The sequence below is a fragment of the Flavobacterium gyeonganense genome (genome assembly GCF_029625295.1).
GTDB lineage: Bacteria > Bacteroidota > Bacteroidia > Flavobacteriales > Flavobacteriaceae > Flavobacterium > Flavobacterium gyeonganense.
In genome coordinates this window covers 1,557,127-1,672,469 of record NZ_CP121112.1, presented here as the reverse complement: position 1 = coordinate 1,672,469, position 115,343 = coordinate 1,557,127, and the positions used below count along the sequence as shown (strand labels likewise).

Below are 115,343 nucleotides of genomic sequence, written 5' to 3'. Positions count from 1 at the left end.
CTGTATTGCTCACGGATGGGAGTTTTCTGAATCTGAAAAACGTTAAATTTGATACGCTTTTAAATGAACTTCCAGAGGCCGATTTCTGTCGTGTGAATAAAAAAGAAGTTGTTGCGGTAAAAGCAATCAAATTCTTTAATCATAACGAAATTGTGCTGCATCATTTAGAAGAAAACAATAAAAATACTACACTTTTGCTGAGTGAAACCTATCGTTCCGATTTTTTAAAAAAGGTCAAAATCTAACTTATTACAAAGTTTTTCAGGCTTGTTACATAGATTAAAAATTAACTGTAAATTTACTTTTTCACTCCGTTTTCAGTACTGATATTTGCCCCATAATTTAAAATACGGGTTATGAATAATATTAAAAATTCTTTATTCTATGTTACAGTTATTGGTGGTTTTACCGCTCTGATATACTGGATGATTTCAAAAGGAGCCTCACTTGAAGCAGGACGCGGAATTATTCAGAAAAAAATTGAAAGCAATCACTGGAATGACTTTTTACATTCGATGATTGAAAACCTGCAGCATCCTTTAGCCATTTTACTGGCTCAAATTGTTACTATTATTTTAGCAGCACGTTTGTTTGGCTGGATTTTCAGGAAGATTGGGCAACCATCAGTTATAGGAGAAATGATTGCGGGAATTGTTTTGGGGCCCTCTTTGGTCGGGATGTATTTTCCTGAATTCTCAGCTACTTTGTTTCCGGCAGCATCTTTAGGGAATCTGCAATTTCTAAGTCAGATTGGTTTGATACTTTTTATGTTCGTGATCGGAATGGAACTGGATTTAAAAGTATTAAAAAATAAAGCACACGAATCTGTGGTAATTAGTCACGCCAGTATTGTGATTCCGTTTGCTTTAGGATTAACGCTGGCTTATTTTATTTATGGAACTTTTGCACCGCAGGGGGTAGCATTTTCTTCTTTCGGATTATTCATGGGAATCGCAATGAGTATTACTGCTTTTCCGGTTTTGGCCAGAATCGTTCAGGAACGCGGGATGCAAAAGACAAAACTTGGAACTATTGCCATAACCTGTGCAGCAGCAGATGATATAACGGCCTGGTGTATACTAGCAGTTGTAATTGCGATTGTAAAAGCAGGATCGTTTACAAGTGCATTATATGTTATTGGATTGGCAATTTTATATGTAATTATCATGTTGAAAATAGTTCGTCCGTTCCTGAAACGTGTGGGTGATTTAAATTCGACCCGTGAAAGTCTGAATAAACCTGTGGTTGCTATTTTTTTTATTACACTCCTGATTTCTTCTTATGCATCAGAATTAATTGGAATCCATGCCTTATTTGGAGCATTTTTAGCAGGAGCCATTATGCCAGAGAATAATAAATTCAGGAATATTTTTATCGAAAAAGTTGAAGATGTATCTATTATCGTTTTGTTGCCTTTGTTCTTTGTGTTTACAGGTTTACGTACGCAGATTGGTTTGCTTAACGATCCGTATTTATGGAAAGTTACAGCAGTAATTATTGCCGTTGCCGTTGCAGGTAAATTTTTTGGAAGTGCGCTGGCGGCCAAATTTGTAGGGCAAAACTGGAAAGACAGCTTAGCTATTGGAGCTTTGATGAACACACGCGGATTAATGGAGCTGGTCGTTTTAAATATTGGGTATGACCTGGGAGTTTTGTCTACTGAGATTTTTACGATGATGGTCATTATGGCTTTGGTGACTACTTTTATGACAGGCCCTGCACTGGATTTTATTGGTTATATTTTTAAGGATAAGCCCACAATAATTCCTCAGGAAATTGGGAATAAAAGCAAATACAAAATCCTGCTCTCGTTTGCGACTCCTGAACGAGGAAAAAAACTTTTACAGATTGCCAATAGTTTAGTGAAAAAACAGACTGATAATTCAATTGTTACGGCAATGCACTTGTCGCTGAGCACCGAAATTCACTCTTTTGATGTCAAGGATCATGAACGTAAAATGCTGGTTCCTGTAATTGAAGAATCAGAGCGTTTGAACCAGAATATGGTAAGTGTTTTTAAAGTAACAAATGATATTGATACCGATATTATAGATACTGCAAATCAGGGAGAATATGATTTGTTGCTGATAGGTCTGGGACAATCTATTTTTGAAGGGACCTTGCTTGGAAAAATCCTTGGATTTACATCAAGGATTGTAAACCCTGATCGGTTGATTGACAAGTTTACCGGGAAAGAAGGTTTGTTTGAAAACTCTCCTTTTGATGAACGAACGCGTCATATTATTTCCAAAACCAAAATGCCGGTAGGGATTTTTATTGATAAGGATTTAGAAGAAGTAGGCCGGATTTTTATGCCGATTTTCAGTGAAGAAGATTCTTTTTTGATTGATTATGCCAAGAAACTAATCAATAATAATGGTTCACAAATTACGGTTCTCGATGCCAGTGGTGAAGTAAAGAGTCGACGGGACATGCAGGAAAGTATCCGCTCGATCGAACAAATTGCGCCAAACCATATTATGATTATGCACGACAGAACGATTAAAAAAGAATTTCTTGAAACTCAAAATTTAATGATTATAAGTTTAGATAGCTGGAAAAAACTAATCGAATCTCAAAGTATCTGGCTGAATAATACACCATCGGTTTTGATTTTAAAACCATAAAGATTTAACAAATTCCAAATATTTTAAATTCCAAATTCCATTCATATAAAAATTGGAATTTGGAATTTTTTAATTGAGATTTAAATTTTTTTATAATCCTAAATCTAATACATAAGAAATCTTAACCGCTATATTGTCTTCGATTTTTGGTAATTGATTTGGACCATAACGGTAAAATCCGCTTAAACCAAAGCCTTTAAAGATTTTATTTAATTCAAGCCCGGATTCAAAGAAACCTTTATCCAAAGTTTTATAAGCCGGACCAATATGCTGTTCCGGTTTTTCCATATTTCCCCAGGCCATTCTCGTAACCAAAACTAAGGATGGACGAACTTTTTTGAAAATTTTTACTCTGTTAAAGCCATGTTTTATCTGGAAAAATAGATATTCGCTAGAGAAAAATTCATTAAAATACATCGTTTCAAAACTATTTCTTCCTGAAAAAGTAATACGCTGAATGACGGTTTCTTTGTTGAGGTTGTTAGGCATGGTATTGTACAAATGTGTAATGGGCACATCACCAAGAGCGTAACCTCCCTGGAATAGAAGGCTGGTTTTTTGTCCGTCTAAATATTTTTTTTCGTATTCTGTTTTAAAATCTATTTTAGCAAAACTGAAGTCATTATCCAGAACATTTGGAAGGGACTGAGTAAACTGAAAAGTAAATCTTGGAAAACGTTTTTCGGTTTCGGATCTTCCTGTTGGTGTCTGCATAAAATTACTAAATGGTGCCCAGACAATAGAAGCCATTGCAGTTGTCATGACATAGTGAGAATACAATTGCCCGTTATGATTAAAAAGATAATCAAATTTAGGTTCAACATATGTTCTTGCTAATTCAAAGACAGCTTCTGTTTTCGGAATAATTTTTGTCTGCAGATTTGTTTTCCAGCTGATGTAATGGTAAAAAGTACTAATGTTGATCGGACGGGGATCATAAATTTTAAAAACGCGTTTATCAACAGCAAAAACAGTACTCGCAATCTCCCTGACATCATCTGTATAGGATCCGTTTAGCCAGGTATTGGTGTTTTTATCCATTAAAATACCTGAACCCAGGTTATATTTGAAGTTGCCGTCTTTTGTTCCATAAGCACCATAACCTTCAATCCTGAAGCGTTTAGAGAAACGGTCATTGGTAATTCCGCCCAGTCCTAATCGAAAACCTTCATAATTATTATAACTAATTACTTTTTTCAAATCCAGGTCAACCGGTCCAATCGGAATATAACCGTTTATGATTTTCCGGCCAAGCCACAAACGCTTCTCAATTCTTTTATTGATTGAAATACTATCTAATAACTGATATGTTCTTTGACTTTTAAGATCAAGGTTTTCTTTTCGGTATTCATTCCAGAATTCTTCGGGTTTTGTACTTGCATCATCTTTAATTTCGATATAATAAGAAGGATCTTTTATCGGAGTAATAGTGTTATAATGAATGTCGGAATTGTTGCTTTCTGAGAGTACATAAGTAAAATCGGAAGCACTTTTTTTACGCGTCGTAAAAGCATCTTCTGAATCTCCGTCAAACTGAATAGTTCCGCCTAAGATATTAATGTCATCATCATTCTTTCCTTTTACAATTTTGAAAGTAGTGTTTGAAGGAAACCATATTTTTTCCTGAGGAACATATTCAAATTCGTGTATTCCGCTAATATCGAGTACTCCTTTTATACGCATAACAGCTTTTGCAATGGCAAAATTTTCCTGATCAATGTATAAAACACCTTCTAAGCCGGCGGCCTTTCTTTTTTGTTTATTCTTAAAATAAATCATAAAAGTATTACGACCTTTAATGGCTGCTGTGTCCAGTAATTTGTAATTGTAATCTTTTAGCGCATCGTCAGAAACAGGGTTATTGTATTTGGTTTCAAAAAGTTCGTATTTCGAATCATAAATGGAAATAGACTGTAAATTGAAAGCAATAATTTCGTATACTGGCTGTTTAAAACCTGCCATTTTGGTACCCAGAATAGTTTCTTTGAGTTTTTTGTTTGCAAATTGATATTGCGAAATTTTTTCGGTTTGAAACAAATGCTGTTTGGAGATAACTTCTTTAAACTTATAATCAGAAGAGTCAATATTTATTCTATTTTTTTTAAATCTTTATAAGAAGCAGATGAATCAATCCTCCCATTTATAGAATCGGGATTAGCCGTAACAATGAGCTTATTGTATGTTTTGTATTCAAAACTGTTGAGTTTTTTCTGTGGATTATTGATGCTTTTATTTGCAATTACCTTTCTTATAATAGCAAATGCCGGATTTTCATTAGAAACAATAACTTCTTTCAGGTCGTCTGTTTTTTGTTTCAGAGAAACCGGATAAAATTTTTTATTGTCCTGGACAGGAATGACTTTTGTTTGAAACCCAATATAAGAAACTGTAAAAGAAGTAATTTTTACATTTGTCGAAAGTATAAATTTCCCATCAACGTCTGTAATTGTATTATTGTTCTCTGAAGTGGTAATAGTAGCAAACGGAAGCGGTTTGTTGCCGGAGTCTTTTACAATTCCGTTTATTTGAAATTGTGCCTGTAGGGTAAGTGTAAAAAACAAAGTAAACAAACAGAATAGCTTCATACAGAGTATTGTGGTTTTGAAACCAAAGGAAATTTATTTTGGTATGCAAAAGTAATAAATAAAAAATCCGTCTGGTATAATTTTAACCAAACGGATTCTTAAATTTATGTCAAATACATTACACTTTCATGATTTCAGCTTCTTTAACAGCTAATAATTCATCTATCTTTTTGATGTATGTATTTGTTAAGTTTTGAACTTCTTCTTCAGCAGACTTACAGATGTCTTCAGAAGTTCCCTCTTTTTCTAATTTTTTAATATCAGTATTAGCATCTTTACGGGAATTACGGATACCAATTTTCGCATCTTCAGCCTCAGATTTTGCCTGTTTTGCCAAATCTCTACGGCGTTCTTCCGTAAGAGGCGGAACACTGATGATAATAACATCGCCATTGTTCATTGGGTTAAAACCAATATTGGCAACTAAAATTGCTTTTTCAATTGCTGATAACATGTTTTTTTCGAAAGGTTGCAAGGTAATGGTTCTTGCATCAGGAACACTAATTTTAGATACCTGGGAAAGCGGTGTTGCAGCACCATAATAATCAACAAAAACGCCTCCAAGCATTGCCGGAGAAGCTTTACCTGCACGAATATTTAGAAATTCTTTTTCTAAATGTGCAATCGTGCCATTCATTGATTCCTCAGTACTTTCTAATATGAAATCTATTTCTTCAGTCATTTTTTTTAGATTTTTAGATTTTCAGACTTTTTGGATTTTTAGATTTTTCTAAAAAAGCAATGATCTAATTATGCTAACTAATATAATTTTTATTTTTAATATGTAAAGATTGTCGAAATGTATATTAAAACTAATAATCTAAATTCTAACAATCTAAAATAGCTTAAATATTAACTACAGTTCCTATGTTTTCGCCTTCGCAGATTTTCAAAAGATTTCCAATTTTGTTCATGTCAAAAACAACAATCGGTAATTTGTTTTCCTGACTTAATGTAAATGCTGTGGTATCCATTACATTTAATCCTTTTTTGATCACATCTTCAAAAGAAATAAAGTCAAATTTTACAGCTGAAGCATTTTTTTCAGGATCACAATCGTAAACACCATCTACACGTGTTCCTTTTAGGATAACATCAGCATTGATTTCGATTCCTCTCAAAACTGCTGCTGTATCGGTAGTAAAATATGGGTTTCCGGTTCCGGCACCAAAAATTACGATTCTCCCTTTTTCGAGATGACGGTCTGCTCTTCTTTTGATATAAGGTTCTGCAATAGACTCCATTTTCAAAGCAGTCTGCAGTCGTGTTTTCATTCCTTTGTCTTCAAGAGCACCCTGCAAAGCCATTCCGTTAATAACAGTAGCAAGCATTCCCATGTAATCGCCTTGTACTCTGTCCATACCTGAACTTGCTCCGGCAACTCCTCTAAAAATATTTCCTCCTCCAATAACAATAGCAATTTCTACTCCTTTGTCGTGAATCTGCTTAATTTCATCGGCATATTCACCTAATCTTTTAGGGTCAATTCCGTATTGTAAGTCTCCCATTAAGGCTTCGCCACTTAGTTTTAGAAGAATTCTTTTATATTTCATGTGTGTTGCTTTTGTTTGTGCAAATATAGACATATTCTGTTTTTTTGAAATAGAGTTTTAAAAAATTAATTGTTCTTTTCGAATTAAATTTCTACTGCATTTCTGAATTTTTTTAAATGTGATAAAAGTCATTCAGCACTATTTTTAAAAAGTGTATTTTTATGGAATCAAAACGAAAGAAATATGAAAAGTATTGTAGCCAAAGCATTATTCAATAGTCATTCTTATACTGAATATCGAAAACTAGTTACTGATTTGTTATCAGAAGGGAAATCTACCGGCGAAGAACAATCTGAAAGCTTAACGTATTACACAAGCCTGAACGAAGCCAGAATGAATCGTTTGGAGAAAACCATAAAAATTTCTGAAGATATAATTTCGAAGCTTCAAAATTTAGACAATCATTACATATGGCTGGTTATTTCTGAAGGCTGGTGTGGTGATGCAGCTCAAATACTTCCAATATTGAACAAGATGGCTACTGCATCGGATAAGAAAATTGATCTAAGAATTGTTTTAAGAGATCAAAATGACGAATTGATGAGCCAGTATTTAACAAATGGCGGAAGGGCAATACCAAAAGTTATCGTGATTTGTAAAGAAGCCGGAATCGTGCGTGCAGACTGGGGGCCAAGACCAAAAGGAGCGGCAGAATTGATGGCAAATTATAAAAGGGATTTTGGGGTTATAGATGAAAAAATCAAAACTGATTTGCAATTGTGGTATTTAGCTGACAAGGGAATTTCGGTTCAGGAAGAATTAGTCGAAATTATGGAAAATATAAAATATAACAGATTGTAATTTTTTGTTGAAAAATCGTTTAAAGTTGTTGTTTTAGTGGTAATTTGCTGAAAACAAGATTTTTAGTAATAAAAAATACGTTAAAAATGTTTTTTATAAGCTTAAATGTTGTAACTTAGTAATATAATCCCATTTCTACTATTTATTTTCTGATTTACTTTTTTAATTGGTGTTTTATTTAATATTTAATAATTTAAAAATACACTATCATGAAAACGTTATTCGAAAAATTCTACGATTTTTTTTCAAGACTTCTATTTGGAGGAAAAAATATCCCTCATTATTAAATCCAAAAGTATGGAATAATTTTATTTTAATGGGAAGCTGGAACAAGCACATTACTGTCGTCACATTTGTAATGTGCTTTTTTATTTAATCAAAGAAAAAATTTGGGTTGAATATAAAGAATTGCAGAGTATAAATGGTTTGTTTAAAAGCTGATTAATGAAATGCCAAGACTAATATTGCTAATGCTTTTTTGGTGATGTAATGCAAAGCCATAATCTGAAACATCAACAAAAATTGTCTGATCATCACCGGTAATTCCTAATCTTATTTTTTTGTATTCGCCACTCAGGTTTCCACGTCCCAACGCAAATCCCTTTCCATATCCCAACTGGAGGGTAATTCTTCCGCTTTCAGAAATTTTCGGACTTAATCCAAAATTCAAATAAACAGGAACTGCAACTAATTTATCGTCCCATTTCCAATCGAGTCCACTGTGAATTCCTAAAGTGAGCCATTGTTTGTAATGCAGACCATAACCTAATTTAGAACCTATCCCATTGGGTACAAAAAAAGCTTTTGATTCTCCCTCATAGTTATCCGGTTCATCCCGGTATGGATTCCCGGTTATTGAAACGTTGGCGTCAAATTGTATATAAGTGAATTTCCTTTCCTGAGCCTGAATTCCTGAATTTGCCAAAAGAAACCAAAAGATAATAACCAAATAATATTTCATAATTCCTGATTTCTTTAATAGATAAATCTTAATTATTGAAGGCTTTCTTCAAACAAAGTAATATCTATAGCGTCTTTTACATTGTAGTCGCCAATCCTGGTACGGCGTAAAACAGTTAAATGTGATCCGGAATTCATCGCTTTTCCAAAATCATAAGCTAAAGAACGTATATAAGTCCCTTTGCTGCAAACTACCCTAAAATCGACTTCAGGTAAAGCAATGCGGGTAATTTCGAATTCATGAATAGTTGTCTTTCTACTCGCTATTTCTATAGTTTCTCCTGCACGTGCATGTTCATACAAGCGTACGCCATCTTTTTTAATGGCGGAAAAAATGGGTGGTTTTTGATCGATTTCGCCTAAAAATTGTTTTACGGTTTCATGAATTAGAGTTTCATTAATATGTTCTGTTTGGAAAGTCTGATCGATTTCAGTTTCCAGATCATAGGATGGAGTGGTAGCTCCTATATAAAATGTTCCCGTATATTCTTTTGCCTGACCCTGAAGTTCAGAAATTCGTTTGGTAAATTTTCCGGTACAGATTAGTAATAACCCTGTCGCTAAAGGATCTAATGTTCCGGCATGGCCAATTTTGAACTTTTTTGGTAGTCCGACTTTATTGATTAGAAGGTATTTTAATTTATTGACTGCCTGAAACGAACTCCATTTTAAAGGTTTGTCTATCAGTAAAATTTGTCCGTCTAAATATTCTTCAGGTGTCATTATATTATGGTAAGCGGATGAATAAAAAAGTGAATCAGTAATAAAATGATCCCGGCAATGATTCGGTAATAACCAAACACTTTAAAACCGTTTTTAGTTAAGAAACCAATGAACGTTTTGATGGCCAAAAGCGCAACAATAAAAGCCACAACATTTCCGATAATAAGGATATTGATTTGGTCGTGCGATAATTCAAAACCATCTTTATAGTAATCGTAACATTTTTTTGCGGTTGCTCCCAACATGGTAGGAACAGCAAGGAAAAAGGAAAACTCGGCAGCAGTTGTTCGGGATAATTTTTGTGACATACCGCCCACAATACTGGCGCCGCTTCGGGATACTCCAGGAATCATGGCCAAACACTGAAATAAACCAATTTTAAGAGCTTGTAAATAGGTGATTTCCTGAGATTTTTCAGCTGTATTTGGATTATTAAACCATTCATCAACTTTCAATAATATCAAACCACCGATTAAAAGTGAAATGGCAACCGTAACCGGATTTTCTAATAAACCATCAATAAAATCGCTTAATAATAATCCTAAAACGACAGCTGGTATAAAAGCAACTAAAAGTTTAAAGTAAAAATCAAGTGTCTGAAAGAAACGCTTGAAATATAATACCACAACAGAAAGTATGGCGCCAAGTTGAATAACAATCGTAAAAAGCTTTGTGAAATCTTCGTGTGCAATTCCAAAAAAAGAAGAGGCAATAATCATGTGTCCAGTTGAAGAAACAGGTAAAAATTCTGTGATTCCTTCAATAATGGCAAGAACAATAGCTTGTAATGTATTCATTTATGAGATTTGTTAGATTATTAGAATATTAGACTTCTTAGATAAGTTTAATCTAATAATCTAAGATGTCTGAAGTCTAAGATGCCTATTTAGATTTTTTGAAGATAGAATAAATCGTGATTCCAAAACCAATCAATACGGTTGTCGGAGCCAGTCTGATACGTCTAAAGCTAAAAACTTCTTCGTTAAAAACATTTGGGTCCTTACTTCCTCCTCCAGACATTAAGATAAAACCTAATACGATAACACCGATTCCAATCAATAAGATTTTGTAATTGATGTTGTCAAAAAGGAATTCCTGTTTTGCTGGCTCTGATTGCGGTTCTTCTTTATAATTGTTTTTCATCTTGTCATTGCGGGGAATGAAGTAATCTCATTCCAAATATTTAAAGTTTTTAATCAAAAATGCTAAGCTCGAATCTAAAATTAATAAAGATCGTCGGTTCTTAAGTTAAGGAAACGCTGTGTAGCAAAGTGTGTACTTACCCAGGTAATTAAAACTCCTAAACCAAATACAGCCAGCAATACTAAACCTATCAAAGCTTTGTCTTCTATAATTCCTAATCCGGGGAAGTTGTTTTCAACATAAAGTAAGAGGGCAATTAAAGCAACAATTGCCAATACAGCTCCTAACATTCCTAGTTTTACACTACGCATTACAAAAGGTTTGCGGATGAATGCTTTTGTAGCCCCAACCATTTGCATGGTTTTAATGATAAATCGGTTAGAATGAATCGATAAACGCAAAGAACTGTTGATTAATAAAACCGCAATCACCGCAAGGAAGCCGCTGATGATCAAAATCCACATACTTACTTTTTTGATATTATCATTTACCAGATTTACCAATTGTTTATCGTAAACAATGTCTTCAATCATAGTATTCTTACGCAGGTTGCTTTCAATTTTAACAATGCTGTCTCTTTCAACATAATCTGCTTTTAAATGAATATCGTAAGAATTCAACAATGGATTTTCTCCCAAAAAGGTCAGGAAATCTTCTCCAATAATATCAGTATGTTCTTTTGCCGCTTTTTCTTTGGTAACGTAAACATATGATCTTGCAAAAGGAGCTCTTTTAATTCGGTATCAAAAGCTTTGGTAACACTGTCTGTTGCTTCATTTTTAAAGAAAACCGTCATGGCGATTTTTTCTTTAAAATCATTAGCCAGTTTTTTTGAATTAATAATGAATAGTCCCAGTACTCCCAAAAGGAATAATACCAGAAATACACTCAATACAACCGAAAAATAAGAGGAAATTAACCTGCGCTTTTGAAATTTATCAAAGTTAGAACTCATAGTATGCTTAAATTATGTGGTAAAAATAATAAACAATTTCTTTATTTAAAGTTATTAACGAACTTTTATACTATAAATGTACAATTAGATATTGAAAATACGAAGCCTAAAAACTGATTTAACCGCAAAGCACGCAAATTTTATACATGGTTTAGTAAAAAAATATAAAGTTCGCAAAGCTTTGTGTTGATAAAGCTTTGTGAACTTTGGTAATACTTTGTGTTTAAATTTAAAGTTATTTGACCTTATAAATCTCTATGCTTTTCAGCCAATACACATGTCTCGGGCCAGTTTTAATATCATTTTTACAAATCGCAATCATTTCGCCATTTTTAACCGGTTTTCCATTTTCTTCAAATAGAATGAACGTGTTTTCTCCGGTTGGGTTATTAAAGATTTCTGCCCATGAAAAGGTTGCTTTATAATCGTCAGAAGCTCTTGCTACAATATAAAAGTTTCGGTCTTTATGCCCGTTTTGCCTGATTTTAGCTTTTTCTAAAATATCTTTCAAAAGAACTCCTTTACAAACCTTGTCGTCTTTTTTGATCTCACCACTTTGACATACGACTTTGAAATCATCGATTGTAACTACCTTCATCTTTTTTAAGGAATCAACTGTCAATTGCAGCGGAAATTCAACATCGCCTTTTACTTCAATCTCATGATTGACCATTTTTAAACTGTCTGCAGAGGAAAGAACAGGATGTTTGTCATTGTCTTGTTTTGAAACTTCTGTTGAAACAGTATCCTTTTTTTTAGAAGAATTACACATTGTGCATAAAAATGCAATGAGGAAAACTAGAATATAATTTTTGGTTTTCATATAAATTGATTTTAGTTTTAATTAAAAAAACGAAGCGTCACAAAAAAGTTTCTTCCTTCTTCAGGATAACCTTCAGCCAAACTGTAATTTCTGTCGAAAATATTATTCATTCCTGCGTCCATGCTTAGATATTTTAAAACTTTGCATGAAGCAAAAGTATTCAAAAGTGTATAATCAGGAACACCAGCACCATAACTTGTACTGTAACGGGAAGAATTAAATTCAGTATTGGCGATTAATTTCAATATTTTAACCGGGCTGTATTCGATAGTTCCAATCACTTTTGTATTAGGAACATCAGTAAAATGAATATCCGGATTTGTTATATTTTTTCTTTCGATGTACGTGTAATTTGCACTAATGTTTAATTTTTCTGTTGGTATATACGTTAACTGAGCTTCAATTCCTTTGTATTCGGCTTCGCCAAAATTCTGCATTTGGGATTTTCCTGGTTCTACATTGCTTACGCTTAAAATCGCATCTGTTAGGGAACTATAAAAAAGAGCGGTATGAAAATTCAATTTGCTGAAAAATTCCACATTGTAATTCAATTCATAATTCAAAGCCGTTTCAGGTTTTAAATCCGGATTTGGGATTGCTGTCCCCATTCGATACGAATAACGGTCTTTGATGGTGGCAAATCTCGTTTTTTGTGAAACCGTTGCGCCTAATTTTTGTGTTTCATTCAACTGATAAAACAGCCCAATCTGTGCATTGACGGCGTCACTTTTTCCGGCATCCGGATAATCTGAAATGACTTTTGTAGTACTGTTGTAATCCTCTGCTTTTTTGTTTTCTCTGGAATTATAGCTTACTCCCGGAATTACGGTAAACTTTTCGGTTACTTTATAAATATCTTCAATTCCTATCGTAATAGTCTGATCATCAAATCGACGAAGCGGCTCGCCTAAATTATTTTCACGATGCACATCTTCTTTAAATTGTACAGCAATCTTAAGGTTGTTTTTAGGAATAAAATGAGTTTCATATTCCAAATTTCCTCCATAAGTATAATCATCATAATAACTTTTAAAGGCATAAGGTTTGGTTATTGGAGCATAAGTGGCATCATCATAACTGATCAGTAAATTTTTAAATTTGTCGTAATACAATCTGGTTTTAAAACTGTTTTTATCATTCAAATTAGTATTCGAAATAAAATAAATACTTTCCTTATCCCAATTTGGCCACTGCCAGAAACGCGGTTTTGCCAACAATGAGTTTTTAGCATCACTTCCCGCATAAACCGGATTTCCTTTTTCTCCTTTTTGGTTGATGTATCCTAAAGCAGATTCACTTTTTTTGTTAGGTGTCCAGCCAATCTTAAAACTGACTTTTTGATCTGTTCGGTAGGAATTGTCTCTTTCTTTTCCGTCTTCATTTTTTATCGGTACAAAATCCTTGGACATTTGATACGATTTCCTGTCTAAATACGAAAGGCCTGCCTGAACATAAAATTTACTAAAATCAGAACCAATATTCAGATTGCTTTTTTGACCATCAGTATCGATTAATCCTAACGAACCATCAAATTCAAATTTCTTTACAGGTTTTCTCGAAACCAGATTAATCGCTCCACCTAATGAATTCGGACCGTAAATTATAGATGAAAATCCTTTTGAAACATCAATTTTGGCTAAATCAAAAGTGGTAAAACGAGCCAAATCTACATAACCGTCATACGGAACGTACACCGGAATTCCGTCCATATAAACCGGAACCTGCCTCAAATCAAAACCACGCACCGAAACCATCGATTCGTTTCTTGGTCCTGATGCCGTCAAAGTAACTCCCGGCAATAAATTCAGTGCTCTGGAAACGTCCATTTTGTTTTGAGATTCCATTGTTTTTGAAGTGATGGTATTGAGTGTGACCTTGCTTCTACTGTTGGTCACAATAACTTCTCCAAGCATAAAAGTTTTAGACGTTTTTACAGAATCAATCTGTTTTGAATTGTTTTGCTGACTGAAGCCCAGTAACGGAAGTAATAAAAGGGAAATAATTTTTAATTTCATAATTTGATCATAATTTCAGTATGTTTTTAAATGAATACTGAAGGTTGAAAATTGGTTTTTGGTTTTTAAGTTTTAATTTCAGTATGTTTTAAAATGAATGCTGATAGTTGTTGAAATTGGTTTTGGTTATTGCTTTTTTTAATTCAATGTGTTTAAAAAGGAATACTGCTGTTTAAATTTTTAAAATTTCAGGTTTTGAGTTTCTTTCAAAGCAAAATCCTTAATTCGTTTTTCGATTTCATAAAATACAGTTATTGCCTTTTCGCCGGCTTCAGTCAATCGTGCGCCGCCGCCGCCTTTTCCGCCCAGTAATTTTTCGACCAGGGGAGAATCTGCTCGCTGGTTCATTTCTTCAACCAATTGCCATGCCTGACGATACGCCATTTTCATTTCTTTGGCAGCATTGGTAATGGAACCTGTTTTCCTGATATTTTCAAGCAGCCAGATTTTTCCAATTCCTAAAAATGGCCCTTCTGTTTCTTCAATCCAAAGACGAACTTCGATATTGTACTTTTTGTTTTCTCCCATCGATGTTATTTTTAAAAGAAACTTTGCGTTTAATCGATTTGTGTAATAAGTATTTCAGATTGCAATAATAAGTATTTTTACGTAATTAAAATACGTATTTCGTTATTTTATTTGTTTGTCAGCTAAATAGCTTTGGTACAATCTTTAATAAATGTAAATTTGCGGACTTATAATTAAGCGACAAAGTGAGGAGAACCTCAGAACCTTTGTAACTTAGAACCTTAGTACCTTTTAGAAATGACTTGAGTGAGCGAAAGCATGACTCCATTAAAAAGCAAATAAAAAATAGGAATGAAATACAATCCAAACGAAATTGACGCCAAGTGGCAAAAATATTGGGCAGAAAATCAAACTTTTGCAGCAAAAAACAACTCTGAAAAGCCGAAACACTATGTTCTCGATATGTTTCCTTATCCATCAGGAGCAGGATTACACGTTGGGCATCCGTTGGGATATATTGCTTCAGACGTTTATTCTCGTTTCAAAAGACATCAAGGATTCAATGTTTTGCACCCAATGGGTTACGACAGTTTTGGATTACCGGCTGAGCAATATGCGATTCAGACAGGACAGCGTCCGGAAGATACTACCCGTGTAAATATTGACGGAGGTGTTGATAAAGAAGGAAAGCAAATTGCAGGATACAGAAAACAATTGGATAAAATCGGATTTTCATTTGACTGGGCACGTGAAGTGCGCACCTCAAATCCGGATTATTACAAATATACACAATGGATTTTCATTCAGTTGTTTAATTCCTGGTACAATAAAAATTCAGATAAAGCCGAAGATATTTCGACCTTGGTTGCTGTTTTCGAAAAAGAAGGCAATGCAAATGTAAAGGCAGTTTGTGATGATGCAGTAGAAGCATTTACGGCTATTGAATGGAACGCTTTCGCGAAAGAACAACAGGAGAAGATTTTGCTGCAATATAGATTGACCTATCTGGCAGAAACCGAAGTAAACTGGTGTCCGGGCTTAGGAACAGTTTTGGCAAATGACGAAATTGTAAACGGAGTTTCGGAGCGTGGAGGCTATCCTGTTATAAGAAAAAAAATGACACAATGGAGTATGCGAATTTCTGCTTATGCCGAACGCCTGCTTCAGGGTCTAAATGATATCGATTGGAGTGAGTCAATCAAAGAATCTCAAAGAAACTGGATTGGAAAATCGGTAGGAGCTTTAGTTAAGTTTCAAGTTTCAAGTTTCAAGTCTCAGGTTGATGCGCAAAGTGATGAAACTTTAAACGTGAAACCTGAAACAAATTTTATCGAAGTTTTCACAACAAGACCTGATACAATTTTCGGAGTAACTTTTATGACTTTGGCTCCTGAACATGATTTGGTGGCTAAAATTACAACTCCGGAACAAAAAGATGCAGTTGAAGCGTATATCGAAAAAACAGCAAAACGTTCTGAGCGTGAGCGTATGGCCGATGTAAAAACCATTTCGGGAGTGTTTACAGGAGCTTATGCTGAACATCCTTTTACAAAAGAAGCTATTCCGGTCTGGATTGGCGATTATGTTTTGGCTGGTTACGGAACTGGTGCTGTAATGGCTGTTCCTTGTGGAGACGAAAGAGATTATGCGTTTGCTAATTTCTTTAAAGGTCAGAATGGAATGGAGGAAATCAAAAATATCTTCGCCAATGTTGATATTTCTGAGGCTGCTTACGGATCAAAAGATAACGTTGAAATTGCAAATTCAGACTTCTTAAACGGATTGAATTATAAAGAGGCTACTAAAAAAGCCATCGAAAAATTAGAAGAAATCGGGCAGGGAACAGGAAAAACAAATTACCGTTTGCGTGACGCTGTTTTTTCTCGTCAGCGTTATTGGGGTGAACCATTCCCAGTTTATTACGTGAATGGATTGCCTAAAATGATCGATACGCAGCATTTACCGATTATTTTGCCTGAAGTAGAGAAATACTTGCCAACAGAAGACGGATTGCCTCCATTAGGAAACGCAGCTGTTTGGGCTTGGGATACAAAACAAAATAAAGTTGTCAATACTGATTTGGTTGACAATGTTTCAATTTTTCCTTTAGAATTAAACACAATGCCGGGCTGGGCGGGAAGTTCATGGTACTGGATGCGCTATATGGATGCACACAATGAAAATGAATTTGCAAGCAAAGAAGCATTAGCTTATTGGGAAAGTGTAGATTTATATATTGGAGGAAGCGAACACGCAACAGGTCACTTATTGTATTCTCGTTTCTGGAACAAATTCTTAAAAGATAAAGGTTTTGCTCCAACCGAAGAACCATTCAAAAAACTGATTAATCAGGGAATGATTTTGGGAGAAAGTGCTTTTGTAAATAGAATTGGATTAAACATAAGTTTTTTTGGTAAAGAATATAGTGACGTACTGAAAGTTGAAGTGCATTCAGCTTATGGAGCTTTGTCTTTTTTATCTGAAGATGAAAAACAAAGTTTGAAGAAATTGCAAGAAAAGTATTCTCTTATCAAAGATTATTTTTTGTCTGAAGAAGTTTTGAATTACTTTAAATCAGCAAAAGATGATGAATATAGCTTAGAAATTCGTCAAAAACTAATTAACGTGTTTACAAAAGATTTGTCTAGTGAATTGAAGGAACTTGGTTTAGATGAAAAAGTTAATGTTGATTATAATATATTAGGAAAAGAGTTTACGTTTTATAAAACAAGAGTTCCAATTGAATTTGTCAATTTAAAAAATGAATTGGATGTTGAAAAATTTAAAAATTGGAGAGACGATTATAAAAATGCTGTAACATTCTCGGAAGTTGATGATAAGTTTTTTGTTACACGAGAGGTCGAAAAAATGTCGAAATCATATTACAATGTTGTAACTCCAGATGATATCTGCGCAGATTACGGTGCTGATACATTACGTTTATACGAAATGTTCTTAGGTCCGTTAGAGCAGGCAAAACCTTGGAACACTGCTGGTATTTCGGGAGTTTTTGGTTTCTTGAAAAAATTATGGAGATTGTATTTTGATGATAATGGTTTAATCGTAAACAACGACGAACCAACAAAAGACAACTTGAAATCGTTACACAAAACCATCAAAAAAGTAGCAGAAGATATAGAGAATTTCTCTTTCAATACTTCGGTTTCTCAGTTTATGATTTGTGTAAATGAATTGTCTTCTCAAAATTGTCATTCAAGAGCGATTTTAGAACCGTTAGCTATTTTGGTTTCGCCTTATGCGCCGCATATCGCAGAAGAATTATGGTCACAGTTAGGATATACAACTTCAATTTCAGAAGTGGCTTTCCCAATTTTTGAAGAAAAACATTTGGTTGAAACCAACAAAGAATATCCGGTTTCTTTCAACGGAAAAATGCGTTTCACTATCGAATTACCTTTGGATTTAACCAAAGAACAAATTGAAGAAATCGTTATGAAAGACGAAAGAACGCAAAGACAATTGGACGGAAGAACTCCGAATAAAGTGATTATCGTTCCTGGGAAGATCATTAATTTGGTTGGATAACCAAAATTTAAATTCCAATATAATAAATTCCAAATTCCAATTTTTGTTGGGGTTTGGGATTTTTTTGTTCATTTTTTTCCACCACAAATTCACGAATTTTTATTCTCAAAGATTGTCAAAAATAATTCGTGAATTTGTGGTGGAAAACCTTGTGTTCTTTGCGTAAACCTTCGCGTACTTCGCGGTTAAAAACCCGCAGTGACATTGGGATTTGGAATTTTTTCATTAAAATTTTAATTCCCATTGTAACATTTTAATAGTTGTCGTATCCAAAGCACGGATCCGCTTATTTAACAACTTAAAACTATTAAAATGAAAAAATATACTATCGTAATTATCGCATTCTTATTCTCAGTATTATGTCTAAATGTTTTTGCTCAAACAAAATCATATCCGTTTGAAGTCTTAAAAACCGGAAAAGGAAAACAAGCTATTATCTTCATTCCCGGATTTGCTTCTTCCGGAGAAGTCTGGAATGAAACCAAAGCTGCATTCGAGAAAGATTTCATCTGTTATACCCTTACAATGGCCGGTTTCGCCGGAGTAAAACCACAGCCGGATTCTTCATTTGAAAACTGGAAAACTGGAATTGCCGATTATATTAAAGACAATAAAATCGAAAAACCAATTGTAATCGGTCATAGTATGGGCGGTGGACTTGCGCTTGCTCTTGCTTCTGATTATCCGGATTTAATTGGGAAGATTGTAGTAGTTGATGCGCTTCCGTGTTTGGCAGCTTTGAGCGACACTTCTTTTAAATCAAAAGAAAATAACGATTGTTCTGCAACCGTAAATCAAATGACATCTATGAATGAAACTCAGTTTTATGATATGCAGAAACAAATGATGCCAAGACTTTTGCAAGATTCATCAAAACTTGAAACAGTAGTAAGCTGGAGTGTAAAATCGGACCGAACCACTTTTGGACAAATGTATTGCGATTTTTCTAATACCGATTTGAGAAACAGGATTGCACAGATAAAATGCCCATCGTTAATTTTGTTAGAATCTTATTTTATAAATTTAAAACCTGCAATCGACGAACAGTATAAAAACCTGAAAACCGCTGATTTTAAATATGCCACCAAAGGGCTTCACTTTATTATGTATGATGATACAGCCTGGTATTTGGAACAATTAAAACAATTTTTAAAATCTAAATGATGGAGTTTGAAACTATCTACAAAATGTATTGGGACAGAATTTTCAGGCTTTGTATGGGTTTTGTCAACGATTATGATATCGCACAGGATTTGGCTCAGGAAACCTTTATAATCGTCTGGCAAAAACTGGAAACTTTTAGAAACGAATCTTCTATTGGAACATGGATCTTCAGAATTGCTTCGAATAACTGCCTAAGGCAGATTGAAAAAGACAAACGTTTTCCAAAATCAAATCTGCCAGTTCATCTGAGCGAAGAAAAACAAATTTCTATTGAACCCCATATCCAATTTTTATATAAATGTATAGCCGAATTGCCGGAAACCGAGCGTATCATTATTTCACTGGAATTAGAAGATGTAAAACAGTCGGAAATTGCCAAAATCGTCGGACTTTCTGAAGCCAATGTACGCGTGAAAATTCACAGAATAAAAGAAAAAATGACTCAAAAATTTAAAGAAAATGGACCACGATAACAATATAGATTTTAAAGATTTATGGAAAAAACAAACCGTAAATCAGCCTGATATGCAGGATTTGCTTTCCAGGGTGAGCGTGTTTAAAAAAGCGTCTATGCGTAGTTTATGGATGACCAATATTATGCTTTTGGCAACAAGTATTTTTATAATTTTTATCTGGATATATTTTCAACCACAGTTTATATCAACTAAGATCGGAATTGTTTTGGTAATTCTCGCTATGATGGTTTATCTGTTAGTTTACAATAAATTATTTGGAAAATATAAAGATATTGACACGACTACGACTAATCATGATTATCTCCAAAAGTTAGTTTTGATTAAAAAGAAACAGCAATTTTTACAAACTAATATGATGAGCCTTTATTTTCTGATGCTAAGTGCTGGAATTGGCCTGTACATGTACGAGTACGCAAGCCGAATGACTCTTTTGGGAGCCGGGTTGACTTATGGGATAACATTTTTATGGATTTTATTCAACTGGTTTTTTATTCGTCCAAAACAAATTAAAAAGCAGCAGGACAAAATCAATAGTCTCATTCAGAGATTTAAAGAAGTAACGCATCAGTTAGAATCATAAAAAAGAAAGCTTTGTAAATTTCACAAAGCTTTCTTTAATTAATTTATGACCAAATTTTATCTCGGAAATACATACGAACTTGGAACCAATACAATAATTCCGTCTTCAGTAGCAGTTGCAGTTAATTCTTTTACTACTTTTCCCCCAACATAAACTTTACCAGTAAGTGTTTGCCCTTTAACACCTCCATAACCACTCGTTTGAAATGAGGCACCCGGCGAATCAGCATTAGCTGTAAATTCTTTAGTCCATGGCAATGCATCAATATCTTCATTAAGGGCAGCTCCGCTTTTTTCAAGATAAGTTACATCAAGATCTCCTGTGTAATTTCCGGTTATTTCATATTTAACATCTCTTGATCTGTTTACAGAGTCGTTGTCGTTATCATCGCTGCTGCAGGAAGCAAATGTAAATACAAGAGTCAGCATTAGCATAATTTGTTTCAAATGTGTTTTCATGTTTAATTTTCTTTACTATTTATGTTTAAAATTCATTCTATATCAAAGTTAGAAGCTTACAAAGCAGACAACAATACCTGATAAAATGTATTTTTTACTACCTGATGTCAGGTAAAAGAGTGGGATTTCTTTTTGAAAGTCATTAAGCTTTAATAACTTTGAGAAAATGCCACCTTTATGAACAAACTATACATCTTTTTATTTTTTCTGTTTTTTTCTGCAATCTCCAATTCACAAGTAATTCTGTCCTTAGATGATGACACAGTATATATTGACAGTGTTGCAAACGTTACCAAGAACATTAAGTCTGACAGTATTAAGTGTTTGAATAGTTTTAGATTGTCCAAATTGTTTTTAATGGTTCAGGATGTCAAAAAATCTAAAGAATATCTCGCGCAGGCGAACCGGCTAAAGATCAAATTTCCTTTTTTAAGAGATGCTTCTATTTACTACAATGCCTATAGTTTTATTGAAAAAGGAGATTTAGACGGCTATGAAAAAGCTTTAATGAATGCGAATAACAAATTAAAAAAATACAGAAACAAAGAAGCGTATAAACTGCGTGCCATTGTGCTGCAGAATTATGGTATTATACAACAGCATAAGAACAATGAAAATGCCTATATGAAACTGCTTGTAAATGAAGCGATTCCAATTGCTAAGAAAAGTGGCGATTTTGAGCTGATTAGTGGTTTGAGTAAAGCAGTTGCCATTATTTTTATGAACAATGAAGAGCGCCAAAAGGCTTCAGAATATCTTGCAGAGGCACAAAGGTATATAGAAAATACAACTAAAAAATCGGCAACACTCGCAGAGTCGAGAATGGAGACTTATATTATTAATGCCGAAAACTTAATTGAGCTCAAACATTTTTATGATGCAAAAGTAGTTTTGGAAAGAGCTTTTTCGATCTTAAACAAATATCCGGAATCCAACCTCAATGATTCTTATTATTATTCAGAAGGAATATATTATTCCAAGCAAAATAAATTTAACGAAGCACTTGTAAGTTTTGGAAAAGGAATAAAATCAGCTAAAAATCATAACAATCTTGTCGCACTTAACAGGTTGAAATTTGCAGAATATGAAGTGCTTTTTAAACTTAAAAATTTTGATAAAGCCATAAATAATCTGGAATATCTAATTAAAAATACCTCTTTTACAGTAGATAAAAAGAACTATTATAAGGAATTGTCAAAGGTTTATAATGCCACTAAAGACTATTCAAAGGCTTATTTTTATTCGAATAAATATAATGTGATTAATGATAGTCTTAACAATGCGAAACTGAAAAATGAAATCATTGAGCTTGAAGCAAAATATAAAAAAGCAGAAAGCGAAAAGAAAATTAGTTTGCTGCAGTCGGAAAATGAAAAAGCTGTTTTGCAGGTAAATAATAACAGGCTTAATATGATTCTTTTTGCGGTTCTTTCATTTCTTTTGTTTTTGACGGTTTTGTTTTTGTGGAGCTGGAATAATTATCAGAAAAAGTTAAGCCTTCAAAAAGAAATGAACCATATCCAGGAACTCGCCGCACTGGAAAATCAGCAAAAATTATCGATCTCAAATGCCCTGATTGAAGGAGAAGAAATGGAAAGAAAAAGGATTGCAAGAGATTTACATGACGGACTCGGGAGCATGCTTTCAGGTTTGAAAATGCATTTGAGTATATCCGGTCGTGAAAACAACGAAACGAATCCCAATATCCATGCAATGCTTAATAATTCGATTAAGGAACTTCGTAATATTTCTCAGAATTTAATGCCGGAAAGTTTAATGAAATTGGGACTTGAACACGCTTTAAAAGATTTATGTGCTTCACATTCCAATCCCGAAACAACAATTGAATTTCAATATTTGGTTAAAAAATCAAATTTGCCGCAGCATTTCGAAATCATGATTTTCAGGATTATACAGGAACTTTTAAATAATGCTCTAAAATATGCAAAAGCTTCACATATATTGGTTTCCTGTTCGCAAAACAAAGACGTTTTCTTTATTACAGTGGAAGATAATGGTACAGGATTTAATGTGGAATCTGCTGAAAAACAAGAAGGTATGGGGCTTAAAAACATTAAGAACCGTGTAGCTTTCTTAAACGGGAAATTAGAAATAGATTCAGTTGCTGGTAAAGGAACATCGACTTATATCGAATTAAAAATATAATCCAAAAACAAATTATGAGTTACAGAACGGTAATAATAGATGATCATCCAATAGTAATTTCAGGAATTGAAGGTTTATTGTCGGATTTGGAAAATATTGAAATAGTTAAAAAATTTCAATCGGGAACTGAGCTGCTGGACTACATCGAAAACCATAACGTTGATTTAATTTTGATGGATATTTTTTTGCCAATACTAAATGGAGTTGATTTATGTAAAATAATTAAACAGAAATATCCAAAAATTGTAATTATCGGAATGAGCAGTCAGTCTGAAAGAAGCCTGGTGATGCAGTTTATTCAGAATGGAGGAAATGGTTATATTCTGAAAAGTGCTTCGTTTGACGAATTCAAAGACTGTATTTATAAAGCAATCGAAGGAGAAATTGTGTTTAGTGAAGAAGTTAAAACCATAATTAGCCAGCCATTATCTGAAGATTTAGAGCGTATTCCGGCTTTAAGCAGAAGAGAGCGTGATATTGCATTGCTGCTTTCACAGGGAAAATCTACTCAGGAAATAGCGGATGATTTGTTTTTAAGTTTTTTAACCGTTCAGACTCACCGTCGCAATATCCTTCAAAAATACAAAATGAAGAATGTGGCAGAACTAATTGCTTTTCTACTCAAAAACAATATGCTAAACTGAGACATAATGGGTGTAAAAATGCCAAAATGACATTTTGTTAAAATGGTTCATAATTTGCAGATCGTTTTGTAAATTTAGATTCAATCAAATAAAACAAAATCATGGGAAGTGGATATTTAATTATTGCCGGGGCTATTATGTTATTCAGCTGGCTGGTAAGTTCAAGATTAAAAAGTAAATTCGAATTATACTCTAAACTGCAATTGCAGAACGGCATGAGCGGAAGGGAAATTGCCGAAAAGATGCTCGCAGACAATGGTATTTACGATGTTCGTGTGATTTCGACTCCTGGTCAATTGACAGATCATTACAATCCTGCAGATAAAACGGTTAATTTAAGCGAGGCAGTTTACAATCACAGAAATGCGGCAGCCGCAGCAGTTGCGGCTCACGAGTGCGGACATGCGGTGCAGCATGCAATTGGTTATGAGTGGCTCACAATGCGTTCAGCATTAGTACCTATTGTAAGTGTTGCATCCAATTATGTGCAATGGATTTTATTGGCCGGAATCCTGATGATCAGGACTTTTCCGCAATTATTGTTAGTAGGTATCGTGATTTTTGCCGCAACAACATTATTTACAATTATAACTTTACCAGTCGAATATGATGCAAGTAATCGTGCGCTCGCGTGGTTAGAAAATAAACGAATGCTGACACAACAAGAGCAGGCGGGTGCAAAAGATGCATTAAAATGGGCAGCGAGAACGTATGTGGTAGCAGCTATTGGTTCAATTGCAACGTTGTTGTATTATATTTCGATTTATTCAGGAAGCAGGAGGAATTAGTTTTAATGTGGCAATTGAGATAATTAGCCCATTAGATAATTTATTTATAAAACCCGACAGATTTTCAAATCTGTCGGGTTATTATTTATATGTGTTTTGAATATTATCAAATTATCAAATTATCAAATTATCAAATTGACACATTATCTAATTTTACAGCTGAATCTGCCTGTCAATCTGCTGATCAAGAGAAATAAAAGTCTCAGTTCTCGAAACCCCCTCAATTGCCTGGATTTTGGTATTTAAAAGCTGCATTAAATGTTCGTTGTCACGACATATAATTTTAATCAAAACCGACCAGTTTCCGGTAGTGTAGTGGCATTCTAAAACCTCTGGGATTTTTCGCAGCTCTTTTACGGCTTCTGAATTTCCCGAAGCTTTGTCGAGATAAACACCAATAAATGCCATGGTATTGTAGCCTAAAACTTTTGGATTTACAGTGAATTTTGATCCTGAAATTACACCGGATTGTTCCAGTTTCTTCAAACGCTGATGAATCGCAGCTCCTGAAATACCTATTTTATTTGCAATTTGAAGAATAGGTTTGCGGGCATCGTCCATAAGATATCGAAGGATTTCTTTGTCGATACCGTCAATTTCAATTAATAGGGAATTGATTTTCATAACTTAAAATTTGAAACTATTCTTGTAATTTGAGTTTAGAATAGAAATCAAATGTAGTTAAATTGGTCTGAAAAAGGAAATTCCAATATTTTTTTAAATTGCTTCGCCTGTTCGCTATCGCACGAGTCCAAATTCAAATGAGGCTAAGATTCTTATAAAAAAAAATCCAAATTCCATGTGTTAAATTGGAATTTGGATTTTTTAAGATTGTATATTTTAGAATTTATTTCGCTTTGTTTACTTCGGCAATGTATTTTTCAAGAGCCATTGTCATAGAAGGAGTTTCAGGAGTCGGGGCAAGAATGTCAATTCTTAAACCGTGATCTAAAGCTTCTTTTTGAGTTGTGCTTCCAAATACAGCGATTCTGGTATTGTTTTGTTTAAAATCAGGAAAGTTTTTAAACAACGATTTTATTCCGGTTGGGCTGAAAAAAGCCAAAACATCATAATAAACGTCTGCTAAATCTGATAAGTCGCTCATTACGGTTCTGTAGAAAATAGCTTGTGCCCAGTCTACTTTCAAACCGTTTAAAGTTATTGGTGCATCAGCATTTAACTGATCAGAAGCCGGCAATAAGAATTTTTCGTCCTTATATTTTTTGATAAGCGGAGATAAATCTGCAAAATCTTTAGCTCCAACGTAAATTTTACGTTTTCTGTACACTACATATTTTTGCAGGTAAAAAGCAACGGCCTCAGACTGACAAAAATATTTCAATCCTTCAGGAACTTTGTAGCGCATCTCTTCAGCAACTCTGAAAAAATGATCAACAGCATTTCGGCTTGTTAAAATAATTGCAGTGTAATGATTAAGATCGATCTTTTGTAATCGGATTTCTTTTGCACTAACTCCCTCCACATGAATAAAAGGTCTGAAATCAATTTTTATTTTGTGTTTCTGTTGGAGCTCAAAGTAAGGGGAGTTTTCCACTTTAGGTTCAGGCTGTGACACCAAAATTGTTTTCACTTTCATATTATAGACATTTACTGAGCCACCTTAGTAATCCAATAATACAGGAAATAATAAGGGGCTATTTCAAGAGCGCAAAGATACAAAATAAAATAAAACAATTTATTGATTATTGTATTTTGATAAGTTTTAATTGAAATAAAGTATGAAAACATACTGATGCATGCTGAAACACCTATGATTGCTAATGGTATGATTTTAGGAATATCATCATGATAGAACAAAATTGCATTAACGGGAAGTATTAATAAACCAATATAGGTTCTGTAAGTTGCTTTTTGTAAGTTGAAAAGATCGACAAATTCATTAATGTTGAAAGAAGTTCCTACGATTTTTTCAATTAAATACTTTGCTAATATAAAGTAGGTCAAAAAAGTGACAATTTGAGTAAAAAGCATCCAGTCAGTTTTTGCGGCGTAGCCAAATAGATGCATGGTCAGCTGTATGAAAAATGCATACGAAATAATTTGTACAAAAAATAAGGCTACTGTAAAACTGCTTTTCAGATGGGAAACATCACGGTAAATTTTAACGTATTTATCTGAGAAAATAAGCTTTGTAAACTCACTAAATCTGTTTTCGTAAGCTGATTTAGTAATAGCAACAACAGCGAAAGCCAACACAAATAAAAGTGTTGCCCAATCTTTGTTTTCTATAATTCTGGGATGGAACTGTTCAATCATAACAATACAAAATTAGTAATTTTTTGTCTCAATACTTTTATTATAGATTTATTATGAATCAAATGCTATAAAAAGTTTACTTTTGCGGTGAAATTACGCAGAAAAAATGAATGATTGTATTGTCATAATTCCTACTTACAACGAGATCGAAAACATTGAAAGCATAGTACGTGCGGTGCTTTCGCAACATAAATCCTTTCACCTTTTAATTATTGACGATAATTCCCCAGATCATACTGCTGATAAGGTTATTGTGCTTCAGAAAGAGTTTCCTGAAAGATTATTTCTTGAAAAAAGAGCCAAAAAATCCGGTCTTGGAACGGCTTACGTTCATGGTTTTAGATGGGCTTTGGAACGCAAATATGATTTTATTTTTGAAATGGATGCTGATTTCTCACATAACCCGAATGATCTTGAAAAATTATATGATGCCTGTCATTTTGGAGGCGCAGCTTTAGCGGTAGGATCCAGGTATGTTACAGGTGTAAATGTGGTAAACTGGCCTTTAAGTCGTGTATTAATGTCTTATTTCGCTTCGGTTTACGTTAAATTTATTACAGGAATGAAAATTCACGATGCGACAGCAGGCTTTGTTTGTTATAAAAGAGAGGTTTTAGAAAAGATAAATCTTGATAAAATAAAATTTGTTGGATATGCTTTTCAGATCGAAATGAAATATAGAACTTATTGTGCTAAATTTGAAATAACAGAAGTTCCGATTATTTTTACCGATCGTACCAAAGGAGTCTCAAAAATGAGCAATGCCATTATTAAGGAGGCGATACTTGGTGTTATTTCTCTTCGATTAAAAAAATTATTCAATACATTATAAAAGAACGGCGATGAACAGGATTTTAATTAAGAATGCCAAAATTGTAAACGAGGGTACAATTTTTGAAGGTGATGTTTTAATAGAAAACGACTTAATTGTAGAAGTTGCAGACAGTATCAGTCTAAAATCATCCGATTGTAAAGTAATAGATGCCGAAGGAAATTTTCTGATCCCGGGAGCAATTGACGATCAGGTACATTTTAGAGAACCGGGACTTACACATAAAGGGGATATTGAATCTGAATCCAGAGCTGCAGTAGCAGGAGGTATTACTTCTTTCATTGAACAGCCCAATACGGTTCCGAATGCCGTTACACAGGAAATTTTAGAAGATAAATACCAAATAGCTTCCCAAAAATCATTTGCGAATTATTCGTTCATGATGGGGGCAACCAATGATAATCTGGAGGAAGTTTTAAAAACAAATCCAAAAAATGTTGCCGGAATCAAAATTTTCCTGGGTTCTTCAACCGGAAATATGCTGGTAGATAATGAAGCGACTTTAGAAAGAATATTTTCAAGTACGCCAATGTTAATCGCAGTTCATTGTGAAGATGAAACTACGATTCAGAATAATTTAGCTGAATTCAAAGAAAAATATGGAGATGATATTCCGGTTACGGCACATAACCTAATCCGTAGTGCTGAGGCTTGTTATATTTCTTCTTCAAAAGCAGTGGCTTTGGCAAGGAAAACTGGTGCAAGGCTTCATATTTTCCATCTTTCCACTGCGAAGGAAATGGAATTGTTCACCAATAAAATTCCGTTAGAAGAGAAAAAAATCACGGCTGAGGTTTGTGTACATCACCTTTGGTTTACCGATGAAGATTACAAAACAAAAGGTAATTTTATCAAATGGAATCCGGCAGTAAAAACAGCTGATGACAGAAAAGAACTTTGGAAAGCCCTGAATGATGGTCGTATTGATGTTATTGCAACCGATCATGCGCCACATACAAAAGAAGAAAAATTACAGTCTTATTTAAAAGCGCCTTCAGGTGGACCTTTAGTACAGCATGCCGTTGTTGCGATGTTTGAAGCATACCATCAGGGGAAAATCACGGTGGAGAAAATCGTAGAAAAAATGTGTCATAATCCTGCGAAGATTTTTAAAATCGAAAAAAGAGGGTTTATTAAAGCAGGTTATTATGCAGATTTGGTTATTGTAAATCCAGGTTTGCCATGGAGTGTAAAGCCTGAGAATATATTGTATAAATGTGGTTGGTCTCCGTTTGAAAATTTTACTTTTAAATCGAGAATTACACATACTTTTGTAAACGGAGAAATGGTTTACAACAACTTTAAAGTAAAAGACATCCGTGCCGGAAAACGATTATTATTTAACAGATAAACTGCAAATGAAGAATTTCGTATTTATAATATTGGTTTTGATTCTTTCTGTAAGTTGTAAAAAAGACCTGGTCAAGGAACCTGCGAAACTTATAGAGAAAGAAAAGATGATCGATATAATATATGATTTATCTCTTTTGGAAGCCATAAAATACCAGCAGCCTTTGTCGCTGGATTCAGTTGCATCAAACCCAACAAAGTTTATTTTTAAAAAATACAAGGTTGACAGTTTACAATTTGCACAAAGTAACATTTATTACGCTGCCGATTATGATAGTTACAAAGAAATGTTCGATGAAATAAATGCGAGGCTGGATAAAGAAAAAAAGAGTACCGAAAAAAAGCTGAAAGCTGAAGAAAAAGTAGCTAAAGCAAAAAAAGCAGCTGAAGCTAAAAAGAAAAAATTAAAAGAAACTCCTAAAGATTCTGTCAAAAAGAAACTAATTAAAAAAGTCAATATCGATTCTATAAAAAGAATGAGAAGATTACAGCATAAAGGATTATAATTTCGATGCTTCTTTTATGTATTGATGCACATCTAGAAAAACCGTTCCCAGAGCGGTTTTTGTTTTTTCATTAGAATACAGATTTCCAGAATACGAAGCTTTTGCTGTTGCTTTCGTGAGGCTTCTTTTTTGAAAAAATAATGTTGAAAATATGCCATCAGCAATCCATAGAATATTCATGAGTAATGGCGTGGCGTGAATTGTTGGCTTTTTTACTTTTAAAACTTCAGCAATCGTATTGAGAACATCCCTGAACACAATATTGTCAGCAATTAGAGTAAAACGTTCATTTTTTATATTGCTTTTCATTAGCTCAAAAGCAACTCTTACAACATCATTTATAGTGATAAATCCACTTTTTCCAAGGGTGTAGAATGAAAGTCCTTTACTTACTTTTATATACAGTTCGTTGCTTCCGTGTTCAAAAATTGACTTTGTTGCAACGGGAGCTAAAATAACGCCGGGATTTATAATGATTACATCTAAACCTTCCTGAACACCTCTCCAGACTTCCATTTCGGAACCGTATTTTGAGATAGCATAGTCGCTGTGTGGTTTTTCCGGATTCCAGTCGGTTTCTTCGGTAATATAAGTCTCGTGTGGTTGCAAATCTCCCAAAGCAGCAATCGAACTTACGAAACAAAATTTCTTTATTTCTTTGGCTATGGAAAAATTAATCATATTGGCTGTTCCTTCAATGTTGGTTTTGCGAAGGGTATCTTCGTCTTTTGGATCGAATGAAATTAAAGCAGCACAATGATAAACATATTCTATCCCGATAAAAGCAGTCTCAAGGGAAGGAATGTCTAATATATCGGCTTCAAGCCAATTGATTTTTTCAAATAAATCGCCTTTTTTATATAGTTCAAAAACCGACTTTGTTTTTTGGATATTTTTTAGATTTCGGTAAATCGCCTTTACATTTTCTCCATTTTCAATTAAATGAATCAATAAATGTGCGCCAACTAAACCGGTTCCTCCTGTTACTAATACCATTTTGTAAAGATACTGTTTTGAGGCAAAGTTACAAAGTTACAAAGGCTCAAAGTTTTTTTACCACAAATTACACGAATTTCCCTGTTGATGTAGTTCTAATCAGTGTAATTCCTGACGGTGTTATTTTTACAAAACAGAAACCAAATGTAAACAGCCCTTGAAAAAATTGGAATTTGGAATTTTTTAAAGTTTGGAATTTAAATTTATTGATTTTTGACATTGCCATTGTTTTTTGCCATTGAAATTGATATTGATTACATTTGCGCAAAAATATTTTAAAATGAAGAATCTAGTTGAAGAATTAAAGTGGCGCGGTTTGTACCATGATAGCATGCCAGGAACGGAAGAACAATTGCTAAAAGAGGTAACATCGGCTTATATTGGTTTTGATCCAACGGCAGATTCGCTGCATATTGGCAGTATGGTTCAGATTATTTTGCTGGTTCATTTAAAGAATTTTGGCCATCAGCCCGTTGCTTTAGTGGGTGGTGCAACCGGAATGATTGGTGATCCATCCGGAAAATCTGATGAAAGAAATTTGCTGAATGAAGAAACTTTAGCTAAAAATGTTGCGGGAATCAAAAGTGTATTGTCACGTTTTTTAGATTTTAATTCAAATGAACCAAACGGACCAATCATGGTGAATAACTATGACTGGATGAAAGAATTCTCGTTTATTGATTTTGCCCGTGAAGTTGGAAAACGTATTACGGTAAATTACATGATGGCGAAGGATTCTGTTAAAAAAAGAATCAACGGAGAAGGCGAAGGAATGTCTTTCACAGAATTCACATACCAATTAATTCAGGGATACGATTTTTACCATTTATATAAAAACAATAACTGTCTTTTGCAAATGGGAGGTTCTGACCAATGGGGAAATATTACCACGGGTACGGAATTAGTACGTAGAATGGGCGGTGAAAATGCGAAAGCTTTTGCGTTAACAACTCCTTTAATTACAAAAGCAGACGGTTCTAAATTCGGAAAGTCTGAAGGAGGAAACGTTTGGTTAGATGCTGATAAAACTTCGGTTTACAAATTCTACCAGTTTTGGGTTAACGCTACAGATGCTGATGCTGAAAAGTACATTAAAATATTTACTTTTTTAGATAAAGAAACAATTGAAGGCTTAATTGCACAACATCATGAAGCACCGCATTTAAGAGTTTTGCAAAAGAAATTAGCTGAAGAAATCACGATTTTTGTTCACAGTAAAGAAGAATTAGAAAAAGCGATTCAGGCTTCGAATATTTTGTTTGGAAATTCAACTGCGGAGGATTTAAAGAAACTGGATGAAAAAACGTTTTTAGAAGTTTTTGACGGAGTTCCTCAGGCAGAAATTACAAAAGCAGATCTGGAAAACGGTTTGGAGATCATTACCGTTTTAAATGAAAAAACAGGTTTCTTTAAATCAAATGGAGAAGCCAGACGTGCTTTAACTGCAAATTCTATTTCAGTAAACAGAGAAAAAATTAACGAAGATTTTGTATTGACTGCAAATGATTTAATTAACAATCAGTTTGTGTTGTTACAAAGTGGAAAGAAAAATTATTTTGTGATTCGAGCGGTTTAATATTCTATAAAACCATCAAATTACAACCACGAATATCAGAATTATCAAAACGTCCCAATACCTCGAAAGAGTTGTTGGGATATTTTTTGCCTAAATCCTGTGTTGCGATAAAAGAACAGGAGTTAATATTGGCTAAATCAATAACATTGATGCCGCCGGTTTTTCCATCTTTTACGTAAGTGAGTGCGTCTTCCGGATCACGCATCAAAACATGCATCCACGACGGGCATTCGAAAATACCTTCGCCTAACGAATAAGCCTGTGCCAAAAGTTCTGTCATGCCGTATTCTGAATGAATTGAAGAAACGCCAAAACCTTTACAAAGCTGCTCGTGCAATTCTTCGCGGATCATTTCTTTGCGTTTGCCTTTCATTCCGCCAGTTTCCATGATAATGGTGTTTTGAAGGTTGAACTGATGTTTTTCGATCAAATCCAATAAAGCATATGTAACGCCAATCAAAATTACATTTTGACCTGATTCGTCAAGCGTAGTTAGCTTTTTAATCAGGTCGTCGTGGTTGTGCAAATAAAACCCACTTTCATGCTGATTGGATAGTTTTATTAAATCTTCGACCATGTAAATTAGTGAAGATCCGTCGCGTTCTAAATAAGACGGCAGGAGGGCTAAAACAACGTAATCTTCTATATTGCCGTAAAACTGTGCAAATCCTTTTTGATAACTTTCTTCGTAAAGCGAAACATCTGTAACCAAATGTCTGCTGGTCACCACTCCGGTAGTGCCGCTGCTGGTAAAAATAACCTGAGGGAAATCGGAATTAGAAACTACTTCATGGCTTTTAAAAAACTGAATGGGTAAAAAAGGGATCTGTTTCAGAGATTTTACCTGTTGCGGATTTACATTTAAAAAATCACAGAAATTACGATATACCTTGTTGTTTTCATGTTGAAAACGGAACACCTTAAGTGCTGTTTTTTCAAATTGTTTCTGACTTGAAATAGTAAATATATCGTTGGCTGTAATCAAAACTTTTTTTTACAAAGGTATAAATTATTGTAGGTGTAAGGGCAATAAAAAAGCTCCAAATTATGGAGCTTAAAAGTGTGTTTTCTATGGTTATCGAACAATTAATTTTCGTGTTGCCGAATTGCCTTGTTCACTTATTTTTATGATGTAAACTCCTGGTGTGAGATCAGGAATGCTAAGTTCTTTTGAGGTCAAATGTATCTGAAGTACTTTTTTTCCTAAAACATCAAAAATGATAATTTCTTTTTCAAGATCGTTTTTTGAAGTAATATATACTTTTCCATTTAATACAGGGTTAGGATACAAGCTTAACCCCTCTATAGGAGTTCCCTGGGTTTTAGGCGTTGATTTATTATCCTGAGCTGAGATGCTTACAGTAAAGAAAAAGCCAGTAAGAAAGTAATATAAAAGTAATTTTTTGCCATCGCGTGATTTTAGATAAGTAAATATACAAAAAAAGTTTTCAAAAACTACACCAAAAAAACATCCTAAATATTTAGGATGTTTTTAACAATTATATTTTGAAGTAAACTATTTGATCAAGCTAACACCGTCAACTGTAGCCCAAGCTCCAGGAGTTAATGAAGCTCCAGTTGCAGTAGTGCTAGTTGTCCAGTTTGTTAAAGGAAGAAAACTTGCTGCAGATAATGTAAAAGTAGCTTGTCCTGAAATGAATGTAATAGGAGAGTTGGTGATTTTTACGTCTTTTAATTTAATTTTACCACCAGCAACTTGATGATCATAAGTAACTTTATCCAGTATTTGTAGTACACCACCATTAAATGCAGTAGGAGTAGTTTGACTAACATAACCATCAATTACGATGTTGCTGAAATCTCCATTTCCTTCTTTTTTAAATTGAAAAGCGTCCAATTGAATTTCTTTTTGTTCTTCAGTAACCGTACCTGCAGCTCTTTTTAGAGTGATGTTAGTTACTTTTGGAAAATAAGCATTATCATTTGAAGACGCTTCAATTTCCATACCATAGTTTCCTTTGTCAATTTGGTAAGCATACCAGTTGCTATTTGCCTGACCTTGCCATCCATCTTGCCAGTCAAATGAATCATCATAGTTACCGTAAGAGATAGCATTTGTCATACTTACAGTTCCTCCAAAGAATTCGAATCCGTCATCAGCTCCTTTATAAGATACTAAGTGATCTAAAGTTGTTCCTGAACCTACTGAGTAAAAAGTAAAACCATTGTTTTCTTTTGCTCCGTCAGCTAATTTTGAACCAGCGTATTCAACTCTTGTGTAAACTAATGAACCACCATTATGAGCTGGATTTGGATTTGCTGATCCATAAGAAATGTTGTTTCCGTCTTCTGAAGTAGAAGTTGCTTTACCACCAGCTACATTTGCAGGAGCGTCACCATACATAATGATTCCTCCCCAAGATCCTGGAACCTTAGATTTTTCTGTAAATACTACTGGTTTGTCAGCAGTTCCTTTTGTGATTAATTTTCCGCCAAGTAAAACAACTAATGCATTGTCTCCTGTTGCTTTGTCGATTGTAACTGTAGATCCAGCCTCAAATGTTACTGTAACACCAGAGTTGATTTTTACAATTCCTTTCAAAGTGTAGTTCCCATAAGCATAAGTAACGTCCTTAGTTATTGGTCCCGTAATTTCACCAGTAGCAGGAGGAGTAACTGGAGTTGAATCGTCGCTGCTTGAGCATGAATTTAAGAATAACCCTGTTACAAGTGCTAAAGCTAAAAATTTTGTTTTCATAAGTGTGTTGTTATATTTTATTTTGACAAATGTATAGGCTAAATTCAAGTTATGGGTTATCTCAATATTACTTTACAGTTATCAAAACAAAAGTTTAATGTGAAGAGAATGTTATGTGTTTTTTGTTGTGTTAATTTTAAATTCAATTTGATTGTGTATAAAAAAAGCTCCAAAAATGGAGCTTTTAATAATTGTTTTTTTTGCATTCTAGAAAGTATATCCAAGTTTTAATGAAAACCCGATTCCCTTTTTATAACTATTAGCCAATAATGATTCTTCGTCTACTTTTAAGGTCCCATTGTTCCCAAATTCACGTTTTCTCCATGAATTTAAAATGTTATCGGCAGTGAATTTTACATCGAAGTGCTCAGAAACTTTGCTTCCCCATACAAAATCCAATTGCTGTACAGGTAATTCATAGACATGGTCCTGTCCATTGGTTCCTACAGCATATATTCTTTTTCCAAAAACACCATAAACTAATGAAACAGTGTTCGACCACTCATTGCTGAAATTAAATTCATATTTTAAATCTGAATTTACTAACCAGTTTGATGCTCCCTGCAATGATCTTGATTGATGCGTTTCAATAGAAGGTTTTACGGTGATAATTCCATCCTCGTCTATAGATTCAAAATTAGGGCTTACAGTAACTTTAGATGACATCAAAGTAGCATTTAATCCCCATGAAAAACTACCTAAGCTTTCGCTGACTCTTTCTAGTCCAACAAGAAGTTCAGCTTCTATTCCATATAAGTTGGCACTCTCAGAATTTAGAAAAGTGGTAACCGTTCCTGTGGTTGCGTTTGAGATGAAAGTTTTTTCAATTGGATTGATAATATGTTTTCCAAATAATCCAACAGCAATCATTTCTTTGGCAGTTGGGAATAATTCATATTTTAAATCAAAATTGTAATTATCGCTATTTTTCAAAATTGGATTCCCTTGAGTTGAAGTTCCGTCAGCATTGATGAAAGATATCGGGAAAGCCTCCATGATAACTGGTTTAGTGTACGTTTTACTTGCTGCAAAACGAATGTTAGCTGTGTCACTCAACAAATACTTCAAATTTAATGAAGGTAAGAAATAGGCATTATCATATTTTAATATTTTGAAAGGGGCATCAAATGTACCTAATCCTCTGTAATGAGTTTCTTTAAGAGCACTTTCAAATCGAATCCCTGCGTTTACTTCAACTTTCTCTCCAAATTTTAAAAACAAATTAGCATAACCTGCATTAGCCATTTCATCAAGTTTAACTTTGTAAGTAGCATTAGAGTTTTCGCTAAAAGACATGTTATTAGCTGAAATGTCACTTGTTATTTGAGTATCTATATTGTTTATGCTTGAAGAAAAACCATTATTACCAGTACTTGCAATAAAGCGGTATGAAGATTCCATCTTAGATCCGCTGCCATTGTATCCAACAGTTAATTTGTTTTGTTTGTCATTTTTTCCGAATTTCAAATTATATTCTACTAATGCTGAATAAAATGAATTACCATCGACAGTTAAATATTGACGCAGGAAATTATTTCCTCCATAAGAAGTACTTATCAAATCATCACCAGTTTTAAGACCTGTGAAAAACTTTCTATCTGGCTGTTCAAATTTTGTGATTGCATATGAAGCTCCGGCTTTGATAGTTTGATTTTTGTCTTTGGTTAATGCATATTCACCTAATAATTGGCCATTTAAATAATCACTTTTGTCTAATTGATTCGTGCGTATAAATCCATTTTCAGCAGCTGTTCCTGATGAAGGTCCTTGCTGGTCTTTTATAGAGTTTAAGTTAGTTCTGATGTATAATGTGTTGAACGATAGTTTAAGTCTGTCAGCGTTATAGTTTAAGCCAACTAATGCTGAATTCGTGGTTTTGAAACGATATTCAGTGGTGATAAAGTTGTTTATATACTTAGATCCGGAAGACTGTAAATCGATAGTTCTGTCAACCCCTTCTCTTATCGCAAAATTATTATCGTAATTAATAGACAATAAGTAAGATAAAGTACGATCGTTGCTTAAATTAAATTTTTCAGCATGTAATAAGTTTAAACTTGAATTTAAAGGTGATTTTGTTTGACTTACATTAAAACCTTTATTGCCACTTACTGAATTTAATGCCTGATCTGTTGTAAAAGTTTGTCTCGTTGCCTGATTTCCAAGAAAACCTGGTAACTCTCTGTCTTTACCATTAAATCCTAAAAATCCTGTTGATGTATCTGCGTCAGATGATAATAGGAAATCTTTAAGACTGTTTCCTGTTGTATAACCTGCTCCAATATTTATTTTCGTAATACTTTTTGTTGCCTTTGAAGTTTGAATATTAAAAGTACCTCCAGCAAAATCACCATATATATTTGGATTAAATGTTTTGTAGACATCAATTACTCCAACAACATTCGTTGGAAACAAATCCAAAGCAATAATTTTAGTGAATGGGCTGTTTGATGGTGCAGCCAAATCATTAATCAATAAATTATTATAACGGTCTTCCAGTCCACGTACAAATATTCCACGGGAATCTACTTTAGTGATTCCGGTAATTTTTGTCAAACCTTCCTCAACATCATTAACGCCTTTTCTGGACATTTCCTGTGCTCCGATACTTTGTTTAATAACGACAGCATTTTTTTGTTCTAAAAGTAAAGCTGTTTCTTTTTCTCTGTTTCCTCCTGCTGATTTCACAACAACATCCTTTAGTGTGTAACCTCCGGCAGATAATACCTGGTTAACAGTAATTGTTTCGTTTGCTTTAACAGTAATAGCTTTTTCTACAGATTCATATCCAACGAAACTAAAAATAAGAGTATAATTTCCCGGATTTACGGATAAGGAATATTTTCCGTCAATGTCAGTGTTGGCACTAATGTTGGTTCCTTTAATTAAAATATTTGCAAAAGGAAGTACTTCATTATTAGTTTCTTTGTCTGTTAATACACCAGAAATCGTACCTTTGTTTTGTGCGATCGAAATCGTACAGATAAATAATGTAATAAATAGAAATTTTAAATTGAATTTCATTTCAGTGTTGTGTTTAATTTATTTTGGTGCAAAGAAATACACACACTGTAAAGTTCATGTTAGGCACTTGTTATGTTTTTGTGTCTTGTAGATTATCAAATTGTTACCAGATTAAATTACCGTTAACACGACTTTTTAACCGTTGTTTTTATATTATATTTACCATCGCAATTCAAAAACATCAAATATATAACACATAAAATTTGATGTAAAAATTTCAATTTTTGCTATTTATGAAAAAAACACAAACCAAGATTTTGTTAGTTGATGATGAGCCGGATATTCTTGAAATTGTAGGGTACAACCTGGCTCAGGAAGGCTATCAGATTGTTACTGCTTCAAATGGAAAAGAGGCAATCGCAAAAGCTCAGAAAGAATTACCGGAACTTATTATTATGGATGTAATGATGGCCGAAATGGACGGGATGGAAGCTTGTGAACACATTAGAAAAATTCCGGAACTAAATAACGTTATCATAACATTTTTAACCGCAAGAAGCGAAGACTATTCTCAAGTAGCTGGTTTTGATGCTGGTGCTGATGATTACATTACAAAGCCAATAAAACCGAAAGTATTGGTAAGCAAAGTAAAGGCTTTGTTAAGAAGGTTAAAAGAACAGGTAATAATTACAGATACTTTAAACGTAGGTGGAATAGAAATCAATCGTGAAGAATACAAAATCATTAAAGACAATGTTGAAATTTCCCTTCCGAGAAAAGAATTCGAATTATTCTATTTACTAGCTTCAAAACCAGGGAAAGTTTTTAAAAGAGATGAAATATTAGATAAAGTTTGGGGAAATGAAGTAGTAGTAGGCGGAAGAACTATTGATGTACACATCCGAAAATTACGCGAAAAAATTGGCGAAGACCTTTTTAAAACCATAAAAGGAGTTGGCTATAAATTTGAAGCTTAAAAATTCAATATAAATTTGAACCCTATAAGTAATATAAGTTTATTAAATTTATAGTGCTCATAACTTAACTAAAGTCAATCTTTGTCAAAGTTTATTTGTCAAAGATTGACTTTTTTAAATGAACTTACATGGCTTATGGTGAAAAAAATATTCCCTTAATTGTTTATTTTAAAATTTAAATGAAAATCAATTTCAAAAAAACTTATAGATTCGCTATCAAGTCGGCACTATATATAAGCTTGTTTACAACAGGATTTGTATTGTTGCTGATGAATATGTTCTATAAAAATCAATTAAAGTATCAGGCAGGATTTGGGATAATCTTTTTGATTTCAGTCTACATCTTTTCATTTCTTGTACTTCAGTATCGTGTAGAACGCTTTATATACAGAAGGGTAAAAAAAATCTATGATGAGGTTTCTTTACTTGAATCAACACCTCTTATCAACCAGCCGATTACAACGGATATGGAAACGCTTTCCCGCGAGGTGAAAAAATTCGCTACCGATAAAAAACTCGAAATTGAGATGCTTGAAATCAGGGAACAATATCGACGAGAATTTCTGGGAAACGTTTCGCACGAACTTAAAACCCCGTTATTTACAGTTCAGGGATATGTTTCAACTTTGCTGGATGGCGCAATGGATGATAAAACTATTCGGAAAAAATACTTAAAACGTGCAGAAAAAGGTGTAGAGCGCCTGATCTATATTGTTGAAGATCTTGATATGATCACCAAATTAGAATCGGGAGATTTAGATTTGAATTTTACGGAATTTAATATAGTTGAACTGATTCAGAATGTTTTCGATTTATTGGAAATGAAAGCCGATAAAAAGAAAATAAAATTAGCATTCGAAAGCAAGAATGTACAGTCCTTAATAGTGAAAGGGGATAAAGACAGAATTCAGCAGGTTTTGGAAAATCTGATTGTGAACTCTATTAAATACGGAAAAGAAGGAGGTTTAACTGAGGTTGGTGTTGTGAATCTCACCAAGAAAAAAGTCTTGATTCGTATTAGTGATAATGGGGAAGGGGTTGAAAAACAAAACATTTCACGTTTATTTGAACGTTTTTACAGAGTTGACAAAAGCGGAACCCGTTCAGAAGGAGGTTCCGGTTTAGGACTGGCAATTGTAAAGCATATTATCGAAGCTCACAAAGAGAAAGTATATGTAGAAAGTGAATTTGGAATTGGTTCTGAATTTTCTTTTACGCTCGAAAAAGCGAATAAAGCGACAAAAGCTGAGGTTAAATAATTGTAAGTACTGTTTTTTTAAAAGTCGTAAAACAAGGGTTTTAACAATAAATCAACACACGGATTTAGTCCATAACATTAAATTTTTATTATAATAACATCTGGTTAATGATTTCTTAACATAGGTGGTTACATCTTTGCATCCTGAAATTAAGGGCAATAGAAAAAATGATAAAAAAAATAATAGTGGCAGTTTTAATGCTGCTTACCTGCGGAGTACATGCACAGGAATTGAATAAACAGGATGTAAAAAACGAAGTAATGCGTATTTTAGATTCAATCAATAAAGCAAAACTACCTGATACCAAATCCGGAGGAGGTGTCGAAGAGCACTGGTATGACAAAATCTCTTTAAGAGGTTATGCGCAAATCAGATACAATGGTTTGTTTTCTACAAATGATAAAGTTTCCTGCGACCAGTGTGATAAATCATGGGGAACAACTTCTACAGATCCGGATGCAAAAGCAAACAACGGGCTTTTTGTCCGTCGTGCACGTTTAGTGTTTTCAGGACAGGTTCATCCAAATGTTTTCTTCTATTTTCAGCCGGATTTTGCGAGTTCACCAGGCACTGGGCTTAATAACTTCGTACAGATTCGTGATCTTTATTTTGATCTTTCTTTTGATAAGAAAAGGGAATATCGGGTACGTATTGGCCAGAGTAAAATTCCGTATGGGTTCGAAAATATGCAATCCAGCTCGCAGCGTCTGACTTTAGACCGTGCAGATGGTATAAACAGTGCAATAGCAAATGAACGAGATTTAGGAATGTTTTTTTATTGGGCACCAGCCGAAATCAGGGAACGTTTTGCGATGCTTGTAAAAGATGGTTACAAAGGTTCAGGTGATTTTGGGGTGTTGGCTTTGGGAGCTTACAATGGGCAAATAGCCAATAAAATAGACGGAAACAGAGATTTAAATGTAGTAGCAAGAGCTACTTATCCTTTTGTTATTGGAAACCAGATTATAGAACCTGGAATTCAGGCCTACACTGGAAAATGGGCTTTTACCGGGGAAATTTCATCAGGAGTTGTAGTAAATGGAGATCCAAAATATATAAAAGACGAGAGAATCGGGGCTACTTTTGTTTTGTATCCAAAGCCTTTTGGAATCCAGACTGAGTATAATATTGGGAAAGGACCGCGTTATAACCCAACAACCAACTCGGTTGATGTTACAGATTTAAATGGTGGGTACGTTTTACTGAATTATAAATGGGACATTAAAAAACAGCATATTTATCCTTTTGCCAAATTTCAGTATTATGACGGAGGTAAAAAATATGAAAAAGATGCCAGAAGTTATGTAGTAAGAGATTACCAAATTGGCGTAGAATGGCAGCCAATTAAAGCATTTGAATTGGTAGCAGAATATGTTATTGCTGACAGAACATTTGAAGATAGTGCCATTCCGGTTAACAGACAACAGGGAAATTTATTACGATTACAGGCGCAGTTTAATTTCTAAATCTACTTCTCAAAAACAGTAAATAACAAATCCCAGTCGATTTTATTTTCAAATTCGGATAAACCTTTAAACGATTTTACTTTTGAAAGATCTTCAATAGTAAAGTCGTTTTGCGTTGCGTAAGGTACCAATTGTTCTTCCTGAAGTTTTATGGCCAGATATTCCTGCTCATATTGACCAGGCGTAGGGATAAAAAAGGCTTTTTTACCCAGTTTTGCTAAATCCATAACGGTAGTATAACCTGAGCGGCATAAAACCAAATCACTTTCATTAAATGTCTGTTCCAGCTGTTTGGTATTCATAAAATTGTAATAGGTCACATTTTTGATCTGCTGTTTGGTTTGTGTTTTTTCGACAATGCCTTTTACAAAAACAATTTCACCTTTGTATTGTGCAATTTCTTCCTGCAGTTTTTCTTCCAGTAACGTACGCTGAGGTTCCGGACCTGACAAAATAATCATTAGGTCATATTGTTTTGGAGTGTCTTTTTTACGCATTCTGCTCAAAGGTCCAATATATTTCAGGTTTAGTTTACTTTCTTTAAGATGTCCAAGGTTGCCTGTTAAATTTGGATCTCCATCTGTATCAGGGATCCAGCATTCATTATATTTTTTTATAAAATACTGATGGCATTTACTGGTAAACTTTGTCGTATTTCCTGTCATCACATTAAGCTGATGTGTAATAAATACCGAAGGCACTTTTTTACTGAAAACCCCTAGCCTGTTATCTGAAATGATACCGTCTATATCATATTTTTTGATCCATGAATTCACTATTTTCTTTTCGTCCACAATAGCGGTGATCATTTTAGGTAAACTTTTAATCAGCTTCCATTTAAAGTTTTTGCCATTTTTAGCGTATTCAATATGATAAGAAGGTAGTTCTAAAGTCTGAATATATGGAAATTCTTTTTGCAATAATGCCAAAGCAATGCCATCTGAAGCAATTATGGGAATATAATTATTTTCCTGTAATGCTTTAATTATAGGAATGCATCGGGTTGCATGACCCAATCCCCAGTTTAAAGGAGTAATTAAAATAGTTTTATTGGCAGTATATTCGATGCTCATGTGTAGCGATTTTTGAAACGAAGATAAAAAAATCCTCTTTTTTTGTTATTTCGGATACATTACTAAATTATTAACTCTGGAATTCAGGTTCAAAAATCAATTTCAATATCAATGTCAAATCCATAACTCAATGAAAAATTAATTCAATCCAATGGTTCAAATAAAGAGGGTCAGAATGAGCGGAGTTGTAGCCTTCAGCTTTAAATAAATAAAAAAGCCCGGACTTCTCGATGGAAATCCGGACTTATTTGGTCAGACAGAAAGTTTTTAATCCTGAATGTACGTTTTGTTTCCGTTTTTGTTGATGTAATATTTTCCTCCTTTCGGGCCGGTATAGACTTTTTTACCATTGTATTCACCAGTAACTTTATCGGCTACTTTTGGTGCCTTTTCGTTGGTTTCTTTTAAAGTTTTACTTTTTGCAGCAGATTTTTTAGCCTTGTCAGCCGCGGTTTTAGCTTTTGCAACTTCTTTGCTTGCTGTGCTTTTTGCATTTGTGGCTTCCTTAGCAGCATTTTTTGAACTCGCAGCTTCTTTTTTAGCTTTTACAGCTTCTTTATCTGTAGTGTTTTTTACATTTGCAGCTTCCTTTTTTGCTTTGTCTGCTGCTTTTTTAGATTTTTCAGCTTCAGCTTTGGCATCTGCCTTAGCTTTATCAGCGTCTGATTTGGCTTTTTTTGCAGAAGCCTCAGTTTTGCTCTTAGTTGTTTTTACAGCTGTTTCCTGAGCATAAAAATGAGATGAGAATACAACTATAAAACAAAGTAATACTAATTTTTTCATAAGATTAGGAGTTTAAAGTTGAATTAAAATTAATCAATTTTATAATAGCTTTTTCAGTAAAGTGCTAAAAATAAGCACGAAGCTGTATGTTCCCTGTATGTACGGTAACGCCTGTTTCACTTTTACGTCCCTGATAATTTAAATTGACGTCTAAAAACTGGGTTATATTTTTCTGGAGAAGTAATTTCCAGACTAAATTTTCACCAGCCTGAAGTCCTTCGAGCATTTGAAATCCAACTGAAGAAAATTCATTTCCGACGAATTTATTTTCATAAAAAGAGAATTCTCCGTTCACTGTCACTTTTTTGTCTCCGGCATACGAAAATGAAGTTCCTAACCGGTTTTGTGTTAAGGTTTCAAAATTTCCAATCTGGTTTTCTTTTTTCTGCAATTCATAAAAGAAGTCAAGACTGGTGTTTTTCGAAAATAAATAACTGATTTTCGGTGTTACCTGAAAACCGGTTAAATCATAATTTTTCTCAGTGAAATCCTCTGATGTCAGGGAAGTTTTAATTGTTTTTGCAAACAGATTAAATAGCCAGCTTTTTTGGTGCAAATGCGTGTATTGTAGTTGATGTGAATAGTTTTTTACAGACTGAGAACCAATAGAAAGCAGGTTTTTTCCATTATTAATCAGATAAGAATAAGTGACAGAATGCTTTTGTTTTCCCCGGTTATAAAACAAACTGTTCCTGAAACTCGAATTCAGCCCTAAGATATTTTCTTCAGAAGAATAAAACGGATTTAGTTCAAAATTATCACCATCACTTTTTACCTTCCTGTCCAGAATAAAGGAGGTCTGGTTGTAAAAATAAGACAATACATTTTTGTAACCTTTTTCATTTTGCCATTGCAAAGGATTTACAGTAAGTGACTGTGAAAATTTATTCTGATTGGTTTTGATATAAACCCGATTAGGCAAGAATACGCGGATAAATTTTGCCTGATCCGGAAATGGTGCTACTTCAAACTCTTCAAGCTCCTGAACATTATTGCCGTTGTAATCATTCCATGCATACACGCCCTGACCGGCAGGAACTTCCAGATAGGTATATTCCTGCTGCGCAATCGTTCCGGAACTGGTTTCGTAAACGGTTCCGATTTGAAGAAGCTGATTAAAAAAACGATCGTTGTACAATATTCTTGAATTTAACGAAGGTTCATTTTTCCGGTCAGCAGCTGTAAAATCCAAATTTCTATAACTAGCGTAAACTGCCAAATCTGTTTTTTTGTTCTGAATCAGTTTAGACTTCAAAAAATAGGTTTGCGAATTGCTTACATGCTTTAATAAACCGTTTTGTAAACTATCATTTTTTCTGCGTAAATAACCTAGCTCAACAAAAACTTTGGTACTGTCTCCACGTCCAACAAAAACGCCATATTCTGCAAATCGCTGGCTAATTGCTGAAAACTGGTTTGTAAGCTTGTCTTTTTCCTGATTGTCTTCGACCTGAATATTCCCGCCAATCCAGTTTTTGCCAAAATGATATTTGGTTTTGGCAAGGTTTCTAATAAATTTTGAAGTTGAGGCTGTTGCATCACTGCTCAGAAAACTGCCCTGGTTTTCGATTGTCCAGTTTTTTAGTTTAAAAAAAGCGGTAGAAGTATGTCGGTTTCCCGAATAACTTTCAGTAAAATCCAACTTTTCAAACTGATAAGTAAACAATCCAATATTGGTTGTTTTTTTCTTTGAAAACAAATCAAAATTTAAGCCTGCGACTAATAAACTCTGATCACCTAAAAGTGTTGTATTTAAATTCCAGTCCCTGTTGAATTCGATATTATACAAACGTTCGACCGATTTAAAATCTTTTTCTACAAACTGATAGTTGGCATAACCATCCAAAGTCCAGTCTTTCGTAAAAAGGCGTTTTTTGGTGTTTAATTTTAAAGCGATTCCGTTGTTGTCGCCATCATCAAGGTCTGAAAACAGATTCTGGTCATTGTTACTAATTCCAATTTCAAAATCAACCAGCGTTTTTTCGTTTGGATTGTACTTTCCTAAAAAGGTCGCTACCTGAAGTTTCATCGGTGCAACCAATTGTACAAGAGGCTCGTAATTTCCCTGAGGAATTCCGTTTACGGGAGCTGTATATTCATAAATTCGCTCAACTGAATTGGTATTCTTAATTACATAATTTCCAGAGTTTGCACCTATAAGACTGAATTTTACATTATACAAAACATCGTCAGGATTAGTAGAATGCTCGTAAACTTCAATGCCATTCACAATTGTTTTTTTATATAAAATTTTCTTGTCAGAAAAGGTGTCTTCATACGCTGAAGGTGCTTTCATTAAAGTGGTGTCATCTCCGGCTTCACCTATAATCTGAACTTGTTCCGGAGAAAGATTTTGCTGTAAAGGCTGATTTTTTAAATCATTTTCAGAATATAAATAACCGGCAAAACTCCAGCTTTTATTTTCATGGGAAGCCCCGGCATAGGTTAACATACGATTATAGTTGCGGTCTGAATACTGGTATTCGATATTGATTCGCATCTCTGAAGTAATCGTAAAAAGCGATGTAAAAACAATTTCACCGGCATTGTAATCAATCACATAATCATTATTTTCTCCTCTTTTGAGCAAAATGCCATTTACATAAACTCGTTCAGATCCTGAAATGACCAAAACATACAATTCGCCATTTTGTCCTTTTAATTTATACGGACCCTGATTGCCTTCCTGTCCAGTAAAAGTACTTTTTGCATATTGGCCTTTTGCAAAAGCTGCAGATGCAAAGACATTAGTTTTATTGTCTTCATCGCCAAAATCAAAAATGGCCGAAAGCCCCTGAACTTTTTTATTGAAACTTAAAAATTGCGTTTTCCTGTTTTCTAAAAATACATCTCCTGCACGAATATTCCAGTCGTCACTGAACAATTCCATAAAGATATTATCAAACTGATCGAGTTTTTGAGAGTAACCGCCTTCCTGCAATGGAATATTATTGTCCTGTAGCGAAGCACGAAGACTTACTTTGTCAGATATTTTACCTGTAATCTGAAGGTCTAAATTGGAGTTCAAAACCGTGTTCTGATTATTTCCAATGGTAACCCCGCGTGTAATGCTTCCTGAAGTATTCAGGCCATCGAAGGGAGTTGTTTTTTTAGAATTCGAATGGTCTATTTTGTATAATTTTTCAGAGCCAGCATCATTACTCACTACCTGACTGGAATTATAAAGACTGTATTCTTTAGTTAAAAAATCAGGGTATTTTAAATAATTAACCGTTAAAGTATCTGTATCCGAACTAATATTTTCTTTTAAAAGAAGATGTCCTTTTTGAAAATCAATTTTATAAAAAGTTGAATCTATAGGTTCTTTTCTAGAATTTAAAAGCTGAAAAAAACCGGAATTGATACTCACATTTTCCAAATGAATCGTATCTCTGGTAATCTTTACCTTTTTGGTTTTATAGAGCAAATCTGTTTCCTGGGCCTGAAGTCCTGAACAACAAATTAAAATCAATAAAATCAGTAATTTTTTCAGCATAAATACTTTAACTCTAAAAAGCCAAAAGTAGTATTTATAATTGGGAAATGTTGTGTGCGCTGTTTTAGTTTCGACAGCTAATAAAGTATAATTATGAAAATTAATGAGCAGACAGTGTGAAGATTAATATGACTGAAATCAATATTAACATTACAATTGCTGAATTAGGATTTGCAAAGTTCATTGTCCATCCAAATTCTTTGATTTTTTTGGGTAGATATAATCTCGGGTCTTCTGGATTATAATAAAATATTCCCCAAACCCAATTGTCCGGATCATTATGCCATCTGTTTTTGGTTTCTTCACTTGGTTCATAATTATTATTCATGATTTATGTATTTATTTGGTTATCATAAAGTTATTTTAATTTTTAAAATAAAAAAAGACAGTTGTAATTTTATTTGAATTATGATATTTTGTAAAAGCCGAGATCTTGTATTAAAACAAAAAAGGCTTCACTTTTACATGAAACCCTTATTATCCTGAATTATATATAACCTTTTCTTGAATTAATTGAGTTCTTTGGTTACAATCTGCATGGTTTCGCGGCTTACTTGTCTAAGTAAAACTTCTTTGTTTTCTACAACAGTTTCTGCAGCTTGTTCATTAAAATGACGAATCGTGTATAAGGTTACATTGTCAGTAAAATCAACTTTGAATTTTTTCGAAAGGATCGCATTCAGTTCGTTGAAGTTTCCAAATTTATCTTCTACGCAAACAGAGAAACTAATCGCTGAGTTCTGAATCAGGTTTACTTTCAGTTTAAACTGATGGAATAACCCGAAAATTTCACTGATGTTTTCTTCCATAATAAAAGAAAAATCAATAGAAGAAAGCGAAATTAAAAGCTGCTCTCTTTTTACAATAAAACAAGGCAGGTAAGGCTCTAAATCTACTCCTTTAGAAACGCAGGTTCCTTTTAATAACGGATTCACAAATGATTTTACATATAAAGGAATTTCTTTCTTTTGTAATGGCTGCAATGTTTTCGGGTGGATAACCGTTGCGCCGTAAAAAGCAAGTTCAATAGCTTCACGGTATGAAATCTGGTTTAACAAACTCGCATTCTCAAAATAACGCGGATCAGCATTCATAACTCCCGGAACATCTTTCCAGATCGTAACGCTTTCTGCATTTAGGCAATAAGCAAAAATTCCGGCAGTATAGTCAGAACCTTCACGGCCTAAAGTGGTAGTGAAATTGTTTTCGTCTGCTCCTAAAAATCCTTGTGTAATGTTTAATATTTTGCGTGGTACATTTTTGCTGATATTTTGTTCAGTTGTTTCCCAGTCAACTTCTGCATCTCTGTAATTTGCATTGGTTTTAATGAAGTTACGTACATCAAGCCATTGTGTCTGGATGCCCATGAAGTTCATAAAATGACTTAGGATATTTGTCGAAATCAACTCACCAAAACTCACAATCTGATCGTAAACGAAATTGTAGTTAGGGGATTTATTATGCGCCAGAAAATATTCTAATTCTGAAAATTGCTCATTAACTGCTGCAAAAACGGCATGCTTTTCATCTTCAAATAGATCAAGCAATATTTGATTATGATATTTTTTTATCTCTTGTACAGATGAATTAAGCTCTTCGGGTTTATCAAAATAATTCTTGATAACAAGCTCCAGAGCATTTGTGGTTTTCCCCATAGCCGAAACGACTAAAATCACATCTTCATACCCAACTTTTTGTAAAACGTCATAAACGTTTTTAATTCCTTCAGCATCTTTTACTGATGCACCACCAAATTTAAATACTCTCATCTTTAATTTGTATTGTTGAGACGGACTTGCGTCTCTATCATTTTTTTAAAATTTTAATATTTTGACAGGATTACACTCCTTATAATTAGCCTGTCACTTTTGTTTGATCAATTTATTTTTTCCAAGTACGAATTAATTCCTGTTTCATCCATTTGTACCACTCGCCATTCCTCGATAACTTTTGCGCCAGAGTTCTCGTAGAAATTTACGGCAGGGGTATTCCAGTTGAGAACATTCCATTCGATTCTTCGAACATTATCTTTTTTTCCTTGCTTCATTATTTCAGAATAAAGAGCAGACCCTAAACCGGTACCGCGCATTTTTTCTTTTACAATTAAATCTTCAAGGTGTATTGTTTTTCCTTTCCAGGTAGAATATCGATAATAATACAAAGCTATGCCAACAATCTCTTTATCAACCTCAGCAACAAAAACATGAAATAATGGATTTTCTCCAAAACCATCTCGTACTAAATCTTCTTCGGTTATTAAAACGGCATCTGGCTCTTTTTCGAATATTGCAAGCTCCTGAATCAGTGCTAAAACCGATTTCATATCTTCAGGTTTTCCTTTTCTAATATCCATAATTCATATTTTTAACCTGTTATTCTCTAATTAAATATTTTTTTAAATGAAAGTCTGTACCTTTCATTAGCAAATATACAATAGTAGCAAACTAACGAAATAATTTTTGAATCATTCTCACAAAAAAAGCGATATTTGTGACTTATAATTAAAAACTACAACGATATAGCAAATGGAAGAACGCAATAAAACACTGGGAGAGTTTATTATTGAGAACCAAAAAGCATTTCAGTATTCATCTGGGGAATTATCCCGGATTATCAACTCTATACGTCTGGCGGCAAAAGTTGTCAACTATAAAGTAAACAAAGCTGGATTAGTGGATATAATAGGCGCCGTTGGCGAACAGAATGTTCAGGGAGAAGACCAGCAAAAATTAGATGTCTATGCCAACGAAGTATTCATTCAGACGTTAATAAACCGTGAGATTGTCTGTGGAATAGCTTCAGAAGAAAACGACGAATATATTACTGTCAAGGGGAGCGACAACAGTAATAATAATAAGTACGTGATCTTAATGGATCCGCTTGACGGATCTTCAAACATTGATGTAAATGTTTCTTTGGGAACTATTTTTTCTGTTTTCAGAAGAATAACACCAATTGGAACTCCGGTTACAAGCGAGGATTTTTTACAGCCGGGAGTGAATCAGGTTGCAGCTGGGTATGTAATTTACGGAACATCAACTATGTTGGTCTATACAACCGGACATGGTGTAAACGGATTTACTTTGAATCCGGCGATTGGAACTTTTTATCTTTCACATCCAAACATGAAATTTCCGAAAGACGGGAATATTTATTCGGTAAACGAAGGGAATTATGTTCACTTTCCGCAAGGTGTTAAAAATTATATTAAATATTGTCAGCGTGAAGAAGAAGACAGACCTTATACTTCCAGATATATTGGAAGTTTAGTTTCTGATTTTCATCGAAATATGATTAAAGGCGGGATTTATCTTTATCCAACCAGTTCAAAAGCACCAAAAGGGAAACTGCGATTAATGTATGAATGCAATCCGATGGCATTCATTGCAGAACAAGCAGGTGGAAAAGCAACAGACGGTTTTGGAAGAATTATGGAAATCCAGCCGACAGAATTGCATCAGAGGGTTCCGTTTTTCTGCGGAAGCATTAATATGGTTGAAAAAGCAGAAGAGTTTATGAAGGAAGGAGAGTAGGTGTAGATAGTTTTTTATGAACGCAACCTTTTTATATTTTCAACATCTTTTAAATAAAAATAAAATTTATGAAAAAAATATTGATTTTACTTATCATGGTTGTAGTTTTATTTGGTTGTTCTAATGAGGATTCAAACCCATCTGGATTGAAAATTCGATTATCGAATGCGAGTAAATTTAATTTTGAAAACATTACAGTAAACACTTCAACTGGAAATGTGAACTTTGAGAATATAAGTTCAGGACAAAATACGGCATACAAAATATTTGAGAAAGCTTATGGCTATGCTTTTGTTGAATTACAAATTGAAGGGAAAACATATAGAATACAGCCTTTTGATTATGTTGGAGAAACTCCACTGAAAAAAGGGAATTATACTTATCAGATTACTGCAAATGACTCTCACGAAGAATACGGAAAATTAAGTTTGACATTAGTTAAAAATTAAAATGCCAAATTCACTTCTTATCAAATAAATTGTTGAAAATAATAATTTGATATTTTATAATTGATAATCTGGAGATATTATAAGCAAAAGAAACCCGACAAGTTTAAATTTGTCGGGTTTTATGATTTAATCTGGCTTTAATCTAACTGAAATTAGAATATTATTTATTCATGTGCTGCATTTCATACACAAATGTATCTAAATCCACTTTTTTATCTACTAACGACAATGCTTTTGCAATAATGTAATCCACGTTACTAGGGGTAAATCCTAAAGCTACGCTTATCTTTTTTAATAAAACTTCTTGTTTATCTTCAAGATGGTGGTCAACATGCACCATTCTTGTTAAATCATATAAACGCTCCAAGCGCTGAACATATGAATAAGGCGGGTTGATAGGGTATTTCAAAGGATCGCTAAGGATTTCTTCGTATTCAGACTCAGTTATTTCCAAACGGGATGCAAGTTTATCTAAGAAGTTTTTTTCTTCCGGATATACAACTCCGTCTGCTAGCGCTACGCGAACAATAGCTGAAAAGTGACCTTTATTTCTTTGTTTGAATTCGCTATCAAATAATTCTGCAAATGACATATTAAAAGTGTTTTTATTGAGCAAAGATAAATTTTATTTTAAATTATCAATTTTAAAGTTCTCATAAAATTTAACTTATTTTTCTGCGTTGATTTACTAAAGGGCTTTGTTTATTTTTCAAAATAAATTGTATGTTTACAGCCCCAAATCAATTAATATAAGTACACTCATGTCAGAATTTTGGATTTATTTTCAGATCGGTTTAAAGCATGTTTTAGACATTCATGCTTATGATCACGTATTGTTTTTAATTGCCTTAACAACACCATATGCATTTAAGGACTGGAAAAGGATTTTATTGCTTGTTACGATGTTTACGGTTGGTCACACATTAGCGCTTTTGCTTTCTGTTTTTGGAATTATAGCTGTAAAAGCAAGTCTGGTAGAGTTTTTAATTCCGGTTACAATTTTAATAACCGCCTTTTTCAATCTTTTTACAGCCGGAAAAGCATCTAAAAATGAAAGTCTTAATCTGGTGTTTTTTCTAACGTTATTTTTTGGAATTATTCACGGGCTTGGATTCTCAAATTATTTTAAGACTATTTTAGGAGGTACAGCATCTTCAAAATTAGTACCTTTATTGGAATTTGCACTCGGAATCGAAGCGGCGCAATTAATAGTAGTCTTTGTAGTTTTGGTTATATCGTATATCGTACAGACTGTATTCCGTTTTTCAAAACGTGACTGGGCGCTTGTAATGTCGGCTTTTGTTATTGGAGTTGTAATTCCGATGATTGTAGAAAGTCCTATTTGGAACAGATAAATTAATGGAGATAAAAAAATTAAACAAATACGATAAAGCTTATTTGCGGATAGCCAGGGAATGGGGTTCGTTGTCGTATTGTAAACGTAAGCAGGTAGGTGCTATAATTGTAAAAGACAGAATGATTATCTCTGATGGATACAATGGGACACCAACCGGATTTGAAAATTGCTGCGAAGATGAAGACGGATTAACACGTTGGGATGTTTTGCATGCCGAAGCAAATGCAATTTTAAAAGTAGCCAGATCAACCCAATCCTGTGAAGGAGCAACTTTATATATTACACTTTCACCGTGTAAAGAATGCAGCAAGCTCATACATCAGTCAGGCATAAAAAGGGTTGTGTACCAAAATGGATATCGTGATGATTCCGGAATCCAGTTTTTATTGAAAGCAGGTGTTGAGGTAGAGCATATTCCTGTTTTAGAAGAATAATGAAATTCAATTCAAAATATTTGCCAATCGTTATCGGAGCAGCCTTTGCTCTTGGAACTGTTCTCGGAAGCCTGATGAATGCTCCGGTAGAGGATACACTTTTGGCTAAAAATTATTCGAAAACCAAACTCAATAAACTTATTGATTTTATCAATAATGAGTATGTGGATAGTGTTGATACAGATTCGATTGTAAATCTGACTGTAGATAATATATTGTCCAAATTAGACCCGCATTCTGTTTATATTCCGCCCAGTGAACAGGCAGAAGTTGCCGAAAGTATGAAAGGTGATTTTGTAGGCGTGGGAATTAATTTTTACATGTATAAAGACTCTGTTGCGATCATAAAACCTGTTGAAAATGGCCCTTCGGCGAAAGCCGGAATAAAATCTGGTGACCGGATTTTATATGCAGGAAAAACAAAATTATATGGAAGAAAACTGCCTTCGGATAGTTTGTTCTCTAAATTAAAAGGTATAAAAGGATCAGAAATTGAATTGACTGTTTTTAGAAAATCAGAAAAAAGAAACTGAAGTTCAAAATCAAAAGAGATGTTATTCCGTTAAAGAGTGTAGATGCATCATTATTGCTTGATAATAAAACGGGTTATATCAAAATCAATCGTTTTGCAGAAACAACTTATGATGAATTCAAAGTTGGTCTGAAAAGATTAAAACAAAAAGGAATTCAGTCGCTGGTAATCGATCTTCGTGATAACGGCGGTGGATATATGGAAGAAGCTGTCGCTATTGCTGATGAATTTTTAAAAGATAAGCAATTAATCGTTTTTACCAAAAACAAAAATGGCAGTACCGAAAAAACGTATGCCACAAAAAGCGGAAGTTTTGAAACAGGAAAAGTAACGGTTTTGATTAATGAAAACAGTGCCTCGGCAAGTGAGATTCTGGCAGGTGCAATACAGGATAATGATCGAGGAACAATTGTTGGGCGACGTTCTTTTGGAAAAGGTTTGGTACAGCGCGAAATGGACTTCAATGACGGTTCTGCAGTTCGATTAACTGTGGCGAGATATTATACCCCAACCGGAAGATCCATTCAAAAACCATATGCCAAAGGAAACGAAGAATATTTTAAGGAATCTGAAGCAAGAATAAAATCAGGCGAATTGTATGCAAAAGACAGCATAAAAGTGGCTGATTCTTTAAAATTTAAAACCCCAAAAGGAAGAATTGTTTATGGTGGAGGCGGAATTGTTCCTGATGTTTTTGTACCAATGGAAGCAGAGCACGGAAATGAAAATGTAGCTTACTTATTGCAAACAGGGGTTGTAGGTCATTTTGTCTTTGAAGAATTGGATAAAAACAGAACTGCTTTTGCAGGACTTCGTTTTAATGCGTTTTTATCTAAAATGAAAAAGTCTGATGTTTATTTTAAGAAATTCAAAAACTACATTTTTATGACTGGTCTGGATCTTAAATTAGATAAAACCAAAGATTTAGTCAATCGCTATATTACCGCTGAATTTGGCCGACAATTATACGGTGAATTGTATTACTACGATGTGATTTTAAAAGAGGACGCCATGATTAAAAAGGTGCTGAATGTAAAGAAATAATCTTTTAACTTTTTTATAATGAAAACAGAAACAGTTGTAAATGTTGAAATTGAACTTCTGGCGGCTATCAAAAAAGCAGATGTTTCGGTTTTAGAAAAGATATTACATGACGATTTGCTATTCAATTTGCCGGATGGAAACACCATTACCAAAGAATTTGATTTGGATTCCTATCGTTCCGGTAAAATGAAAATCGATTCACTGGAAGCTTCTGATCAAATCATAAATATAATTGACGATACTGCTGTAGTTGCAGTAACGGTTTCTTTAAAGGGCACATTTGATAATAATCCTGTAAAAGGAGTTTTCAGATATATTCGGGTCTGGAAACAATTTGAAGATAATCTCAAAGTTATTGCAGGTAGCTGTGTTGCTCTGCAATAAATAATGATATTTTTTTAAATATTGTATAAGAAAAGTGTTCTTAATCGTAAGGAACTTTGTGAAAATAAAAAATATAAAATGAAAAATCTAAAAAAAATAAGTTTGCTGTTCGTTTTGATGACTTTTGTAATTTCATGTGCTTGTATGAAAGATAAAAATACAGTTTCAGGAATAGTTGTATCTATTGAGAATGGTAAGGACGGTTATACTGCTAAAATCAATACAGCTAAAAATGAAGTTTATTTTGCAACAGTTAGTATTGTGAATGTTGGCGGGCCGGAAAAATTTAAAAGATTTAAAGAAGGCGATGAAGTTTCGGTAAAAGGTGAAATCTGGAAAACCGACACAGAGAAACATATTAAAGTGAAAGAGATCGTTTCGGTTAAGTAAGTAGCAAATCCTAAAAAAAACAATAAGTGATATAAGTTTATCTAATCTATACGAAAAGTGTATTGAACTTATATCACTTATATGTTTTAATAATTTATAAGATTTTATCGGATGCTATCATGTGCATGAGTCTGCACGCCGTTATTCCACAAAGTAAGGATATCTGTAGCAACAGCGGCTCCGCTTCCGGCAGCAATAGCCAATTGACTTCTCCATCCGGCTAAAGTTCCAATTACATAAATGCCTTCAGCGACTTTGTGATCCTCGTTTTTAAGCTGGATGCGCTGTTTTTCAGGTAAAGCTTTTTTGTGAGGCTCTACATATTGCATCAAACCTTGGATGTCAAAAGTATTTGCGGAACCAATTCCGATAACGATGCTTTTTGTCTCGTAAGAGTTTTTGTTTGTAATTACCGTAAATTCTGGATAGACTCCCTCAATTTTAATTACCTTTTCATTTGGAATCTGAGCAATGTGCGGGTAGGTTTGAGCTAAATCCTGAATGCTTTCGGATAATAATTCTGAACCCAATTTGCCTGGTGTTATACCATAAGCATTGTAAAAAATAGCTTCCTGTAAAGAAGAGCTTTTCTGATGTGCAAAAATTCCGATTTTTTTGTCGGTTACAAAAGCTTTGTTTTTGGCAGATCCTAAAATCAGGGCACAGGACATGCCTGAAACGCCTCCGCCAACAATTAAAACGTCAAACATATTATCTTCCGTTTGTTTTTTCTTCAATTTTTTTAGAAATTCTAAAAATCAAAAGAATTAAAACGGCACACAATGAAGCAGCTATCCCAATAAGAGCTACAGCGCTCTCTCCTTCGAATGGATTTTGAAAGTCAAGCTGCGTAATATTAAAAACGATTAAAGCTAATGCCAAAACCACTAAGATGGAAGTAAAGATTTTCATAGGATGTTTGTTTGTCTAAAATAATAAAGCAGAGCTTTTTGAGCTGTATTTTAGAATTTTATGGAACAAATTTATAAAAATATCCTTTAGACGAACAAACCTTTAACATTAGCAGCGAATAATTTAACAGCTATTGCTAAGAGAATTACTCCAAATGTCTTGCGAACTACGCCTAGCCCGTTTTCGCCTAATAAAGTTTCAATTTTTTTGGATGATTTTAAAACAATATAAACCAATATAATATTCAATAAAATCGCAATAATGATATTGATAGTATGAAATTGAGATCGTAACGAAAGTAAAGTAGTCATGGTTCCTGCTCCTGCAATTAAAGGAAACGCTAATGGAACAATAGAGGCCGAACCGGGTTCTTCATCACGGTAAATTCGAATTCCTAAGATCATTTCCAAAGCAAGGAAGAACAATACAAAAGAACCGGCAACAGCAAATGAGTGTACATCAATGCCTATAAGATTAAGCAGGCCTTCACCAACAAAAAGGAAAACAATCATAATTGCACCGGCAACAAGCGAAGCTTTTTCTGATTCGATGTGTCCAACCTTTGCTCTTAAATTCACAATAATAGGTATAGAGCCCACGATATCAATAACTGCAAATAACACCATGCTTACTGTAATGATTTCTTTTAAACTGATTTCTAACATATTACTTTGATTTTAAAGAATTAAAAAACTTTTGCAAAAGTAAATAATAAAGTTAGGTTTTTTTCTTCAGAAAGCTTTTTTGTTATAAAAATACAGCAACATCGCTATTTGTGTTGTTTTTGTAACAAATATTGCTTTTGCTGCAAAGTTTCGCAAAGATTTTTCGCAAAGATTGGAGATGCTTAATTGTAAAAGATCGAGAATTAAATAATTCTTTCCTAATCTATCTGAAACGCTCTGTGAATCTCTATGGTAAATTTTTTATATCTATTCTTTGACTATCTTTGCACTTTATGAATTTCAGTATTTTATTATCATGTTTCAATTAGGAAAAACCATTATTTCAGAAGATATTCTTGAAAAAGAATTTGTGTGCAACTTGTCAGCTTGTAAAGGAGCGTGCTGCGTTGACGGGGATGCCGGTGCTCCTTTGAGCGAAGCAGAAACCAAAATTCTGGAAGAGGTATATCCTAAAGTAAAACCTTTTTTGCGTAAAGAAGGTATTGCAGCTATCGAAGCGCAGGGAACCTGGGTAAAAGGTACCGACGGTGATCTTGAAACCCCGCTAATCGATAATAAAGATTGTGCTTATGTGATTTTTGATGGTAAAACTGCTCTTTGCGGAATCGAACAAGCCTACAATCAGGGAATCGTTGACTGGAAAAAACCGGTTTCCTGTCATTTATATCCAATTCGCGTAAAAGATTTTACGGAGTTCGCAGCTGTTAATTACGATAAATGGGATATCTGCGATGATGCTTGTTCTTTGGGAAAAGAATTAGAAGTTCCGGTTTATAAATTTGTCAAAGAAGCACTTATTCGTCGTTTTGGTGAAGACTGGTATCTTGAACTTGAAAAGGTAGCCGAAGAGTATAAAAAAGTGTAAAATCAACACCCTTATTTAAGGCTTAATTTTGATCTTTTTTAGCTCAAAAAAAAGTTTTTTTAACTCAAAAAAAACTTTTTAAAACATTCTCAATTTTCTTGTTTCTTATTCTAAAAAGCCTATATTTTACAGGGGTTTAGCGTTTATGTGTTGTTGTTAAGTATTTAGTTTTCAGTTGATTAAATATTGTGTGAAAAAAGTTTCATTTTTTTGCTTTGTTAAAAACTACATCGAATTGTGAATAAGTTTGACTTTCATTTTTGACGATAAATGACAATCTTTGTAATCGTTCTGAATAAGGGGAAATTCATTATAAAAATTAAACAAAAATACAATGTCACAAGTTGAACCAATTTTACAAGAAAATAAGAATCGCTTTGTTATTTTTCCAATTAAACATCATGATATTTGGGAATGGTATAAGAAAATGGAAGCTAGCTTCTGGACTGCCGAAGAAATCGATTTGCATCAGGACTTGACAGATTGGAATAATAAACTTAATGACGACGAAAGATATTTTATCAAACACATTTTAGCATTCTTTGCTGCTTCTGACGGAATCGTAAATGAAAATCTTGCTGAAAACTTTGTAAACGAAGTACAATATGCTGAAGCTAAGTTTTTCTACGGTTTTCAGATTATGATGGAGAATATTCATAGCGAAACCTACTCCTTATTGATCGATACTTACGTGAAAGATGAAGCCGAAAAAGCAGAATTGTTTAATGCTTTGGAAGTTTTTCCTGCAATTGCTAAAAAAGGGGAATGGGCTCTAAAATGGATCGAATCTGATTCGTTTGCTGAAAGGCTGATTGCTTTTGCTGCAGTTGAAGGTATTTTCTTCTCAGGTGCTTTCTGTTCTATTTATTGGTTAAAGAAACGTGGTTTGATGCCAGGCCTTACTTTTTCTAATGAATTGATTTCGCGTGACGAAGGCGTACATTGTGACTTTGCGGTACACTTGCACAATCATCACTTGATCAATAAAGTGCCAAAAGAAAGAATTAAGGAAATCATTGTTAATGCTTTGGATATCGAAAGAGAGTTTGTAACTGAATCTCTTCCGGTAAGTTTGATTGGAATGAATGCTGCTTTAATGACACAATACTTAGAATTTGTTGCTGACAGATTATTAGTAGAATTAGGTTGCGAACGTGTTTATGGATCAGCGAATCCGTTTGATTTCATGGACATGATTTCTCTTCAGGGAAAAACTAATTTCTTTGAAAAACGTGTTGCAGAGTATCAAAAGTCAGGTGTGATGAACACAGACAGTGATGCTCAGAAAATATCGTTTGACGCAGATTTTTAGAACAAAAAAGTACTGCATTTTAGTGTCCGCCACGAACACTAAAACACAATAAAATCAAGAAACGAAAGTTTCTATACTAAACAAAATTTTAGATTGGATCTCACTCCCAAATCGAAGATCCGGTTGCATTTTTACGGGTTTTTTCGTCTATATTTTAGATTGAAGAACCAATAACTATGGGGATTTTACAATTCTCAAAAAATAAATTTAAAAACACGCAATGTTTAGTGTCGGAATTCATTTTCCGGTGCCTTTCATTTTTTCAATAACTATAAAAAAAGTAAGCTTATGTATGTAGTAAAAAGAGATGGCCACAAAGAGCCTGTAATGTTTGATAAGATTACAGAAAGAATCAAAAAATTGTGTTACGGGCTTAATGAGCTTGTAGATCCTGTTAAGGTAGCTATGAGAGTTATCGAAGGATTGTATGACGGAGTTTCTACATCTGAATTAGATAATCTTGCGGCAGAAACAGCGGCGTCTATGACTATTGCACACCCGGATTATGCACAATTGGCAGCTCGTGTGGCAATTTCAAACCTGCATTCAAATACCAAAAAATCGTTTTCAGAAACGATGAAAGATATGTATCACTACGTAAATCCAAGAAATGGTCAGGATGCTCCGTTAATTGCTGATGATGTTTACAAAGTGATTCAGGAAAACGCAGCTTTCTTAGATTCTCACATTATTTACACAAGAGATTTTAATTACGATTACTTTGGATTTAAAACTTTAGAGCGTTCTTATCTTCTAAAAATAAACGGAAAAATTGTAGAGCGTCCGCAGCATATGTTAATGCGTGTTTCTGTGGGGATTCACTTAGACGATTTGAAATCGGTTATTGAGACTTACGATTTAATGTCTAAAAAATATTTCACACATGCAACGCCAACGTTGTTCAACGCGGGGACTCCAAAACCTCAAATGTCTTCTTGTTTCCTTTTGGCAATGCAGGATGACAGTATTGACGGAATTTACGATACCTTAAAACAAACGGCTAAAATCTCGCAGTCAGCGGGAGGAATTGGTCTTTCTATTCATAACGTTCGTGCAACAGGATCTTACATTCGCGGTACAAACGGAACTTCAAATGGAATTGTTCCAATGTTGAGAGTATTCAACGATACAGCACGTTATGTAGATCAGGGTGGTGGAAAACGTAAAGGAAGTTTTGCGATTTATATCGAAACATGGCATGCTGATATTTTTGAATTTTTGGATTTAAAGAAAAATACCGGAAAAGAAGAAATGCGTGCAAGAGACTTATTCTTTGCGATGTGGACATCCGATTTATTCATGAAACGTGTTCAGGAAGATGGTCCCTGGACGTTAATGTGTCCAAACGAATGTCCAGGATTATATGATGTTTACGGAGAGGAATTTGAAAAGTTATACCTTGATTACGAATTCAGAGGAAAAGGAAGAAAGACTATCCGTGCACGTGAATTATGGGAGAAAATCCTGGAATCTCAAATCGAGACCGGAACACCTTACATGTTATACAAGGATGCGGCAAACCGTAAGTCAAACCACAAGAATTTAGGAACTATCCGTTCTTCAAACTTGTGTACAGAGATTATGGAGTTTACATCTAAAGACGAAATTGCAGTTTGTAATTTAGCATCAATCTCATTGCCAATGTTCATTGAAAATGGGAAATTCGATCACGAAGCACTTTACAATGTTACAAAACGTGTAGCACGCAACCTGAACAAAGTAATCGACAGAAACTATTACCCGGTAAAAGAAGCAGAAAACTCAAATATGCGTCACCGTCCGGTAGGATTGGGAGTGCAAGGTCTGGCTGATGCTTTTATTATGTTGCGTATGCCGTTTACAAGCGATGAAGCTAAAGCATTAAATCAGGAAATTTTTGAAACCTTATACTTTGCAGCCGTAACCGCTTCCATGGAAATGGCTAAAGAAGAAGGACCATATTCTACATTTGAAGGATCTCCAATGTCTAAAGGAGAATTCCAGTACAACATGTGGGGAATGAAAGATGAAGAATTATCTGGTCGTTGGGACTGGGCATCTTTAAGAAAAGAAGTGGTAGAGCACGGAGTTCGTAACTCATTATTGGTGGCGCCAATGCCAACTGCTTCAACTTCTCAGATTCTGGGTAACAACGAAGCTTTTGAACCGTATACATCAAACATTTACACACGTCGTGTATTGTCAGGAGAATTCATTGTAGTAAACAAGCATTTATTGCATGATTTGGTTGAAAGAGGTTTATGGAACGAGTCATTGAAACAAGAAATCATGCGTCATAACGGATCTGTTCAAAACATTGATTTGATTCCGCAAGACTTAAAAGAACTATACAAAACCGTTTGGGAAATGTCGATGAAAGACATTATCGATATGTCACGTCAAAGAGGTTATTTTATTGACCAATCACAATCATTGAACTTGTTCATGCAGGATGCCAACTATTCTAAACTTACATCAATGCACTTCTATGCTTGGCAATCCGGTTTAAAAACTGGTATGTATTACTTGAGAACAAAATCAGCCGTTGATGCGATTAAGTTCACATTAAACAATGATAAAAAAGAAGAAACACCAGCTTTAGTTGCAGAAACTGAAGAAATCAATATTGAGGAATACAAAGCGATGTTGTTAAAAGCACAAGCTGCAGGTCCTGAGGATTGTGAGATGTGTGGGTCTTAATTTTTTTCTTGGAAGAAAGATTATAGAGTAAAGAAAAAAGATTTATTCTGAGTAATAGAAAGCAGTTATTGTAATGATAGCTGCTTTTTTTTATTTCAATTTTTTATCCATAATCTTTGTCATTCCGAGGAACGAGGAATCTTCGCAAGAAACTCGACAAAGATTGATGATTTGTATTGCAGAGTTTCTTGTGAAGATCCTTCCTCCGTCAGGATGACAAAACGGTGAGAAAAATCATCAAGGATTAATAACTACAAGTTCCACAAGTATTTTATGATTGATAAACTTTGAAAATAGTAAATTTCAATCAAACAAATTGTTCAAAAAATCTAAATCTGGATTAAGAGTTTTAATTAACTCAATTTTTTTATTTCTACTCCAGCCTTTTATTTCTTTTTCACGACTAATAGCTTCTTGAATCCAAGTAAATTTTTCATAATACAATAAAAACTCAACTTTATATTTTGAAGCAAAACTTTTATTTCCATCAGTAATATTTTCTTTATGCTGAATTAAACGAATTTTTAAATTGTTGGTTACTCCAGTATAGAAAACAGTTTTTGATTTGTTTGTTATAATGTAGATGTAATAAGTATGGTAGCCTTCGTATATTAGCATGGCAAATTTTTTTAAATCACAAATAAAGAAAGATTTTTCTTGTTTTAAATGTGTTTTACTAAAAAATATGTGAACCTATTGGTGCGGAGTTTCTTGCGAAGATTCCTCGTTCCTCGGAATGACAATTTTCATGAGAAAATTTTGCTTTACAATAGTCAACAGCTTTTAAATCTTAGTAATGCTTTAGGTCATTTGAATTAAACCTTTTCAAAAATCCAAAGTCTTATTTTAAATAATCTTCGAATTATGAAAAAAAGCAATCTTTGGTCGTTACGATTGGGCTTCTCAGGAAAGCAAGCTGCTAAAATTGAAAAAATAGGATTAGAAAAATTTCTAAAGAAATCTTATGATTCGAAATTTGATAACCAACTTCCTGCTTTTTTACAAGACAGTCCCAAAACAATTGCTGAATACAAAGAATTACGTCAATCTGTAAAAAATCTCGATCCCGAGGAGAAAAATAAAATTCAGAAAAAAGAAAACGAAACTACTGCCGAATTAAAAAAATGGTGGGTTGCAAAAATGCAATCTGACGAATTTCCGTTACGCGAAAAAATGGTTTGTTTCTGGCATAATCATTTTGTTTCCACTTCACAAAAAGTAAAAATCAATTACTGGATTTATCAGCATAACATGATTTTACGGGAAAATGCTTTTGGAAATTTCAAGGAGTTGACCAAACAGATGGTGAAGTCGAACGCCATGATCAAATACCTGGACAATGTCGATAATAAAAAAGGCAAAATAAATGAAAATCTAAGCCGCGAACTACTGGAGCTATTTACCATAGGAATTGGGAATTATACCGAAGAAGATATTAAAAATGGGGCAAAAGCTTTGGCAGGATTAAATTATGGTGATGATGGTGGGATTTACAAAAAAAACTCAGAAGATAACAGCAACAAAACCTATTTCGGCAGAACAGGAAACTGGAAAGCAGATGATCTGGTTGATATCATTTTCGAACAAAAAAGCATTCCGTATTTAATTACACGAAAAATTCTGAAATGGTTTCTTTACGATAATCCATCAGAAGAATCGGTGAAACATTATGGTGACTATTTCAGGAAAGTAAATTTTGAAATGAAACCGTTGCTTACTAAAATCTTTACTGAAGAATATGCCAAAGATGTTTCGGGCAATAAAATCAAAGACCCTCTGGTTTATATTTTTCAGATTATTGATGAATTGCAGCTAAAAGATTACCATGAAGCGATGATTGTAGCCTTTCTAAAACAGCAGGGAATGGATTTGTACAATCAGGTCAATGTAAAAGGCTGGGATGGAGGGAATTCATGGCTGACTTCGCAGGTTTATCTGCAGCGAAACAATACTTCGGACTTGCTTTGCAGCGGACGAAAACTTTCAAAAAAAGTGCTCAATTCGATGACTAATGAAAATCCAAAACCCAAAATGGAATTAGAGAAAAGAGAGGTAAAAGTAGAATTTGATGCCAACGGAAATAATAAAACTATCATAGCCGAATTATCCAACAGATTGTTATTTAATGTAAACGAATCCATGCAAAAAGACATGGAAAATTTACTGAAATATGATTTTGATCCTAAAAATCCTAATGCCAATTATGCTGTTGTTCGTTTGTTTAATTTTATCACTAAGCTGCCGGAATATCAGTTAATTTAAAATGCTATTATCATGAACAGAAGAAATTTTCTAACCTTAACTGGAACATTTACGGGCGGAATGCTTGTGCTTCCAAGTTTTTTGCATGCATTTGGTGAACAAAGTAATTTGGTAATCGGCGAGCAGTGCCTGGTTTTTGTTCAGCTTAACGGAGGAAATGACGGACTGAATACTTTTATTCCTTACGATGATCCGTTGTATTACGAATACAGAACTAAAATTGCCCTGAATAAAGATATAGTGGTGGGCAAAAATAAAGGGATGGCATTTCATCCTGCCTTAAAAGATTTTGCCCAGATGCAGCAAAACGGAGATTTAACCGTAATTCAGAATGTCGGTTATCCGGAACCGGTTCGTTCGCATTTCCGCAGTCAGGAAATTTGGCAGACTGCAGCAGATTCCAATAAATATATAAACGAAGGCTGGTTAGGACGTTACTTGGATCTGCAATGTCACGATCATCAGCCAACTGCCGGAATCAATCTGGATTCGATAGACAACCTGGCTTTAAAAGGTTTGGAACCCAATTCGATTACGGTGAAAGACCCAGATCGCTTTAAAGTAAAATCAAACAAGGAAAATGAAAAACTATCCGATAATCCGCAATTGGATTTCGTTCGTAAAATTGCCAATTCGGTTGTAGAAGGTTCAGGTGATATTCAAAATGCACTAAAGCAATCGAAAACTGAGATTAGTTACCCAAAAACAGGATTGTCCAAAAATCTGGAATGGATTGCAAGACTCGTAAAAGGAAACCTGAATTCAAAAGTGTATTATACATCCCTTGGCGGATTCGACACGCACGACAATCAGCTTTCTCTTCATGAAAGAAAATTGACAGAATTAAATGATGCATTATTTAGTTTTTATAATGATCTGAAAGAGGCACAATTACTTCAAAATGTTACCGTTGTTGTGTTTTCTGAATTTGGGAGACGTGTAAAAGACAACGGAAGCGGAACCGATCACGGAACTGCAGCGCCAATGTTTGTAATTGGAGGAAATAATAAAGGAACAATTTTAGGCAATAATCCAAACTTAGCCGACTTAGACAATGGTGATTTAAAACACCAAATTGATTTCAGATCGGTTTATGCTTCATTATTGCAGCAAAAAATGGGCTTCGATTATTCAAAAATCGGAATTAAGAATAATCCGGTTTCAGGATTGTTTTAGTTTTTTTAGGAGCTGTTTCCCGCTGTACGTTACACACAAGCGACAGCGAACTGACGAAGTAATCTTTTGTGCCGAACCCCGGCACAAAAGGATTTTCACTTCCATCGGGGCTAAAAAGATTCTCGTTTCAAAATAAAATTTGTCTAAATTTGTAATATTCAATTAAATAAAAAAGGATATGAAAATTAAAAATTTATCTAAATATAGTGATGCCGAGAAAATTGTTTTGGCAGAACAATTGTTGGATAGTGTTTCCAAAAAAGATTTAGAAATCTCTGATGATGTGAAAAATGAATTGGATATTCGGATCAAAAACTTAGAAGAAGGAAAAACAGAGTTGTACACCTGGGATGAGGTTAAAAGCCATTTGAGCCTTTCTAAATAATTTCTTTTGATTTTTTTGTCATTTCGACGGAGGAGAAATCACACAAGCAGCTCAGTCCATAAAGTTGCCAACCTTTGTCGAATTACACATGTGATTTCTCCTCCGTCGAAATGACAATATTGAGGAATTAATACAAAGGGCTCACATAATCTCCCTCAAAACCAATTGTATAAATCTCATTTTAAGCCTGATTTATTAAAATATCATACAAAACGGCTTTAATTTGTTAAGAAATCCTTTTTTGTTTCATAAAATGCAATATTTTTTTTGGTGCGTTTAAAATAATTTATACATTCGCACAGAATTTAAAAAATAACACAAACAAAATGGCAACTAACCGTTTTTATTTTAGCAACAACTTTTATTTCTTCTTTAGTAGAAGTTAGGATTGTGCTATGGTTATTTGAGAAAAATTAAAAGACAAATAAAACTAATATACAATCCTGATGAAAATCAGGATTTTTTTGACTATATGACAGCTAAAATTGCAATACAAGGTATCAAAGGATCTTTTCATCATCAGGTAGTAAAAGAGTATTTTGCTGAAAATGTTGAAATTGACGAATGTTTGTCTTTTGAAGAATTAGTCGACAGTCTTATTGCCGGAAAATCAGATCAGGCGGTTATGGCAATTGAAAATTCGATAGCAGGACCAATTATTCCGAATTATGCTTTGATTGACAAGAATAATTTACACATTATTGGAGAACATTATTTAAGTATTCACCAAAATTTAATGGCTTTGAAAGGTCAGAAGATTGAAGATATTAAAGAAGTTCATTCGCACCCGATGGCGTTATTGCAATGTATGGATTTCTTAAAACAGTATCCAAACATCAAATTGGTCGAAGATAAGGATACAGCTGAAACAGCCAGAAGGATTGAGCAAAATCAATTAACGGGAATTGCAGCGATTGGAAGCAGAACGGCATCAGAAATGTATGATCTGGAAATTCTGGCACCGGAAATTCAAACGATCAAAAACAACATGACGCGTTTTGTAATTATAAAAAAGCAGAATTCATTTTTACCGGAAAGCGAAATCAACAGAGCTTCTATCAAATTTGAACTGGATCATAAAAGAGGAAGTCTGGCAGCAGTTTTAAACGTAATGAGCGACTGCAAACTGAATTTGACCAAAATCCAGTCGCTTCCAAAAATTGAAACACCCTGGAAATATTCGTTTTTCGTAGATGTAACATTTGAGAAATACGAAGATTACGCAAAAGCAAAAGCATTATTGAATATAATGGCAGAGTATTTTAAAGTGTTGGGGGAATATAGAAATACAAAACCTTTGTAAAGGAAATTTCAAATTTTAAAAAAACAAATTCCAATCCTTCGGGATTAAAAATAGAAAACTCTAAAAGAGAATTTATAAAAATCATGATTACAACAGCAAAACGATTAGACACAGTTGAAGAGTACTATTTCTCCTCAAAATTGAGAGAAGTGAGACAACTGATGTCTGAAGGAAAACCGATTATCAGTATGGGAATTGGAAGCCCTGATTTGAGTCCGTCAAAACCAGTAATTGAAGCAGTCGCTGCGGCAATTCAGGACGAAAACGGGCATGGTTATCAAAGTTATCAGGGATTACCGGAAATGAGACAGGCGATGGCGGATTTCTATAAAGATCAGTTTGGTGTTGCACTGAATCCGAACAATGAGATTTTACCATTGATGGGCTCGAAAGAAGGAATTATGCATATTTCGCTTGCATTTTTAAATCCGGGTGACCATGTTTTGATTCCGAATCCGGGTTATCCGACTTATACTTCGGTAACTAATTTGGTTCAGGCAGTTCCGGTGTATTATGATTTGAAAGAAGCAAACGCCTGGGAACCGGATTTTGAAGCTTTAGAAAAACTGGATCTTTCGAAAGTGAAAATTATGTGGCTGGGCTATCCGCACATGCCAACAGGTGCGAGAGGAAGTTTGGCGTTATTTGAAAAACTGGTTGCTTTTGCTAAAAAACACAACATATTATTGATCAACGATAATCCGTATAGTTTTGTTTTGAATGATAATCCGATGAGTTTATTGCAGGTTGAAGGCGCAAAAGAGGTGGCTTTAGAATTGAATTCACTTAGTAAAACGTTCAACATGGCGGGCTGGAGAGTCGGAATGGTTTTAGGGAATCCTGAAATTATTGATGCAGTGCTAAAAGTAAAAAGCAACATGGACAGCGGAATGTTCTACGGTATTCAGAAAGGGGCCATCGCAGCGTTGAAATGTGATAAATCCTGGTTTGAAGATAATAATAAAATTTACAGACGCCGAAGAGAATTAACTGAAAAACTGGCTGAGAAACTAGGTTGTAAAGTTTACAAAGAAGGAGTTGGATTATTCGTCTGGGCAAAACTTCCGGAAGGAATCGAATCAGCAGAGAAGTTCATTGACGAAATATTATATGAGAAGCATATTTTTATCACGCCGGGAACTATTTTTGGAAGTAACGGTGAAGGATATATCCGATTCTCATTGTGCGTGAAAGAAGAGAAAATACAGGAGGCGATTGATCGGTTTTAAGTATTAAGACTTTAGAATTAAGTATTAAGATTTTAGATTTTTTCGCTACAGTTTGTCATCCCGAGGAACGAGGGATCTCCACGAGAAACTCGACAAAGATTAGACTCTCGTTGCGGAGCTATTTGCGAAGATTTGCTTCGCCTATTCGCTATCGCTCGGGTCTCCTTCGTCGAAATGACAAAAAAGACGAAAAAAGTAAAAGGTCTTGAAAAAAACGAGAAGCCCTAGCCCTGATAGAAGCGGCATCCTTTTGTGGCGGGGTTCGACACAAAAGATACAGCGGATAGCAGGAATTAGCTTCAAATAAAAATAAAGATGAAAGTATACGTAATAGGAATAGGGTTAATAGGTGGCTCAATGGTGCTGGACATCAAAGAAGAACATCCTGATGCGACTATTTTTGGGATCGATAAGAACGAAAATCATTTGCAGCAAGCAATTGATTTGGGAGTCATCGATCAGGAAGGGAACTTTGAAGATTTGGCAGATGCCGATTTTGTAATTGTTTCGGTTCCGGTTGATGTGGCACTGACGGTTTTGCCAAAAGTACTGGATGCGGTTGGAGACAAAACAATTGTTTTTGAAGTAGGATCGACTAAAAAACCAATCTGTGACGCAGTAGCCAATCACCCGAAAAGGAGAAATTTTATTGCTACACATCCAATTGCAGGAACAGAGTTTTCCGGTCCATCGGCAGCAATAAGAGGATTGTTTCAGGGAAAAACAAATATTATTTGCGAAGTGGAAAAAACCACTTTTAAATTGCAGGAGAAAGCATTAAAACTTTTTGCAGAAATTGGAATGAGAATTCGATATATGGATCCGGTTTCGCACGATAAGCACATAGCTTACGTTTCGCATTTGTCGCACATTAGTTCGTTTATGCTCGGGAAAACGGTGATGAATAAAGAAAAAGACGAGCAGGATATTTTTGACATGGCGGGAAGCGGATTTGAAAGCACGGTTCGTTTAGCAAAAAGTTCGCCGGCTATGTGGACACCGATTTTTAAGCAGAATAAGGAACACGTTCTGGAAACATTAGAAGCTTATATTTCAAATCTCAGTCGGTTTAGGGATTTGTTGAAAGAAGAAAATTACAATGCCATTTTTGAAGAAATGGAAAGTACAAATAAAATAAAAGAGATATTAAACGGATTAACAATTAAAAAGTAAACTATAATAAAGATGGAAAATAAGAAAGAAATGAGAAAGTGGTTAGAAGATTTCAATTTAGATCACCCACTTGTGATAGCTGGACCTTGTAGTGCAGAAACGGAAGATCAGGTTTTGAAAATTGCTCACGAATTGAAGGATTCTAAAGTAAGCGTGTTCAGAGCAGGAATCTGGAAACCAAGAACGCGTCCGGGAGGATTTGAAGGTATTGGTGAAATTGGATTAAAATGGTTACAAAAAGCAAAAGCTGAAACTGGTTTATTAATGGGAACTGAAGTTGCGACTGCTGCTCACTGTAAACTGGCTTTAGAATACGATATCGACGTTTTATGGGTTGGTGCACGTACAACAGCAAACCCTTTTGCAGTTCAGGAAATTGCTGATACTTTGAAAGGAACTGATAAAATTGTTTTGGTGAAAAACCCTGTAAACCCGGATTTAGCGTTATGGTTAGGTGGTGTTGAGCGTTTACACATGGCAGGTATCGAAAAGTTAGGAGTTATCCACAGAGGTTTCTCTACTTACGAAAAAACAAAATACAGAAACATTCCGGAATGGCAGATTGCTATCGAATTACAAAATAAATTCCCTGATTTACCATTAATCATCGATCCATCTCACATTACTGGAGATCGTAAAATGATTTTCGAAGTAACGCAAGAGGCTTTAGACCTGAACTACGACGGTATGATTATTGAAACTCATATCGATCCTGACAACGCTTGGTCTGATGCTGCTCAACAGGTTACTCCGGATACTTTGAAACAAATCATTAAAGATTTGACGATCAGAAAAACGGATGATACTACAGATGAGTACAGTCAAAAAATGACAAAACTAAGAGCTAATATCGATGTACTTGATGCTAACTTATTAGAGCTTTTAGGAAAACGTATGAAAGTAGCTGACGAAATTGGTCAGGTAAAAAAAGATGCTAACGTTGCAATTCTTCAAAACAGCCGTTGGAACGAAATCTTAGGAAAAATGATTTTGGAAGGCGAGAAAAAAGGTCTTACTGAAGAGTTTGTTTTGAGAATGTTCAAAGCGATTCATCAGGAAAGTATTGGTCACCAGGAGAAAATTTTCAACGCATAATTGAATTTTAAACCATATAAGTGATATAAGTTAATTTAAGTTTTTGCAAGTTATGATTTAAAGTTTTTTTATATCATTTTATAATAAATTGTTTTTGAGAATCTCCATCGCTCCTGCGGTGGGGATTTTTTTGCTTAATGAACTTATATTGCTTATACAGTTTCAATATTATTTTTTTGGAAATAAAGTTTTTTCTTCCCAACCTTTTTAGTTTTTTTGATCTCTATAATGAAATACAATCTTAACTTTCGAGTCATGAAATCAAAAATGTTTAAGCCAGAAAATTTTCAAGCCAGTTTGAAATTATTATTCTATCTTTTGTTGTTTTTCGGAACCAAAACTTTTGCACAAAGTCCAGAGATGACGGTCAAAGGAGCAGAAGCTGAAAAAGTCAGGATGAGTCAGCTTCTTGTTAATGTCAAGGTGGTTGGAAATATTGCTTGCACTACAGCCGAAATGCATTTTTTTAATTCGGGAACCCGTCAAATGGAGGCGGAACTTATTTTTCCATTGCCCGAAAATGTTTCGGTTTCGAGGTATGCAATTGATATTAACGGCAAAATGCGCGAAGCTGTTCCGGTAAATAAAAATAAAGGGAAACAGGTTTTTGAAGCGATTGAGCATCGAAGAGTTGATCCGGGATTATTGGAAAAAGTAGACGGGAATAATTTTAGAACAAGAATTTATCCGTTAATGCCAAACGGAGAAAGAATCGTAATTATTGGGTACGAAGAAGAACTTTCAGCTTCAGATAAAAATAATCTGGCGTATCAATTGGTAAGCCGTTATCCTAAGAAATTAGATAAATTTTCAGTGAAGATTTCTGTTATTGGAGCTGCAACTTCACCAAAGATTATCGAAAAGTCGTCCAGAATTTCTTTTTCAAAATGGAATCAGTCTTTTGAAGCTTCTTTTGAGAAAGAAAATTATCAGCCTGAAGAAAAGATCGTTTTTGAAGTTCCAATACAAAATAATGAACCAGGCGTTTTGACTCAGGATGTAGGTGGTCAGTATTATTTTTATGGAAATGCCTTTACTGAAGGAATTACGAAAGCAAGAAAAATTCCGTCTTCAATTGGTTTAATCTGGGATAATTCACTAAGTTGTCAGACACGTGATTTGAAAAAGGAACTGGATTTTCTGGACTCTTATTTTCAAAAGATACAAAATACAAAAGTGACTTTATACTTTTTGAATTACACTTTTGAAAAGCAAAGAGAGTTTATTATTTCTAATGGAAATTGGAGTGAATTAAAAACGGTTTTAGAAAACACAAAATATGACGGCGGAACACGTTACTCGCAGTTAAGTTTTGCAAATCATGATCAGTATCTGTTTTCTACAGACGGATTATCTTCTTTGAGTGAAAATTCATTTCCTAAAACTAAAAAACCGGTATTTACGATTTCATCTTCTGTATCGGCTGACTTTGCTTTTTTAAATTATACAGCTTCAGAAACGGGTGGAAATTTTATTAATCTGAATCAGTTAAGTACAGAAAATGCTTTGGATAAATTGGTTAAGACGAATCTGAAATTCTTAGGTATAAAGGAAAATCTTTTGATTACTGATTTTTTTCCTATGGAAGGAACTGCAGTTTCAGGTAGTTTTAGTTTTTCTGGTATTTCATTAAATCCAAAAAATGAAATTACATTGTTATTTGGTAATGGAGATGATGCTGTTTTAGAAAGAAAGATAACTGTAGACAATGCTGTTCAAAATACCAATCAGGTCAATATCGAAAAACTCTGGGCTCAGAAAAAAATTGCGAATCTGGAATTGCAATATGACAAAAATGCTCAGGAAATAGAAACTTTAGGGAAGAAATACGGAATCATTACCAAGAATACATCGCTGATTGTTTTAGAAAATATTCGTGATTATATTATGTATGATATTATTCCGCCGGCCGAATTACGTGCCGAATTTGATAAAATCAAAAAGCAGGAACAGGATACCAGTCTGGCCAAACAAAAAAATAACTGGGAAAATATTGATAGTTATTTTACAGGATTAAATTCATGGTGGAAAAAAGATTTGAAATATGTGGCTCCAAAAGTTTTACCAAGATCTAAAAATAAGAAACGTGAAGCTTATGAAACCATTAAGGGTGATCCGGATGCTGTTATGACCGTTGACGAACCTGTTGGCTCAGGACCAGTAATGGAGATAGTGCAAGAAGATAATAATGTTTATAATACAGCTTCTCCACCATCTGCACCAAAAGTGGATCAGGTTCGATTTGTTGCGCCTAATGTAGCTAATTCTGAGTCAGATAAAAAATTGAAAGAAGAAATAGTAATGGGATATAGTACTCAAAAGCGTATTGTTTCCGGGATAACAAACAACTTAGCACAAGCATTAGCAGGTAAAGTTGAAGGCGTTGCGGTATATCGTGATGGAGATATAAAATCTGGAGAAGTTATTTCAGACACGATAAGTCTGGGACGCGCATACTTTAAAACTTCAGCAGTTCAAGATCAGCCAAATGCTTGGAACCCAGATCGCTTATATTTAAAAGCTTTGGCATCGGCACCAAAAGAAAAACAATATGATTTGTATTTCGAATTAAGAAAAGCACAGGAAAGAAATCCGAGTTTTTATTTTGATGTAGCACACTTTTTCTATAATCAGGGAGATGTAAAAAAAGCATTGCAGGTTATTAGCAATATTGCTGATTTAGGATTAGAAAATCATCAGCTTTATAAAACACTGACTTATACTTTACGCCAGTGGAAAGATTATGAGGATGCTGTATTTACTGCAAAACAAGTCGTAAAATGGAGAACTCATGAACCGCAGAGTTTACGTGATTATGCTTTAACTCTTGAAGATGCTGGAAAATATCAGGAAGCTTTTGATGAATTGATTAAAGCTTTAGAAGTAAATTATTATGGTGAAATGAGCGGACATTATCAAGGAGTTGAAGATATTATTCTGATGGATTTGAATCGAATGCTAATTGAACATTCAGGTTTGAAAGTTGAAAAATTAGATAAAAAATATTTGGATAAAATGTCTGTTGATATTAGAATTATAATGAACTGGAATCAGATGGATGTAGATTTAGACCTTCACGTAATTGAGCCAAATGGAGAAGAATGTTATTACAGTCATACAACAACAGAAGCCGGAGCGAGATTTTCAAAAAGATTTTACGCAAGGTTATGGACCAGAGCAGTATTTGATTCGAAATGCAATTAAAGGGAAATACCAGATTAAAACCAATTATTTTGGCGAAACACAATTAACAGAAAATGGTCCGGCAACAATTATGGTAGAAATTTATACAACTAAAGCCGGAAAAACTACTAAAGTTTTGAAAACAATTCAGCTTGGGAAAGTAAAGGAGGACGATGTACTAGCTGAAATTATTTGGTAAGAATACCAAATTCAAAGGATAGATTTTAATTTTAAAAGGCGAAGTTGCGTTGTTCAATTCTAAAAACGTAATTTTGCCTTTTGTTTTTAGATTAAGAAATAAATCTAAAATCAGAAATCTAAAATCAACAATTTGAATTGAATGACAGGACTCGTTTATAAATCTACAGGAAGCTGGTATACCGTAAAATCTGAAAATGGAGATTTTGTGGAATGCCGTATGAAAGGGAAATTCAGAATAAAAGGTATAAAAAGTACCAATCCTATTGCTGTAGGCGATATTGTAGATTATGAACTGGACAAAACTTCAGATGCAGTTACGGGAACCATTCATAATATCCACGAAAGAAAGAACTATATCGTTCGTAAATCGGTCAACTTGTCTAAACAGATTCACATCATTGCATCTAACATTGATCAGGTTTTTTTACTGGTTACTATTGATAATCCGCCAACAACTACAAGTTTTATTGATCGTTTTTTGGTTACGGCTGAAGCTTACGGAATCGAAGCAATCCTAATCTTTAATAAAATAGATACTCTAAATGAGCAAACTTTAGACGATCAGCTTTATTTGCAGCACATTTATTCTGAAATTGGATATAAATGTCTGAGAATTTCTTCTACAGAAAATAAAGGTGTTGACCAACTTAAAGAAATGATGGTTGGAAAAGTAAGTATGTTTTCCGGACATTCGGGAGTTGGAAAATCAACTTTGGTAAATGCTATGGAACCAAGTCTTCATCTTAAAACTACTGTAATTTCAGAACAAAGCAAACAAGGTCAGCATACTACTACTTTTGCAGAAATGTATGATTTGTCTTTTGATGCCAGGATAATAGATACGCCGGGAATAAAAGGTTTTGGAATCGTGGATATGGAAAAAGAAGAAATCAGTGGGTATTTTCCGGAATTCTTCAAATTGAAAGATCAATGCAAGTTTAACAACTGTTTGCACAAGGAAGAACCACATTGCGCCATAAAAGCAGCTTTAGAAAAAGACGAAATTGCCTGGTCCCGCTATAATAGTTATCTTAAAATTCTCGAAGGAGATGAGGAGCATTATCGTACCGATACTTATGGTGAAGATCGTGCAGCTAGTGATGAAACTAGGAAATAATAAATTTCAATATTCCTTTTTCTATATAAAATCCCAAATCCCAAATTGGAGATGTAGATATGCTCAGCAGTGCATCTAACCTATTCACAATAATTCACAATTTTAATGAAAATAGTAATCCAAAGAGTTTCAGAAGCATCAGTAACCGTTGATCAGGAAATAGTTGCTAAAATTCAAAAAGGATTATTGGTTTTAGTTGGCATTGAAGATGCAGATACGCAGGAAGATATTGACTGGCTCGCCGGTAAAATAATTAAAATGAGAATTTTTGGAGATGAGAATGATGTAATGAACTGTTCGGTTCAGGATATTGACGGAGAAATTATTGTCGTAAGTCAGTTTACGCTTCACGCATCAACAAAAAAAGGAAACCGCCCTTCGTATATAAAAGCTTCAAAGCCAGACTTTTCGATTCCGATGTATGAAAACTTCATAAAGTCTTTGGAGAAAGAATTCAATAAAAAAGTACAAACCGGAATTTTTGGTGCAGATATGAAAGTCAGGCTGTTAAATGATGGTCCTGTAACGATTGTAATGGATAGCAAAAACAAGGAGTAAAATTATTAAATATTTGTTAAAGTGTTTCGGAAAATAATATATATTTGGCGAAAATACTTACTAATGAAAACCCCTTTTTACGTCTTGTTTTTTCTGTTGTTTACTGCAATTTCTTCAGCTCAGAAAAATACTTATCCAATTTTTATAATTAAAGACAGTCTCAAAGAAAATGCCAATGCCGTTGTGCGTTTGGATCAAATGGATATTACGATTGCTTCCCAAAGAAGTATGAATATCAAAATCCAAAAAGTGGTGTCGGTTTTGAATGAAAAAGGGTTAAATGATATTGATGCTTATCAGCACTATGATAAAACAACCTCAATTAAAAGTATCGAAGCCATTGTTTATGATGCTTTTGGGAAAGAAATCAAAAAGATCAAAAGAAAAAGATTTTATAGACCAAAGTGCTGTAAGCGGAAGCACCCTTTTTTCAGATAACCGAGTAGTTTATTTAAATTATACGCCAGTTTCATATCCCTTTACTATTGTTTATAGCTGCGAAACGGAAACTTCCAATACCGCTTTTATACCACAATGGTATTTTTTAGGAGGGTATTATCTTAGTGTCGAGAAAAGTGTATTAAATGTTACTTTTCCGAATAATCTTGGGTTTAAAAAGAAGGAGTTTTATTTTTCAGGATTTAATATTAAAAAAACGGCTGATACAGATACCAGGCTAAGTTACGAGGCCATTAATATTTTAGCTCAGAAGGCTGAAGATCTTAGCCCGTCTTCACGTGATCTTTATCCGAGAATTATGATGGGACTTGAAAAATTTCACTTAGAAGGAGTAGACGGGACAGCAACAACGTGGGAAGCTTTTGGTAAATGGTATGGAGATAAAATTCTAACAGGTACTACTGAGCTGCCGGAAGAAACTAAGACTAAAATCAAAGCACTTGTCGGAAACGAAAAAGACCCTGTCGAAAAAGCAAAAATTGTGTATGATTATGTACAGAAAAAATCACGATATGTGAATATTGCTATAGGGATTGGGGGATGGAAACCTATGCTGGCTACAGATGTAGATCGCTTGGGATATGGTGATTGTAAAGCATTATCCAATTATACTAAGGCTCTTTTACAAGCGGTTGATGTTCCCTCTTATAATACTATTTTATATGGTGATCGCTACAAGTCCAATATTCAGTCTGATTTTGTCTCAATGCAGGGAAACCATATGATACTGGCAGTTCCAAATGGAGATAATTATACTTTTTTGGAATGTACAAGCCAGGATGATCCATTTGGTTATCAGGGTACTTTTACAGATGACAGGGATGTTTTGGTCGTGAAGCCTGAAGGTGGCGTAATTGTGAGGACTAAAATATATGATGATAAAGGAAATACCCAAACAGATAAAGGAAGTTATAGTATTGATGAAAATGGTAATCTTTCTGGTCATATTTTTATAACTTCAGAAGGTTCTCAATACAGTTCAAAGTCCAGGACTGAAATTTTACAGCCTACAGAAAAAGAAGCACATTATAAAGAATATTGGAGTAACATTAATAATTTAAAATTAGGGAAAATAACTTTTACAAATGATAAACAAAAGATTCGTTTTACTGAAGATATAGAGGTAAGTGCAACGAATTATGGTGTCATTTCGGCTAATAAAATGATTTTTCCGGTAGATGTTTTTAATCAAAGCAAAAGTAATGTCAAGCGCATCCGAAATCGTAAAAATCCTTTTCAGATTCAGCGTGGTTATTTAGATACAGATGAAATTGAAGTTAATCTTCCAGCCGGATTTTCAATTGAATTTCTTCCTTCGAACTTTGAATTAAAAGGGAAATTTGGCGAATATAAAACAGAAATTATCAAAAAGGAAGATAATAAACTTACTTACAAACGCTCTATGTTTTTAAATAAAGGAAAATATTCCAACAAAGAATATGATGAATACCGTCTTTTTATGGAGCAGGTATCAAAAAATGATAATGCCAAAATTATACTAACCAGAAACTAATCATAATCATCAAAACAAACCCAATGAAGTTTATTAAATTTTTCAGTTTTTTAGTTGTGTTTTTTATTCTTTCTAAAACAACAGCACAGGAATTTAAATTAGGAAAAGTATCTATTGCTGAACTAGAGCAGAAAATGCATCCAAAAGATTCATCTGCGGCTGCAGCGATATTGTACAAAAAGGGGACAGCCACAATTGAATATAACCAACAAGACGGATTTGTTTTAATCACGCATGTTGAAGCGCGCATTAAAATATATAAAAAAGAAGGCTATGACTGGGCAAACCAAAGTGTGGTATACTACAATGCAAGTAATGATTCCAGGGAAAAAGTTGATTTTTCGGATGTGTGTACTTTTAATTTAGTCAACGGAAAAATAGAAAAAACCAAACTCAAAAGTGATGGTATTTTTAATGAAGAAGTAAATAAGTACAGGTCAAGAAAGAAAATTGCAATGCCTAATGTAAAAGAAGGATCAGTGCTAGAATACAGTTATACAATCAGAACATCTAACATCACAATGATGCGTGACTGGGCTTTTCAAACCAGTATTCCGGTAAATTATTCTAAGTATGTAACTTACATTCCGGAATATTATATTTTTAATGTTAGACAAAAGGGATATGTGTTTCCTAAAGTTAATGCAGAAAAAAACAATAAATCAATCCTGATAAATTCTAAAGAAAGGTATTCAGCAGGAGGATTCGCAGGTCCAATAAAAACCGAGTTTTCTCAGAATAAAATAGATTATGTGGAAGCTGAAACAACTTATATCGCTGAAGATTTGCCAGCGATGAAAGAGGAATCTTTTGTCAATAACATAGATAATTATACCTCCAGCCTGGAGCAGGAACTATCAATTGTTAAGTTTCCTAATAGTCCAATAAAAACTTTTTCTACTAATTGGAATTCAGTAGCCAAGACAATTTATGAGTATGATGATTTTGGTCCTGAATTAAACAAGACAGGATATTTTGAAGATGATTTAAAAGCATTACTAGCAGGAGTAACAAACCCTGAGGAGAAAATATTAATTATTTTAAATCATGTTAAATCAAATGTAAAATGGAATGAATATTATGGCTACAGCTGTGATAAAGGAGTACGTAAAGCCTATCAGGAAAAATCAGGAAATATTGCCGAGATAAATTTAATGCTAACAGCAATGTTACGTCATTCGGGTTTAACTGCAAATCCGGTTTTGGTTAGTACAAGATCGAACGGGGTAGCATTATTCCCTAACAGAACAGCCTACAACTATGTAATTGCAGCAGTAGAAACTGAAAATGGCTATATATTATTAGATGCATCTGATAAATTTTCTATTCCTAATGTTTTACCGCTTAGAACTTTAAACTGGCAGGGAAGATTAATAAGAAAGGACGGGACTTCTCAGGAAATCGACCTAATGCCTAAGAAGGCGTCTAATGATATTGTTTTTTTGACTTATAATATTGATCCTGAAGGTAAAGTGACAGGACAGGCAAGAAGACAATGTACAGATTATAACGCCATGATTACAAGAAAAAATATTTTTAGTACAAAAGAAGATGAATATCTGGAAAAACTTGAAAACAAAAATAATAAAATAGAAATCAGCGACTACTCAAAAACAAACGAAAAAGAGATTTTGAAACCTATTATAGAAACCTATTCGTTTACGGGAAATAATTTATGTGAAGTAATAGGGGGTAAAATATATGTTAGTCCAATGTTATTCTTTTCTACTGAAAAGAACCCATTTAATCAGGAAACAAGAGAATATCCTGTTGATTTTGGATTTCCATTTATGGACAAATATAACATCACAATTAAAATTCCTGATGGCTATGCAGTCGAAACACTTCCTGCGCCAGCTGCAATGACCATGCAAGATAACTTAGGCTCCTTCAAGTTTAATATTGCAGCTAATGAAAATACGCTTCAGATGGTAATTTCTCATCAAATTAATGAAGCAATTGTATCAACACAGCAATATGAAATGCTAAAAGATTACTATAAAGCAATGATTGCAAAAGAAAGCGAGAAAATTGTTTTAAAGAAAATTTAAAATGAAATTATACGCCATAATTATTTCGATAATTTTAATTCTTACTTCTATTACTGTCAAAGCCCAAAATTACGAGTTAGGAAAAGTAACAGTTGCAGAATTAGAAGAAACAGTTCATCCAAAAGACAGTTCTGCTCCTGCAGCTATATTGTTTAAAAAAGCCAAAACTTTTTTTATTTACGATATAAAAAACGGTTTTACAGCAAATCATGTTTATGAATTTAAAATTAAAATATATAAAAAGGAAGGACTTAGCTGGGCCAATCAAAAAGTAAAGTACTATGTAGGATATGAAAATATGAATAAGGATTATTTGGAATTTTCTAATGCTTTTACTTATAATATTGAAAATAAAAATATTATAAAAACTAAATTAGATGGACAGGGAGTTTTTAAAACCAATGTAAATAAATACTGGAATGAAAAAACAATTACTTTTCCTAATGTAAAAGTGGGTTCAATTCTGGAATTCAAATACATTTTAAAGTCTGAAAACATTGTCAATTTTCCCGATTTCCAATGTCAGTATGATGTACCGGTAAATTATTTTCAATACAAAACAGAAATCCCTGAGTTTTATATTTATAAACCATTACTAATCGGATACCAGAATATTGCTTCAGAATCTAAAATGGTTGGAGGACACCAGAACTTTACCAATGAATATAATCAATCCAGATCATTTAATTATAGGCAGATCGATGCGGTCTATTCATGCAAAGATATTCCGGCTCTTATAGAGGAGCTCTATGTAGATAATCTTGAAAATTACAGAATTTCAATTCGACATGAACTGGAAAGGGTTCGTTTACCAGAACAGCCTGTCAAAGATTATGCACAAACCTGGGAGGGAGTTGCTACAACAATTTTTAAAAATGAAAATTTTGGGAAGCAACTCAATGAGAAAATGTTTTTAACGGAAGATCTAAATCGAATATTGATTGATATTAATTCACCAGAGGAAAGACTGAATGTCATTTTTAAATTTGTCCAGAATAAAATGAACTGGGACGAAAAGAATGATTATTATACTGACAAAGGAGTAAAAGAAGCCTATAAAAACCAAACGGGTAACGTAGCCGAAATTAATTTTATTCTAATTAATATGCTTCAGTTCGCAGGTATCAAAGCAAATCCTGTGTTAGTTAGTACTATTGAGAACGGTACTCCGGTATATCCCACAAGAACCGGGTTTAATTATGTTATTGCTGCTGCGGAAATTGATGGAAAACAAATTTTATTAGACGCCTCGCATAAATTTACTTCTCCTGATATTCTGCCATTAAATGTATTGAATTGGAAAGGAAGACTTATAAAATCAGACGGATCTTCTGAAGAAATAAATTTGGTTCCAGCTACACAGTCAAAAGAAAATGTGATGATGATTGCTAAAATCAATAATTCAGGAGTACTTCAAGGTAAAATCCGAAATCATAAACTCGACTATGATGCTTATCGTTTTAGAATTGCAAATGCAAACAAAAGTACCGGGAATTATCTGGAAAAATTAGAAGAACAATTAGAAAATGCTAAAATTTCAAATTATGCAGTTGAAAATATAAAAACAAATGTCGAAAAGCCTGTTATTGAAGCATTCGACTTTATTTCAGAAAATCAATGTGAAATTATTGGAGACAAAATGTTTATATCCCCGATGCTGTTTTTTACGACAACTAAAAATTATTTTAATCAGGAGAAAAGACAAATGCCCGTGTATTTTGGGTATCCCAGTCAGGAAAAATTAAATATAAATCTTGAAATTCCTGAAGGATATAGTATTGAGGCATTGCCAAAACCTATTCAGATTGTAGCTGAGAATAATGGAATTTTGTATAGATTTAATATTAATAATGAAGGAAACAAAATTCAGATTGTTTGCTCAACAGAAATTAACAGTAGTATTTTTGCAGCAGATCAGTACGATGGCTTAAAAGAAATTTTTCAAAAAATAATCACAAGTCAAGGCGAAAAAATTATTCTTAAAAAAATATAGTAATGGATTTGAAAAACGCACAATTAGACGTTGATACCTGGATAAAAGAACATGGTGTCCGTTATTTTAATGAATTAACCAATATGGCACAACTTACAGAAGAAGTAGGTGAAGTTGCGAGGATTATTGCGCGTAGATACGGGGAACAATCAGAAAAAGAAAGTGATAAAAACAAAGATTTAGGCGAAGAACTTGCCGATGTTGTTTTTGTAGTCTTATGCCTGGCTAATCAAACAGGAATTGATTTACAGGCTGCTTTTGATAAAAAAATGGATTTAAAATCGGTTAGGGATAAGGATCGTCACAAAAACAACGATAAATTGAAATAATTGTGAAATATCACTCATAAGTTTTGAATTATGAGTTTTCAATTTTGAATTATGAATGGGGAGTGGTAAATTGCGCGTCTGAATTATGTTTTTAATTATTCATGATTCATAATTTACAACTTATTAATTATATAGATGAATTTATTACTTCAAACCAACCATAAAAACTTACAAGGTCAAATTGCTGTTACAGGATCAAAAAGCGAAACCAATCGTTTATTGCTCTTAAAGGCACTTTTTCCAAATATAACCCTTGCTAATACTTCTAATTCTGATGACAGTGAGGTAATGCAAAAAGCCCTTGTGGGAAATGATGAGATTGTAGATATTCATCATGCCGGGACAGCGATGCGTTTTTTAACGGCTTATTTTGCAGTAAACGAAGGACGTGAAGTTGTAATGACAGGTTCAAGCAGAATGCAGGAACGCCCGATAAAAATTTTGGTAGAAGCTTTGGCACAATTGGGTGTTGAAATTTCATATGAAAAAGAAGAGGGATATCCGCCAATCAGAATTAAAGGAAAAAAAGTAACCGCTTCAAAAGTAAGCCTGGCTGCAAATGTGAGCAGTCAGTATATTTCGGCTCTTTTGTTAGTGGCTTCAAAATTAGAGAATGGATTAGAGCTTATTTTAGAGGGAGAAATTACTTCGATTCCGTATATTAAAATGACTTTGGCTTTGCTGAATGATCTGGATATTCAAACCAGTTTTGAAGGAAACGTAATTAAAGTGTATCCAAAGGAGGTAGTTGTCTCAAAAGAAATAGTTGTTGAATCTGACTGGAGCTCCGCATCCTATTTTTTCAGTCTGGCAGCGTTGGCTGATGAGGCATCGATAACTTTGAGCAGTTATAAGGAAAATAGTTTACAGGGAGATTCGGCTTTGGTTTCTATTTATGAAAAAATGGGTGTCAAAACTACTTTCGAAGCAAATAAAATGACATTAGTAAGACAGCCAGATTTTAAACTTGAAACAGTAAATTTTGATCTTAATAATACACCTGATATTGCTCAAACGATTGTGGTTACTTGTTTAGGATTAGGAATTGGCTGTCATTTAACAGGGCTTCATACTTTAAAGATCAAAGAAACAGACAGGCTTGAAGCACTCCGAATCGAGCTTACAAAATTAGGAGCCAATATTTCGGTGACAAATGATAGTTTGACTTTAGGACTTTCTGATACAATTAATCATAATGTGAAAATTGCCACTTATAACGATCATCGTATGGCAATGGCATTTGCGCCTTTGGCCTTAAAAGTTCCAATTATTATCGAAAATGCAGAAGTAGTTTCAAAATCATATCCGGATTTCTGGAATGATTTAAAACAATTAGACTTTGAAGTTTCAGAACTGTAAAGCTTTTAAACCATATAAGCGATATAAGTTCATTTAAATAAAATGAGCATAATTGAATAACCTCCATTTTTAATTGGAGGTTTTTTTATGATTAGTTTTTCGGCTTTAGCCAAACTAATTTTTCAAGCATTCAAATTAAATGAACTTATATCGCTTATATGGTAGAAAAACGTTTTTTAATGTTGTCGAAACGCCACTGAATCAACGACTTTTGAAAATAAACGGCAAAACACTTGACAACGCCTGTTTCACAATCGTATATTTGCAGGCGATTTAAATTTTTAGGTACATAAATCTAAAATAGACATTTTAAAATCTTATATTCCAATATGAAATTATCACACTTCAATTTCAACTTACCAAAAGAACTTTTGGCTGAATTCCCGGCAGAAAACAGAGACGAGTCCCGTTTAATGGTAATTGACCGTAAAAAAAACACTATCGAGCATAAAATGTTTAAAGACGTAATCAATTATTTTGATGACGGAGACGTTTTAATTCTTAATAATACAAAAGTTTTCCCGGCGCGTTTGTACGGAAATAAAGAAAAAACAGGAGCCAGAATAGAGGTTTTCTTATTGAGAGAACTAAACTCAGAACAGCGTCTTTGGGATGTTTTGGTTGATCCGGCACGTAAAATCAGAATTGGTAATAAACTTTATTTTGGCGATGATGACTCTTTAGTTGCTGAGGTAATTGATAATACGACTTCTCGTGGAAGAACTTTACGTTTTCTATATGATGGTTCTTATGAGGAATTCAGAAATAAATTGACAGAACTTGGAGAAACTCCAATCCCTAAATATATCAACCGTGAAGTAACTCCCGAAGATGCAGACAGATACCAGACGATTTATGCAAAAGAAGAGGGAGCTGTAGCAGCACCAACAGCTGGTTTGCACTTCTCAAAACACCTTTTGAAAAAACTGGAAATCAAAGGAGTAAATTTTGCTGAGGTGACTTTACACGTAGGTTTAGGAACTTTTAACCCAGTTGAGGTGGAAGATTTATCAAAACACAAAATGGATTCTGAGGAATTAATTATAACTCAGGAAGCTTGTGATATAGTAAATGAAGGAAAAGCAAAGAAAAAACGTATTTGTGCAGTAGGAACAACTTCTATGCGTGCAATTGAAAGTTCTGTTTCTTCTGCAAATACTTTGAATCCTTACGAAGGCTGGACAAATAAATTTATCTTTCCTCCTCACGATTTTAGTATTGCAAACTGTATGATTACTAATTTCCATACGCCAAAATCAACATTATTAATGATGATTTCAGCTTTTTGTGGACATGATTTAATGAAAAAAGCTTACGATGAAGCAATCAAAGAAGGATATAAGTTTTATTCTTACGGAGATGCGATGTTAATTCTATAATCTGATTTTAGCTCAGATCCAGACCCGACAGGTTTTAAAACCTGTCGGGTTTTTTGTTTTTTATGGTTTCAGGTTTGTAGTGAAATTAACCGCAAAGTTCGCAAGGATTTTTTATCAAGAATAACGTTTACAAACGCTAAGTTCGCAAAGCTTTGCGTTCTTTTTCATAAGGCAAACATAAACTGAACAAGAAAATCCTTGCGCCCTTTGCGGTAAATCACGCACAGAATATCAACATGAAACCTGAAACTTTAAACAAAACAAACAAAAATTGTTATTTTAGCAGGCAAAACAAAAACAATGACTTTTCAAAATACACGCGAATTCGCAAAACAACTTGACTCACAAGACGTTTTAAATCATTACCAGGATCAGTTTATTTTTCCTAAAGTAGATGGTAAACGTGTTATTTATTTCACAGGAAATTCTTTAGGATTACAGCCCAAAAGAACCAAATCCTATATTGATGAAATAATGAATGACTGGGCACATCTTGCGGTAGAAGGTCATTTTTATGCAGAAAAGCCATGGTGGGATTATCAGGAAAGATTCCCGGAATCTTTAAGTAAAATTGTAGGTGCCCTGCCTTCAGAAGTTACGGTTATGAATACCCTGACTGTAAACCTTCATTTGCTGATGGTTTCTTTCTATCAGCCTACTGCAACCCGTTATAAAATTATCTGCGAGGAAAAAGCCTTTCCTTCAGATCAGTATATGTTTCAAAGCCAGGTTCATTTTCATGGATATAAACCGGAAGATGCTATTGTAGAAATAAAACGCCGCGAAGGGGAACACAATATTAGACTTGAAGATATTCTGGCAAAAATTGAAGAAGTTGGTGACGAGTTGGCTTTGGTTTTAATTGGAGGCGTAAATTATTATACTGGGCAGGTTTTCGACATTAAAACCATTACTGCAGCCGGACAAAAAGCTGGTGCAAAAGTAGGTTGGGATTTAGCTCACGCTGCTGGAAATATAAAATTAGAACTTCACGACTGGAATGTAGATTTCGCTGCCTGGTGCAGTTATAAATATATGAATTCAGGTCCAGGAAATGCTTCCGGGTGTTTTGTTCATGAAAGACATCATAATTCAGACTTGCCAAGATTTGCAGGCTGGTGGGGACATAATAAAGAGCGCCGATTTAAAATGGAACCTAATTTTGATCCAGTTGAAGGTGCGGGTGGCTGGCAGATCAGTAATTTGCCGGTACTTTCTTTGGCTCCCTATTTAGCTTCTGTAGAAATGTTTGCCGAGGTAGGAATGGATGCCTTAATCACCAAAAGAGATAAAATTACCTCTTATCTGGAATTTATACTCCATGAAATTGATAAGGAAGTTGATAGTAATTTCGAAATTATAACACCTTCAAATCCTGAAGAAAGAGCGTCTCAATTATCTGTTTTTTTACACGGAGAAGGAAGAAGCTTATTCGATTATTTGATGAAAAACGGCGTAATTATAGACTGGCGCGAGCCCAATGTTATTCGTCTGGCACCAGTTCCTTTGTATTGCTCTTTTGAAGATATGTATGATTTTGGACAGATTCTAAAAAAGGGAATTTTAGCAAAATGATGCAGTTTAATTTAATTCTGTAAAATTTCTTCAAAATTTTGTAACATATTATTAAGGCATTCTGTTTTACTTTGTTTTATAATTTTTTTAAAAAATACAATTATGAAAGCGTTATATTCTTTATTAGTCGCATTAACTGTAATTTCTTGTCAAAATCAGGGAAAAGCTGATATTGAGAAAGCGAAGCAGGCCAGTATCGATTCAATGAAAGTCGAAATTAACAAACAAAGAATCATTGATTCGATGAAAACAGAAATGGCTAATCTGCAGGAGGAAAAAGAAAAAGCAGAAGAAGCACGAAAAGCAGAAGCACAAAAAGTTGTCGTAGTGCGTCAGGATGCAACAACTACAACTACAGCGGCTCCTGCTAAAAAGAAAGGCTGGAGTTCTACTGCAAAAGGTGCAGTGATTGGTGCCGGAGTTGGAGCAATTACAGGTGCCGCAGTCAGCAAGAAAAAAGGAGAAGGAGCCATAATTGGCGGTTTGGCCGGAGCTGGTGTTGGAGCCGGAACAGGAGCTATTATTGATGGCAGCAAAAAGAAAAAAGAATAAGATTTAATCCTATAATAAATGATAAGCAAAACCCCGATTTCATCAATCGGGGTTTTGTTATTTAAGCTAGTTTTGATATTGGTATTTGAATTGAATTTAATTCTGATTTATAAAAATCAAATTGATTTTTCATTCTCTCTTCATCATTTTTAAAATATAAAGTGTGTGAAAACAGATTTTGATAATAGTCGATTCCTTCTAAAATATTGCTTTTAAAAGTATTCCATTTTTTAATCTGATTCGCACTTATTTCTCCGGAAATTGTTTCAATTTCATTTCTAAAATACTCTATATACATTTTTAATTCTTTCATAAATAAATTTGGACGATCGTGGATTCTTAAAATTGACTTATTTCCATAAATATGCTGTAACATATCTTTTAATGAAACTTCCTGGTCGAAATATGCCATATTTGGTCCTGGACAAATTACAACTCCCTGAGACTGCCCTTTTATTTTAATGTCATTTTCTAAATAAGAAGCATTTGCTAAACCAACACACAAACAGGATTTCTCTGTAATTTTAGCTTTAGCATTCTCAAAAGCATTAAGTGAAATAGTATTTTTTATAGCGTTCAGTTCTTCCAGTTTAATGTCCTGGTATTTTTTTGACGCAGTACAAATTCCGTGTAAATCGTATTCTTTGCTTAATGCCAGAAATTTTTTCGGACAGGAACTTCCTGCTTTGTTTTCCCGAATGCGCTTTTGTTTCAGAATTTCATTTGTCGTTCCTTTCAAAGTGTTAAACGGAACTCCCAAAGGCGAAATATGACTTAAGTAAAGATCTTCTTCTTTAGCATTTATCAATAATTTTCGGGTATCATCATCTACAGATGTGGCTTCTGAAACCAATAAAAATGGCGATCCCCAGCCAACAGAATCCACATTATAATTGTCCAGTAAAAATTCGTGTTCTTCAGATGTACCCACGCCACCCTGAACGGTAATTTTTAAATCTAAAGGCTGCTCAGGAAAATATCCATTTTTCTGTTGTAGTACTTTTGTCATTAAATCATGTGAATTTTGAATCAATTGCTGCTTTTTCTGTTTAAATTCTTCAAGAATCGTCCCCAGTAAAAGTCCATCAGTTGCAAAAGCATGTCCGCCGCAATTTAATCCGGATTCAATTCGGTATTCAGAAACCCAAAGTCCTTTCTTGGCTAAAAAATTTCCCTGAATCATCGCAGATCTAAAGTCACTGACTTTTAAAATGATTTTCTTTCGAAGCTGATTATTTTCATCAGGAAAGAAGTCAGTGAAATTTTCAAAATAACTATAAAGCCTCGGATTCATTCCGGCAGAAAGCACCACTGATGATTGGAGATTACTGTTTGCAAAACCTCTTAAAGCAGCATGCGCATCATTAAATTCAACAGGGAGCTGCTTGTTTTTGACGAAATTATCTTTGTCTAATTTTGTCATGATATTCACATCAATCTCTCCCGGAAAAAGATGGGACTCGATATAATTTTGAATATTTTCTTTAACAGAAATTCCATCTTCAAGTAAATTTTGAAAACCTTTTTTGATATCTGATGTATTGGGCAGCATAGCAATAAAGTTTTCTAAAGCAGTTTTGCTCCCTGCTATTTCGTATTTAAAATTTTCGAATTTCTCTTTTACGATTTTATCAACCAGATTTAGATAAGATGTAATTCTTTCAGCCCGGTAATCGTGAAATTTTTGGGTTATTTCTTCATACGGAAGGTTGAATTTGGTGCTGTAAAAATTACGCATCTTCTCAATCAGATCATCGTCGGCAATTGATATTACAGACGAAATGCCGTATTGCGCCACCCGAATCGGACTATCAATAGTATAAGCAAGTCCCATTACCGGAATATGAAAAGTGTGTAAACGTTTCTTTGTCATTTGTTTTCAATTAAAATAAAAACAAAGATTGAAAAAAACATTTTCTCTAAACCTGATAATTGTCAGGTTTGAGATTCGTTTAGATTTAAATCAGGATCTTCTTCAGGGATTCAGCTATACTGCGCCATAAAAAGTTATAAAAGGATTTTTCCTGAATACGTTCCAACTCAACATCAGCAGTTTTTGTCTTGTCATTGGAGTCATTTTTAACTAGCAGGTTAAGGATAGCACTTTTGAGTTTGGCTTCTTTTTCAGGCTTTTTCTTTTTGTATAATTTCACTTTAAGATCGTCGTAATCCAATGAAGCATTTCCTTTTGAGATAATATCATTCCCATAAAAGTTAAAGCGATATTTGTTAAAAACTCCTGTGAATGATGCATTTATATAAGGTTTGCTGAATCGTCCCATTGCCGCAACATCAAAATTTGAAATTACGCCCTGAATATGAAAACTGTCTTTTTTATCTAAAACATTAAAACTCCAGTCGACATTAAGAGGTGAAGTTTTCATGAAAATACAATTTACCTTAATCTCAACATCATTGGTTTTTTTTAAGCCAAAGCCACTTCTTAGATTGGTTGCCTGTAGATTAAATTTATCAAAATTCAGAACCCCAGGCCCTTTAGAAAAATCTATTTCTTCTTCATAAACCAATTTTGATTTCAAAGCCTGTAAAGTGTCAATTTGAAGCGGAAATTTAATATTTCGTAATAAGTGGTTGTAAAGATATTTTTTGCTTAAATCGTCTTTTGGCATTTTGCCGCGATAAATATTGGCATCAAAATGATTGATTACAACCGAATTTGCTTTGAAGAAAAAGCGATCATTCTTAAAGCCCCAGTTCATTTTTTTAATTTGGGCCGAATCAAATTTGAGTGTATAAATGTCTTTTTCTTTTTCTAGCCGTTTCGTAAAATCACGTCGGTTAAATTGTGGCAGATTAGAGAAATTATTGATTTTTAAAAAGTTCTTTTCAGTACTTATTTTGCCAATATTGATATGATAAAAAGCACTTGGTCTGTAAAATAAACTATCAATAACCAGTGCATAAGTTTTATATTGAATTGGGATTTTTTCTTTAAGGGTAGCATCCGTAATTAAAATTCCTTCCAGTTTTAATATGATTTTCTTAACGCTAAAAATTGGTTTTTCAGTATCTAAAGAAACAACATCGATTGTTCCATCATTCAAATAAATGTTAGAAACAGCAATTATTTTTCTGAATGGTTCAATAATTTGCGTTTTGATGCTTTTGCTGTTGTTTAATAGTTTTTCCCCTTTTTTATATAGAATTACACGGGGTTTATTGATAATAATGCTTTCAGCCTGAATGATATCGTTAAAAGCCAAATCCCAAATATTGAAATGCTTAATTGTGATGGACTCGATTTTAGAAAAAAGTCCATTTTTACTGTCTTTAGGTGCATTTTTCGGATTTACTAATAACGTCTCTGCATAGATATTTCTGGACCATAATGACACTTCAATTTTTTCATAATTGATATCATAAGCGGTGTTGTTTTTCTCATGAATAATAATGGGAAGCTGTTTTTTGATCCAGTAGTTAAGACCGATGTTGAGAAATATTCCAACAAGAAGTACAGAAATTAAACCGATTGCTATTTTTTTGTAGATTGACATTATATCGTATTGGTATTAATTACATAAATTTAGGTTTTTTAATAATATTGTTTTTTACACGATTTAGATTATAAGTTATAATATTACTTTTCCTAAGCTTTGAGTATGAAGATAATTAAAAAGATTTTGTTAGCAGTTTTAGTACTGTTGGTAGTTACTGCGATAAGTTTATTTGCTTATATTTTTCATTTGAAACCCCAATATGAAGGGGAAGTACAATTAAAAAATCTCAAAAAAGAAACTACCGTATATTTTGATGATTTTGGGGTGCCTCATATTTATGCTGAATCAGAGAAAGATGCTATGACTGCTTTAGGCTATGTTCATGCGCAGGAAAGGTTATGGCAAATGGAATTACTGCGTCGAATTGCTCCGGGACGATTATCTGAAATTTTTGGAGGCGTCGCACTTAAAAATGATAAATTTTTTGCCGGAATTGGTATTGAAGAAGCTTCTGCAAAAGCAATTGCGAAATTGAATAAAAACAGCGAAAGCTATAAACTTACTAAGGCTTATCTTGACGGAATAAATCAATATTTAGAGAATGGGGTTACACCAATAGAATTTACTTTGGTAGGCGTAAAAAAGCAAAAATTTACCATAGAAGATGTGTATAATATTTTCGGTTATATGTCTTTTAGCTTTGCAATGGCACAAAAAACGGATCCGTTAGTAACCGTGATTAAAAATAAATATGGTGCGGAATATTTGAAAGACTTAGGAATTGAAGGCGAATTCAATACAACACAAATTAAAAACTCAAAAGAAAATATCGAAGAATATACTGAGATAGCAAAATCAGTTGCTCTTCTGTTGGATAAATCTCCAGTTCCACCGTTTGTTGGAAGCAATAGCTGGGTGGTGGGACCAAATAAAACCAAAACAGGAAAAGTTATTTTTGCAAATGATCCACATATCGGATTTTCTCAGCCTGGAACCTGGTATGAAGCACATTTAGTTACACCGAAGCAAGAATTGTATGGTTGTTACTTGGCAGGAACTCCATTTCCGCTTTTGGCACACAACAGGGATTATGCTTATGGTCTGACAATGTTCGAAAATGATGATATTGATTTTTATCAGGAAAAAAACAAAACAGGTGACCCTTCTCAATATCAAACGCCGACAGGTTTTAGCAAATATGAAATCAGAAAAAAACAATTAAAGTAAAAGATTCTTCAGATGTTGTCCTTACAGTTAAAATAACGCGCCATGGACCTGTTATGAATGATTTAATTGAGCGCTTAGAGAAGAAAAATCCAATTGCGATGTCATGGACATACACTAGAGAACCTATCTTGATTTTAGATGCAGCTTACGGACTTTCGCATGCTAAAAACACAACCGATTTTAAAAAAGCGGTTAGTTTGATCGCTGCCCCTGGGTTAAACGTGATGTACGGTGATGCCAAAGGTAATGTGGGTTGGTGGGCGAGCGGGAAATTGTATAGGCACAATGAGGGGGTCAACACACACTTAATTTTAGATGGCTCAACAGGTAAAGATGATATTACGAAGTTTTTAGATTTTGAAGAAAATCCTTCAGCTGAAAATCCGAATTGGGGATATGTTTATTCTGCCAATAATCAGCCAGAACCTATTGATAACGGATTTCTTTACCCAGGATATTATTTGCCAGAAGACCGCGCCAAAAGAATTTCTGGACTTCTGGACGCAAAATCCGATTGGGACAAAGAAGGGATCAGTAAGATGATTTACGATAACACTTCTGATGTTGCGGTTGGTGTGGTTAAAGATCTGATTTCAGGTTTAGATTCAAAACCACTTTCAAACAAAGAAAAAGAAGCATTGAAAATTTTAAAATCATGGAAAGGAACGACGAATATAAAGGATGTCGCGCCTACGATTTACAACAAGTGGATTTATCTCTATTTGAAAAATACTTTTGAAGACGAAATGGGTAAAGAAAACTTCAATTTATTCTTAGGAATTTCTTTAGGAAAACAAGTTATAGCCAATCAGATCAAAAATGAAAACTCGATTTGGTGGGATAATATCAAAACCAAAAATATAAAAGAAACCAGAAAAGAAATTGTTTCAAAATCATTTCGCGATGCCGTTATTGGTTTGCAAAATCAGTTAGGTGAAAATATTTCTGACTGGAACTGGGGTAAAGTACATACCGTTGAGCACGAACATCCATTAGGTAAAGTCGCTGCTCTCCGCAGATTATTTAATGTCGGACCTTTCAATTCTCCAGGTTCCAATGAAGTAATCAATAATTTGTTTTTTGGATATAATGACGAAGGGAAATATTATGTAAAAGGCGGTCCTTCAACAAGAAGAGTCGTTGATTTTTCGGATATAGAAAACAGCTGGAGCATCTTACCGACAGGTCAATCCGGGAACCCATTTAGCAAACATTATGATGATCAGACAGGAATGTACAACGCCGGAAAATTTAGAAAGATGAAACTGAATAAAGACGAGATTATAAGGACTTCGACAAAATTGGTTTTCAAACCTAAGAGGTAGGTTTTTTAGGTTCTAAGAAAGCATGGAACCTAAGAATCTCAGCAAGTTTATTTAGAAATATATTTTCCCTTAACAATATCCCTGGCATATATGTCAAGGTTATAATTAAGTGCCTTGTTGGTTGTCATGATATTGGTAGTCTGATATATTTTATCTTTTTGGTATGTTTTTAAAAGTGTTTCCAATTCTATTTCATCATGAAATGCAAACAAATTGTAAACAGCATCCCTGAAGTTTCTAAAGTTGATTGTCTCCGTTATTTTCACAGTTTTTTGTTCATCCCAATTTTCTTTGCTGGCAGTTTCATTTATTTTATTTAAACAATAATCAACAAAGTAAGTTTTGTATTGAGTTGTCTCAATAATTTTATTTACAATAATTGCATTTTGCTGTGTGGGCATTTGTACTATAGTCTTGTATTGTTGTGAAATACTTATACCAGGTACAAACATAAATAGTAATAAAATCAAAGGAGGGTATTTAGTAAAGTTTTTCATAGGTTATTAAAGTTGCATATTGATTAGGGTCGCGCTAAAATAATATTTTTTGCTTTAAATATCCGATTTACAATAATGACTTTCAATAAAAAACCGACAATACAAAGAAAAAAATGTATTGTCGGAATAATCAGGATGATAGTTGAAATGAATTATCTTATTAATTATTTTCTGGAGCTTCGCATTGCCTTTACAACTTTAATGTTTTCATCTTTTGAATACTTCTCATATTCACTGGTTTCCATTCCGTAAAGGGCAATTTTTCCATTTTCATCATTGTGAATTCCCCAACCGTAACGTTTTGTTAAAGGAGAAGCTCTTAGGCATGCTTGTCCTTTAGAAAAAAATGTTTCCCTGGTATTTTTGTAATCTGACTTTGTTACATCATTTTTTTCTGCAAAGACCTGAAACAAAACATCATCCGACGAATATTTGTAGGGGTTTTTACTAATCATATCAAATTCAATATTGGCTATTGTTTTATTTGTGCCTTTTAGAGGTGGAATTTCCCCATTTGCTACAGGACAATCTTCTGCAACTTCAATAAATGTATTCTGATAATTTGTAGTATGGACTTTCATCTTATAATATTCATTCGTTAGCAATAATCTAAAATACAACTTTTACACAGAGAGATTGTGAAATAAAAGGATCGTTTATGTTTAGTTTTTTGAAATTTCTAATAAAATTTTCTTTCCATTTTCATTCGTAGGATCAAGTTCAATAGATTTTGAATAATTTTCTATGGCTAGTTTTTTTTCACCATCGGCTAAATAAGCTTCTCCTAAACTATCGTAAGCATTTCCTGATTTAGGAAAAGTGACGACATTGATTTTGAAAACTTCGATTGCTTCTTTCTTTTTTCCCGCCGTTAATAATAAGTATCCAATTCTGTTCATGTCGCCTTCCTTGATTTTATAGGTAGGATCATTTTTTAACTTTGTATAAGTATCAAGCCCATAAACAGTTCCTTTTGTCATAAAAACATCCAGTAATTCAAGTGCTAATGATTTTTTAGGCTTATCAAAAGGCTGATTATATAAAATAGCACGAATTGCATCGTTCATTTCGTTTAAAACTGTTCCGCCTGTATTGTTCAGTAAAACGACCAGATTCTTGTCGGCAGGAACTCGTGAAATAATGGTATTGAAACCGTTTATTCCTCCGCCGTGTTCGATGACTTTTACTTTGTTTTCAGTGCCATTTGAAGCTTCTTCTATAGACCATCCGTAGCCATAGGAATCATTTCCGCCAGTATTGATGTAAGGTTTAAACAACAAATCCATAGACTTTTGAGAGAGTAATTGATTTGTATAAAACGACTGATCCCAAAGATACAAATCTTCAACAGTCGAATATAAAGAACCTGCTGCATACGGAATACTCATGTCTATGTAGGGAGCATTGTGAATGCTTTTTCCTTGTTTTTCGTAACCTGAAGCCCTGTCCTTTAAGATGATATCACTATGATCATAACCTGTGTTGACCATTTTTAAAGGTCTAAGTATGGTTTCCTGCAAATATTGTTCATATGTTCTACCCGAAACTTTTTCAATAATATAGCCAAGTAGAAAATAACCAGAATTACTGTAACTGAATTTTTCGCCTGGCTTAAACTGAAGAGGCAGTTTATCAAATGTTTTTACAAATTCTTCAGGAGTGTAGGGATTTCTGCTTTTGTCTTTAAAGAAATCAGGAGCATCCGTATAATTAGGAATTCCGGATGTGTGTGTCAGTAGATTATGAATCGTTATTCTGTCGCCGTTTTCTTTCGGGTAATCCGGTAAATATGTAGTAATCGGGGCATCAAGTTTTAGTTTGCCATCTTCGACAAGTTTCACAATCAGGAAGGCTGTAAATTGTTTGGTTATTGAACCTAATCTAAATTTTGTAGTTGTTTTATTGGGTATATTCCATTCCATGTTGGCAAAGCCGTACCCTTTTTTAAAAATAACTTTTCCGTTTTCAGCAACTAAGGCTGAACCGTTGAAAAGGCCATATTCATTGTATTTGTTTAAAAGCTGTTCGATTTTTTTTGCCTTATCCTGAGAAAAAATAGTTGATGTGAAGAGATGAACAATTGTAAAGAGCAAGATTAGTTTAATTGATTTTTTCATAATGACTGATTCGTTTTTTGATTGATGATTTTTTTTAATTCTTAGATATTCAGTAAGTTGTGTCGAATTTACGATTTTTTAATGAATTGATTTATCTCATAATGTATTAGACGATTGATCTAGTTTTTGGTTTCAACATCGGTCCTTTTTTTATTGATAAATTATTAAAAGGATTTGCTTATGAAAGAGAGTGCCGCATGAGGGATAGCAGCGGTATCCTTTTGTGAAGAGAAACGGAACAAAAGATTTAGCGGATAGCCCGGCTCGCTTTTTCAGCGGGTCATGCCCATGTAAATATTTAGATTTTCGTAGCCTTTACGGTAAATAATTGCTGTATTTTAAAGCTTATGTATAATTATTACTTATTTTTACGACCCAATATTAGATTTTCCCTTGATGCAAACTCCATTAAAAATTGCTGTAGTTGGTTCCGGACTTGTAGGATCACTTTTGGCAATTTATCTTAAAAAAGCCGGTCACACTGTTCATGTTTATGATCGTAGTCCTGATATCCGCCAAATCAATTTTTCCGGGCGTTCTATAAATCTTGCCATGTCCAATCGGGGCTGGAAAGCCCTGGATGCTGTTGGTATTGGAGACTCGGTTCGCGAAATTGCAATTCCGATGGACAAACGTGCGATTCATTTGGTTGATAAACTTAATTTTCAGAATTACGGTCAGGAAGGAGAATCGATATATTCGATTTCAAGAGGAAGACTAAACCGAAGAATGATTGACCTGGCTGAAGAAGCAGGTGCCGAATTTTATTTTGAACAGAAAGTTTGGGATGTTACTTTGAGTGATGCGACTTTGCACATTGGAGAAACTGAAAGAGGGGAGTGGGAAGAACGAAAATTTGATATGGTTTTTGGAGCCGATGGTGCCTTTTCTAGGATTCGCCACAGAATGCAGCGTCAGAGCATGTTCAATTATTCACAGGAATTTTTAAATATGGGTTATAAGGAACTTAATATTCCGGCAAATGCAGATGGCTCGCATAAACTGGATAAAAACTCTTTTCATATCTGGCCAAGAGGAGAATATATGCTGATTGCACTTCCTAACCTTGATGGAAGTTTTACCTGTACTTTATTCATGCCTTTTGAAGGAGAAAATTCTTTTGCGTCTTTAACAGACCGAAAAATGGTAGAAAATTTCTTTACGAAAAACTTCCCGGATTCGATTGAGGTAATTCCGGAACTCGCAAATGATTTCTTTAAAAATCCAACGAGTACTTTGGTAACGATGAAATGTTTTCCGTGGACTTTTGAAAATAAAATTGCATTAATTGGAGATGCATGTCACGCCATTGTTCCGTTTTACGGGCAAGGAATGAATGCCGGTTTTGAAGACATTTCGGTTTTAAATGAAATGATTGAAAGGTACGGTGACGACTGGACAAAGATTTTTTCAGAATATCAAATTTCGCGAAAGCCAAATGCAGATGCGATTGCAGAACTTTCTTATCGCAATTTTATAGAAATGAGCACTAAAACGGCAGATGAAAAATTTTTGCTGCAAAAGAAGATAGAAAAAGTTTTTTCAGACAAACATCCGGATAAATGGATTCCGCTATATAGTCGTGTAACATTTAGTGATCGTCCTTACGCAGAAGCCTTGGCGATAGGAGATTTCCAAAACGAAATTATGGAAGAAGTTTTAAAATTAGATAATATCGAAAACATCTGGAATTCACCAGAAGTTGAAAACAGGATTCTGGAATTGCTTGCCAAATAAATCCAATGTCAAAAATCAATTCAGAAATTAATAATGTAATTGATTTTCGACATTTTAATTGTTTTTATTTTTTTAAGAATTTCGATAAAACTCCAAAAACGCCTCTTATAAACGTAGCACTTGTAACAACTTTAAGAACAGATTTTGTAACTACTTCAGTAGTGCTGGGCTCTGTTTTTGAAGGTTTAGCCGGAGCTTGTTTTTCTTGTTCTGTTGCTGCCTGTACAGCCTCTTCAATTTTTTTGTTCAGAATTTCGTAGGCACTTTCACGATCGATTTCTTCACTGTATTTTTTAACTAGTTTGGATTTGTTGTTTATTTCTTCAATTTCATCAGTAGTTAAAATATCCATTCGACTTTGAGGAGCGCGCATCATGGTCGCAACCAATGGAGTCGGGACTCCTTTTTCGTTCAAGGCAGTCACCAGTGCTTCCCCAATTCCTAAACTCGTAAGTAATTCATCGGTTTTGTAATATTCAGAAGTTGGGTAATTATCTGCTGTTTTTTTAATTGCCTGACGGTCATTTGCGGTAAAAGCCCTAAGGGCATGCTGGATTTTTAGTCCCAGCTGTGCCAAAACACCACTTGGAACGTCCATTGGATTCTGCGTTATAAAATAAATACCAATTCCTTTCGAACGAATCAGTTTTACAATAGTTTCGATTTGCTCTAACAAGACTTTGCTGGCTTCATTAAAAATTAAATGTGCTTCATCAATAAAAATAACTAATTCAGGTTGGTCAGCATCTCCTTTTTCCGGCATTTGCTGATAAATTTCCGCCAGTAGGCTTAACATAAATGTAGAGAATAATTTAGGTTTGTCCTGAATATCGGTCAGGCGAATGATATTTACGTATCCTTTGCCACTTTCATCAATCCGCATCAAATCATCAATTTCAAAAGATAATTCTCCAAAAAACAAATCGCCTCCCTGTTGCTCGAGTTCAATTATTTTTCTTAGGATAGTTCCTGTGGTTGAAGTAGAGATCTTACCATAACTTTCTTCAATTTCTTCTTTACCTTCTTCTGTAATGTAGTTGATGACTTTTTTAATGTCTTTTAGGTCCAATAAAGGCATGTTTTTGTCATCACAATATTTGAAAATTACAGCAACGACGCCTGCCTGTGTGTCATTAAGATCTAAAATCCGTGAAAATAGTACTGGTCCAAATTCAGAAACAGTGGCACGCAGACGTACACCACTTTGTTTAGATAATGACATTAACTCAACAGGAAATGCAGCTATAGTATAAGGTAGGTTTATTTTAGCATGACGTTCAGTAATAAAACCTTCTTCTTTTCCTTCTTTTGCAATACCGCTAAAATCACCTTTTATGTCCATCATCAGAACAGGAATTCCGGCATTTGAAAGCTGCTCCGAAAAAACCTGGATTGTTTTTGTTTTACCTGTCCCGGTAGCACCTGCAATGAGTCCGTGACGATTTAAAGTTTTAAGTGGAACCTTTACATGCGTTTCCGGTGTTGCTTCTCCGTCCAGAATGGCGCCGCCTAAAATGATGCTGTCACCTTTAAAGGAATATCCTTTATTTATATCCTCAATAAAATTGTCCTTTTTATTCATTTTTTGTTCGTGATTTAGATGATTATAAGAGTATTGCTTAGGTTTTAATATGATTTTTTTAACATTAAACCGGCCTTTTTAGTTGGAAATAATGCAAAAAATAATTTCGCAACATTTTAAGAAGATAGCAAAGGAATATTTGAATATTTACTAAAACGTTGTAATTTTTCTACAAATTGACCTTTTTTTTGTTTTATCAAAAAAATGATGCGGGCAATTTAATGAGAACTTTTTTAAAATCAAGTTAAATTTGCTTCAATTAAATTAAAAAAAGTTTTTTTATTTAAACTAAACGTATAAATTTGCTACCCTACAAGTTAAATTATAACTAAAAATAAAAATTATTTAAAACTATTAAAATTAAAAAAAATGGCAAACGTTAAAGTTAAAAAAGAAAGCACTTCAAATGGAGGAGGAATGGTTTCAGGAATCATTATTGCAGCATGTGTTTTTGTTGGTTGGTTAATCTGGAAATTCGTTATGGGTGATTCAGCTAACTTTGAAGGTGGTAATCCGGAAACAGGTCACCCAATCAATACTTTAGGAATGGTGTATAAAGGAGGTTTCATTGTACCAGTATTATTAGGTATGTTTTTAATGGTTGTTGTTTTTTCTATTGAAAGATTTATCGTTATTTCAAAAGCTGCAGGTAAAGCTAACTTAGATACATTCATGAAAAATGTACAAGGAAGTATTAAAGAAGGAAACATTGAGGCTGCTATCGCTTCATGTGACAAACAACAAGGTTCTGTTGCAAATGCAATTAAATCTGCTTTGATTAAATATCAGGACGTTAAAAAAGAAGGATTCAACAGTGAAGAAGCTTCAGAAGTAATCCACAAAGAAATCGAAGAGGCAACTTCATTAGAAATGCCAATGTTAGAGAAAAACATGACTATCATCTCTACTTTAGTATCATTAGGAACATTAGGAGGATTATTGGGAACTGTATCTGGTATGATTAAAGCGTTTGGTGCGTTAGCTTCTGCTGGTACTCCTGATCAGGCTGCTCTTGCAACAGGTATCTCTGAGGCACTTATCAACACTGCAACAGGTATCTCTACTTCTGTATTAGCGATCGTTTCTTATAACTTCTTTACTGCTAAAATTGACGATTTAACTTACTCTATCGACGAGGCTGGTACTACAATCGTTAATACTTACAGAAAATTCAGAGGAAGCTTAAGACAATAATTAATTTTTGATAATAATTAGAATTAATTATCAAAATAAAATAAAAAGAGAATGGCTAAAATAAAAATGAAAAAAAGTCAACATCGACAGATATGACTGCCATGTGTGATGTTGCGTTCCTTTTGCTTACGTTCTTTATTTTGACCGCTACTGCTAAGGTGCCAGAGGCACTTCCTGTTGATACTCCATCATCTACTGTACAGACTAAACTGCCAGATTCAGATTTGGCTATCATCTCAGTAGGTAAAGGAAAAGACGGAAAAAGCAAAGTGTTTTTTGATTTAAAAGGAAGAGAGTTGCGTAAAAGAACTCTTGAAGGAATGGGTAATAAATTAGGCGTTTCTTTTTCAGATCAGGATAAAGAGAAATTTGCACTAATGGATGACTTTGGTGTGCCTCTTGCAAGTTTAAAGCAGATTATCGATATGAAAGCTGCGGACAGAAGCAAGGCTAATCAGCCTGGAGTTCCTATCGATTCTTTAAACAATCAATTAAAAGAATGGCTTTTGGTTTCAAGAAGAGCAGCTATTGATTTAGATGATAAAGAATTGCAGATTGCAATAAAAGGAGATGCGAAAGAAGATTATCCACAAATTAAAAAGATTATGGATATCTTACAAGATCAGAAAATCAATACCTTTAACCTAGTTACTGGTATGAGAGGAAAAGACTTTTAATTAAAAATATACACTAAAATGGCTGAATTAAATACCGGCGACGGTGGCGGCGGAAAAGGTGGCAAAGTAAGAAGTAAAAAGCAAAATTCTAAGGTCGATTTGACGGCAATGGTGGATTTGGCATTCTTATTGATCACGTTCTTTATGTTGACCACAACGTTGTCAAAACCTCAATCGATGAGTTTAGGTTTGCCAGATAAAGATGAGGATGAAACTAAAAATAAGGACATAAAAGTTGATGAAAAACGAACTATGACCATTATGATGGGTGAGAATAATAAACTAATCTATTATATGGGATTATTAGATTCTCCTATTGCAGGTCCTAAAGATATCGCTTATGGGAAAGACGGTATCCGTAAAGAATTACTGGCTCGTAAAAAGTCTGTAATAGAATACACAGGAAGTAAGGATAAAGGTATCATTGTAATCATCAAGCCAGGTAAAAAATCTAAGTATAAAAACTTAGTAGATATTTTGGATGAAATGGCTATTACAGGAGTTGGAACTTATGCAATTGTTAATGACTTTCAACCTAAAGAAACAGAATTGTTAGAGAAAAAATAAAAGCAATTTTATTTTGTCAATAACCTAATAATTAAGAAATATGAAATTAGATATTATTAAAAATCAGTGGCTTGATATCGTATTCGAAGGACGTAATAAGATATATGGAGCATACGAGCTGAGAAAATCAAATACTAAAACCACGGTAAGAGCCCTTATCATTGGTTCTGTTATTTTCAGCTTAGCTATTGCTGCACCTCTTATTGCCAGCTTTTTACCAGATTCAGGTGAAGAGGAAGTAAATAACGATATTAAAATTACGACGGTAAAATTACCTCCTAAGCCAAAAGAGCCGGTAAAGCCAAATTTACCGCCTCCACCACCACCGCCACCAAAAGTGGATCAGGTGAAATTTGTTAAGCCAGTAGTGGCTAAGACTGAAGAGATTACTGAGGAGCCACCAAAAATTGTGGATCTTAAGGAAAAGAAAATCGGTTCTGAAACTATCAAAGGTGATCCGGATGCAGTTTTAACTGTTGATGAGCCAGTAGGTAAAGGTCCGGTTGCTGAAATCGTTCAGGAAGACAACAACGTATACAACACAGCTGGTATCGAAGTAAAACCAGACTTTCCTGGAGGAATGGAGAAATTCTACAAATTCGTAGGAAACAACTATAAGACTCCGGAAGAAGAAGGTTTAAAAGGTAAAGTATATGTTACTTTTGTAGTTGAAAAAGATGGTTCATTAACAGATATTAAAGTTTTGAGAGATATCGGTTACGGGACTGGAGCTGAAGCTATCAGGGTTCTTAAAAAATGCCCAAAATGGACTCCAGGCGAACAAAATGGTAAAAAAGTAAGGGTACTTTACTCTCTGCCAATTACTATTCAATCTGCAGAATAATGTTAAAAAATATACTTAATAGTATTCAGAAGAAATCGCTCAAAGAGCGATTTCTTCTCGTTTTAGGAATATTGTTTTTTTTAATTTATCTTGTACTGGGTTTAATGATTATGTTTTGGAAGAAGCTGCCATTGAACATGGATCCTATGTACAGATATGCATTTGGCATCTTATTGATAGTATATTCCGCAATTCGATTTTTGAGATTAATAAATTCTAACACTGAATAAGTATGTTAAAGAATGTTAAAGTTTTGGGCTTAGTCATTTTTATTTTGTTGTTTGCAATGTGTAATCAAAAAAGTAAAAATGATTCTAATAATGAAACGATTTTAAAAGGGACGATAGAAATTGCAGTTGATGAAACTGTGAAGCCAATTGTGGATGATCAGGTTGCTGTTTTTGAAGGAACATATTATGATGCGAAAGTAAATACTAAGGCTAAATCTGAAGCTGAAGTAATTAATGACCTTCTGAATGTAAAAACAAAGGTTGCTATTACAGCGCGAGATTTAACTCAGGCAGAAAAAGATAAATTTATAAAGCTTAAAATAAATCCAAGAGTTACACCGTTTGCGATTGATGCAATTGCTTTTATTTCAAATAAGAGCAATAAAGATACATTGATTGCGTTGAAAACTGTAGTTGATTTCATGAAAGGAATACCAAATCCTGGAATAAAAGGTCTGGTGTTTGATAATCCTAATTCAAGTACAGTACGGTACATGAAAGATTTGGCTAAAGTTAAAGATATTCCTGCTGACGGTGTTTTTTCTTTTAAGACAAACGACGAAGTAATAAAATTTGTTTCGGAAAATGATGGAATGATTGGTGTGGTGGGAGTTAACTGGCTTTCACAGCCAGTTCCTGAAATGCAGGATTTAGTTCACAATATAAACGTTCTGAGTGTTAAAGGAGTGAAGGATAATAATTATTACAGTCCTACACAGAATGACATCGCTGAAGGTAAATATCCTTTGGCACGTGAATTGTATATCATAAATTGTCAGGGATACACAGGATTAGGAATGGGCTTTGCTTCCTTCATTGCCGGAGACATTGGTCAGCGAATTGTTTTGAAATCGGGTTTAATGCCTGTCAAAACTCCTGGTAGAAAACTCCAGATTAGAAATCAGATTACAAACGATAAAGAAAATAATTAATTACAATAAAGATGAACAAATTCAAAATTTTAAGTCTTGCCTTAGTTGCTTCAGCTTCTGTTGTAAAAGCGCAAGACATCAAAGAGGCTAAAAAAGCAATCGATGCAGAACAATTTCAGAAAGCAAAGTCTTTACTGAAATCAATTATAAAAGCTAAACCTTCTGATGGTGAAGCTAACTTTGTTTTAGGGAATATATATTTAAATGAAAGTGTTGTTGACTCTGCTAAAATCTATTATTTAAATGGATTGGAGGCATCAGATAAAAAGAATTTAAATTATATTGGATTAGGTCAACTTGACTTGGATCAGAAAAATACTGCAGCTGCCCAAACTAACTTCGGCTTGGCAACAAAAGATATGAAACGCAAAGATGTAGATGAATTTATTTATATCGGTCGTGCCTATATTAATTCTGATAATCCGGATTACAATAATGCTATCGCTGTTCTTAAGCGTGCTTTGGCTATTGAACCGCAAAATGCTACTGCTCTTTTAGCAATTGGGGATGCATATTATGGAGCAAATAATCAAAATGATGCTTATAAAGCTTACCGTGATGCCTTTACTGCTGATCCAACGCTTTTGAGAGCTAAAATGCAATTAGGCGTTTTGTTGAAAGGAGCGAAATCGTATGATGAAGCAATAAAATCATTCAATGAAGTTATCGCTTTAAATGCTAATTATGGTCCTGTTTACAGAGAGTTAGCTGAAACATATTACAAATGGGCAAGAAATAAGCCTTCGACTGCTAAAGTGAATTTACAGAATGCAATTACGAATTATGAGAAATATTTAAGTCTTACAGACTATTCTTTAGATTCTAAAATGCGTCATGCTGATTTCTTAATCTTGGTTAAAGATTATAAAAAACTTGAAGAGGTTGCAAACAAAATGATTGCAGAAGATAAAGTGAACCCTAGGATTTTCAGATATTTAGGATATGCTGCATATGAAAATGGAAACCCTGATGTGGCAATTAAATCTATTGAAGATTTTATAAAAGTGCCTACAAACAAAGTAATTGGCAGGGATTATTTATATTTAGGTTTATCTAAAATTAAAAAAGGGACTAATGCAGAAGGTGTTGTAGATCAGGCTGCTTTCGATGCTGGTTTTGCTGATATCAAGAAAGCAATTGAATTAGAACCTTTAGTTGTAGAAGAGCTTGCAGATTTTGGTAAAGCTTTATTCGGAAAAAAACAATACACTCAGGCTGCCGCTATTTTTGAACTTGGAGCAGCTAACACAGAATCTAAAAATTATTTAGATGACGCTGTGTATTATGGAATTTCTGTTTACTACGGAAATGCTGGAAAACCTGTTGAAAGCCGTGATAAAGCAGCTTTAGCAAATGCAGATGCTACTTTTGACAAAATTTTAGTAGCTTCTCCTACTTATGACGAGGCTTATATTTACAAAGCCAGAATCAATAGTTTATTGGATAAAGATGATTTGATTATCAAGTATTACACAGAGTATGTTAATAAAATTACTGCTAAAGGAGCTGAAGAATTAGCTAAACCTGCGACTGTTAAAAAAATTGTTGAATCTTATAATTCAATTGGTGCTGCTTATGCTAATACTGATAAAGCTAAGGCTGTTGAATACTTCAATAAAACTTTGGCTTTGGATCCTGCTAATACTTACGCAGCTCAATCAGTGAAAGCTTTAAAATAATTAATCCAATTATTAAAATAAAATACAAAAAACCGATAGTTTTCAAAAGCTATCGGTTTTTTTGTTCCGTATTTAATTGACTATCTTTGCACTTTAAAATAAAATAATGTTATCAAAAGAAATACAATTAGAAGTAAATAAAGGAGCAATGTTGCCTTTGATGGAAGAATTTTATACCATTCAGGGAGAAGGTTTTCATACAGGAACTGCTGCTTATTTCATAAGAATTGGAGGTTGTGATGTAGGATGCCATTGGTGTGATGTGAAAGAAAGCTGGAATGCAGAATTGCATCCGCCAACAAATGTGGATTTAATTGTAAAAAATGCTTCCGTTTATGCTGATACGGTTGTTGTCACAGGTGGTGAGCCTCTAACATGGGATATGAGTTTGCTTACCGGTAAATTAAAAGACAAAAATTTAAAAGTTCATATAGAAACGTCAGGTGCTTATCCTTTATCCGGTTCATGGGATTGGATTTGCCTTTCTCCTAAAAAAATAAATTACCAACGCAGACTGTTTATGATAATGCGGATGAACTAAAAGTAATTATTCATAATAAGCATGATTTTATTTTTGCTGAAGAACAGGCAGAATTGGTAAATGACAACGCAATTTTATTTCTACAGCCGGAATGGAGCAAAAAAGAAGAAATGACTCCTTTGATCGTAGAATATGTAATGAACAATCCAAAATGGAGAGTTTCTTTACAGACACATAAATATTTGAATATTCCTTAAAAGAATATGGATTAAAAAAACTCTTCATTCGAAGAGTTTTTTATTTTGATTACACAATTAGTGTAAAAAGTAAATATTTTAGTCTAAATTGTAAGTCTGGCTAAATAATCATAATGTTCTCCTTCTAAAATCAATTCACATTTCAAGCCATTTGCAGTAGCGGCATTTTGAAGTGTATTATAATCTAAATAAAGCCAGTCAAAAGGTTCTTCTTTTTCTCCTTTATAAGATATAGTAAAGACAAGTTCACCATAATAATCATTATCGGATGGAATCCATTTTCCTCCATCTTCATCTTCATCAAACATATAAATGATGTCTGAACTGTCTATCAAAATTTGACCGTCCTCATTTAAAAGTGATTTTAGTTTAGATAAATATTTATTGCAGTTCTGTAATTTTCCGAAAATACCTGTGCCGTTCATTAGCAAAAGTATCGTGTCAAATTTTTCTCCCTCAAAATCTAATATGTTTTGAACCTGGGCATTTTTTATACCTCGCAATTTACAAGTTTCAATTGCTTTTTCTGAAATATCAATCGAAGTCACATCTAAATTGCGGTCTTTTTCCAGTGAAAGACTATGACTTCCGGCTCCGCAGCCAACATCTAAAGTCTTTCCGAAAGCTAATTCCAAAGCTTTTTGTTCCAATTTTGGCATCTCTTTATAAGAACGGAATAGATATGTTACGCTCATTTCATCTTCTTCAGAAATTGAAGTCTCGGTAATAATGTCTTCTGGTGAATTATTAGTTTGAAAATCAAACATTGCTTTTCCGAAAAGATCTTTCATTGTAATTTAGTTCAAAGTTTAAGGTTTGGAATTTAAAGTTGTTTAATTTTGCAGATATATTTAATTAATACTCTTGAAACAAATTTTAAATAACTTAAATAAGTTAGCCAAAGATAAGCATATAGAAAACAAAAAGTATTTTGATAAGCTGAAAAAGAAACAACCTAAGAATTTAGATTATGTTATGCAGGATTTGCATGATGCAGAATTTAAAAAGACAGATTGTTTGCAATGTGCCAATTGTTGTAAAACGACTGGCCCATTATTTACTTTGGCGGATATTGAGAGGATATCCAAATCTTTCAGGCAAAAACCACAACAATTTATTGAGCAGTATCTTCGAATTGATGAAGACAAAGATTATGTTTTAAAAAGTGTTCCCTGTACTTTTCTGGATAATGAAAATTACTGTATGATTTATGATGTCCGTCCAAAAGCATGTAGAGAATTCCCGCATACCGATAGAAAAAAATTTCATCAAATAGCAGATCTTACTTTGAAGAATGTAGCAATTTGTCCTGCTGCTTATAATATTGTGGAAGAAATGAAGAAAAAAATGCCATTATAAGAGGCTTAAATAATTTGTAATTGTTTCGCGTTATAATTCTTTTTTACTTTTTTAAATGTATTTTTGACTAAGAGAAACAAACTGACTTTATAAATATAATAAGAACTTATAAATTGAACCTCGAATATTTTATAGCTAAAAGACTTATCACTGCTAAAGATTATAAAAGTAGCATTTCAGCTCCTATTATAAAAATTGCTATTTCGGCTATAGCTATTGGTATTATCATGATGTTGGTTTCAGTTGCAACCGGAATTGGATTACAGCAAAAAATCCGGGACAAAGTTTCCGCTTTCAACGGCCAGATTATTATTTCGAATTATGACAATAATAATTCTGATGTAACATTGATTCCTGTTTCTAAAAATCAGGATTTCTATCCTAATTTCAAATCGGTTCCTGAAGTGAGCCATATCCAGGCAATTGCAAGCAAAGCTGGGATTATCAGAACCGAAAATGCTTTCGAAGGAATTATTTTCAAGGGGGTTGGAGCCGATTATGACTGGAATAATATAAAAGAATATTTAGTAGAAGGAAAGTTGCCAGATTTTTCTAAATTATTAAATGAAGATGTTATAATCTCCAGATTTCTTGCAGACCGATTAAATTTAAAAGTAGGGGATAGTTTTAATACTTTTTTTATTAAAGATGAACAAGGAAAGATGCCTAATAGCCGCCGATTCAAAATTACAGGTATTTTTAATTCCGGTTTTCAGAATTTTGATGCAACATATATAATTGGGGATATTCGTCATATTCAGAGAATTAATAAATGGGCACCTGATCAGGTTGGTGCATTCGAAGTTTTTGTAAAAGATTTCGATAATATTAAAACTGCAGGAAATGAAATCTACGAACAAACTTCCTCGAGTTTAGATACAAAAACGATAATTGATAAGTACAGTTATATATTCGATTGGCTTCAGCTTTTTGATTTCAACATTATTGTTATTTTGGCTGTCATGATTTTGGTTGCAACAATAAATATGGTAGTTGCTTTATTAGTGCTTATCCTGGAACGCACACAAATGATAGGTATTTTAAAGGCATTAGGTGCTAACAATTGGGCAGTTCGAAAAATATTTTTGTATAATGCCTTCTATCTTATAATAAGAGGCTTGTTTTGGGGCAACTTAATTGGTATTTCAATATTGTTAATTCAGCAGCAATTTGGTATTATCCAATTAAATCCTGAAAACTATTATGTCAACCAGGCACCAGTTTATATAAATTGGGTTTATGTGGTATTATTAAATCTGATGACCGTTACGATTTGTTTCGTGGTATTATTAATTCCATCTTATATTATAACAAAGATTTCTCCGGTAAAAGCAATCCGTTTTGATTAACTAGCATATATGAGTAATTGAGAGCCCGGCAGTATTTTTTAAACTCGCCGGGTTTATTATTATATGTATGTAGAAATAAAATGTTCGGCTTATTGTATTCGAATTTCTTTTAAGATTTTAATTTGACTAGGAGCTATTTCCCGCTATTCGTTTCAATCTTTTGCTTTTTAAAGAAAAAAGCAAAAGGATTTTCACTTCTATCGGGGCTATGAGGTGCTTTTTTCAAGAGAAAGAGCCATGCAAAAGATATAATTAAAGCTTTTTTAAGATCAAAAGAAGCTTTTTAAAACATAACTTTTGTTCAGAAAAAAGTAATAAAGATTAGAAACTCCTTAAAAAAGGGATTTTGGAGAGGGTATGAAGGAAGGGAAAATCAATAATACATGGAAAAATCTTATAGAATTTCAAAAAAAGTTATTTTGTAAAAGCTAAGTTATGAGTTAGTTAAGAAAAAGTTTTAAAAAAGATGGAAAAAATATAAAGAAAAGGGTTGTAAATGTAAATAAAGGTGGTACTTTTGCACCCGCAACAACGAAGTCGTTCACTGAAATACTGACAGGTTAATAAGAATTAAAAGAGAAGAAATTTTCAAAAAAAAAGATTCAAAAAAGCTTGTGAGATTTGAAAATGCTTTTTACATTTGCACCCCGCAAAACAGGAAAAGTTCATTGAGAGATTGGGAGAAAAAAATGGAAAACGGAGACGAAAAAAAAGTTTCAATTTTTTTTAAATTTTTCTTGCAGGAAACAAAAAGAAGTTTTAGTTTTGCACCCGCTTTGAGAGACAAGCGGAAAGACAAAGAAATTACGTTCGTAGACATATTGAATTGACAGCCGTTTTAACAGAGATGTTAGAACAAAAGAATAAGAGTAATGGAATCGAGAGATTCGAAAAAGAACCGATAGATATTCGTCGCAATATAATATTTACAATATACGATGAAGAGTTTGATCCTGGCTCAGGATGAACGCTAGCGGCAGGCTTAACACATGCAAGTCGAGGGGTATCCCGCTTTCGGGCGGGAGAGACCGGCGCACGGGTGCGTAACGCGTATGCAATCTACCTTTTACAGGGGGATAGCCCAGAGAAATTTGGATTAATACCCCATAGTATAGTGAGTTGGCATCAACACACTATTAAAGTCACAACGGTAAAAGATGAGCATGCGTCCCATTAGCTAGATGGTAAGGTAACGGCTTACCATGGCTACGATGGGTAGGGGTCCTGAGAGGGAGATCCCCCACACTGGTACTGAGACACGGACCAGACTCCTACGGGAGGCAGCAGTGAGGAATATTGGACAATGGGCGCAAGCCTGATCCAGCCATGCCGCGTGCAGGATGACGGTCCTATGGATTGTAAACTGCTTTTATACGAGAAGAAACACTGATTCGTGAATCAGCTTGACGGTATCGTAAGAATAAGGATCGGCTAACTCCGTGCCAGCAGCCGCGGTAATACGGAGGATCCAAGCGTTATCCGGAATCATTGGGTTTAAAGGGTCCGTAGGCGGTTTAGTAAGTCAGTGGTGAAAGCCCATCGCTCAACGGTGGAACGGCCATTGATACTGCTGAACTTGAATTATTAGGAAGTAACTAGAATATGTAGTGTAGCGGTGAAATGCTTAGAGATTACATGGAATACCAATTGCGAAGGCAGGTTACTACTAATGGATTGACGCTGATGGACGAAAGCGTGGGTAGCGAACAGGATTAGATACCCTGGTAGTCCACGCCGTAAACGATGGATACTAGCTGTTGGGGGCAACTTCAGTGGCTAAGCGAAAGTGATAAGTATCCCACCTGGGGAGTACGAACGCAAGTTTGAAACTCAAAGGAATTGACGGGGGCCCGCACAAGCGGTGGAGCATGTGGTTTAATTCGATGATACGCGAGGAACCTTACCAAGGCTTAAATGCAGACTGACCGATTTGGAAACAGATCTTTCGCAAGACAGTTTACAAGGTGCTGCATGGTTGTCGTCAGCTCGTGCCGTGAGGTGTCAGGTTAAGTCCTATAACGAGCGCAACCCCTGTTGTTAGTTGCCAGCGAGTAGTGTCGGGAACTCTAACAAGACTGCCAGTGCAAACTGTGAGGAAGGTGGGGATGACGTCAAATCATCACGGCCCTTACGCCTTGGGCTACACACGTGCTACAATGGCCGGTACAGAGAGCAGCCACTGGGCGACCAGGAGCGAATCTATAAAGCCGGTCACAGTTCGGATCGGAGTCTGCAACTCGACTCCGTGAAGCTGGAATCGCTAGTAATCGGATATCAGCCATGATCCGGTGAATACGTTCCCGGGCCTTGTACACACCGCCCGTCAAGCCATGGAAGCTGGGGGTGCCTGAAGTCGGTGACCGCAAGGAGCTGCCTAGGGTAAAACTGGTAACTAGGGCTAAGTCGTAACAAGGTAGCCGTACCGGAAGGTGCGGCTGGAACACCTCCTTTCTAGAGCCTCATATGTTAGTGGAGACACACGTTGGGGATAAAAGATGATTATTTTGAAAGTTCTGAATCGTAAGGTTCAATTACTCTTGCTGTTAATTTAAAAAATAATGAAAATTAAGTAAAAACAGAGTCTCGTAGCTCAGCTGGTTAGAGTACTACACTGATAATGTAGGGGTCGGCAGTTCGAGTCTGCCCGGGACTACTATTTTAACTTAAAAAAGGAAATTTTAGAGGTTGAGTAACCGTTTTAAGTACTGTTAACTAAAAACTGTTAACTGACAACTAAAAAATGGGGGATTAGCTCAGCTGGCTAGAGCGCCTGCCTTGCACGCAGGAGGTCAACGGTTCGACTCCGTTATTCTCCACGAAATAATTGACAATTATCAATTGATAATTATTAATTGTTAAAGTTCATTGACATATTGAGATAAGAAAAATTTAAAAAGTAGAAAGCGTTTTTTGTTTTCTGTAGTAATACAAAAAAACAAAAGACAAAAAAAACGGTCATTCTTAAGTGAATGATTGGTACAATAAGCAAAATAAGGGCGTATGGGGGATGCCTAGGCTCTCAGAGGCGATGAAGGGCGTGATAAGCTGCGAAAAGCTGCGGGTATGGGCACACACCATTTGATCCGCAGATACCCGAATGGGGCAACCCACTATGTTGAAGACATAGTACACCGATAGGTGGGCAAACCCGCTGAACTGAAACATCTAAGTAGGCGGAGGAGAAGAAAACAAAAGTGATTCCGTAAGTAGTGGCGAGCGAACGCGGATTAGCCCAAACCAATTTTGTTACGGCATGATTGGGGTTGTAGGACCACGATATTTTATGTACACGGAACCGGAAGTTACTGGAAAGTGACGCCATAGAGGGTGATAGCCCCGTATGGGTAACAAGTATAATAGATAGTGGTATCCTGAGTAGGGCGGGGCACGTGAAACCCTGTCTGAATTTGGCGGGACCATCCGCTAAGGCTAAATACTCCTGAGAGACCGATAGTGAACCAGTACCGTGAGGGAAAGGTGAAAAGAACCGTGAATAACGGAGTGAAATAGATCCTGAAACCATACGCTTACAAGCGGTCGGAGCCCTTTTGTGGGGTGACGGCGTGCCTTTTGCATAATGAGCCTACGAGTTAACGTTGCTGGCAAGGTTAAGTGGTTAAGCCACGGATCCGTAGCGAAAGCGAGTCTGAATAGGGCGCTTTAGTCAGTAGTGTTAGACGCGAAACCGTGTGATCTACCCATGGGCAGGTTGAAGCTGTGGTAACACACAGTGGAGGACCGAACCGGTTGACGTTGAAAAGTCTTCGGATGACCTGTGGGTAGGGGTGAAAGGCCAATCAAACTCGGAAATAGCTCGTACTCCCCGAAATGCATTTAGGTGCAGCGCTGATAATAGTTATATAGAGGTAGAGCTACTGATTGGATGCGGGGGCTTCACCGCCTACCAATTCCTGACAAACTCCGAATGCTATATAATGTTTTACAGCAGTGAGGGCTTGGGTGCTAAGGTCCAAGTCCGAGAGGGAAAGAACCCAGACCATCAGCTAAGGTCCCCAAATATATGCTAAGTTGAAAGAACGAGGTTTGTCTGCCCAGACAGCTAGGATGTTGGCTTGGAAGCAGCCATTCATTTAAAGAGTGCGTAACAGCTCACTAGTCGAGCGGACGAGCATGGATAATAATCGGGCATAAGCATATTACCGAAGCTATGGATTTGCAGTTTACTGCAAGTGGTAGGGGAGCATTCCAGCAGGGTTGAAGGTGTATCGTAAGGTATGCTGGACTGGCTGGAAAAGAAAATGTAGGCATAAGTAACGATAATGCGGGCGAGAAACCCGCACACCGAAAAACTAAGGTTTCCACAGCTATGCTAATCAGCTGTGGGTTAGTCTGGTCCTAAGGCGAACCCGAAAGGGACAGTCGATGGCCAACGGGTTAATATTCCCGTACTACTAATTACTGTGATGGGGTGACGGAGTGATGAAAGCGCCGCGAACTGACGGAATAGTTCGTTAAAGTACCTAGCTATATTTCCTATAGGCAAATCCGTAGGGAATGGTGAAATACGATAGTACTCGGAGTCTTCGGACAAAGAGATAGTGCGCCTAAGGGCTTCCAAGAAAAACCTCTAAACTTCAGGTAATTAGTACCAGTACCGTAAACCGACACAGGTAGTTGAGGAGAGAATCCTAAGGTGCTCGAGAGATTCATGGCTAAGGAATTAGGCAAAATAGACCCGTAACTTCGGGAGAAGGGTCGCCAGCAGCAATGCTGGCCGCAGTGAAGAGGTCCAGGCGACTGTTTATCAAAAACACAGGGCTCTGCAAAATCGTAAGATGAAGTATAGGGCCTGACACCTGCCCGGTGCTGGAAGGTTAAGAGGAGATGTTATCTTCGGAGAAGCATTGAATTGAAGCCCCAGTAAACGGCGGCCGTAACTATAACGGTCCTAAGGTAGCGAAATTCCTTGTCGGGTAAGTTCCGACCTGCACGAATGGTGTAACGATCTGGACACTGTCTCAGCCATGAGCTCGGTGAAATTGTAGTAACGGTGAAGATGCCGTTTACCCGCAGTGGGACGAAAAGACCCTGTGCACCTTTACTATAGCTTAGTATTGACCTTGGATAAATGATGTGTAGGATAGGTTGGAGACTATGAAGTGGCGTCGCCAGGCGTTGTGGAGTCATTGTTGAAATACAACCCTTTGTTTATCTGAGGCCTAACCCCGTATTGCGGGGGACAGTGCTTGGTGGGTAGTTTGACTGGGGTGGTCGCCTCCAAAAGAGTAACGGAGGCTTCTAAAGGTTCCCTCAGTACGCTTGGTAACCGTGCGTAGAGTGCAATGGCATAAGGGAGCTTGACTGAGAGACATACAGGTCGATCAGGTACGAAAGTAGAGCATAGTGATCCGGTGGTTCCGCATGGAAGGGCCATCGCTCAAAGGATAAAAGGTACGCCGGGGATAACAGGCTGATCTCCCCCAAGAGCTCATATCGACGGGGGGGTTTGGCACCTCGATGTCGGCTCGTCACATCCTGGGGCTGGAGAAGGTCCCAAGGGTTGGGCTGTTCGCCCATTAAAGTGGCACGCGAGCTGGGTTCAGAACGTCGTGAGACAGTTCGGTCTCTATCTACTGTGGGCGTTAGAAATTTGAGTGGATCTGATTCTAGTACGAGAGGACCGAATTGGACTAACCTCTAGTGTATCTGTTGTCCCGCCAGGGGCACCGCAGAGTAGCTACGTTGGGAAGGGATAAGCGCTGAAAGCATATAAGCGCGAAACCCACCACAAGATGAGATTTCTTTTAAGGATCGTGGAAGATGACCACGTTGATAGGCTATAGATGTAAAGGCAGTAATGTCATAGTCGAGTAGTACTAATAATCCGTAAGCTTATGTACACCCTTTTCCCGAGCCGCAAGGCTCGGGGAGAAACTTTTCTAATACAAAAATACTTTTCTTTATCTCAGTATGTTAAGATATTGTTTTTAATTATCAGTTGTTAATTATCAATTGTCAATTAAAAAAGTTGCCAAAGCAACAAACGACCTTAAGGTGGTTATTGCGGCGGGGCTCACCTCTTCCCATTCCGAACAGAGAAGTTAAGCCCGCCTGCGCAGATGGTACTGCAGTTTTGTGGGAGAGTATGTCGTCGCCTTTCTTTTGAAAACCCTATTCTGAATAAGAATAGGGTTTTTTGTTTAAAATGAGGTACCTTAGCTCAGATGGTAGAGCAATGGACTGAAAATCCATGTGTCCCTGGTTCGATCCCTGGAGGTACCACAAAATGCTCGGATGGTGAAATTGGTAGACACGCTGGACTTAAAATCCAGTGGACAGCAATGTCCGTGCGGGTTCAAGTCCCGCTCTGAGTACAAAACCAAAAAAGCGCAATTACTATAATTAAGTAATTGCGCTTTTTTATTGGAGGAGATAACTGTTTTAAATATCAAAGTCTCTTGGTTATCCAGATCACGCGTTAGGGATGAAAGCGGCATTCTTTTGCTTTTTCAATTTAAAAGCAAAAGGTAAAACGTGCAGCACGTAGGGAAAAGTCATAATTATGAATACGGGAGAGCAAACTATATATCTAATGATTTTGATATATGGTAAAAAAGCGAATCTATAAATGATCCGTTTTTCTAATAGTTTTTTAATATTTTTAGATTCCTAAACGAAAGTCTTTAACACTTTTCTGTTCTAAGCTAATATCTTCAAAATAACTTTTTGTGCCTTTATCAACCGGGCATTGTACACTGATTCCTGTCCAGATTTCTGCTGGATAATTGTTTTTGTATAAACGAACCATTTGCCAATTTTTATTGTCAAGGGAATAATAACTCGCTACCGTTTCTGTATCTGATGAAATTTTCATGTAAACAGTTTTGACCTCAACAACATCATGATTGTTGTCGTCAGAAGTTCCTATTGTACGAACCGTGACAATTCTGTGATTACCGCGTTCATCCTGCTCAAAGCAAAATTTTTGATAAAAACGGTCGTTTACATATAGGTATAATACACCGGCATTGTACAACCCGGTTTTAGTGAATTCCGGGCTTATTTTTGCTGTTAAGGTAAAGGGTTTTGTGTTATCAACTTTAGATAAAAGAATAGGTGCCGAATTATTTGATAGTTTATTATTTGGATCTGAGAAATAATCTTTTTTCTCTCCCACATTAAATAGTATGTTTTCTTTATTATCCACTTTTGCTAGCGTATCAGCTCCATTAATTGATTTTGTAAAATGAATTTGGCTTAGTTTGATATCGCATGGAACTCCACCGACAATCGCTGAGTCTTTTGGTTTTGTTGCAGTATTTTTCGCTGTTTTATTTTCTTTAGAAATATTGTTACAACCTGTAAATAAAATAATTTGAAAAAGACTGCAGAAGATAATGGATTTAGATTTCATAAATGTTTTTGTTAAAAGTATAAATAGTTTAACTTAGTTTTTCAAATTTACATTTTGCTTCTAATAACGACAATACGTAAAATTAACCAATTTTATTTGAACAACTATGACAGACATATCCATTGAAGATCAGTTAACTTCTACTTTATTAAAACAAACTTTTTTGGATGAGGAAGCATTAGATGTAGAAGATTATAAAAAAATGGCTGCAGCTTATGTTTCTATAGAGCAATGCGTA

The 115,343-nt window shown here is 34.5% G+C and carries 95 protein-coding genes, 4 tRNA genes, 3 rRNA genes and 5 pseudogenes (2 of these 107 only partly in view); 67 read left to right on the top strand and 40 right to left on the bottom strand.

Features of this window, described 5'->3' with window-relative positions; genetic code table 11:
- Both P5P89_RS07260 and P5P89_RS07255 read left to right on the top strand, forming a co-directional pair.
- Window positions 1–245 carry the 3' end of a LytR/AlgR family response regulator transcription factor gene (locus P5P89_RS07260; RefSeq protein WP_278011347.1) on the top strand. The gene continues 475 nt to the left of window position 1, outside the view, so 245 of the gene's 720 nt are visible here — the last part of the coding sequence; its start codon lies beyond the left edge, outside the window; its stop codon occupies window positions 243–245.
- Between the two features lie 111 nt (window positions 246–356).
- Window positions 357–2,627: a cation:proton antiporter gene (locus P5P89_RS07255; RefSeq protein ID WP_278011346.1), complete on the top strand. Its 2,271-nt coding sequence runs from the start codon at window positions 357–359 to the stop codon at window positions 2,625–2,627.
- Between the two features lie 90 nt (window positions 2,628–2,717).
- Here the strand turns inward: P5P89_RS07255 and P5P89_RS07250 are convergent, their stop codons facing one another.
- The 4 genes from P5P89_RS07250 to pyrH all read right to left on the bottom strand — a co-directional run bounded on the left by P5P89_RS07250 (window position 2,718) and on the right by pyrH (window position 6,765).
- Entirely contained in the window at window positions 2,718–4,664 is a 1,947-nt protein-coding gene (locus tag P5P89_RS07250; protein WP_278011345.1) for a DUF5686 family protein, read from the bottom strand.
- 50 nt (window positions 4,665–4,714) lie between these two features.
- A complete protein-coding gene (locus P5P89_RS07245) occupies window positions 4,715–5,212 on the bottom strand; it encodes a carboxypeptidase-like regulatory domain-containing protein (protein WP_278011344.1) in 498 nt (165 codons plus the stop codon).
- A gap of 118 nt (window positions 5,213–5,330) precedes the next feature.
- Window positions 5,331–5,894, bottom strand: coding sequence for a ribosome recycling factor (gene frr, locus P5P89_RS07240; protein ID WP_223682179.1), 564 nt, complete (start codon window positions 5,892–5,894; stop codon window positions 5,331–5,333).
- Window positions 5,895–6,057: 163 nt separating this feature from the next.
- Window positions 6,058–6,765 (bottom strand): UMP kinase, encoded by a 708-nt coding sequence (gene pyrH / locus P5P89_RS07235; protein WP_278011997.1) that lies wholly within the window; start codon window positions 6,763–6,765, stop codon window positions 6,058–6,060.
- Window positions 6,766–6,948: 183 nt separating this feature from the next.
- Between pyrH and P5P89_RS07230 the strand changes: the two genes are divergently transcribed.
- Window positions 6,949–7,566 (top strand): thioredoxin family protein, encoded by a 618-nt coding sequence (locus P5P89_RS07230; protein WP_278011343.1) that lies wholly within the window; start codon window positions 6,949–6,951, stop codon window positions 7,564–7,566.
- Between the two features lie 430 nt (window positions 7,567–7,996).
- Here P5P89_RS07230 and P5P89_RS07225 read toward each other — a convergent pair whose 3' ends face one another.
- From P5P89_RS07225 to P5P89_RS07190, 8 genes and pseudogenes are all read right to left on the bottom strand, one after another.
- The gene (locus P5P89_RS07225) at window positions 7,997–8,527 is read right to left on the bottom strand and encodes a hypothetical protein (RefSeq protein ID WP_278011342.1); all 531 of its coding nucleotides are present in this window, start codon (window positions 8,525–8,527) and stop codon (window positions 7,997–7,999) included.
- A gap of 32 nt (window positions 8,528–8,559) precedes the next feature.
- The gene (gene truB / locus P5P89_RS07220) at window positions 8,560–9,249 is read right to left on the bottom strand and encodes a tRNA pseudouridine(55) synthase TruB (RefSeq protein WP_278011341.1); all 690 of its coding nucleotides are present in this window, start codon (window positions 9,247–9,249) and stop codon (window positions 8,560–8,562) included.
- Window positions 9,249–10,046, bottom strand: coding sequence for an undecaprenyl-diphosphate phosphatase (locus P5P89_RS07215; RefSeq protein ID WP_278011340.1), 798 nt, complete (start codon window positions 10,044–10,046; stop codon window positions 9,249–9,251). Before P5P89_RS07215 ends, truB begins: the two co-directional genes overlap by 1 nt.
- Before the next feature lie 85 nt (window positions 10,047–10,131).
- The gene (locus P5P89_RS07210; RefSeq protein WP_278011339.1) at window positions 10,132–10,392 is read right to left on the bottom strand and encodes a DUF3098 domain-containing protein; all 261 of its coding nucleotides are present in this window, start codon (window positions 10,390–10,392) and stop codon (window positions 10,132–10,134) included.
- A gap of 80 nt (window positions 10,393–10,472) precedes the next feature.
- Window positions 10,473–11,347: pseudogene (locus tag P5P89_RS07205) on the bottom strand (cell division protein FtsX).
- A gap of 235 nt (window positions 11,348–11,582) precedes the next feature.
- Window positions 11,583–12,170 (bottom strand): molybdopterin-dependent oxidoreductase, encoded by a 588-nt coding sequence (locus tag P5P89_RS07200; RefSeq protein ID WP_278011338.1) that lies wholly within the window; start codon window positions 12,168–12,170, stop codon window positions 11,583–11,585.
- A gap of 17 nt (window positions 12,171–12,187) precedes the next feature.
- On the bottom strand, window positions 12,188–14,185 hold the full coding sequence (locus P5P89_RS07195) for a TonB-dependent receptor plug domain-containing protein (protein ID WP_278011337.1): 1,998 nt from the start codon (window positions 14,183–14,185) through the stop codon (window positions 12,188–12,190).
- A 180-nt stretch (window positions 14,186–14,365) separates the two neighbouring features.
- Window positions 14,366–14,713 (bottom strand): winged helix-turn-helix domain-containing protein, encoded by a 348-nt coding sequence (locus tag P5P89_RS07190; RefSeq protein ID WP_278011336.1) that lies wholly within the window; start codon window positions 14,711–14,713, stop codon window positions 14,366–14,368.
- Window positions 14,714–15,004: 291 nt separating this feature from the next.
- Here P5P89_RS07190 and P5P89_RS07185 point away from each other — a divergent pair, with 291 nt between their 5' ends.
- From P5P89_RS07185 to P5P89_RS07170, 4 genes are all read left to right on the top strand, one after another.
- Window positions 15,005–18,199: a leucine--tRNA ligase gene (locus P5P89_RS07185; protein WP_278011335.1), complete on the top strand. Its 3,195-nt coding sequence runs from the start codon at window positions 15,005–15,007 to the stop codon at window positions 18,197–18,199.
- Between the two features lie 312 nt (window positions 18,200–18,511).
- Window positions 18,512–19,363 carry an alpha/beta fold hydrolase gene (locus P5P89_RS07180; RefSeq protein ID WP_278011334.1) on the top strand — a complete coding sequence of 284 codons (852 nt, stop codon included), beginning with the start codon at window positions 18,512–18,514 and terminating at the stop codon, window positions 19,361–19,363.
- Window positions 19,363–19,836, top strand: a complete 474-nt coding sequence (locus tag P5P89_RS07175) for an RNA polymerase sigma factor (RefSeq protein WP_278011996.1) — start codon at window positions 19,363–19,365, stop codon at window positions 19,834–19,836. Before P5P89_RS07180 ends, P5P89_RS07175 begins: the two co-directional genes overlap by 1 nt.
- On the top strand, window positions 19,823–20,419 hold the full coding sequence (locus tag P5P89_RS07170; RefSeq protein WP_278011333.1) for a hypothetical protein: 597 nt from the start codon (window positions 19,823–19,825) through the stop codon (window positions 20,417–20,419). Before P5P89_RS07175 ends, P5P89_RS07170 begins: the two co-directional genes overlap by 14 nt.
- A 56-nt stretch (window positions 20,420–20,475) precedes the next feature.
- Here P5P89_RS07170 and P5P89_RS07165 read toward each other — a convergent pair whose 3' ends face one another.
- On the bottom strand, window positions 20,476–20,877 hold the full coding sequence (locus P5P89_RS07165; protein ID WP_278011332.1) for a hypothetical protein: 402 nt from the start codon (window positions 20,875–20,877) through the stop codon (window positions 20,476–20,478).
- 177 nt (window positions 20,878–21,054) lie between these two features.
- On the opposite strand from P5P89_RS07165, the gene P5P89_RS07160 reads away from it, so the two are divergent.
- The 3 genes from P5P89_RS07160 (at window position 21,055) to P5P89_RS07150 (ending at window position 24,475) form a co-directional block, all read left to right on the top strand.
- The gene (locus P5P89_RS07160) at window positions 21,055–23,043 is read left to right on the top strand and encodes a sensor histidine kinase (protein WP_278011331.1); all 1,989 of its coding nucleotides are present in this window, start codon (window positions 21,055–21,057) and stop codon (window positions 23,041–23,043) included.
- Between the two features lie 14 nt (window positions 23,044–23,057).
- Complete coding sequence (locus P5P89_RS07155; RefSeq protein ID WP_278011330.1) at window positions 23,058–23,687, top strand: response regulator transcription factor; 630 nt, start codon at window positions 23,058–23,060, stop codon at window positions 23,685–23,687.
- 101 nt (window positions 23,688–23,788) lie between these two features.
- Window positions 23,789–24,475 carry a zinc metallopeptidase gene (locus tag P5P89_RS07150; RefSeq protein ID WP_278011329.1) on the top strand — a complete coding sequence of 229 codons (687 nt, stop codon included), beginning with the start codon at window positions 23,789–23,791 and terminating at the stop codon, window positions 24,473–24,475.
- A gap of 153 nt (window positions 24,476–24,628) precedes the next feature.
- Here the strand turns inward: P5P89_RS07150 and P5P89_RS07145 are convergent, their stop codons facing one another.
- The 3 genes from P5P89_RS07145 to P5P89_RS07135 form a co-directional block, all read right to left on the bottom strand.
- Entirely contained in the window at window positions 24,629–25,099 is a 471-nt protein-coding gene (locus P5P89_RS07145) for an Lrp/AsnC family transcriptional regulator (protein ID WP_163395318.1), read from the bottom strand.
- 223 nt (window positions 25,100–25,322) lie between these two features.
- Window positions 25,323–26,072 (bottom strand): uroporphyrinogen-III synthase, encoded by a 750-nt coding sequence (locus P5P89_RS07140; protein WP_278011328.1) that lies wholly within the window; start codon window positions 26,070–26,072, stop codon window positions 25,323–25,325.
- Between the two features lie 11 nt (window positions 26,073–26,083).
- Window positions 26,084–26,752, bottom strand: coding sequence for a DUF4271 domain-containing protein (locus P5P89_RS07135; protein WP_278011327.1), 669 nt, complete (start codon window positions 26,750–26,752; stop codon window positions 26,084–26,086).
- A 106-nt stretch (window positions 26,753–26,858) separates the two neighbouring features.
- Here P5P89_RS07135 and P5P89_RS07130 point away from each other — a divergent pair, with 106 nt between their 5' ends.
- From P5P89_RS07130 to P5P89_RS07120, 3 genes are read left to right on the top strand one after another with little or no spacing between them, the layout of a single operon-like run.
- Window positions 26,859–27,584, top strand: a complete 726-nt coding sequence (locus P5P89_RS07130) for a polyprenol monophosphomannose synthase (protein ID WP_278011326.1) — start codon at window positions 26,859–26,861, stop codon at window positions 27,582–27,584.
- Between the two features lie 10 nt (window positions 27,585–27,594).
- A complete protein-coding gene (locus tag P5P89_RS07125) occupies window positions 27,595–28,935 on the top strand; it encodes a dihydroorotase (protein WP_278011325.1) in 1,341 nt (446 codons plus the stop codon).
- A 7-nt stretch (window positions 28,936–28,942) separates the two neighbouring features.
- On the top strand, window positions 28,943–29,440 hold the full coding sequence (locus P5P89_RS07120) for a DUF4296 domain-containing protein (protein WP_278011324.1): 498 nt from the start codon (window positions 28,943–28,945) through the stop codon (window positions 29,438–29,440).
- Here P5P89_RS07120 and P5P89_RS07115 read toward each other — a convergent pair.
- Window positions 29,435–30,436 carry an NAD-dependent epimerase/dehydratase family protein gene (locus tag P5P89_RS07115; protein WP_278011323.1) on the bottom strand — a complete coding sequence of 334 codons (1,002 nt, stop codon included), beginning with the start codon at window positions 30,434–30,436 and terminating at the stop codon, window positions 29,435–29,437. The genes P5P89_RS07120 and P5P89_RS07115 overlap by 6 nt on opposite strands.
- 280 nt (window positions 30,437–30,716) lie before the next feature.
- Here P5P89_RS07115 and tyrS point away from each other — a divergent pair, with 280 nt between their 5' ends.
- The gene (gene tyrS, locus P5P89_RS07110; RefSeq protein ID WP_278011322.1) at window positions 30,717–32,012 is read left to right on the top strand and encodes a tyrosine--tRNA ligase; all 1,296 of its coding nucleotides are present in this window, start codon (window positions 30,717–30,719) and stop codon (window positions 32,010–32,012) included.
- Between the two features lie 4 nt (window positions 32,013–32,016).
- On the opposite strand, the gene P5P89_RS07105 is transcribed toward tyrS, so the two are convergent.
- The 4 genes and pseudogenes from P5P89_RS07105 to P5P89_RS07090 all read right to left on the bottom strand — a co-directional run bounded on the left by P5P89_RS07105 (window position 32,017) and on the right by P5P89_RS07090 (window position 37,755).
- Window positions 32,017–32,997: a LuxE/PaaK family acyltransferase gene (locus P5P89_RS07105; RefSeq protein ID WP_278011321.1), complete on the bottom strand. Its 981-nt coding sequence runs from the start codon at window positions 32,995–32,997 to the stop codon at window positions 32,017–32,019.
- A 90-nt stretch (window positions 32,998–33,087) separates the two neighbouring features.
- A pseudogene (locus P5P89_RS07100) lies at window positions 33,088–33,422 on the bottom strand (T9SS type A sorting domain-containing protein).
- Window positions 33,423–33,528: 106 nt separating this feature from the next.
- Window positions 33,529–34,731: a hypothetical protein gene (locus P5P89_RS07095; RefSeq protein WP_278011320.1), complete on the bottom strand. Its 1,203-nt coding sequence runs from the start codon at window positions 34,729–34,731 to the stop codon at window positions 33,529–33,531.
- A gap of 207 nt (window positions 34,732–34,938) precedes the next feature.
- Entirely contained in the window at window positions 34,939–37,755 is a 2,817-nt protein-coding gene (locus tag P5P89_RS07090) for a TonB-dependent receptor (RefSeq protein WP_278011319.1), read from the bottom strand.
- A 233-nt stretch (window positions 37,756–37,988) separates the two neighbouring features.
- Between P5P89_RS07090 and P5P89_RS07085 the strand changes: the two genes are divergently transcribed.
- The 3 genes from P5P89_RS07085 to P5P89_RS07075 all read left to right on the top strand — a co-directional run bounded on the left by P5P89_RS07085 (window position 37,989) and on the right by P5P89_RS07075 (window position 41,397).
- Window positions 37,989–38,672, top strand: coding sequence for a response regulator transcription factor (locus P5P89_RS07085; RefSeq protein WP_278011318.1), 684 nt, complete (start codon window positions 37,989–37,991; stop codon window positions 38,670–38,672).
- Between the two features lie 179 nt (window positions 38,673–38,851).
- Window positions 38,852–39,931, top strand: a complete 1,080-nt coding sequence (locus P5P89_RS07080) for a sensor histidine kinase (RefSeq protein ID WP_278011317.1) — start codon at window positions 38,852–38,854, stop codon at window positions 39,929–39,931.
- Window positions 39,932–40,098: 167 nt separating this feature from the next.
- Entirely contained in the window at window positions 40,099–41,397 is a 1,299-nt protein-coding gene (locus P5P89_RS07075) for a porin (protein WP_278011316.1), read from the top strand.
- 2 nt (window positions 41,398–41,399) lie between these two features.
- Here P5P89_RS07075 and P5P89_RS07070 read toward each other — a convergent pair whose 3' ends face one another.
- From P5P89_RS07070 to P5P89_RS07045, 6 genes are all read right to left on the bottom strand, one after another.
- Window positions 41,400–42,470 (bottom strand): glycosyltransferase, encoded by a 1,071-nt coding sequence (locus P5P89_RS07070; protein WP_278011315.1) that lies wholly within the window; start codon window positions 42,468–42,470, stop codon window positions 41,400–41,402.
- A gap of 267 nt (window positions 42,471–42,737) precedes the next feature.
- A complete protein-coding gene (locus tag P5P89_RS07065; RefSeq protein WP_278011314.1) occupies window positions 42,738–43,253 on the bottom strand; it encodes a hypothetical protein in 516 nt (171 codons plus the stop codon).
- 64 nt (window positions 43,254–43,317) lie between these two features.
- A complete protein-coding gene (locus P5P89_RS07060; protein ID WP_278011313.1) occupies window positions 43,318–46,749 on the bottom strand; it encodes a hypothetical protein in 3,432 nt (1,143 codons plus the stop codon).
- Between the two features lie 100 nt (window positions 46,750–46,849).
- Window positions 46,850–47,077, bottom strand: coding sequence for a DUF5808 domain-containing protein (locus P5P89_RS07055; protein ID WP_278011312.1), 228 nt, complete (start codon window positions 47,075–47,077; stop codon window positions 46,850–46,852).
- A gap of 181 nt (window positions 47,078–47,258) precedes the next feature.
- Window positions 47,259–48,518, bottom strand: a complete 1,260-nt coding sequence (locus P5P89_RS07050; protein WP_269237738.1) for an aspartate kinase — start codon at window positions 48,516–48,518, stop codon at window positions 47,259–47,261.
- Between the two features lie 107 nt (window positions 48,519–48,625).
- Window positions 48,626–49,102: a GNAT family N-acetyltransferase gene (locus tag P5P89_RS07045; protein ID WP_278011311.1), complete on the bottom strand. Its 477-nt coding sequence runs from the start codon at window positions 49,100–49,102 to the stop codon at window positions 48,626–48,628.
- Between the two features lie 172 nt (window positions 49,103–49,274).
- Between P5P89_RS07045 and fbp the strand changes: the two genes are divergently transcribed.
- Window positions 49,275–50,282: a class 1 fructose-bisphosphatase gene (gene fbp, locus P5P89_RS07040; RefSeq protein ID WP_278011310.1), complete on the top strand. Its 1,008-nt coding sequence runs from the start codon at window positions 49,275–49,277 to the stop codon at window positions 50,280–50,282.
- A gap of 68 nt (window positions 50,283–50,350) precedes the next feature.
- The gene (locus tag P5P89_RS07035) at window positions 50,351–50,731 is read left to right on the top strand and encodes a putative periplasmic lipoprotein (protein WP_278011309.1); all 381 of its coding nucleotides are present in this window, start codon (window positions 50,351–50,353) and stop codon (window positions 50,729–50,731) included.
- A gap of 160 nt (window positions 50,732–50,891) precedes the next feature.
- Here P5P89_RS07035 and P5P89_RS07030 read toward each other — a convergent pair whose 3' ends face one another.
- Entirely contained in the window at window positions 50,892–51,323 is a 432-nt protein-coding gene (locus tag P5P89_RS07030) for a TerB family tellurite resistance protein (RefSeq protein ID WP_223683375.1), read from the bottom strand.
- 169 nt (window positions 51,324–51,492) lie between these two features.
- Between P5P89_RS07030 and P5P89_RS07025 the strand changes: the two genes are divergently transcribed.
- The 5 genes and pseudogenes from P5P89_RS07025 to P5P89_RS07005 all read left to right on the top strand — a co-directional run bounded on the left by P5P89_RS07025 (window position 51,493) and on the right by P5P89_RS07005 (window position 54,872).
- On the top strand, window positions 51,493–52,086 hold the full coding sequence (locus tag P5P89_RS07025; RefSeq protein ID WP_223683374.1) for a HupE/UreJ family protein: 594 nt from the start codon (window positions 51,493–51,495) through the stop codon (window positions 52,084–52,086).
- Window positions 52,087–52,090: 4 nt separating this feature from the next.
- Window positions 52,091–52,522: a deoxycytidylate deaminase gene (locus tag P5P89_RS07020; protein ID WP_223683373.1), complete on the top strand. Its 432-nt coding sequence runs from the start codon at window positions 52,091–52,093 to the stop codon at window positions 52,520–52,522.
- Window positions 52,522–54,098: pseudogene (locus P5P89_RS07015) on the top strand (S41 family peptidase). Before P5P89_RS07020 ends, P5P89_RS07015 begins: the two are co-directional and overlap by 1 nt.
- Window positions 54,099–54,116: 18 nt before the next feature.
- The gene (locus P5P89_RS07010) at window positions 54,117–54,482 is read left to right on the top strand and encodes a nuclear transport factor 2 family protein (protein ID WP_278011308.1); all 366 of its coding nucleotides are present in this window, start codon (window positions 54,117–54,119) and stop codon (window positions 54,480–54,482) included.
- A gap of 78 nt (window positions 54,483–54,560) precedes the next feature.
- Window positions 54,561–54,872: a hypothetical protein gene (locus P5P89_RS07005; protein ID WP_278011307.1), complete on the top strand. Its 312-nt coding sequence runs from the start codon at window positions 54,561–54,563 to the stop codon at window positions 54,870–54,872.
- Window positions 54,873–54,976: 104 nt separating this feature from the next.
- Here P5P89_RS07005 and P5P89_RS07000 read toward each other — a convergent pair whose 3' ends face one another.
- From P5P89_RS07000 to P5P89_RS06990, 3 genes are all read right to left on the bottom strand, one after another.
- A complete protein-coding gene (locus P5P89_RS07000) occupies window positions 54,977–55,582 on the bottom strand; it encodes an FAD-dependent oxidoreductase (protein ID WP_278011995.1) in 606 nt (201 codons plus the stop codon).
- A gap of 1 nt (window position 55,583) precedes the next feature.
- The gene (locus tag P5P89_RS06995) at window positions 55,584–55,784 is read right to left on the bottom strand and encodes a hypothetical protein (RefSeq protein WP_278011306.1); all 201 of its coding nucleotides are present in this window, start codon (window positions 55,782–55,784) and stop codon (window positions 55,584–55,586) included.
- An 86-nt stretch (window positions 55,785–55,870) separates the two neighbouring features.
- Window positions 55,871–56,449: a MarC family protein gene (locus P5P89_RS06990; RefSeq protein ID WP_223683368.1), complete on the bottom strand. Its 579-nt coding sequence runs from the start codon at window positions 56,447–56,449 to the stop codon at window positions 55,871–55,873.
- A gap of 316 nt (window positions 56,450–56,765) precedes the next feature.
- Between P5P89_RS06990 and P5P89_RS06985 the strand changes: the two genes are divergently transcribed.
- The 3 genes from P5P89_RS06985 to P5P89_RS06975 all read left to right on the top strand — a co-directional run bounded on the left by P5P89_RS06985 (window position 56,766) and on the right by P5P89_RS06975 (window position 61,326).
- Window positions 56,766–57,335, top strand: a complete 570-nt coding sequence (locus P5P89_RS06985) for a DUF3109 family protein (protein ID WP_278011305.1) — start codon at window positions 56,766–56,768, stop codon at window positions 57,333–57,335.
- A 334-nt stretch (window positions 57,336–57,669) separates the two neighbouring features.
- The gene (locus P5P89_RS06980; RefSeq protein ID WP_223683366.1) at window positions 57,670–58,647 is read left to right on the top strand and encodes a ribonucleotide-diphosphate reductase subunit beta; all 978 of its coding nucleotides are present in this window, start codon (window positions 57,670–57,672) and stop codon (window positions 58,645–58,647) included.
- 288 nt (window positions 58,648–58,935) lie between these two features.
- Window positions 58,936–61,326 carry a ribonucleoside-diphosphate reductase subunit alpha gene (locus tag P5P89_RS06975; protein ID WP_278011304.1) on the top strand — a complete coding sequence of 797 codons (2,391 nt, stop codon included), beginning with the start codon at window positions 58,936–58,938 and terminating at the stop codon, window positions 61,324–61,326.
- 303 nt (window positions 61,327–61,629) lie between these two features.
- On the opposite strand, the gene P5P89_RS06970 is transcribed toward P5P89_RS06975, so the two are convergent.
- Window positions 61,630–61,944, bottom strand: a complete 315-nt coding sequence (locus tag P5P89_RS06970) for a GIY-YIG nuclease family protein (RefSeq protein WP_110307227.1) — start codon at window positions 61,942–61,944, stop codon at window positions 61,630–61,632.
- A 246-nt stretch (window positions 61,945–62,190) separates the two neighbouring features.
- Here P5P89_RS06970 and P5P89_RS06965 point away from each other — a divergent pair, with 246 nt between their 5' ends.
- The 20 genes from P5P89_RS06965 (at window position 62,191) to P5P89_RS06875 (ending at window position 86,218) form a co-directional block, all read left to right on the top strand.
- Window positions 62,191–63,588, top strand: coding sequence for a DUF1800 domain-containing protein (locus P5P89_RS06965; RefSeq protein ID WP_278011303.1), 1,398 nt, complete (start codon window positions 62,191–62,193; stop codon window positions 63,586–63,588).
- A 12-nt stretch (window positions 63,589–63,600) separates the two neighbouring features.
- Window positions 63,601–64,764, top strand: a complete 1,164-nt coding sequence (locus tag P5P89_RS06960; protein WP_278011302.1) for a DUF1501 domain-containing protein — start codon at window positions 63,601–63,603, stop codon at window positions 64,762–64,764.
- Window positions 64,765–64,942: 178 nt separating this feature from the next.
- The gene (locus P5P89_RS06955; RefSeq protein WP_278011301.1) at window positions 64,943–65,149 is read left to right on the top strand and encodes an addiction module protein; all 207 of its coding nucleotides are present in this window, start codon (window positions 64,943–64,945) and stop codon (window positions 65,147–65,149) included.
- A gap of 472 nt (window positions 65,150–65,621) precedes the next feature.
- Window positions 65,622–66,452, top strand: coding sequence for a prephenate dehydratase (locus tag P5P89_RS06950; RefSeq protein ID WP_278011994.1), 831 nt, complete (start codon window positions 65,622–65,624; stop codon window positions 66,450–66,452).
- Window positions 66,453–66,535: 83 nt separating this feature from the next.
- A complete protein-coding gene (locus P5P89_RS06945; RefSeq protein ID WP_278011300.1) occupies window positions 66,536–67,681 on the top strand; it encodes a pyridoxal phosphate-dependent aminotransferase in 1,146 nt (381 codons plus the stop codon).
- A 315-nt stretch (window positions 67,682–67,996) separates the two neighbouring features.
- Window positions 67,997–68,854: a prephenate dehydrogenase gene (locus tag P5P89_RS06940; RefSeq protein ID WP_278011299.1), complete on the top strand. Its 858-nt coding sequence runs from the start codon at window positions 67,997–67,999 to the stop codon at window positions 68,852–68,854.
- A gap of 12 nt (window positions 68,855–68,866) precedes the next feature.
- Entirely contained in the window at window positions 68,867–69,949 is a 1,083-nt protein-coding gene (locus P5P89_RS06935) for a bifunctional 3-deoxy-7-phosphoheptulonate synthase/chorismate mutase type II (RefSeq protein WP_163395274.1), read from the top strand.
- Between the two features lie 267 nt (window positions 69,950–70,216).
- Window positions 70,217–73,153, top strand: coding sequence for a VIT domain-containing protein (locus P5P89_RS06930; RefSeq protein ID WP_278011298.1), 2,937 nt, complete (start codon window positions 70,217–70,219; stop codon window positions 73,151–73,153).
- On the top strand, window positions 73,134–73,331 hold the full coding sequence (locus P5P89_RS06925) for a DUF2135 domain-containing protein (RefSeq protein WP_278011297.1): 198 nt from the start codon (window positions 73,134–73,136) through the stop codon (window positions 73,329–73,331). The genes P5P89_RS06930 and P5P89_RS06925 overlap by 20 nt, the downstream gene beginning before the upstream one ends.
- Before the next feature lie 141 nt (window positions 73,332–73,472).
- A complete protein-coding gene (gene rsgA / locus P5P89_RS06920) occupies window positions 73,473–74,450 on the top strand; it encodes a ribosome small subunit-dependent GTPase A (RefSeq protein ID WP_278011296.1) in 978 nt (325 codons plus the stop codon).
- Between the two features lie 105 nt (window positions 74,451–74,555).
- On the top strand, window positions 74,556–75,008 hold the full coding sequence (gene dtd, locus P5P89_RS06915; RefSeq protein WP_278011295.1) for a D-aminoacyl-tRNA deacylase: 453 nt from the start codon (window positions 74,556–74,558) through the stop codon (window positions 75,006–75,008).
- Window positions 75,009–75,071: 63 nt separating this feature from the next.
- Complete coding sequence (locus tag P5P89_RS21660; RefSeq protein WP_340696531.1) at window positions 75,072–75,446, top strand: hypothetical protein; 375 nt, start codon at window positions 75,072–75,074, stop codon at window positions 75,444–75,446.
- Window positions 75,355–76,980, top strand: a complete 1,626-nt coding sequence (locus tag P5P89_RS06910; RefSeq protein WP_340696530.1) for a DUF3857 domain-containing protein — start codon at window positions 75,355–75,357, stop codon at window positions 76,978–76,980. The genes P5P89_RS21660 and P5P89_RS06910 overlap by 92 nt, the downstream gene beginning before the upstream one ends.
- Before the next feature lie 23 nt (window positions 76,981–77,003).
- Window positions 77,004–79,031: a transglutaminase family protein gene (locus P5P89_RS06905; RefSeq protein ID WP_278011294.1), complete on the top strand. Its 2,028-nt coding sequence runs from the start codon at window positions 77,004–77,006 to the stop codon at window positions 79,029–79,031.
- A 1-nt stretch (window position 79,032) separates the two neighbouring features.
- Window positions 79,033–81,024, top strand: a complete 1,992-nt coding sequence (locus P5P89_RS06900; protein WP_278011293.1) for a DUF3857 domain-containing protein — start codon at window positions 79,033–79,035, stop codon at window positions 81,022–81,024.
- Between the two features lie 2 nt (window positions 81,025–81,026).
- Entirely contained in the window at window positions 81,027–81,353 is a 327-nt protein-coding gene (locus P5P89_RS06895) for a nucleotide pyrophosphohydrolase (RefSeq protein WP_012022600.1), read from the top strand.
- Window positions 81,354–81,488: 135 nt separating this feature from the next.
- On the top strand, window positions 81,489–82,712 hold the full coding sequence (aroA, locus tag P5P89_RS06890; protein ID WP_278011292.1) for a 3-phosphoshikimate 1-carboxyvinyltransferase: 1,224 nt from the start codon (window positions 81,489–81,491) through the stop codon (window positions 82,710–82,712).
- A 329-nt stretch (window positions 82,713–83,041) separates the two neighbouring features.
- Window positions 83,042–84,091, top strand: coding sequence for a tRNA preQ1(34) S-adenosylmethionine ribosyltransferase-isomerase QueA (gene queA, locus P5P89_RS06885; RefSeq protein ID WP_163395267.1), 1,050 nt, complete (start codon window positions 83,042–83,044; stop codon window positions 84,089–84,091).
- A 300-nt stretch (window positions 84,092–84,391) separates the two neighbouring features.
- Window positions 84,392–85,666: a kynureninase gene (gene kynU, locus P5P89_RS06880; protein WP_278011291.1), complete on the top strand. Its 1,275-nt coding sequence runs from the start codon at window positions 84,392–84,394 to the stop codon at window positions 85,664–85,666.
- A gap of 102 nt (window positions 85,667–85,768) precedes the next feature.
- Complete coding sequence (locus P5P89_RS06875; RefSeq protein ID WP_278011290.1) at window positions 85,769–86,218, top strand: YMGG-like glycine zipper-containing protein; 450 nt, start codon at window positions 85,769–85,771, stop codon at window positions 86,216–86,218.
- A gap of 61 nt (window positions 86,219–86,279) precedes the next feature.
- On the opposite strand, the gene P5P89_RS06870 is transcribed toward P5P89_RS06875, so the two are convergent.
- Window positions 86,280–88,091: a hypothetical protein gene (locus tag P5P89_RS06870; RefSeq protein WP_278011289.1), complete on the bottom strand. Its 1,812-nt coding sequence runs from the start codon at window positions 88,089–88,091 to the stop codon at window positions 86,280–86,282.
- An 85-nt stretch (window positions 88,092–88,176) separates the two neighbouring features.
- Complete coding sequence (locus P5P89_RS06865) at window positions 88,177–89,733, bottom strand: hypothetical protein (protein ID WP_278011288.1); 1,557 nt, start codon at window positions 89,731–89,733, stop codon at window positions 88,177–88,179.
- Window positions 89,734–89,838: 105 nt separating this feature from the next.
- On the opposite strand from P5P89_RS06865, the pseudogene P5P89_RS06860 reads away from it, so the two are divergent.
- Window positions 89,839–92,228, top strand: a pseudogene (locus tag P5P89_RS06860) (penicillin acylase family protein).
- A 47-nt stretch (window positions 92,229–92,275) separates the two neighbouring features.
- Here the strand turns inward: P5P89_RS06860 and P5P89_RS06855 are convergent.
- The 3 genes from P5P89_RS06855 to P5P89_RS06845 all read right to left on the bottom strand — a co-directional run bounded on the left by P5P89_RS06855 (window position 92,276) and on the right by P5P89_RS06845 (window position 94,842).
- Complete coding sequence (locus P5P89_RS06855) at window positions 92,276–92,725, bottom strand: hypothetical protein (protein ID WP_278011287.1); 450 nt, start codon at window positions 92,723–92,725, stop codon at window positions 92,276–92,278.
- A 164-nt stretch (window positions 92,726–92,889) separates the two neighbouring features.
- Complete coding sequence (locus P5P89_RS06850) at window positions 92,890–93,306, bottom strand: DUF6157 family protein (RefSeq protein WP_278011286.1); 417 nt, start codon at window positions 93,304–93,306, stop codon at window positions 92,890–92,892.
- 81 nt (window positions 93,307–93,387) lie between these two features.
- Entirely contained in the window at window positions 93,388–94,842 is a 1,455-nt protein-coding gene (locus P5P89_RS06845) for a serine hydrolase (RefSeq protein WP_278011285.1), read from the bottom strand.
- 396 nt (window positions 94,843–95,238) lie between these two features.
- Between P5P89_RS06845 and P5P89_RS06840 the strand changes: the two genes are divergently transcribed.
- Window positions 95,239–96,579, top strand: a complete 1,341-nt coding sequence (locus tag P5P89_RS06840; protein ID WP_278011284.1) for an FAD-dependent oxidoreductase — start codon at window positions 95,239–95,241, stop codon at window positions 96,577–96,579.
- 64 nt (window positions 96,580–96,643) lie between these two features.
- Here the strand turns inward: P5P89_RS06840 and P5P89_RS06835 are convergent, their stop codons facing one another.
- Window positions 96,644–98,161, bottom strand: coding sequence for a helicase HerA-like domain-containing protein (locus tag P5P89_RS06835; RefSeq protein WP_278011283.1), 1,518 nt, complete (start codon window positions 98,159–98,161; stop codon window positions 96,644–96,646).
- A gap of 369 nt (window positions 98,162–98,530) precedes the next feature.
- Here P5P89_RS06835 and P5P89_RS06830 point away from each other — a divergent pair, with 369 nt between their 5' ends.
- The 8 genes and pseudogenes from P5P89_RS06830 (at window position 98,531) to P5P89_RS06795 (ending at window position 105,022) form a co-directional block, all read left to right on the top strand.
- The gene (locus tag P5P89_RS06830; RefSeq protein ID WP_223683327.1) at window positions 98,531–99,355 is read left to right on the top strand and encodes a MotA/TolQ/ExbB proton channel family protein; all 825 of its coding nucleotides are present in this window, start codon (window positions 98,531–98,533) and stop codon (window positions 99,353–99,355) included.
- Between the two features lie 92 nt (window positions 99,356–99,447).
- Window positions 99,448–100,032, top strand: a complete 585-nt coding sequence (locus tag P5P89_RS06825) for an ExbD/TolR family protein (RefSeq protein WP_278011282.1) — start codon at window positions 99,448–99,450, stop codon at window positions 100,030–100,032.
- Between the two features lie 18 nt (window positions 100,033–100,050).
- Complete coding sequence (locus P5P89_RS06820) at window positions 100,051–100,599, top strand: ExbD/TolR family protein (RefSeq protein ID WP_278011281.1); 549 nt, start codon at window positions 100,051–100,053, stop codon at window positions 100,597–100,599.
- Between the two features lie 40 nt (window positions 100,600–100,639).
- A complete protein-coding gene (locus P5P89_RS06815; RefSeq protein WP_223683325.1) occupies window positions 100,640–101,443 on the top strand; it encodes an energy transducer TonB in 804 nt (267 codons plus the stop codon).
- The gene (locus P5P89_RS06810; protein ID WP_278011280.1) at window positions 101,443–101,673 is read left to right on the top strand and encodes a hypothetical protein; all 231 of its coding nucleotides are present in this window, start codon (window positions 101,443–101,445) and stop codon (window positions 101,671–101,673) included. The genes P5P89_RS06815 and P5P89_RS06810 overlap by 1 nt, the downstream gene beginning before the upstream one ends.
- 2 nt (window positions 101,674–101,675) lie before the next feature.
- Window positions 101,676–102,605, top strand: coding sequence for a PstS family phosphate ABC transporter substrate-binding protein (locus P5P89_RS06805; RefSeq protein WP_278011279.1), 930 nt, complete (start codon window positions 101,676–101,678; stop codon window positions 102,603–102,605).
- Window positions 102,606–102,616: 11 nt separating this feature from the next.
- Window positions 102,617–104,284: a tetratricopeptide repeat protein gene (locus P5P89_RS06800; protein ID WP_278011278.1), complete on the top strand. Its 1,668-nt coding sequence runs from the start codon at window positions 102,617–102,619 to the stop codon at window positions 104,282–104,284.
- 106 nt (window positions 104,285–104,390) lie between these two features.
- A pseudogene (locus P5P89_RS06795) lies at window positions 104,391–105,022 on the top strand (7-carboxy-7-deazaguanine synthase QueE).
- An 83-nt stretch (window positions 105,023–105,105) separates the two neighbouring features.
- Here the strand turns inward: P5P89_RS06795 and P5P89_RS06790 are convergent.
- The gene (locus P5P89_RS06790) at window positions 105,106–105,813 is read right to left on the bottom strand and encodes a class I SAM-dependent methyltransferase (RefSeq protein WP_278011277.1); all 708 of its coding nucleotides are present in this window, start codon (window positions 105,811–105,813) and stop codon (window positions 105,106–105,108) included.
- A 73-nt stretch (window positions 105,814–105,886) separates the two neighbouring features.
- Between P5P89_RS06790 and P5P89_RS06785 the strand changes: the two genes are divergently transcribed.
- The 9 genes from P5P89_RS06785 to P5P89_RS06745 all read left to right on the top strand — a co-directional run bounded on the left by P5P89_RS06785 (window position 105,887) and on the right by P5P89_RS06745 (window position 114,065).
- On the top strand, window positions 105,887–106,381 hold the full coding sequence (locus tag P5P89_RS06785; RefSeq protein ID WP_278011276.1) for a YkgJ family cysteine cluster protein: 495 nt from the start codon (window positions 105,887–105,889) through the stop codon (window positions 106,379–106,381).
- A gap of 113 nt (window positions 106,382–106,494) precedes the next feature.
- A complete protein-coding gene (locus P5P89_RS06780) occupies window positions 106,495–107,730 on the top strand; it encodes an ABC transporter permease (protein ID WP_278011275.1) in 1,236 nt (411 codons plus the stop codon).
- 935 nt (window positions 107,731–108,665) lie between these two features.
- A 16S ribosomal RNA gene (locus tag P5P89_RS06775) occupies window positions 108,666–110,181 on the top strand.
- Between the two features lie 128 nt (window positions 110,182–110,309).
- Window positions 110,310–110,383, top strand: a tRNA-Ile gene (locus P5P89_RS06770).
- An 89-nt stretch (window positions 110,384–110,472) separates the two neighbouring features.
- Window positions 110,473–110,546: transfer RNA gene (locus tag P5P89_RS06765), tRNA-Ala, on the top strand.
- Between the two features lie 163 nt (window positions 110,547–110,709).
- Window positions 110,710–113,591: ribosomal RNA gene (locus P5P89_RS06760) — 23S ribosomal RNA — on the top strand.
- A 150-nt stretch (window positions 113,592–113,741) separates the two neighbouring features.
- Window positions 113,742–113,851, top strand: a 5S ribosomal RNA gene (rrf, locus tag P5P89_RS06755).
- Together the 16S, 23S and 5S rRNA genes with 4 tRNA genes alongside form the textbook arrangement of a ribosomal RNA operon.
- 49 nt (window positions 113,852–113,900) lie before the next feature.
- A tRNA-Phe gene (locus tag P5P89_RS06750) sits at window positions 113,901–113,973 on the top strand.
- A 6-nt stretch (window positions 113,974–113,979) separates the two neighbouring features.
- Window positions 113,980–114,065, top strand: a tRNA-Leu gene (locus tag P5P89_RS06745).
- Window positions 114,066–114,352: 287 nt separating this feature from the next.
- On the opposite strand, the gene P5P89_RS06740 is transcribed toward P5P89_RS06745, so the two are convergent.
- Window positions 114,353–115,105, bottom strand: a complete 753-nt coding sequence (locus tag P5P89_RS06740) for a DUF1349 domain-containing protein (protein ID WP_278011274.1) — start codon at window positions 115,103–115,105, stop codon at window positions 114,353–114,355.
- A 106-nt stretch (window positions 115,106–115,211) separates the two neighbouring features.
- Here P5P89_RS06740 and P5P89_RS06735 point away from each other — a divergent pair, with 106 nt between their 5' ends.
- Window positions 115,212–115,343: the 5' portion of a response regulator transcription factor gene (locus tag P5P89_RS06735; protein ID WP_278011273.1), read on the top strand. The gene runs 636 nt beyond the window's last position; only the first 132 of its 768 coding nucleotides appear in the window; the start codon lies at window positions 115,212–115,214; its stop codon lies off the right edge, out of view.

Bases quoted from the DNA above. Each gene is read 5' to 3' on its own strand.
- P5P89_RS07135 (WP_278011327.1), bottom strand. From the start codon at position 26,752: ATGATTGAACAGTTCCATCCCAGAATTATAGAAAACAAAGATTGGGCA.
- P5P89_RS06810 (WP_278011280.1), top strand. From the start codon at position 101,443: ATGTTAAAAAATATACTTAATAGTATTCAGAAGAAATCGCTCAAAGAG.
- P5P89_RS07090 (WP_278011319.1), bottom strand. From the start codon at position 37,755: ATGAAATTCAATTTAAAATTTCTATTTATTACATTATTTATCTGTACG.
- P5P89_RS06820 (WP_278011281.1), top strand. From the start codon at position 100,051: ATGGCTGAATTAAATACCGGCGACGGTGGCGGCGGAAAAGGTGGCAAA.
- P5P89_RS07160 (WP_278011331.1), top strand. From the start codon at position 21,055: ATGAACAAACTATACATCTTTTTATTTTTTCTGTTTTTTTCTGCAATC.
- P5P89_RS06975 (WP_278011304.1), top strand. From the start codon at position 58,936: ATGTATGTAGTAAAAAGAGATGGCCACAAAGAGCCTGTAATGTTTGAT.
- P5P89_RS07115 (WP_278011323.1), bottom strand. From the start codon at position 30,436: ATGGTATTAGTAACAGGAGGAACCGGTTTAGTTGGCGCACATTTATTG.
- P5P89_RS06870 (WP_278011289.1), bottom strand. From the start codon at position 88,091: ATGACAAAGAAACGTTTACACACTTTTCATATTCCGGTAATGGGACTT.
- P5P89_RS06740 (WP_278011274.1), bottom strand. From the start codon at position 115,105: ATGAAATCTAAATCCATTATCTTCTGCAGTCTTTTTCAAATTATTTTA.
- P5P89_RS07190 (WP_278011336.1), bottom strand. From the start codon at position 14,713: ATGGGAGAAAACAAAAAGTACAATATCGAAGTTCGTCTTTGGATTGAA.
- P5P89_RS06895 (WP_012022600.1), top strand. From the start codon at position 81,027: ATGGATTTGAAAAACGCACAATTAGACGTTGATACCTGGATAAAAGAA.
- P5P89_RS07245 (WP_278011344.1), bottom strand. From the start codon at position 5,212: ATGAAGCTATTCTGTTTGTTTACTTTGTTTTTTACACTTACCCTACAG.
- P5P89_RS06865 (WP_278011288.1), bottom strand. From the start codon at position 89,733: ATGTCAATCTACAAAAAAATAGCAATCGGTTTAATTTCTGTACTTCTT.
- P5P89_RS06855 (WP_278011287.1), bottom strand. From the start codon at position 92,725: ATGAAAAACTTTACTAAATACCCTCCTTTGATTTTATTACTATTTATG.
- P5P89_RS06990 (WP_223683368.1), bottom strand. From the start codon at position 56,449: ATGTTAGAAATCAGTTTAAAAGAAATCATTACAGTAAGCATGGTGTTA.
- P5P89_RS07180 (WP_278011334.1), top strand. From the start codon at position 18,512: ATGAAAAAATATACTATCGTAATTATCGCATTCTTATTCTCAGTATTA.
- P5P89_RS07075 (WP_278011316.1), top strand. From the start codon at position 40,099: ATGATAAAAAAAATAATAGTGGCAGTTTTAATGCTGCTTACCTGCGGA.
- P5P89_RS07055 (WP_278011312.1), bottom strand. From the start codon at position 47,077: ATGAATAATAATTATGAACCAAGTGAAGAAACCAAAAACAGATGGCAT.
- tyrS (WP_278011322.1), top strand. From the start codon at position 30,717: ATGAAGAATCTAGTTGAAGAATTAAAGTGGCGCGGTTTGTACCATGAT.
- P5P89_RS07060 (WP_278011313.1), bottom strand. From the start codon at position 46,749: ATGCTGAAAAAATTACTGATTTTATTGATTTTAATTTGTTGTTCAGGA.
- aroA (WP_278011292.1), top strand. From the start codon at position 81,489: ATGAATTTATTACTTCAAACCAACCATAAAAACTTACAAGGTCAAATT.
- queA (WP_163395267.1), top strand. From the start codon at position 83,042: ATGAAATTATCACACTTCAATTTCAACTTACCAAAAGAACTTTTGGCT.
- P5P89_RS07140 (WP_278011328.1), bottom strand. From the start codon at position 26,072: ATGAAAGTGAAAACAATTTTGGTGTCACAGCCTGAACCTAAAGTGGAA.
- P5P89_RS06790 (WP_278011277.1), bottom strand. From the start codon at position 105,813: ATGAAAGATCTTTTCGGAAAAGCAATGTTTGATTTTCAAACTAATAAT.
- P5P89_RS06995 (WP_278011306.1), bottom strand. From the start codon at position 55,784: ATGAAAATCTTTACTTCCATCTTAGTGGTTTTGGCATTAGCTTTAATC.
- P5P89_RS07120 (WP_278011324.1), top strand. From the start codon at position 28,943: ATGAAGAATTTCGTATTTATAATATTGGTTTTGATTCTTTCTGTAAGT.
- P5P89_RS07045 (WP_278011311.1), bottom strand. From the start codon at position 49,102: ATGGATATTAGAAAAGGAAAACCTGAAGATATGAAATCGGTTTTAGCA.
- P5P89_RS07000 (WP_278011995.1), bottom strand. From the start codon at position 55,582: ATGTTTGACGTTTTAATTGTTGGCGGAGGCGTTTCAGGCATGTCCTGT.
- P5P89_RS06840 (WP_278011284.1), top strand. From the start codon at position 95,239: ATGCAAACTCCATTAAAAATTGCTGTAGTTGGTTCCGGACTTGTAGGA.
- P5P89_RS06815 (WP_223683325.1), top strand. From the start codon at position 100,640: ATGAAATTAGATATTATTAAAAATCAGTGGCTTGATATCGTATTCGAA.
- P5P89_RS07150 (WP_278011329.1), top strand. From the start codon at position 23,789: ATGGGAAGTGGATATTTAATTATTGCCGGGGCTATTATGTTATTCAGC.
- P5P89_RS07195 (WP_278011337.1), bottom strand. From the start codon at position 14,185: ATGAAATTAAAAATTATTTCCCTTTTATTACTTCCGTTACTGGGCTTC.
- P5P89_RS06850 (WP_278011286.1), bottom strand. From the start codon at position 93,306: ATGAAAGTCCATACTACAAATTATCAGAATACATTTATTGAAGTTGCA.
- P5P89_RS07130 (WP_278011326.1), top strand. From the start codon at position 26,859: ATGAATGATTGTATTGTCATAATTCCTACTTACAACGAGATCGAAAAC.
- P5P89_RS06930 (WP_278011298.1), top strand. From the start codon at position 70,217: ATGTTTAAGCCAGAAAATTTTCAAGCCAGTTTGAAATTATTATTCTAT.
- P5P89_RS07125 (WP_278011325.1), top strand. From the start codon at position 27,595: ATGAACAGGATTTTAATTAAGAATGCCAAAATTGTAAACGAGGGTACA.
- P5P89_RS07030 (WP_223683375.1), bottom strand. From the start codon at position 51,323: ATGTCATTTGCAGAATTATTTGATAGCGAATTCAAACAAAGAAATAAA.
- P5P89_RS06955 (WP_278011301.1), top strand. From the start codon at position 64,943: ATGAAAATTAAAAATTTATCTAAATATAGTGATGCCGAGAAAATTGTT.
- P5P89_RS06945 (WP_278011300.1), top strand. From the start codon at position 66,536: ATGATTACAACAGCAAAACGATTAGACACAGTTGAAGAGTACTATTTC.
- P5P89_RS07080 (WP_278011317.1), top strand. From the start codon at position 38,852: ATGAAAATCAATTTCAAAAAAACTTATAGATTCGCTATCAAGTCGGCA.
- P5P89_RS21660 (WP_340696531.1), top strand. From the start codon at position 75,072: ATGAAAACCCCTTTTTACGTCTTGTTTTTTCTGTTGTTTACTGCAATT.
- truB (WP_278011341.1), bottom strand. From the start codon at position 9,249: ATGACACCTGAAGAATATTTAGACGGACAAATTTTACTGATAGACAAA.
- P5P89_RS07035 (WP_278011309.1), top strand. From the start codon at position 50,351: ATGAAAAAAATATTGATTTTACTTATCATGGTTGTAGTTTTATTTGGT.
- P5P89_RS06845 (WP_278011285.1), bottom strand. From the start codon at position 94,842: ATGAAAAAATCAATTAAACTAATCTTGCTCTTTACAATTGTTCATCTC.
- P5P89_RS07225 (WP_278011342.1), bottom strand. From the start codon at position 8,527: ATGAAATATTATTTGGTTATTATCTTTTGGTTTCTTTTGGCAAATTCA.
- P5P89_RS07010 (WP_278011308.1), top strand. From the start codon at position 54,117: ATGAAAACAGAAACAGTTGTAAATGTTGAAATTGAACTTCTGGCGGCT.
- P5P89_RS06965 (WP_278011303.1), top strand. From the start codon at position 62,191: ATGAAAAAAAGCAATCTTTGGTCGTTACGATTGGGCTTCTCAGGAAAG.
- P5P89_RS06940 (WP_278011299.1), top strand. From the start codon at position 67,997: ATGAAAGTATACGTAATAGGAATAGGGTTAATAGGTGGCTCAATGGTG.
- kynU (WP_278011291.1), top strand. From the start codon at position 84,392: ATGACTTTTCAAAATACACGCGAATTCGCAAAACAACTTGACTCACAA.
- P5P89_RS06830 (WP_223683327.1), top strand. From the start codon at position 98,531: ATGGCAAACGTTAAAGTTAAAAAAGAAAGCACTTCAAATGGAGGAGGA.
- frr (WP_223682179.1), bottom strand. From the start codon at position 5,894: ATGACTGAAGAAATAGATTTCATATTAGAAAGTACTGAGGAATCAATG.
- P5P89_RS07025 (WP_223683374.1), top strand. From the start codon at position 51,493: ATGTCAGAATTTTGGATTTATTTTCAGATCGGTTTAAAGCATGTTTTA.
- P5P89_RS06805 (WP_278011279.1), top strand. From the start codon at position 101,676: ATGTTAAAGAATGTTAAAGTTTTGGGCTTAGTCATTTTTATTTTGTTG.
- P5P89_RS07095 (WP_278011320.1), bottom strand. From the start codon at position 34,731: ATGAAAACAAAATTTTTAGCTTTAGCACTTGTAACAGGGTTATTCTTA.
- P5P89_RS06935 (WP_163395274.1), top strand. From the start codon at position 68,867: ATGGAAAATAAGAAAGAAATGAGAAAGTGGTTAGAAGATTTCAATTTA.
- P5P89_RS07255 (WP_278011346.1), top strand. From the start codon at position 357: ATGAATAATATTAAAAATTCTTTATTCTATGTTACAGTTATTGGTGGT.
- P5P89_RS06905 (WP_278011294.1), top strand. From the start codon at position 77,004: ATGAAGTTTATTAAATTTTTCAGTTTTTTAGTTGTGTTTTTTATTCTT.
- P5P89_RS07170 (WP_278011333.1), top strand. From the start codon at position 19,823: ATGGACCACGATAACAATATAGATTTTAAAGATTTATGGAAAAAACAA.
- P5P89_RS07165 (WP_278011332.1), bottom strand. From the start codon at position 20,877: ATGAAAACACATTTGAAACAAATTATGCTAATGCTGACTCTTGTATTT.
- P5P89_RS07005 (WP_278011307.1), top strand. From the start codon at position 54,561: ATGAAAAATCTAAAAAAAATAAGTTTGCTGTTCGTTTTGATGACTTTT.
- P5P89_RS07020 (WP_223683373.1), top strand. From the start codon at position 52,091: ATGGAGATAAAAAAATTAAACAAATACGATAAAGCTTATTTGCGGATA.
- P5P89_RS06900 (WP_278011293.1), top strand. From the start codon at position 79,033: ATGAAATTATACGCCATAATTATTTCGATAATTTTAATTCTTACTTCT.
- P5P89_RS06960 (WP_278011302.1), top strand. From the start codon at position 63,601: ATGAACAGAAGAAATTTTCTAACCTTAACTGGAACATTTACGGGCGGA.
- rsgA (WP_278011296.1), top strand. From the start codon at position 73,473: ATGACAGGACTCGTTTATAAATCTACAGGAAGCTGGTATACCGTAAAA.
- P5P89_RS07155 (WP_278011330.1), top strand. From the start codon at position 23,058: ATGAGTTACAGAACGGTAATAATAGATGATCATCCAATAGTAATTTCA.
- P5P89_RS06980 (WP_223683366.1), top strand. From the start codon at position 57,670: ATGTCACAAGTTGAACCAATTTTACAAGAAAATAAGAATCGCTTTGTT.
- P5P89_RS06825 (WP_278011282.1), top strand. From the start codon at position 99,448: ATGACTGCCATGTGTGATGTTGCGTTCCTTTTGCTTACGTTCTTTATT.
- P5P89_RS06910 (WP_340696530.1), top strand. From the start codon at position 75,355: ATGATGCTTTTGGGAAAGAAATCAAAAAGATCAAAAGAAAAAGATTTT.
- P5P89_RS07200 (WP_278011338.1), bottom strand. From the start codon at position 12,170: ATGAAAACCAAAAATTATATTCTAGTTTTCCTCATTGCATTTTTATGC.
- P5P89_RS06970 (WP_110307227.1), bottom strand. From the start codon at position 61,944: ATGCTAATATACGAAGGCTACCATACTTATTACATCTACATTATAACA.
- P5P89_RS07175 (WP_278011996.1), top strand. From the start codon at position 19,363: ATGGAGTTTGAAACTATCTACAAAATGTATTGGGACAGAATTTTCAGG.
- P5P89_RS07185 (WP_278011335.1), top strand. From the start codon at position 15,005: ATGAAATACAATCCAAACGAAATTGACGCCAAGTGGCAAAAATATTGG.
- P5P89_RS07215 (WP_278011340.1), bottom strand. From the start codon at position 10,046: ATGAATACATTACAAGCTATTGTTCTTGCCATTATTGAAGGAATCACA.
- P5P89_RS07085 (WP_278011318.1), top strand. From the start codon at position 37,989: ATGAAAAAAACACAAACCAAGATTTTGTTAGTTGATGATGAGCCGGAT.
- P5P89_RS06835 (WP_278011283.1), bottom strand. From the start codon at position 98,161: ATGAATAAAAAGGACAATTTTATTGAGGATATAAATAAAGGATATTCC.
- pyrH (WP_278011997.1), bottom strand. From the start codon at position 6,765: ATGAAATATAAAAGAATTCTTCTAAAACTAAGTGGCGAAGCCTTAATG.
- P5P89_RS06985 (WP_278011305.1), top strand. From the start codon at position 56,766: ATGTTTCAATTAGGAAAAACCATTATTTCAGAAGATATTCTTGAAAAA.
- P5P89_RS06950 (WP_278011994.1), top strand. From the start codon at position 65,622: ATGACAGCTAAAATTGCAATACAAGGTATCAAAGGATCTTTTCATCAT.
- P5P89_RS07210 (WP_278011339.1), bottom strand. From the start codon at position 10,392: ATGAAAAACAATTATAAAGAAGAACCGCAATCAGAGCCAGCAAAACAG.
- P5P89_RS07050 (WP_269237738.1), bottom strand. From the start codon at position 48,518: ATGAGAGTATTTAAATTTGGTGGTGCATCAGTAAAAGATGCTGAAGGA.
- P5P89_RS07230 (WP_278011343.1), top strand. From the start codon at position 6,949: ATGAAAAGTATTGTAGCCAAAGCATTATTCAATAGTCATTCTTATACT.
- P5P89_RS07070 (WP_278011315.1), bottom strand. From the start codon at position 42,470: ATGAGCATCGAATATACTGCCAATAAAACTATTTTAATTACTCCTTTA.
- P5P89_RS07065 (WP_278011314.1), bottom strand. From the start codon at position 43,253: ATGAAAAAATTAGTATTACTTTGTTTTATAGTTGTATTCTCATCTCAT.
- P5P89_RS06800 (WP_278011278.1), top strand. From the start codon at position 102,617: ATGAACAAATTCAAAATTTTAAGTCTTGCCTTAGTTGCTTCAGCTTCT.
- fbp (WP_278011310.1), top strand. From the start codon at position 49,275: ATGGAAGAACGCAATAAAACACTGGGAGAGTTTATTATTGAGAACCAA.
- dtd (WP_278011295.1), top strand. From the start codon at position 74,556: ATGAAAATAGTAATCCAAAGAGTTTCAGAAGCATCAGTAACCGTTGAT.
- P5P89_RS06875 (WP_278011290.1), top strand. From the start codon at position 85,769: ATGAAAGCGTTATATTCTTTATTAGTCGCATTAACTGTAATTTCTTGT.
- P5P89_RS07145 (WP_163395318.1), bottom strand. From the start codon at position 25,099: ATGAAAATCAATTCCCTATTAATTGAAATTGACGGTATCGACAAAGAA.